Source organism: Pseudoflavonifractor intestinihominis (genome assembly GCF_040096055.1).
Taxonomy (GTDB): domain Bacteria; phylum Bacillota; class Clostridia; order Oscillospirales; family Oscillospiraceae; genus Pseudoflavonifractor; species Pseudoflavonifractor intestinihominis.
Genome location: NZ_JBBMFK010000006.1, coordinates 1 through 115,343 on the forward strand (window position 1 = coordinate 1; position 115,343 = coordinate 115,343).

83 protein-coding genes and 1 tRNA gene (1 of these 84 running past the window's edge) are annotated in these 115,343 nt (G+C 61.1%); 45 read left to right on the top strand and 39 right to left on the bottom strand.

Annotated features, from left to right (window positions below):
• Window positions 1-393: 393 nt before the first annotated feature.
• Window positions 394-636 (bottom strand): AbrB/MazE/SpoVT family DNA-binding domain-containing protein, encoded by a 243-nt coding sequence (locus WMO64_RS05055; RefSeq protein ID WP_006571591.1) that lies wholly within the window; start codon window positions 634-636, stop codon window positions 394-396.
• 248 nt (window positions 637-884) lie between these two features.
• Between WMO64_RS05055 and WMO64_RS05060 the strand changes: the two genes are divergently transcribed.
• The 5 genes from WMO64_RS05060 (at window position 885) to WMO64_RS05080 (ending at window position 4,753) form a co-directional block, all read left to right on the top strand.
• A complete protein-coding gene (locus tag WMO64_RS05060; protein ID WP_349231217.1) occupies window positions 885-1,508 on the top strand; it encodes a spore maturation protein A in 624 nt (207 codons plus the stop codon).
• The gene (locus tag WMO64_RS05065) at window positions 1,508-2,023 is read left to right on the top strand and encodes a spore maturation protein (protein WP_349231298.1); all 516 of its coding nucleotides are present in this window, start codon (window positions 1,508-1,510) and stop codon (window positions 2,021-2,023) included. The genes WMO64_RS05060 and WMO64_RS05065 overlap by 1 nt, the downstream gene beginning before the upstream one ends.
• Window positions 2,024-2,425: 402 nt before the next feature.
• A complete protein-coding gene (locus tag WMO64_RS05070) occupies window positions 2,426-2,797 on the top strand; it encodes a MerR family transcriptional regulator (protein WP_349231218.1) in 372 nt (123 codons plus the stop codon).
• A 201-nt stretch (window positions 2,798-2,998) separates the two neighbouring features.
• Complete coding sequence (locus WMO64_RS05075; RefSeq protein ID WP_349231219.1) at window positions 2,999-3,493, top strand: flavodoxin; 495 nt, start codon at window positions 2,999-3,001, stop codon at window positions 3,491-3,493.
• A 132-nt stretch (window positions 3,494-3,625) separates the two neighbouring features.
• Window positions 3,626-4,753 carry an aldo/keto reductase gene (locus WMO64_RS05080; RefSeq protein WP_349231220.1) on the top strand — a complete coding sequence of 376 codons (1,128 nt, stop codon included), beginning with the start codon at window positions 3,626-3,628 and terminating at the stop codon, window positions 4,751-4,753.
• 51 nt (window positions 4,754-4,804) lie between these two features.
• On the opposite strand, the gene WMO64_RS05085 is transcribed toward WMO64_RS05080, so the two are convergent.
• Both WMO64_RS05085 and WMO64_RS05090 read right to left on the bottom strand, forming a co-directional pair.
• Window positions 4,805-5,566 (bottom strand): 4Fe-4S binding protein, encoded by a 762-nt coding sequence (locus tag WMO64_RS05085; RefSeq protein ID WP_294517510.1) that lies wholly within the window; start codon window positions 5,564-5,566, stop codon window positions 4,805-4,807.
• 53 nt (window positions 5,567-5,619) lie between these two features.
• Complete coding sequence (locus WMO64_RS05090) at window positions 5,620-6,621, bottom strand: NADP-dependent oxidoreductase (protein WP_349231221.1); 1,002 nt, start codon at window positions 6,619-6,621, stop codon at window positions 5,620-5,622.
• A gap of 195 nt (window positions 6,622-6,816) precedes the next feature.
• Here WMO64_RS05090 and WMO64_RS05095 point away from each other — a divergent pair, with 195 nt between their 5' ends.
• The gene (locus WMO64_RS05095; protein ID WP_349231222.1) at window positions 6,817-7,260 is read left to right on the top strand and encodes an Rrf2 family transcriptional regulator; all 444 of its coding nucleotides are present in this window, start codon (window positions 6,817-6,819) and stop codon (window positions 7,258-7,260) included.
• Between the two features lie 209 nt (window positions 7,261-7,469).
• Here the strand turns inward: WMO64_RS05095 and WMO64_RS05100 are convergent, their stop codons facing one another.
• Window positions 7,470-8,324, bottom strand: coding sequence for a MurR/RpiR family transcriptional regulator (locus tag WMO64_RS05100; RefSeq protein WP_349231223.1), 855 nt, complete (start codon window positions 8,322-8,324; stop codon window positions 7,470-7,472).
• A gap of 363 nt (window positions 8,325-8,687) precedes the next feature.
• On the opposite strand from WMO64_RS05100, the gene WMO64_RS05105 reads away from it, so the two are divergent.
• The 6 genes from WMO64_RS05105 to WMO64_RS05130 all read left to right on the top strand — a co-directional run bounded on the left by WMO64_RS05105 (window position 8,688) and on the right by WMO64_RS05130 (window position 22,983).
• Window positions 8,688-10,058 carry an FAD-dependent oxidoreductase gene (locus WMO64_RS05105; protein ID WP_349231224.1) on the top strand — a complete coding sequence of 457 codons (1,371 nt, stop codon included), beginning with the start codon at window positions 8,688-8,690 and terminating at the stop codon, window positions 10,056-10,058.
• Window positions 10,059-10,127: 69 nt separating this feature from the next.
• Window positions 10,128-11,414: a citrate transporter gene (locus WMO64_RS05110; RefSeq protein ID WP_349231225.1), complete on the top strand. Its 1,287-nt coding sequence runs from the start codon at window positions 10,128-10,130 to the stop codon at window positions 11,412-11,414.
• A gap of 84 nt (window positions 11,415-11,498) precedes the next feature.
• Window positions 11,499-13,637 (top strand): hydantoinase/oxoprolinase family protein, encoded by a 2,139-nt coding sequence (locus WMO64_RS05115; RefSeq protein WP_349231226.1) that lies wholly within the window; start codon window positions 11,499-11,501, stop codon window positions 13,635-13,637.
• 17 nt (window positions 13,638-13,654) lie between these two features.
• A complete protein-coding gene (locus tag WMO64_RS05120) occupies window positions 13,655-14,317 on the top strand; it encodes a hypothetical protein (RefSeq protein WP_349231227.1) in 663 nt (220 codons plus the stop codon).
• On the top strand, window positions 14,314-22,218 hold the full coding sequence (locus WMO64_RS05125; RefSeq protein WP_349231228.1) for a sialate O-acetylesterase: 7,905 nt from the start codon (window positions 14,314-14,316) through the stop codon (window positions 22,216-22,218). The genes WMO64_RS05120 and WMO64_RS05125 overlap by 4 nt, the downstream gene beginning before the upstream one ends.
• Window positions 22,219-22,296: 78 nt before the next feature.
• Complete coding sequence (locus WMO64_RS05130) at window positions 22,297-22,983, top strand: D-lyxose/D-mannose family sugar isomerase (RefSeq protein WP_349231229.1); 687 nt, start codon at window positions 22,297-22,299, stop codon at window positions 22,981-22,983.
• Window positions 22,984-23,099: 116 nt separating this feature from the next.
• Here the strand turns inward: WMO64_RS05130 and WMO64_RS05135 are convergent, their stop codons facing one another.
• From WMO64_RS05135 to WMO64_RS05165, 7 genes are all read right to left on the bottom strand, one after another.
• Window positions 23,100-23,804 carry an L-ribulose-5-phosphate 4-epimerase gene (locus WMO64_RS05135; protein WP_349231230.1) on the bottom strand — a complete coding sequence of 235 codons (705 nt, stop codon included), beginning with the start codon at window positions 23,802-23,804 and terminating at the stop codon, window positions 23,100-23,102.
• Between the two features lie 5 nt (window positions 23,805-23,809).
• Window positions 23,810-25,291 (bottom strand): L-arabinose isomerase, encoded by a 1,482-nt coding sequence (araA, locus tag WMO64_RS05140; protein ID WP_349231231.1) that lies wholly within the window; start codon window positions 25,289-25,291, stop codon window positions 23,810-23,812.
• Between the two features lie 17 nt (window positions 25,292-25,308).
• Window positions 25,309-26,907 carry a xylulokinase gene (locus WMO64_RS05145; protein ID WP_349231232.1) on the bottom strand — a complete coding sequence of 533 codons (1,599 nt, stop codon included), beginning with the start codon at window positions 26,905-26,907 and terminating at the stop codon, window positions 25,309-25,311.
• A gap of 33 nt (window positions 26,908-26,940) precedes the next feature.
• A complete protein-coding gene (locus WMO64_RS05150; RefSeq protein WP_349231233.1) occupies window positions 26,941-27,618 on the bottom strand; it encodes a GtrA family protein in 678 nt (225 codons plus the stop codon).
• Window positions 27,615-30,017 carry a glycoside hydrolase family 2 TIM barrel-domain containing protein gene (locus tag WMO64_RS05155; RefSeq protein ID WP_349231234.1) on the bottom strand — a complete coding sequence of 801 codons (2,403 nt, stop codon included), beginning with the start codon at window positions 30,015-30,017 and terminating at the stop codon, window positions 27,615-27,617. The genes WMO64_RS05150 and WMO64_RS05155 overlap by 4 nt, the downstream gene beginning before the upstream one ends.
• Window positions 30,018-30,086: 69 nt before the next feature.
• The gene (locus WMO64_RS05160) at window positions 30,087-30,485 is read right to left on the bottom strand and encodes a hypothetical protein (RefSeq protein ID WP_294517482.1); all 399 of its coding nucleotides are present in this window, start codon (window positions 30,483-30,485) and stop codon (window positions 30,087-30,089) included.
• Between the two features lie 37 nt (window positions 30,486-30,522).
• Window positions 30,523-33,540, bottom strand: coding sequence for a glycoside hydrolase family 3 protein (locus WMO64_RS05165; RefSeq protein WP_349231235.1), 3,018 nt, complete (start codon window positions 33,538-33,540; stop codon window positions 30,523-30,525).
• 377 nt (window positions 33,541-33,917) lie between these two features.
• Between WMO64_RS05165 and WMO64_RS05170 the strand changes: the two genes are divergently transcribed.
• The 8 genes from WMO64_RS05170 to WMO64_RS05205 all read left to right on the top strand — a co-directional run bounded on the left by WMO64_RS05170 (window position 33,918) and on the right by WMO64_RS05205 (window position 41,940).
• A complete protein-coding gene (locus tag WMO64_RS05170) occupies window positions 33,918-34,982 on the top strand; it encodes a GntR family transcriptional regulator (RefSeq protein WP_294517475.1) in 1,065 nt (354 codons plus the stop codon).
• Window positions 34,983-35,009: 27 nt separating this feature from the next.
• Complete coding sequence (locus WMO64_RS05175; RefSeq protein WP_294517473.1) at window positions 35,010-35,960, top strand: aldo/keto reductase; 951 nt, start codon at window positions 35,010-35,012, stop codon at window positions 35,958-35,960.
• 101 nt (window positions 35,961-36,061) lie between these two features.
• On the top strand, window positions 36,062-36,679 hold the full coding sequence (udk, locus tag WMO64_RS05180; protein WP_294517471.1) for a uridine kinase: 618 nt from the start codon (window positions 36,062-36,064) through the stop codon (window positions 36,677-36,679).
• A gap of 185 nt (window positions 36,680-36,864) precedes the next feature.
• Entirely contained in the window at window positions 36,865-37,620 is a 756-nt protein-coding gene (locus WMO64_RS05185) for a DUF4358 domain-containing protein (protein ID WP_349231236.1), read from the top strand.
• A gap of 89 nt (window positions 37,621-37,709) precedes the next feature.
• The gene (locus tag WMO64_RS05190; RefSeq protein ID WP_349231237.1) at window positions 37,710-39,113 is read left to right on the top strand and encodes an MBOAT family O-acyltransferase; all 1,404 of its coding nucleotides are present in this window, start codon (window positions 37,710-37,712) and stop codon (window positions 39,111-39,113) included.
• A 17-nt stretch (window positions 39,114-39,130) separates the two neighbouring features.
• A complete protein-coding gene (locus WMO64_RS05195; protein ID WP_349231238.1) occupies window positions 39,131-40,288 on the top strand; it encodes a DHHW family protein in 1,158 nt (385 codons plus the stop codon).
• A 95-nt stretch (window positions 40,289-40,383) separates the two neighbouring features.
• Entirely contained in the window at window positions 40,384-41,250 is an 867-nt protein-coding gene (locus tag WMO64_RS05200; RefSeq protein WP_349231239.1) for a DMT family transporter, read from the top strand.
• 417 nt (window positions 41,251-41,667) lie between these two features.
• Complete coding sequence (locus tag WMO64_RS05205) at window positions 41,668-41,940, top strand: DUF6514 family protein (protein WP_349231240.1); 273 nt, start codon at window positions 41,668-41,670, stop codon at window positions 41,938-41,940.
• A gap of 129 nt (window positions 41,941-42,069) precedes the next feature.
• On the opposite strand, the gene WMO64_RS05210 is transcribed toward WMO64_RS05205, so the two are convergent.
• Window positions 42,070-42,573 carry a hypothetical protein gene (locus WMO64_RS05210; protein WP_294517456.1) on the bottom strand — a complete coding sequence of 168 codons (504 nt, stop codon included), beginning with the start codon at window positions 42,571-42,573 and terminating at the stop codon, window positions 42,070-42,072.
• An 89-nt stretch (window positions 42,574-42,662) separates the two neighbouring features.
• Complete coding sequence (locus WMO64_RS05215; RefSeq protein ID WP_349231241.1) at window positions 42,663-43,853, bottom strand: transglutaminase domain-containing protein; 1,191 nt, start codon at window positions 43,851-43,853, stop codon at window positions 42,663-42,665.
• Between the two features lie 227 nt (window positions 43,854-44,080).
• On the opposite strand from WMO64_RS05215, the gene WMO64_RS05220 reads away from it, so the two are divergent.
• The 6 genes from WMO64_RS05220 to WMO64_RS05245 all read left to right on the top strand — a co-directional run bounded on the left by WMO64_RS05220 (window position 44,081) and on the right by WMO64_RS05245 (window position 55,965).
• Window positions 44,081-46,201 (top strand): VWA domain-containing protein, encoded by a 2,121-nt coding sequence (locus WMO64_RS05220; RefSeq protein ID WP_349231242.1) that lies wholly within the window; start codon window positions 44,081-44,083, stop codon window positions 46,199-46,201.
• A gap of 69 nt (window positions 46,202-46,270) precedes the next feature.
• Complete coding sequence (locus WMO64_RS05225; protein WP_349231243.1) at window positions 46,271-49,582, top strand: tubulin-like doman-containing protein; 3,312 nt, start codon at window positions 46,271-46,273, stop codon at window positions 49,580-49,582.
• Between the two features lie 91 nt (window positions 49,583-49,673).
• The gene (locus tag WMO64_RS05230) at window positions 49,674-51,338 is read left to right on the top strand and encodes a hypothetical protein (protein ID WP_349231244.1); all 1,665 of its coding nucleotides are present in this window, start codon (window positions 49,674-49,676) and stop codon (window positions 51,336-51,338) included.
• A gap of 3 nt (window positions 51,339-51,341) precedes the next feature.
• A complete protein-coding gene (locus WMO64_RS05235) occupies window positions 51,342-51,893 on the top strand; it encodes a hypothetical protein (RefSeq protein WP_294517444.1) in 552 nt (183 codons plus the stop codon).
• 26 nt (window positions 51,894-51,919) lie between these two features.
• On the top strand, window positions 51,920-53,563 hold the full coding sequence (locus WMO64_RS05240) for a hypothetical protein (RefSeq protein ID WP_349231245.1): 1,644 nt from the start codon (window positions 51,920-51,922) through the stop codon (window positions 53,561-53,563).
• A 2-nt stretch (window positions 53,564-53,565) separates the two neighbouring features.
• Window positions 53,566-55,965, top strand: coding sequence for a hypothetical protein (locus WMO64_RS05245; protein ID WP_349231246.1), 2,400 nt, complete (start codon window positions 53,566-53,568; stop codon window positions 55,963-55,965).
• Window positions 55,966-56,016: 51 nt separating this feature from the next.
• On the opposite strand, the gene nrdR is transcribed toward WMO64_RS05245, so the two are convergent.
• Window positions 56,017-56,472 carry a transcriptional regulator NrdR gene (gene nrdR / locus WMO64_RS05250; protein ID WP_294517436.1) on the bottom strand — a complete coding sequence of 152 codons (456 nt, stop codon included), beginning with the start codon at window positions 56,470-56,472 and terminating at the stop codon, window positions 56,017-56,019.
• Window positions 56,473-56,648: 176 nt separating this feature from the next.
• On the opposite strand from nrdR, the gene WMO64_RS05255 reads away from it, so the two are divergent.
• Together WMO64_RS05255 and WMO64_RS05260 are read left to right on the top strand one after the other, a co-directional pair.
• Window positions 56,649-56,771, top strand: a complete 123-nt coding sequence (locus WMO64_RS05255) for a hypothetical protein (protein WP_294517433.1) — start codon at window positions 56,649-56,651, stop codon at window positions 56,769-56,771.
• A gap of 230 nt (window positions 56,772-57,001) precedes the next feature.
• Window positions 57,002-57,075 (top strand) — tRNA-Gln (locus tag WMO64_RS05260).
• A 325-nt stretch (window positions 57,076-57,400) separates the two neighbouring features.
• Here WMO64_RS05260 and WMO64_RS05265 read toward each other — a convergent pair.
• Window positions 57,401-57,781 carry a DUF4363 family protein gene (locus tag WMO64_RS05265; protein WP_349231247.1) on the bottom strand — a complete coding sequence of 127 codons (381 nt, stop codon included), beginning with the start codon at window positions 57,779-57,781 and terminating at the stop codon, window positions 57,401-57,403.
• The gene (locus WMO64_RS05270; RefSeq protein WP_294517428.1) at window positions 57,778-58,461 is read right to left on the bottom strand and encodes a DUF421 domain-containing protein; all 684 of its coding nucleotides are present in this window, start codon (window positions 58,459-58,461) and stop codon (window positions 57,778-57,780) included. The genes WMO64_RS05265 and WMO64_RS05270 overlap by 4 nt, the downstream gene beginning before the upstream one ends.
• A gap of 240 nt (window positions 58,462-58,701) precedes the next feature.
• On the opposite strand from WMO64_RS05270, the gene WMO64_RS05275 reads away from it, so the two are divergent.
• From WMO64_RS05275 to carB, 3 genes are all read left to right on the top strand, one after another.
• On the top strand, window positions 58,702-59,550 hold the full coding sequence (locus WMO64_RS05275) for a metallophosphoesterase (RefSeq protein ID WP_349231248.1): 849 nt from the start codon (window positions 58,702-58,704) through the stop codon (window positions 59,548-59,550).
• A gap of 320 nt (window positions 59,551-59,870) precedes the next feature.
• Window positions 59,871-60,962, top strand: coding sequence for a carbamoyl phosphate synthase small subunit (locus tag WMO64_RS05280; RefSeq protein ID WP_349231249.1), 1,092 nt, complete (start codon window positions 59,871-59,873; stop codon window positions 60,960-60,962).
• On the top strand, window positions 60,962-64,258 hold the full coding sequence (gene carB / locus WMO64_RS05285) for a carbamoyl-phosphate synthase large subunit (RefSeq protein ID WP_349231250.1): 3,297 nt from the start codon (window positions 60,962-60,964) through the stop codon (window positions 64,256-64,258). The genes WMO64_RS05280 and carB overlap by 1 nt, the downstream gene beginning before the upstream one ends.
• Before the next feature lie 230 nt (window positions 64,259-64,488).
• Here the strand turns inward: carB and WMO64_RS05290 are convergent, their stop codons facing one another.
• Together WMO64_RS05290 and WMO64_RS05295 are read right to left on the bottom strand one after the other, a co-directional pair.
• Entirely contained in the window at window positions 64,489-65,097 is a 609-nt protein-coding gene (locus tag WMO64_RS05290; RefSeq protein WP_294517420.1) for a rhomboid family intramembrane serine protease, read from the bottom strand.
• Between the two features lie 188 nt (window positions 65,098-65,285).
• Window positions 65,286-65,720, bottom strand: a complete 435-nt coding sequence (locus WMO64_RS05295; protein WP_349231251.1) for a MarR family winged helix-turn-helix transcriptional regulator — start codon at window positions 65,718-65,720, stop codon at window positions 65,286-65,288.
• A 157-nt stretch (window positions 65,721-65,877) separates the two neighbouring features.
• Between WMO64_RS05295 and WMO64_RS05300 the strand changes: the two genes are divergently transcribed.
• The gene (locus WMO64_RS05300) at window positions 65,878-67,044 is read left to right on the top strand and encodes an MFS transporter (protein ID WP_349231252.1); all 1,167 of its coding nucleotides are present in this window, start codon (window positions 65,878-65,880) and stop codon (window positions 67,042-67,044) included.
• Window positions 67,045-67,123: 79 nt separating this feature from the next.
• Here WMO64_RS05300 and WMO64_RS05305 read toward each other — a convergent pair whose 3' ends face one another.
• Both WMO64_RS05305 and WMO64_RS05310 read right to left on the bottom strand, forming a co-directional pair.
• Entirely contained in the window at window positions 67,124-68,347 is a 1,224-nt protein-coding gene (locus WMO64_RS05305) for a YibE/F family protein (protein WP_349231253.1), read from the bottom strand.
• A gap of 134 nt (window positions 68,348-68,481) precedes the next feature.
• Window positions 68,482-75,366: an S-layer homology domain-containing protein gene (locus tag WMO64_RS05310; protein ID WP_349231254.1), complete on the bottom strand. Its 6,885-nt coding sequence runs from the start codon at window positions 75,364-75,366 to the stop codon at window positions 68,482-68,484.
• A gap of 687 nt (window positions 75,367-76,053) precedes the next feature.
• Between WMO64_RS05310 and WMO64_RS05315 the strand changes: the two genes are divergently transcribed.
• From WMO64_RS05315 to WMO64_RS05340, 6 genes are all read left to right on the top strand, one after another.
• On the top strand, window positions 76,054-76,428 hold the full coding sequence (locus tag WMO64_RS05315) for a BlaI/MecI/CopY family transcriptional regulator (RefSeq protein WP_294517410.1): 375 nt from the start codon (window positions 76,054-76,056) through the stop codon (window positions 76,426-76,428).
• The gene (locus WMO64_RS05320) at window positions 76,421-77,380 is read left to right on the top strand and encodes a M56 family metallopeptidase (protein WP_294517408.1); all 960 of its coding nucleotides are present in this window, start codon (window positions 76,421-76,423) and stop codon (window positions 77,378-77,380) included. The genes WMO64_RS05315 and WMO64_RS05320 overlap by 8 nt, the downstream gene beginning before the upstream one ends.
• A 329-nt stretch (window positions 77,381-77,709) precedes the next feature.
• Window positions 77,710-79,248, top strand: a complete 1,539-nt coding sequence (locus WMO64_RS05325) for a hypothetical protein (RefSeq protein ID WP_349231255.1) — start codon at window positions 77,710-77,712, stop codon at window positions 79,246-79,248.
• Window positions 79,249-79,275: 27 nt separating this feature from the next.
• On the top strand, window positions 79,276-82,092 hold the full coding sequence (locus WMO64_RS05330; protein ID WP_349231256.1) for a hypothetical protein: 2,817 nt from the start codon (window positions 79,276-79,278) through the stop codon (window positions 82,090-82,092).
• Window positions 82,076-82,333 carry a hypothetical protein gene (locus WMO64_RS05335; protein WP_349231257.1) on the top strand — a complete coding sequence of 86 codons (258 nt, stop codon included), beginning with the start codon at window positions 82,076-82,078 and terminating at the stop codon, window positions 82,331-82,333. Before WMO64_RS05330 ends, WMO64_RS05335 begins: the two co-directional genes overlap by 17 nt.
• Before the next feature lie 18 nt (window positions 82,334-82,351).
• Window positions 82,352-82,831: a hypothetical protein gene (locus tag WMO64_RS05340; RefSeq protein WP_349231258.1), complete on the top strand. Its 480-nt coding sequence runs from the start codon at window positions 82,352-82,354 to the stop codon at window positions 82,829-82,831.
• A 281-nt stretch (window positions 82,832-83,112) separates the two neighbouring features.
• Here WMO64_RS05340 and WMO64_RS05345 read toward each other — a convergent pair whose 3' ends face one another.
• The 13 genes from WMO64_RS05345 to WMO64_RS05410 form a co-directional block, all read right to left on the bottom strand.
• Window positions 83,113-83,784 (bottom strand): MAE_28990/MAE_18760 family HEPN-like nuclease, encoded by a 672-nt coding sequence (locus tag WMO64_RS05345; protein ID WP_204883337.1) that lies wholly within the window; start codon window positions 83,782-83,784, stop codon window positions 83,113-83,115.
• Window positions 83,784-84,821, bottom strand: coding sequence for a DUF262 domain-containing protein (locus WMO64_RS05350; RefSeq protein ID WP_349231259.1), 1,038 nt, complete (start codon window positions 84,819-84,821; stop codon window positions 83,784-83,786). The genes WMO64_RS05345 and WMO64_RS05350 overlap by 1 nt, the downstream gene beginning before the upstream one ends.
• A complete protein-coding gene (locus WMO64_RS05355) occupies window positions 84,796-85,866 on the bottom strand; it encodes a DNA cytosine methyltransferase (RefSeq protein WP_349231260.1) in 1,071 nt (356 codons plus the stop codon). The genes WMO64_RS05350 and WMO64_RS05355 overlap by 26 nt, the downstream gene beginning before the upstream one ends.
• 60 nt (window positions 85,867-85,926) lie before the next feature.
• On the bottom strand, window positions 85,927-86,334 hold the full coding sequence (locus WMO64_RS05360; RefSeq protein WP_349231261.1) for a very short patch repair endonuclease: 408 nt from the start codon (window positions 86,332-86,334) through the stop codon (window positions 85,927-85,929).
• 6 nt (window positions 86,335-86,340) lie between these two features.
• The gene (locus WMO64_RS05365; RefSeq protein ID WP_349231262.1) at window positions 86,341-87,276 is read right to left on the bottom strand and encodes a DUF4928 family protein; all 936 of its coding nucleotides are present in this window, start codon (window positions 87,274-87,276) and stop codon (window positions 86,341-86,343) included.
• Window positions 87,269-88,405 carry a DNA cytosine methyltransferase gene (locus WMO64_RS05370; RefSeq protein ID WP_349231263.1) on the bottom strand — a complete coding sequence of 379 codons (1,137 nt, stop codon included), beginning with the start codon at window positions 88,403-88,405 and terminating at the stop codon, window positions 87,269-87,271. Before WMO64_RS05370 ends, WMO64_RS05365 begins: the two co-directional genes overlap by 8 nt.
• A 299-nt stretch (window positions 88,406-88,704) precedes the next feature.
• The gene (locus tag WMO64_RS05380) at window positions 88,705-89,004 is read right to left on the bottom strand and encodes a hypothetical protein (protein ID WP_349231264.1); all 300 of its coding nucleotides are present in this window, start codon (window positions 89,002-89,004) and stop codon (window positions 88,705-88,707) included.
• A gap of 145 nt (window positions 89,005-89,149) precedes the next feature.
• On the bottom strand, window positions 89,150-90,484 hold the full coding sequence (locus WMO64_RS05385) for a plasmid recombination protein (protein ID WP_349231265.1): 1,335 nt from the start codon (window positions 90,482-90,484) through the stop codon (window positions 89,150-89,152).
• A gap of 472 nt (window positions 90,485-90,956) precedes the next feature.
• Window positions 90,957-91,190 carry a complexin-2 gene (locus WMO64_RS05390; protein WP_349231266.1) on the bottom strand — a complete coding sequence of 78 codons (234 nt, stop codon included), beginning with the start codon at window positions 91,188-91,190 and terminating at the stop codon, window positions 90,957-90,959.
• Complete coding sequence (locus WMO64_RS05395) at window positions 91,187-92,461, bottom strand: AAA family ATPase (protein WP_349231267.1); 1,275 nt, start codon at window positions 92,459-92,461, stop codon at window positions 91,187-91,189. Before WMO64_RS05395 ends, WMO64_RS05390 begins: the two co-directional genes overlap by 4 nt.
• Window positions 92,451-92,786, bottom strand: a complete 336-nt coding sequence (locus tag WMO64_RS05400; protein WP_349231268.1) for a plasmid mobilization protein — start codon at window positions 92,784-92,786, stop codon at window positions 92,451-92,453. The genes WMO64_RS05395 and WMO64_RS05400 overlap by 11 nt, the downstream gene beginning before the upstream one ends.
• Window positions 92,787-92,788: 2 nt before the next feature.
• Window positions 92,789-93,862 carry a site-specific integrase gene (locus tag WMO64_RS05405; RefSeq protein WP_349231269.1) on the bottom strand — a complete coding sequence of 358 codons (1,074 nt, stop codon included), beginning with the start codon at window positions 93,860-93,862 and terminating at the stop codon, window positions 92,789-92,791.
• Window positions 93,862-94,062: a DNA-binding protein gene (locus WMO64_RS05410; RefSeq protein ID WP_349231270.1), complete on the bottom strand. Its 201-nt coding sequence runs from the start codon at window positions 94,060-94,062 to the stop codon at window positions 93,862-93,864. Before WMO64_RS05410 ends, WMO64_RS05405 begins: the two co-directional genes overlap by 1 nt.
• Before the next feature lie 421 nt (window positions 94,063-94,483).
• Here WMO64_RS05410 and WMO64_RS05415 point away from each other — a divergent pair, with 421 nt between their 5' ends.
• Complete coding sequence (locus WMO64_RS05415) at window positions 94,484-95,020, top strand: helix-turn-helix domain-containing protein (RefSeq protein ID WP_349231271.1); 537 nt, start codon at window positions 94,484-94,486, stop codon at window positions 95,018-95,020.
• A 140-nt stretch (window positions 95,021-95,160) separates the two neighbouring features.
• Here the strand turns inward: WMO64_RS05415 and guaA are convergent, their stop codons facing one another.
• The gene (gene guaA, locus WMO64_RS05420; RefSeq protein ID WP_349231272.1) at window positions 95,161-96,702 is read right to left on the bottom strand and encodes a glutamine-hydrolyzing GMP synthase; all 1,542 of its coding nucleotides are present in this window, start codon (window positions 96,700-96,702) and stop codon (window positions 95,161-95,163) included.
• Between the two features lie 266 nt (window positions 96,703-96,968).
• Here guaA and WMO64_RS05425 point away from each other — a divergent pair, with 266 nt between their 5' ends.
• Together WMO64_RS05425 and WMO64_RS05430 are read left to right on the top strand one after the other, a co-directional pair.
• The gene (locus WMO64_RS05425; protein ID WP_349231273.1) at window positions 96,969-102,197 is read left to right on the top strand and encodes a hypothetical protein; all 5,229 of its coding nucleotides are present in this window, start codon (window positions 96,969-96,971) and stop codon (window positions 102,195-102,197) included.
• Window positions 102,198-102,199: 2 nt separating this feature from the next.
• Entirely contained in the window at window positions 102,200-103,732 is a 1,533-nt protein-coding gene (locus WMO64_RS05430) for an ATP-binding protein (protein WP_349231274.1), read from the top strand.
• Between the two features lie 63 nt (window positions 103,733-103,795).
• Here the strand turns inward: WMO64_RS05430 and WMO64_RS05435 are convergent, their stop codons facing one another.
• From WMO64_RS05435 to WMO64_RS05455, 5 genes are all read right to left on the bottom strand, one after another.
• The gene (locus WMO64_RS05435; protein ID WP_435412051.1) at window positions 103,796-105,109 is read right to left on the bottom strand and encodes an ABC transporter permease; all 1,314 of its coding nucleotides are present in this window, start codon (window positions 105,107-105,109) and stop codon (window positions 103,796-103,798) included.
• Window positions 105,110-105,136: 27 nt separating this feature from the next.
• A complete protein-coding gene (locus WMO64_RS05440; protein ID WP_349231275.1) occupies window positions 105,137-107,605 on the bottom strand; it encodes a COG1361 S-layer family protein in 2,469 nt (822 codons plus the stop codon).
• The gene (locus WMO64_RS05445; protein WP_294519549.1) at window positions 107,595-108,329 is read right to left on the bottom strand and encodes an ABC transporter ATP-binding protein; all 735 of its coding nucleotides are present in this window, start codon (window positions 108,327-108,329) and stop codon (window positions 107,595-107,597) included. The genes WMO64_RS05440 and WMO64_RS05445 overlap by 11 nt, the downstream gene beginning before the upstream one ends.
• A 141-nt stretch (window positions 108,330-108,470) precedes the next feature.
• On the bottom strand, window positions 108,471-110,060 hold the full coding sequence (locus WMO64_RS05450; RefSeq protein ID WP_349231276.1) for a HAMP domain-containing sensor histidine kinase: 1,590 nt from the start codon (window positions 110,058-110,060) through the stop codon (window positions 108,471-108,473).
• A complete protein-coding gene (locus tag WMO64_RS05455) occupies window positions 110,050-110,724 on the bottom strand; it encodes a response regulator transcription factor (protein ID WP_294519557.1) in 675 nt (224 codons plus the stop codon). The genes WMO64_RS05450 and WMO64_RS05455 overlap by 11 nt, the downstream gene beginning before the upstream one ends.
• A gap of 259 nt (window positions 110,725-110,983) precedes the next feature.
• On the opposite strand from WMO64_RS05455, the gene WMO64_RS05460 reads away from it, so the two are divergent.
• From WMO64_RS05460 to WMO64_RS05475, 4 genes are all read left to right on the top strand, one after another.
• Window positions 110,984-111,721, top strand: a complete 738-nt coding sequence (locus WMO64_RS05460) for a YwaF family protein (protein WP_349231277.1) — start codon at window positions 110,984-110,986, stop codon at window positions 111,719-111,721.
• A 177-nt stretch (window positions 111,722-111,898) separates the two neighbouring features.
• The gene (locus tag WMO64_RS05465) at window positions 111,899-113,062 is read left to right on the top strand and encodes a galactose ABC transporter substrate-binding protein (RefSeq protein ID WP_349231278.1); all 1,164 of its coding nucleotides are present in this window, start codon (window positions 111,899-111,901) and stop codon (window positions 113,060-113,062) included.
• Window positions 113,063-113,232: 170 nt separating this feature from the next.
• On the top strand, window positions 113,233-114,732 hold the full coding sequence (locus tag WMO64_RS05470) for a sugar ABC transporter ATP-binding protein (RefSeq protein ID WP_294519566.1): 1,500 nt from the start codon (window positions 113,233-113,235) through the stop codon (window positions 114,730-114,732).
• Between the two features lie 18 nt (window positions 114,733-114,750).
• On the top strand, window positions 114,751-115,343 hold the 5' portion of the coding sequence (locus WMO64_RS05475) for a galactose/methyl galactoside ABC transporter permease MglC (RefSeq protein WP_349231279.1). Its footprint extends 472 nt past the window's final position; the window shows 593 of its 1,065 coding nt (coding positions 1-593); it begins with the start codon at window positions 114,751-114,753; its stop codon lies beyond the right edge, outside the window.

Sequence of the window (115,343 nt, forward strand, 5' to 3'; positions counted from 1 at the left end):
CGGCGTCCTCGGACGCCGCGCCGCTTTTTGGTCTATGGCCCAATGGGAGAAGCTGGAACGGGGAAAAATGACGAATGGAAAAGAAGGATATCCTATTTTGTAAGTAATTGTAAAAAAGTATTATACATAAAGTATATAGTTGGAATTTTATAACTTCACCGAATCATCAAATTTCTCTTTGAATATCGAAGGAAATACGTAAAATGCGACATATATATTTCCGCCTCGAAAAGGTCAAATGGGGAGAAAAATGTAACAAAAACCATTTGCCATGTATTGTATTACATAATTTATATTACTGGGGAGAAGAGGCCGCGCCTGGCGGGCGAAAAAGGGCAGACAAAACGCCCCCTCTCAGAGAAGAAAGGGAGCGTTCGATCTATATCAGCGGCATTACTTGCCGAGAAGTTCCTTAATGCAGTTGGGGCACACGTTCTTGCCCTTGAAATTGATCACGTCCTTGGCGTCATCACAGAAGATGCAGGCAGGCTGATATTTCTTTAAGACGATAGAAGATCCGTCCACGTAGATTTCAAGGGAATCTTTCTCGGCAATATCCAAGGTGCGGCGGAGCTCGATCGGGAGCACAATTCGGCCCAGCTCGTCCACCTTTCTTACAATTCCAGTCGATTTCATTCCTTTTTCTCCTTTCGTCGACTCAAAGTAGTTTCCGCGTTTTTCCACTATTACCTAGAAACTGACATCATTATAACACAGAGTATTCCAAAGTCAATGAAAAGATGGAAAATTTATTATTGTTCACATCAAGTTCATGTTTTTCCCATGTTAAGAAAAGGAAAAAATTTTATGTTTGTTTTAAAAATCTTGGACATGTTTCTGTAAAAGGCCGAATAGCATGGAGGGGGAAAGGAAGGTGGAACACAATGGCAATGTCGGCGATCTGGACGGCCATGGTGGTGCTCTCCATCCTCTGCGGCCTGGCCACCGGTCGGGAGGCGGAGGTGGCGGCAGGGGCTGTGGAGGGCGCTGCCGCAGCGGTGGAGCTGTGCCTGGCCATGGCAGGGCTGCTGTGCCTGTGGATGGGCGTGATGGAGATCATGAAGCGGTCGGGACTTTCGGAGAAGCTGTCCGCCCTGCTCCGGCCCATTCTGAGGCGGCTCTACCCCGACTTTGCCGGCGACCGGGAGGTGATGGACGCCATCTCGGCCAACGTGTCTGCCAACCTGCTGGGTCTGGGCAATGCCGCTACCCCGCTGGGAATCCAGGCGGCCCGCCGCATGAGCAAAAAGACCCCGGGTGTGGCGTCGGATTCACTGTGTATGCTGGTGGTGTGCAATACGGCCTCCATCCAGCTGATCCCCACCACCGTGGCGGGGGTGCGGGCTGCGGCGGGCTGCGCCGCCCCCTTTGATATCCTGCCCGCCGTGTGGCTGGCCTCCGCCCTGTCGGTGACGGCGGGGATTCTGGCCAGCCGGGCGATGGCCAGGCTGTGGCGGCTGCGGGAGGGGCGCCATGCCCCGGGACGGAGGACGAACGGGTGGAGCTGATGGTCAATCTGCTGATGCCGGGCATCATCGCCCTCACCGCCCTGTGGGGCATGGCCAGGCGGGTGGATGTATACGACGCCCTGGTCACCGGCGCCGGGGAGGGCCTGGGTGTGCTGATCCGTATCGTGCCGCCCATGATCGGCCTGCTCACGGCGGTGTATATGCTCCGGGCGTCCGGCGCGCTGGAGCTGGCCGCCCAGGCCCTGGGGCCGGTACTGGAGCTGCTGGGCATCCCGCCGGAGACTGTGACCCTGCTGCTGGTGCGCCCTGTCTCGGGCAGCGCGGCGCTGGGCGTTGGGGCGGAGCTCATCTCCACCTACGGCCCGGACTCAACCATCGGCCGCACCGCAGCCGTCATGCTGGGCTCCACCGAGACCACCTTCTACACCATTGCCGTCTACTTCGGCGCAGCCGGCATTACCAGGACCCGATACGCAGTCCCCGCCGCCCTGTGCGCCGATCTGGTGGGCTTTGCCGCCGCCGCCTTTGCCATGCGGCTGTTTTTTCCGTCGTGAACTGTCTGCTGTGCGGCTTCGCCTACTTTGATCCAGCGGGGCCTTTGCTGGAGCTGCAGGAACAAATTTGACCTAACAGGGCGCCGGGAGTTTTTTCCGGCGCCCTGTTTCTTCAAAAATTTCTATGCATAAAGATTCTTCGTAATCTTTCTTCTATGTGGAAGCATATGATTGCATATTGCGGGTCTTTTCCCGCCGATGCCGCCAGCGTCAGCCTTCCGCCCGGATGCCCCAAACTTCCCCTCATTGACCGGCTGTACCGGCGTTGCGGAAACGGATCAAGAATGCCTCCTGCCTATACCTGATAATCCGAAATAAGTATTAGACATATATCAAAAACCGCTTTAGAATGTGGGTGTCCAGAGGAGAACACCCGCATTTTTTTGATTTGGAGGTTGCGATATGACCATACAGGAGGCAAGCGAGCGCTATCAGATCCCCATGCATATCCTGCGGGAGTATGAGGGCTGGGGGCTGTGCGGAGCGGTCAAAAAGGTGATGGGTGACTGGCAGTACGACGGTACCGACCTGGAACGGCTGAGCACCATCATGACCCTCCACGACATCGGATTCACCACAGAAGAGGTGGAAGTCTATATGCGGCTTCTGCTGGAGGGCGAGTCCTCTGGCGCCCAGCGGCTCCATATGCTGGAAGAGAAGCGCAGCGCCGCTTTGAATGAGATCCACTTCAAGGAGCGTCAGCTCCAGCGGCTGGATTACCTGCGGCATGAGATCCGAAAAACACAGGGGTGGACAGGAGGTACCGTGAAATGAGACGAATTCTTGCACTGCTGGCTGCTTTGGCCCTCGCCTGTGGCCTGACGGCCTGTGGGAGAGCGGCAACCCAGGGTGACCCGTCCCAGTCCATACAGGAGGAGCAGTCCGGGGGAGAAATTCTCTCCTCCACCCAGTCCGCGCCCCCCCGCTGCCGCCACGCCGGACGAGAGCGAGCCCTCTGCGGATGGGGAACCCAAAGTGCTTGTGGCCTACTTCTCCGCCACGGGCAGTACGGAGGGCATTGCCCGGCATCTTCAGACCGTTCTGGCGGCCGGCCTCTACCAGATCGTCCCCGAAGACCCTTACACCAGTGACGATCTGAACTACAGCAATGATGATTGCCGCGCCAACCAGGAGCAGAATGATCCCGATGCCCGGCCCGCCATTTCCGAAGATGCGGAAAATATGGAGGATTACGACGTGGTGTTCCTGGGCTACCCAATCTGGTGGGGGCAGGCGCCCAAGATCATCTACACGTTCCTGGAGCGCTACGACTTTGACGGCGTGACCATTGTGCCCTTCTGCACCTCCGGCTCCAGCGGCATCGGGGGCAGTCTGGAGGATCTCCAGGCGCTGGCTCCCAACGCCCGTTGGCTGGATGGCCAGCGCTTCAGCGGCGGCGCATCGGAATCTGACGTGGCCGCCTGGGTGGAGGGCCTGGAGCTCCTGCCCGGCGCGGATGAGGGGACTTGAGGCGGCCTCTGCCGCCGCGGAGCAGGATATGAATTCACTTGGAGGTGGTTTTAGGGAGCCGCCACGCCGGATACCCGCAGTCCGAATGCCCCACCCATGAGACCAAAAATAAAATGAAAAGGAGCTGTTCCCATGATTTACAAGGACTTTCAAGGTATGAGACTTTCCAACCTGGGTATGGGCTGCATGCGCCTGCCCGTGGTGGGCGGAGACGACGCCGTGGTGGACCAGGCCGCCGTGGAGGAGATGGTGGCCCTGGCCATGGAGCGAGGCGTCAACTACTATGACACCGCCTGGGGCTACCACGCCGGTAACTCCGAGCTGGCCATCGGCAAGGCGCTGGCCGCCTATCCCCGGGACAAGTTCTATCTGGCGGACAAGTTTCCCGGCTATGACCTGAGCAATATGGGGAAGGTGAAGGAGATCTTCGAGGAACAGCTGAAGAAGTGCCAGGTGGACTACTTCGACTTTTACCTGTTCCACAATGTGTGCGAGATGAACATCGACGCCTACCTGGACCCTAAGTACGGCATTCTGGACTATCTGCTGGAGCAGAAGAAAAACGGCCGTATCCGCCATCTGGGCTTCTCCTGTCACGGGGCCATGCCGGTGCTGAAGCGGTTCCTGGAGGCCTACGGGGAGCACATGGAGTTCTGCCAGCTCCAGCTCAACTACATTGACTGGACCTTCCAGGGCGGAAAGGAAAAAGTGGAGCTGCTGGAGCAGTACCACATTCCTGTGTGGGTGATGGAGCCCCTCCGGGGCGGCCGGCTGGCCCGCCTGAGTGAAAAGGAGTCCGCAGTGCTCCAGGCCATGGCGACTCAGCGGCCCATTCCCGCCTGGGCCTTCCGGTTCCTGCAGCACATCCCCAATGTGGTGGTCATTCTCTCCGGCATGTCCAATCTGGACCAGCTGAAGGACAATCTTGCCACCTTTGAGACGGAAGATCCCCTGACGGAGCGGGAGTGGGACGGCCTGCTGGCCCTGGGCGGAGAGATGACCAACCCCAAGGCGTTGGCCTGCACTGCCTGCCGGTACTGCACCAGCCACTGCCCCCAGGGACTGGACATTCCGCACCTGCTGGCGCTGTACAATGAGCACCGGTTCACCGGCGGCGGCTTCATCGCCCCCATGGCCCTCTCCGCCATTCCGGCGGACAAGCAGCCCAGCGCCTGTATCGGCTGCCGCAGCTGTGAGGCGGTGTGCCCCCAGCAGCTGAAGATCTCGGAGGCCATGGCCGATTTCAGCGCCATGTTATAAGACGGCAGGGCGCTCCTGCCCTATGCGTTCTTGCCGGGAGAGGCGGTTCCATCACAGAAACAGTTCGCAGTCCTTCCGCGTGGAGCAGGCCTTCTTCAGCACCAGGCCCACAGCCGCCAGCATGGCGGAATTCACCTTGCGGGCGGAGTGGGGGCAGACCGATACGCAGCGCATACAGGAGATGCAGGCCTTTTCGTCCACTTTTTTCGGGTCGTCCGGATGGACCGCCTGAACAGGGCAGGCCTGAGCGCACACGCCGCACCGGGTGCACGCTTTGGTGGGCCTGGGGACCATACCGGCCCCACCCGCTTTTTTGTAGGGGCGGTTGCCGGGGATCGGGGGCTCCGCAGCATCGCCGGAAGAGAGCTTCTCACGGAGCTGCTTGGCGAATTGGGTGAGCTGCCGGACATCCTGCTCATCCGGTCTGCCGGCGGCAAACTGTCGGGCAATGGAGTGCTCCGCCACCGCAGCCACAGCCCCGATCACCCGAAACCCCGCCTGCTTGGCGGTATCCTGCAGCTCTGCCAGTGTGTCCTCATAGGCCCGGTTTCCATAGACGCAGACCAAAACAGCGCGGGCCCCGTTGCCCTGGACAGCGGCAAGGCGCTCCACGGCGGTGGCCGGGACACGGCCTCCGTAGGACGGCACGGCGATAACAGCCACATCCTCCTGGGTCAGCGCCACGGCGCCAAAATTGGTTTTGTGGTCTGCCAGATCCACCCGGACGGCCTCGTCCGTCAGTGCGCCGGTCAGGATATCCGCCACCTTTTGGGTCCCGCCCGTGGGGCTGAAACAAAGCTCATACATCTTCATGGAACGTTCCTCCTTATGCTCTGCTGCGCCGTTGAAACGGCTGCATATTCAGGTCAAATTGTAAGGATCACTTTGCCGGCGAGCGGGCCCCGCTCCACCAGCCCCAGGGCCTCGCCGGCCTGAGAAAGGGTGAAATGATGGGGGTCCACAGCGGGCACCACGTGGCGTTTCTCCACGATCTCCGTCACCTTCTGCAGCTGTGCGCCGTCGGAGCGGACAAACAGAAAACGGTATTCCTTTCCCTGCTTTCGGGCGGCACGGTCATATTTGCGGCCAGCCAGCGAGAACAGGACCTTTTTGAGGGGCGAAACCTGATTCCGCACCGCAAACGTCCGGTTGGGGCCGGTCCGCAGGCTCAGCAGCCGCCCGCCTCTTTTCAGCACAGACAGCTCATGCTCAAATTCGGCAGGGCCCAGGGTGTCGATGACATGATCAATCCCGGACAAAACCTCCCAGTAGTTTTCCTTTTTGTAGTCTATGTACTGGTCTGCGCCCAGCGCCAGGATCTGCTCCCGGGCGCGGCCGTTGCCGGTGACGATGACGCGGAGGCCCAGTGCTTTCGCAATGGGGACTGCCATCTGTCCGAAGCTGCCCGAGCCCCCGGGGATCAGCACCGTCTCTCCCGGTTTTGCGTCCAGCTCCTCCACGATTCCCTGATAGGCGGTCAGGCCTGTCAGCGGAATGGCGGCAGCTGCGGCAAACTCATAGCCCTCCGGCATTTTTGCCACCGCGCTCTGATCCACAGCCACATATTCCGCAAAGGCGCCGATCTTGTTCAGCGGAAGCCGGGTGTAGACCCGATCCCCAACCTGAAAATCCGTCACATTCCGCCCGGTCTGCTTCACGATGCCGGCGCATTCGTTTCCCAGGGTAAGGGGCATGGGGTAGTTCTGGATCAGCTTTACACGCCCGTTGAGGATCAGGAGTTCCAGCGGATTGACCGCCGCCGCTTTCACTTGGATCAGCACTTCACAATCCGTGGGTTCAGGCTGCGGGATGTCCCGCAGGGTCGTTTGGATGTTTTTGGAGTAGCCGTTAATTTGTACCGCTTTCATACAGGACCTCTTTCTGACTGGATCTGTTTTTATGAATCACTCACTTGCAATTTTCCGGGAAGGCCGGTAAAATGACAGATGTAAAGAATTGAGTTACATCTCTTGCAGTGTATCATCCGCTCGTTGTAATGTCAATAGTTACATCATATCAATTGAAGCCGGCCGATACGGAAAGGACCTCATATGCAGATCAGTATGAAATGTTCAGTGGCGGTACATTGTCTCATCTTCATTTATGAAGCCAGGGGCATTGCCAAGGTGACCAGCGGCCTCCTTGCCGAGAGCACGGGATGTAATCCCGTGGTGATCCGCAATATCATGAGCGCCCTGAAAAAAGCGGGGCTGATTACCGTTCCCCGGGGGACAGGCGGCGCGGAGCTGTGCGCAGACCCGGACCAGATCACACTGTATCAGATCTATACCGCTTTGGAGCCCCATGGGCTAGCCTCTCTGATCGGAATCCATCCCTGCCAGGAGAGGGCGTGCCCTGTGGCCCAGAATATCCGCAAGGTATTGCAGTCTCCTTACCATCAGATCGAGGACGCCGTCCGGCAGGCCATGGAGGGCGTCACACTGCGCTCTATGATCGATGAATTTGAGAGTATCGTCCATCCGCCGGAAGAGAAAGAGGACTGCTGACGGAAACGCCCTCAACCGCAGCGCCCTGCGAAGAAAGCCGCATCCCCTTGGGGATGCGGCTTTCTTTCTATTTGGGGCCAACACAAAATAGGGACATGCGGATTTACACATGTCCCTACGCCTCCCATATGCGCACTAAGCCCCATGGGTTCCCAACAGGAACCCATGGGGCTTACCTCGTGTCAGGTACTTTTGTAAGGAGCCGGAGGTCAGAATTCGAAGAAGTAGCTGTCCATCGTCTGCTGGCTGTTGAGGATGGAGTCGCTGTTGAGCCGCCTCTGCTTCAGGTTTTTGTCGCTCTCCAGCAGGGCGCAGTAGAGCACATCGGTGACATAGAGGAACATCAGATTATTGGAGACAGAGACTGAATTCTGCGTGGTGATGCGGTCGCTGATGATAAATTTGTAGTCCACAAGGGTACTGAGCTTGGGGGAGTCATAGCTGGTGATGGAGAGAATGGTGGCGCCGCGCTCGCGGCAGGTGGTGATGGCGTGGTAGAGCTCCCGCATCATAAGCGTGGGCGCGATGACGATGACCAGGTCTCCCTTGTTGACACAGCTGGAGTAGACCCTGATATTTCCCGGCTCGGAGATGGCCTTTGCATAGAGGCCCACCATACTGAGCTTAAACTCCAGCTCACGGGCCACAAAGCCGGTGTAGGAGAGGGAGAAGATAAAGATGTGAGGTGCGGTGCGCATTTCAGCGGCAGCCCGGAGGACCTGCTCCTCGTCCAGCATGGCGGTGGTGTTGACCAGCATATGGCGGTAGTCGTTGCTGACCGTGGCGACAAGGCCGGTCTGGCGCTCAGCGCCGGACTCCTGCATGGAGTTATAGAAGTTGTCCTGTGCCAACGCGACTTTGAAGCTGTTGAAGCCTTTGAAGCCGATCTTCTTGCAGAAACGGTTGATGCTGGCTTCTGAGGTGTTGGTGTTTTTTGCGATGGCTGTAATCGTGCTGGTCACGACGCTGTCGGCATTGTGGATGACATACTGTGCGATCTCATTCTCGCTGACAGTTAAGCTCTGCTGCATGGATATGATTTTTGCAATAACGGCGGAGACCACAAGCATCCTCCTTTTTGATAAAACGCCAAGAGTGTGTATGCGAGAGCAAAAATTCAGATTTTGATACAAAATCGGGGAAACAGTTTCATTTACTAAATATATCATAAAAAATGGCAAAAATCAAATAATGTGCGGATAAGACAAAAAATCTGTCAACTTGAACAAATCAGAAAACATCAAATTATATAAAAATAATTTTCAATCATATTGACAGTTTTAGAAAATGAATATATAATATAGCCAAAATAAAGAGAGAAAAATAAAAAGTAATGTGCAAAAAGCAAATAAAACGAAAAAGACAAATCTAAATATACGAAAATTTTGAAAATAATGCACGGAAGAAATGAAAAGGGGAGGAAAAGGGTGGAACGGACGCTTTACACAAAAAAGTTCGATGTTGTGGTCGTGGGCGGCGGCGTTTCGGGGTGTGCCGCAGCGCTGGCCGCGGCGAGAAACGGCGCAGACGTCCTGGTGCTGGAGCAGAACGGCTATCTGGGCGGAACGCTGACAGGGTGCGGCGTGGGCCCCATGATGACCTTCCATGCCGGGGAAAAGCAGGTGATTCTGGGGATCATGGAAGAGCTGGTGGAAGAGCTGGTCCGGCGGGGGCAGTCCCCCGGGCATGTTCCGGACACCAAGCAGTACACCAGCACCATCACCCCCTTTGACGCGGAAGGCCTTAAGCTCCTTTTGGACGAGAAGCTGGCGGAGGCCGGCTGCACCGTGCTCTTCCACACCTTTGTGGGAGCGGTGCAGACCGAGCAGGGGAGAATCACCGGCCTGACTGTGTGCAATAAGGATGGGCTGAACGGCCTGTCCGCAAAGGTGTACATAGACGCCACCGGCGACGGCGATGTGGCGGCCTGGGCGGGTGCGCCCATGACCAAGGGCCGCCCGGAGGACGGGGCCGCGCAGCCCATGACCATGACGGTGAAATACTGCGGCGTGGACACGGAAAAGCTCAAGGGGTATGTGATTGCAAACCCGGAGCGGTTCCCCAAGCTCTCGCCCCACATGGAGATTTTCCGCCAGCCTGTCCCGGTGGACCTGGAGGGATTTGACGACGAGTTCTCCGGCGCCAAGGCGGCCGGGGAGCTGTCCATCCGGCGGGAGAACGTGCTCATGTTCGCCACGGGGCGTCCCGGCGAGTATATTATGAATACCACCCGTATTGTAAATCATGATGCCACGGACGCGGCCAGCCTGAGCGAGGCCGAGCAGATTGGCCGGCGCCAGTGCGCGGAGCTGGACAGGTTCCTGCGGGCGCGGGTGCCCGGCTTTGAGCACGCCATGCTGGAATTCACCGGCCCGACGGTGGGCGTCAGAGGCTCACGGCAGCTTGTGGGCCGGTATACACTTACAGCTGAAGATATTCTGGAGCGGCGGAAATTCCCGGATACGATTGCGCATTCTGGGTACCCAATTGATATTCACAGCCCCGACGGTGAAGGAACAAAGGCTGTTTTTATGAGCGAGCCGGGGACCTATTACTCCATTCCTTACTCTATCATGGTGTGTGATTCAATCAGCAACCTTCTGGTAACGGGCCGGTGCGTGTCCGCTACCTTTGAGGCGCAGGCGGCCATTCGACTGACCCCCAGTGCGGGCGCGATGGGACAGGCCGCGGGGGTGGCCGCCGCAATGGCGGCAGCTGCGGAAGGAAATACCAGGGAGGTGAACGTTCAGGCCCTTCAGCGCACGCTGGTGGATCAGGGCGCCTATCTGGAGCTCTGACCCCGGTGCGAAGAAGATTTTCTGCACAGAGGATAAGGTGTTAAAAAAGAGCTATTAGGAGGAAAAATCATGGAAATTGTACAGGCAATCGGAATCTTTGCGATTTTTGCAGTGTGCGTCGTCCTGATGATGATGCGCAAGCTTCCCACAATCCTGGCACTCCCCATCATGGCGGTCGGCATCGCCCTGGTGGCGGGGATCCCCTTTATCTCCTCCGACGCAGAGGCGTTCACCGTGGCAAAAGATGTTCTGGAATCCGGTTCCATGCGTATGAGCACTGCCATTGCGGGCCTGTTTTTCGGCGGCATTTTCGGCAAGGTGCTCACCAAGGTGGGCGTCACCCGTACCATCATCCGCAAGGCCGCTGAGCTGGCCGGCGACAAGCCCCTGCCCATCGCGCTGGCCTTCCTGGTGGTGTGCTCCCTGATCTTTGCCGCCTCCAACGGCCTGGGCATGGTCATCCTGGTGGGCACCATCATCATCCCCATCATGATCTCCGCCGGCGTGAGCCCCATGGTGGCCGGCGCTGTGCTCCTCTTCTCCAACGGCATCGGCGTCACCTTCAGCGTGGGCACGCTGGGCGTGTACATCGACACCCTGGGCCTGCCTCTGGAGACCGTCACCGCTTATTCCTGGATGTGCGGCATCCCCCTGATGGTGATCGCCGTGGTGTGGATCGTGTTCTACATCAAGCGCGGCACCAAGACCCGCAAGGCGTGGGCCATGCCCGCTTCCGAGCCTGTGGCGGAGAAGAACGTCCGCGCCATCGCCCTCATCAGCCCCATTATTCCTGTGGTGCTGGTGTTTGCCTTCAGCATGCCCCTGGTTCCCTCCATCGTGATCGGCATTGTGGCGGCCCTGATTCTGGCCACCCCGAAGAACCCTGTGCAGGTGGTCACCGGCTCCGTTGTGGAGGGTATCCAGGACACCGCCGGCGCCGCCGCGCTGATGATCGGCATCGGCATGACGCTGAACGCCGTTATGGCGCCCCAGGTGGCCACGGTGCTCCAGCCTGTCATTTCCGCCCTCATCCCCACCAACGAGGTGATGTTCGTCCTGATCTTCGGCCTGCTGAGTGTGCTGGCCATCTACCGCGGCCCGCTCAACGTCTGGGGCCTGGGCAGCGGCGTTGTAGCCCTGCTGGCCGCCTCCGGCATGAACCCGGTGGCCGCCATGGTGGCCCTGCGCCTGGACTCCAACATCCAGTCGGTCTGCGACCCCACCAACTCCCACAATGTCTGGGTGTCCGATTTCACCAAGATCGACGTCAACGAGTACCTGAAGAAGACCATCCTCTGGATCATGGTCTCCACCTTTGTGGGCCTGATCGTGGCCAGCTTCTTCGTGGCGATCTGAATTTTCCTGTTTCGTCTGTCCGGCCCCCGAAAGGTGCGACCGGACAGACGAAACGGTATTCCCCGCGAAATTTGGAGGTAAGCAATGAGTAAGAAAGTACGGATTGGCATTGATGTGGGCGGCACCTTCACCGATGCCGTCGTCATTGACGCCAATACCTATGAGGTAATCGCAAAGCGGAAGATCCCCACCACCCACAAGGAGGGCGTGGCCCACGGCGTGGTGAAGATCATCTCCGCGCTGATGGAGGAAAACCACATCTCCCCCGAGGACGTGGTGTTCATCGCCCACGGCACCACCCAGGCCACCAACGCCCTGCTGGAGGGCGACGTGGCCAGCGTGGGTATTGTGGGCATGGCCACCGGCATCGACGCCAGGGGCGCCCGGGGAGAGACCAATGTGGGGGATATCGAGCTGGCCCCCCACAAATACCTGAAAAGCTACCACACCTTTCTGGACAGCAAGGAGCTGAGCGACGAGAGCATCCGGGCGGCCATCAAGACGCTGAAGGACCAGGGCGCTCAGGTGATCGTGGCCAGCGAGGCCTTCAGCGTGGACGACCCGGCCAACGAGCAGCGGGTCATCCGGACTGCGGAGGAGATGGGGCTCTACTGCACCGGCGGCCATGAGATCAGTCAGCTCTACGGCCTGAAGATGCGCACCCGCACCGCCGTGGTCAACGCCAGCCTGATCCCCAAGATGATGGAGACCGCCAACATGACCGAGCAGGCGGTCCGGGACACCAAGATCAAGTCGGACCTGATGATCATGCGCTGCGACGGCGGCGTTATGAGCATCGACGAGGTGCGCAAGCGCCCCATCCTGACCATGCTCTCCGGCCTGGCGGCCGGTGTGGCCGGCGCGCTGATGTACGAAAAGGTGTCCGACGGCATCTTCTTTGAGGCGGGCGGTACCAGCGTGGATATCAGCGTCATCAAAAACGGCAAGGTCATGATCAAGTATGCCCAGGTGGGCGGCCACAAGACCTATCTCCAGAGCCTGGACGTGCGCACGCTGGGCGTGGCCGGCGGCAGCATGATCCGGGTGCGGGACGGCAGGATCGCCGACGTGGGCCCCAGAAGCGCCCACATCGCGGGCAAGGAGTACGAGTGCTTTGCGCCCGCCGGCGCCATCACCTCCGCCAAGGTGCAGCTGGTCAGCCCCCGCAGCGACGACCCCTGCGAGTATGTCACCGTGCTGGCCCAGGACGGCAGGGAGTACTCCCTCACCCTGGCCGGAGCGGCCAACCTGTTGGGCTACGTGCCGGACCAGGACTACGCTCGGGGCGTGGACGCGTCCAACGCGCCCGCCTGGGAGGCGCTGGGGCAGTATCTGGGCACCACGGGCAGGGAGGCGGCCCGGCAGGTCATGGACCTGGCCATGGAGAAGCTGTCCGCCGTGGTGGAGGACCTGATCGCCGAGTATGACCTGGACCGCAGCTTTATCAGCCTGGTGGGCGGCGGCGGCAGCGGCGCGGTCATTGTCAACGCCCTGGCGGAGAAGATGAAGGTCAAGTGCCAAATGGCCAAGAACGCGCCCTATATCTCCACCATCGGCGTGGCCCTGGCCATGGTGCGGGAGCAGCTGGAGCGCACCATCGCCAACCCCACCGATGAGGACATCAAGCGCATCCGGGCCGATGTGATCGAAAAAATCGTCCGTTCCGGCGCCAAGGAGGACACGGTGGACGTGTCCATCGAGATCGACGCCCAGAAGAATATCCTCCGGGCCATCGCCACCGGCGCCACGGAGCTGCGGCAGAAGAGCCTGGGGGCGGCGGAGCTGAGCCGGGAGGAGATGGGGAAGATCGCGGCGGATTCCCTGGGGGCCCGGGCGGAGCAGACCCGGTATGTCTGCGGTACCGGGCGGTGGAACCTGTTTGAGGGCCAGCTGAACAAGAGAATGCTGGGCGGCCTGATCAAGCTCAAGCGCCGGGGCGTGGCTGTGGTGGACCGGGAGGGCGTGGTACGCCTGCGCAAGGAGCAGGCGTCCTACGTGGCCTTTCCCAAGGGGAGACGGAGGGAGATATTCAACCACTTCCTGGACGACAACACCACCTACTCGGACGCCAATGCCACCATCCCCAAGGTGTTCGTATTTTATAAGGAAAAAATGCTGGATCTGACCGGCATGCAGACAGCGGAACAGCTCTACTCCATTCTGGACGTTGAGACTGAGATGATGGAGGACTCGGAAGAGATCCTGGCAGTGGCCTATAAATAAATCGGGGAGGCGGGCGGATGGACGATCGGATCCTGGCGATGTGTGAGCTTTCCAATGACCTGCTGTTTCAGAAGATACCGCCGGAGCGGATGGGGTACTATGTGGACGGCGCTCTGGAGGCGGGGAGAACGGCGGCCGCACAGTTCCGCGGGACGGATATCAGGAGTCTCTACCAGAGCGGCGGTATCCGGATCTACCGGGGCGGGACAGGGAAGAAGGGGTATGGCGTTGTGCTCCGGGGACAGGCCACCATGAGTCCGGAGGGGTGCAGCGTGGAGCTGTACCCCGACTCCATTGAGGAACTGGCCCGGCACAGCGGCTGGGAGGGACGGCGTCTGACCGGCGAGGAGGCGACGGAGGTCCACCTGGCCCATGAGTTCTTTCACATCTGGGAGTATCAGCAGCACAAGTCCATTGTGGAGGAGCTGGAAGGGGTCGTCAGTTTCTCCCTCCTGGGGCTGAAACGCCATTCCCACATCAACCGGTGCGGGGAGATTGCGGCCCATGCCTTTGCCAAGGAGCTGCTGTCCCTGCCCTGCCTGCCCAATCTGTACGACTATCTCTATCTGATCGACACAGGAAAAATGGCGCGCGGAGACTTTGAGGAGCTTTGCAGCCGGATGGAGCGGCTGCTGCTGGGAGAAGATGCGCGCTATGCGGTAGAAGGAGGCGCTAAATGAAAAAGAGGACATGTTCGTTGCTCCTGGCGCTGGCGATGATCCTCAGCTTCATCCCCACCTACGCCACGGCGGAGGATGAGTCCGGGGCGGGGAGCCCCTGGGATCTGCTGGATGCGGACACAGAGTATTATACGGACAGCTTCAAGACCAGCCTGGGCTCAGGCGACAGCGGCAGCGTGAGCCAGGAGGCCGGGTATATCAACATTCTGAAGGGCGACGACAAGAGCAACACGGATGCCGGCAGCTACACCTGGGTGGTGAACAAAGAGAGCATTGACCTGCCGGATACCGTCTTTACCGTTGAGGCCTCCATCCGCCTGTCCGGGCCGGTGGAGGGCGACCGGACCAACGAGTTCTCCGTCCGGGTGAATGGGACGGGAAAATATTTCCCCATCTTCCTGAAGTACGGGACAGAGGACGGCGGCGTTACCAACCGGGGCGACTTCACCCAGGTGGAGCCGGTGGACACCACCCAATGGCACAACTACGGCATGGTGATCGACCCCGCCACCAATCACTACAAGGTCTACGTAGACGGCCAGCTGGTCCTGGAGCAGGATTCCAACTGGGGCCTCACCGGCGCGGACCTGATCCGGCTGGGCGCGGACAACAAGGGGCGCTGCAATATGGACGTGCAGTCCGTCCGGGCGGGTACCGGCGACCTGTCCGCCCAGCTGGGGCCCTATGACGGCTCCGCGGCAGAGAACCCCCGGCTCACCTCGGTCACGCTCTCGGAATACAGCCAGACAGAGGGCCAGGAGCAGCAGGTGACCGTGGCCATCGCGGGCGAGAACCTGGAGAACGACACACCTGTCACCGTAACGCTGGTGGACACCGACGGCGGAGCGGTGGAGGGCGTGGATCCCGCCGAAGGAGCCGTTGTGGACAACGCGGCGGAAGTGACGCTGACCATCCCCGGCACGGTTCCCATGGGGGACTACTACGTGGAGGCCGAGGCGGCAGGCAGCAAGGCCCGCTCCGGGGTCTACCAGGTGACAAGCGCGCTGGAAGCCCCGGACTTCCCCACCTTTGCGGCTGTGGGCTATACCATTGAGATGACAGACTACCAGTATAACCCCACGGAGGAGTTCAACTTCCCCACTATCGTGGACACCAAGGAGCACCCGGTGAGCAACAGCTTCGGCGACAACGCCTACCGGTACTACCTCTTCTATGCGCCTCACGACGCGCCTGCGGGCAACTGCGTGGCCGTGTCCAACTCTCTGGACGGTCCCTGGATTGAGTATGAGAACAATCCTGTGGTGGGCAACAAGTGGGACCCCTATTACAGCGTCTCCCACGTCTCCTCTCCCCAGGTCATGTGGATTGAGGAGCAGGGCTGCTACGTCATGTACTTCCACGGCGAGAACCCCACCACCCGTTACGCCACCTCCACGGATCTGCTCAACTGGACCTATGGGGGAGAAATTGTACACGCCAATGACTTCTCCAAGACCGGCAGCGGCTTCAGCGAGGCCAGCTATGCCCGTGTGTTTGAGCACACCATCCCCGAGCTGGGCAACAAGTACATCATGCTGCTGATGATCACCGGCAACGGCAACAACATGCACCGCAACATCTACTACGCCTACTCCAGCGACGGCATCAGATGGACTCCTGTGAAGGAGCCTCTGCTCAACCCGGACGAGCTTGGTCCCGAGTACAAGGACAACTTCTCCGGACCTTGGTTTATGGAGTGGGACGGACGGTATTTCGTCATCTGCCACGCCTCTTCCGGCGAGATCTACGCCTTTGAGGTGGGGGAGAGCCTAGACAAGTGCATCGAGTGGGGCGAGGTCTACAACTCCCAGGGCGTGCGCAACGTGGATGACGCCAACCCCGACGCCTACCCCGACTACGGCCGGGCGGGCGCGCCCTATTTTATCCAGGACGACGAGGGCCGCTGGCACATGTTCTACGAGGCGGGCAAGCGCCTGAACACCAACATCGTCCACGCGGTGGAGGTGCGGCCCGGTGAGGAAGACCAGCTGGCCCGGGCAGGCCTGACGCTGGACAGCGAAACCCTCACCGTGGGCACGGCCGTTGAGCCTGAGCTGCGGGTCTTCAACAAGAGCAACGCCCAGGTGACCGAGGGTCTCACCTGCACCTATCATGTGGGCGGAGCCGATCCGGACTGCATCACCTACGAGGACGGCGTGATCACTGCCGTAAGCGCGGGCGAGGCCACCGCCTGGGTGGAGGTGACCGCAGAGGACGGCTCCAAGGCGGTCAGCGATAAGATCGGGATCACCGTCAAGGAGAAGGAGGAGCTGCCTCAGGAGGTCATTGTCACCAACCAGATGACCCCCGACAAGACCGCCCTCAATCTGGAGCTGCCCGCCATTTTTAAGGCGGAGGGCGTTCTGGAGGACCCCATCGACAGCTACTACCTCTATTTCAGCTACAACGATGAGAGCGGCGGGACCAGAAGCATCGCGCTGGCCACCGCGCCCGCCCCTGAGGGCCCCTGGACCGTATATGAAAACGGCACTCCGGTGATGACCGCCCAGTCCCTGGGCGTGGCGAGCAGCGTCAACGCCCCCTGGCCTGTGTGGGACAGCGAAAACCAGCGGATGCTGATGTATTACAGCATGGGTTCCACGGCCATCGGCGTGGCGGAATCTTCCGACGGCGTCCACTTTACCAATATTCAGACCGTCTTTGAGGCCGCTTCCGCCCCTGCGGGCAACCAGGCCTATCAGCAGAGCGTCTACGAGTACACCATCGAGGGGCAGGGCAACAAGTATGTGATGCTCTACACCGGAAACGGCTACCGCTCCGAGGACGGGACCTACACCAACGGAAAGCAGATCTTCTATGCCGTGTCTGACGACGGGCTGAACTGGACGGACTCCGGCAAGGTGCTCCAGTTCCCCGACTCCGGCGACAAGGGGAACATCGCCTCGCCCCGGCTGCTGGTACGGGACGGCGAGCCCTATGTGGTCTACCACAACTCCAACGGCAACATCGGCTACTCCAAGCTGAGCGCCGACTTCTCCGCCGCCTCCCGGCAGGGGATTTTCTACAACTCTGTGGACGGCGAGCCGGACCGGGCCAGAGCTGCCGACGCCTGCTTCCTGCAGGAGGGAGACAGCCTGTACCTCTACTACACGGCCCGCTCCAACAAGGCGAATAACCAGGACGACGCCTCCGTGCTTGTCTGCCGGAAGCTGGCGGGGGAGGAGAGCGACATCCTCTTCCAGGACGACTTCAATGACGGCGACGCCGACGGCTGGACGGTGGACAGCGGCACCTGGACCGTGACAGACGGGGCCTACGTGCAGAGCGGTGCGGGCGGTGCCATGGCGTTTGCCGGGGATGACGCGTGGAGCAACTACGAGCTGGAGGTCAAGGTGACTTCCACCGAGACCAGCAAGAACATTGCCGTCATGGTGAGCGGCCGGGCGGACGGCACACAGAACCGCTATGTCGGCGCCTACAACGGCGGCAAGCTGATGATCGACCGGCGCATCGACGGCGGCAGCGTGATCCTGGCCCAGAAGGAATACACCATGGAGCTGGGGCAGACCTATACGCTGAAGATGACCTTCTCCGGCGACAATATCGCGCTGTATGTCAACGGCGTAAAGGAGCTGGAGGCTGTGGACGGCACCCACTCCTCCGGCAGGATCGGCCTTGCCACCTATAACACGTCCGCCAGCTTTGACGATGTGATCGTCCGGGCTGTGGACGGCGCGCCCCAGCCCTCCGCCGGCCTGACTGTGGAGGACTTCGGCGACCACCAGGTGATCCAGAGAGACGTGGAAAATGAGAATGCCGTGATCACCGTCAGCGGCACTGTGGCCGCAGAGGGCGCGGCAAAGGTGGAGGCCCGGGTCATGGACTATGACGCCGGCCAGGACGCCGCCGCTGTGGTGGACTGGACCGAGATGGCCTCCGACTTCTCCGCCGGGACCTGGTCCGGCAGCATGACCGTACCCCAGGGCGGCTGGTACCGCCTGGAGGTCCGGGCGCTGGACGCCGGCGGCGCGGTGGTGGAAGAGGCCGCGGGCACCCACAAGTGGGGCGTGGGCATCAATATCCTGTGCATCGGCCAGTCCAATATGGTGGGCCAGGCCACTGAGACCCCGCGCACCCAGGCCAGCGACCTGGTGGCCAACTACACCCGTTCCGGCCAGTGGACCCACCTGGTGGACCCCTATGACGGCGCGGGCGGTTCCATGACCCCCGCCCTGGGCAACTACCTGGTGGAGGCGCTGGGTATCCCCGTGGGCTTTGTCCCTGCGGCCGACTCGGGATCCGGTCTCCACGCGCCCAATGTGGGCCATGCGGCCACCCGCTACTGGATGTACTACACCAGCGCGGACGACACCTCCACCCTTTACGGAAAGGCAGTCACCCGGGCCAAGGCCGCGGGCGGCGTGGAGCTGATGGTGTGGAACCAGGGCGAGACCGACGGCCGTCTGATGATCGCCGAGGAGGTCTACGAGCAGGACATGAAGACCCTGCTCCAGAGATTCCGCGACGACCTGGGCGACCAGACCATCCCCATGTTCCTCTGCCAGATCGGCACCCATAACCCCAACATCTCCAACGACGCGGCCTATACCGCTATCCGCAACGCCCAGCACGACCTGGACGACGGGGAGAACTTCTTCCTGGCGGCCACGGAGATGGAGTTTGCCCGCAAGGACACCGCCCACTACAAGAAGGACGGCCAGGACGAGATCGGCCGCCGCGTGGCAAACAGCATCCTCTACTACTACGGCGAGAGCGACTACTACCGCGGGCCCTACATCTCCGGCGCGGAGTATGTGGACGGAGACCGGAGCGTCATCGACGTGAAGATCACCCACCGCGGCGGCAGTGACATCACCCCCGCCACAGGCAATATCCCCGGCTTTACCGTCCTCAATGGAACGGAGGAGGTGGAGGTGCTGTCCGCCGTGCGGCAGGATGCCGACACCATCCGCCTGACCCTGGCGGAGGCCATCCCCGAGGGCGGCAGCGGCCAGGTGCGCTACCTCTACGGCCTCAACCCCTTTGTGGATGAGTACGACACCAGTTCCACGGTGAGCGATCTCCAGGCCAATGCCACTGTGGTCAAGGACAACACCCCCCTTCAGCTCCCCCTGGAGAATACCACCACGCCGGTCCTGGTGGAAGGCGATCAGGCCCCTGCCGCCGGTTGGGATCTGATGGACCACGCCATGGCGTCCGACTGGACGGCGGACGGCTGGCGCTCCTCCACAAAGACGGGCAGCATCACGCAGCAGGACGAGTACGTCAACATCAGCAAGCCCAACGAGAGCGGCATCGGCACGGAGAAGCTCTATCACTGGGTGATCTCCCCCGCAACCCTGGCGCTGCCCAGAGACGGCTTTACCCTCCAGGTAGAGGCCAGAGTAGCCGGCATGGTGGACAACCAGGCCAATGAGATCGCCGTGCGCATGGGCACGGACGCCAACGACACCGACGGCAAGATCGCCTCCATTTTCCTGGGCTACGGCGAGGACGGCTTTGTCAGCACCATGTCCAACGGCACAGGCGAGTACACCATGGCGCTGGACACCACCGTGTGGCATACCTTCAGTATTGTAGTGCGGCTGGACGCGGGCGTGTATGTGTTCGATCTCTTCGTGGACGACCAGCTGGCCTTTGAAAATGTCCCCCTCACCACCTACAAGGGCGGCGACCTGATCCGCCTGGGCGCTGACAACGGCGGCCGCTGCAATCTGGACGTGAAGCATGTCCGGCTGGGCACCGGCGAGGTGCTGCCCGACGGCGTGTCTCCCGCCCGGGTGACAGAGGTCACCCTCTCCGGCACCAGCCAGAAGGAGACCGAGAGCGCCGTGATGGATGTGAGCGTCACCGGCACCGGCTTTGCCGACGGCGAGCAGGTGACCCTGACCCTGGTGGATAAGCGCCATCAGGCGGTGGACGGCGTGGCTCCGGCCACGGCCTCCTTCATCGGCGACACCGCTTCCGCCCAGCTCACCATCCCCAGCGGCCTGGCAGTCAACGGCTACTATGTGAAGGCCGTGGCCAACGGACGGACCCGGTACTCCGGCGTCTACAACGTGGAGGCCGACCGCACCGCCCCGGTGTTCCCTGAGTTCACCGCCCAGGGCTATACCATTGAGCTGGAAGACTATATCTACAACCCCACAAATGAGTTCAATTTCCCCACCATTGTGGACACCAAGGACCACCCCGTGAGCAACGAGCTGGGCGACTACCGCTACTACCTGTTCTACGCGCCCCATGACAATCCCGCAGGCAACTGCGTGGCCGTATCCAACTCTCTGGACGGGCCCTGGATCGAGTACGATGGCAACCCGGTGGTGTCCAACCAGTGGGATCCCTACTACGATGTCTCCCACGTGTCCTCTCCCTACGTCATGTGGCTGGAGGAACAGGGGTGCTACATCATGTACTTCCACGGGGAGAACCCCGTCACCCGCTATGCCCTGTCCGATGACCTGCTCCACTGGGAGTACGGCGGCGAGTGCCTCAGAGCCACTGATTTCCGCAGCGACGGCGGCGAGGCCAGCTATGCCCGTGTGTTTGAGCACACCATCCCGGAGCTGGGCAACAAGTATATCATGCTGCTGATGATCAGCCCCACCGGCGGCTTCAGCGACAAGAACCGGGACATCTGCTGGGCCTATTCCGACAACGGCACCGACTGGACAGTGGTTCAGGAACCGCTGCTGGACCCCACCATGAACGACGAGTACCAGGGGAACTTCTCCGGTCCCTGGTTCATGCCCTGGGAGGTGGACGGCGAGACCCGTTACTTTGTCATCTGCCACGCCTCCTCCGGCAACATGTACGCCTTTGAGGTGGGCGAGAGCCTGAACGAGTGCATCGAGTGGGGCGTGTTCTACGACTCCAAGGACTCTGCCGACCCCGACAACCCGGATGATGAGAGCGCCTATCCCGACTACGGCCGCGCCGGAGCGCCCTGCTTCATTCAGGACGACGAGGGCCGCTGGCACATGTTCTACGAGGGCGGCAAGCGGCTCCACGCCAATATCGTCCACGCCACCGCCCCCGCTGAGGAGGCGCCCAGCGAGGAGACGGCCGATTACATGCCGCCCACCGCTTCCGGAAGCGTGGAAACCCTGCCGGACGGCAGCAAGCTGGTCACGCAGAGAGACCTGATCACCGGCGATGTCACCGAGACGCTGACCCGGCCCGACGGCGTGACGGCGCAGACCACGGTCACCGAGGCCGGGGAGGCGCAGAGCCGGATCACCATCCCCGCCGGTGTGGACGGCACTGTAGTGGAGGTCCCCTCCGGCAGCGGCAATGTGGCGGTCCGCGTGGAGGAAGACGGGACCGAGACCGTTCTGCCCATCGCATACATCCAGAATGGACGGGCCCGCATCTGGCTGGAGGAATCCGCGGTCATCCGCTTTGAGCAGAGAGCGGCGTCCTTCACCGACATTACAGACGCCGAGATCAAGGCGGCTGCGGAGCAGATGGCCGCCCAGGGCATCTTCTCCGGTACGGGAGATCAGACCTTTGCGCCTGAGCTTCCCGTGGACCGCGCCACCTTGGTGACCGTGCTCTACCGGCTGGACGGCATGGAGAAGGCGGACCGGCCCGCGGACTTCATGGATGTGGAGGCCGGGGCGTGGTACGCCGACGCGGTGGCCTGGTGCCAGGACAGCGGCGTGACCAACGGCGTGGGCGGCGGACGGTTTGCGCCTGACGCTGCCCTGACGTGGGAGCAGACAGCCGTCATGCTCTACCGGTACGCGGGAGCGCTGGGCGTCGTGGAGCCTGAGGATGGGACGCTGACCGAGCGGGAGGCAGCTCTCCTGTGGTGCGCAGAGACGGGCATGGGAGCGGCTGAGAACCCGGGCAGAGCCGTGGACCGCGGCCAGCTCGCCCTTACCATCCAGCGCTATATCAAGGCCCTGGTGGGCTGAGCTTCAGATCCCCGGGCCGGCGGCAGGACGATCTCCTGCCGCCGGCCCTCCATGATACCAAAAAGGAGACCGTGCTGTATGAAACGCTCTGAAATCAATGCCATCCTGCGGGATGCGGTGGATTTTTGCAAAGAAATGAATTTCCGGCTGCCGCCCTGGGCCTATTGGAGCCCGGAGGACTGGGCGCGGGCCGGGCATGAGTGCGACGAGATCCGGGACAATATGCTGGGCTGGGACATCACCGACTATGGCCACGGGAGATTCCGCGAGATCGGACTGGCCCTCTTCACCATCCGCAACGGAAACCTGCACAACAGCAAGTACAAAAAGCCCTACGCGGAGAAGCTGCTTATCTCTCAAGAGGATCAGCTCTCCCCTAACCACTTCCACTGGAGCAAGATGGAGGACATCATCAACCGGGGCGGCGGCAACCTGATGGTCCAGGTGTGGAACGCCACGGAGGATGAGGAACTGGCGGATACGCCGGTGACCGTCCACCTGGACGGCGTGGAGAAGACGGTTCCCGCCGCCACTGTGCTCCGCCTGACGCCCGGCATGAGCATCACCCTGCCCCAGAGGCAGTACCACGCCTTCTGGGCGGAGAAGGGCCACGGCCCGGTGCTCATCGGCGAGGTGTCCATGACCAACGACGACAATGTGGACAACCGGTTCTATGAGAAGCAGGGGCGCTTTCCCACCATCGAGGAGGATGAGACCCCGCTCTACCTGCTGTGCAACGAGTACCCCGAGGCAAAGGGGCGGTAGAGCGCTGCAATTGTCCGCACCGAGCGGGGATGACGGCCCGGAACGGAGCGGCACAGACCATGACGAATCACGGAGCGCCCCGGACGATTTTCGTCCGGGGCGCTCCGTGATCGCGTTTACGCGTGCTGTTTCTGCCCGTAATAGGCGTTGGGTCCGTGCTTGCGAAGAAAATGCTTGTCCAGCATGGCCTGGGGCGCGGCATGGGCGGCAGGGCAAACCTGCCGGGTGAGAATGGCCATACGGGCCACCTCCTCCAGCACCACGCTGTGGTATACCGCCTGAGCCGGGCTGCGGCCCCAGACAAAGGGGCCGTGTCCGGCGCAGATCACGCCGGGGATGTAGTCCGGGTCTATGCTCCGGCTCTGGAAGGTCTCCACAATGACCCGGCCCGTGTTCCCCTCGTAGTCTCCGTCGATCTCCGCCCTGGTCAGGCGGCGGGCGCAGGGGATGGGGCCGTAGAAGTAGTCGGCGTGGGTGGTGCCGTAGCAGGGGATGTCCTCCTCCGCCTGGGCCCAGGCCACGGCGTTGGGGCTGTGGGTGTGGACCACCCCGCCCAGGTGGGGGAAGGCCCTGTAGAGCGCCAGATGGGTGGCCGTGTCGCTGGAGGGGTTCAGGCTGCCCTCCACCGTGTTGCCGTCCAGATCCACCACCACCAGGTCCTCCGGCGTCAGGGATTCGTATTCCACGCCGGAGGGCTTGATGACCACCAGACCCCGGTCCCGGTTGATGCCGGACACGTTGCCCCAGGTGTAGGTCACCAGCCCCCGGCGGGGCAGCTCCACATTGGCCGCCCACACGGCCTGCCGCAGTTCGTCCAGCATGCCGCTCACCGCCCTCTCAGCTTCCAGGCCAGGTCGGAGAGGAAGAGGTCGTGCTCCAGACGCTCCGGCGTGGTGCCTGCGGTGATGTGGACGAACTCGATGTCCATCATCCTGGCCCAGTCCCTCATCTGCCCGGCGGTCACGTCGTAGCTGAGGACGGTGTGGTGGGCGCCGCCTGCGGTAATCCAGCACTCCACGCCGGTGGTCAGGTCGGGGAGGGGCTGCCACATCACCCGGGCCACCGGCAGGTTGGGCATGGGGAAGATGGGCTTGACGCAGTGGATATCCTGGCAGATGAGCCGGAGACGGCCTCCCATATCTATCAGGCTGACCACAATGGCCTTGCCCGCGTGGCCCTCAAACACCAGCCGGGCGGGGGGCTCCCGGTCGCCGATGCCCAGGGGGTGGACCTCGATGCGGGGCCGCGCCGCCGCCACCGAGGGGCACACCTCCAGCATGTGGGCGCCCAGGCTGTACTGGTTGCCCAGCTCCAGGTGGTAGGTGTAGTCCTCCATAAAGGCGGTGCCGCCGGTCTGGCCCTCGCTCATGGCCTTGAGGATGGCGGTCATGGCCGCCACCTTCCAGTCGCCTTCGCCGCCGTACCCGTAGCCCTGGGCCATCAGGTGCTGGGTGGCCAGGCCGGGCAGCTGGCGCATGCCGTACAGATCCTGGAAGTTGTTGGAGAAGGCCCTGCAGCCTTCGCCGTCCAGCATGGCCTTCATGGCCAGCTCCTCCCGGGCCTGGTAGCGGATGACCTCCAGGTCGTCGGGGTTCAGGTCGTAATTCTGCCGGTACTCCTCCACCAGGGCATCGATCTGCCCGTCGGTGACGGCGTCCATGGTCTCCACCAGACGGCCCACCGGCCAGGTGTTCACCTGCCAGCCCAGCTTGATCTGGGCCTCCACCTTGTCGCCTTCTGTGACTGCCACCTCCCGCATGTTGTCGCCGAAGCGCATCACCTTCAGCGAGCGGGAGAAGGCCACGCCCACGGCGGCGCGCATCCAGTCTCCCAGGCGGCGCTGGACGGCCTCGTCCCGCCAGTAGCCGGCGATGACCTTCCGGGGCAGGCGGAGCCGGGCGCCCAGAAAGCCGTGCTCCCGGTCCCCGTGGGCGGCCTGGTTCAGGTTCATGAAGTCCATGTCGATCTCTTCGTTGGGGATGTCCCGGTTGTACTGGGTGGCCAGATGGCAGTAGGGCTTGCGCAGGTCCACCAGCCCGTTGATCCACATCTTGGAGGGGCTGAAGGTGTGGCACCAGGCCACGATACCGGCGCAGCGGGGGTCGTGGTTGGCCTCCCGGACCAGGTCGGTGATCTCACCGCAGGTCTTGGCGGTGGCCTTGTACACCAGGGGGCAGGGGAGGCGCCCGGCGGCGCTGAGGGCGGCGGCCATCTCGGAGGCCCGGGCGGCCACGGTCTCCAGCACCTCCGCGCCGTAGAGGAACTGACTGCCCACCACGAACCAGAACTCATAATCATGCATGCTCATGCTGTTGACTCCTTTATTCACAACGCGTTTACGGCGGCGCGCTCCACCGCCAGAGCGGCACAGTACCGGTCCAGAAAGACGGCGAACCCCGCCCGGTCCTCCGGAACGGGCATCATGCAGCGCTCCCGGACATTGGAGAACACCCGCTGGGACAGGTAGTCCGCCAGGGTCTCGCCGGGTGCTCTGTTCACCGCGTAGGCGGCCAGCAGGGCCATGCCCCAGGGGCCGCCCTCGCCCGCCGTCTCCATCACCGCCACCGGCACGTCCAGCGCGCCCGCCATCAGCCGCTGGGCCACGCCCTCCACCTTGAACAGTCCGCCGTGGCCGTTGAGCCGGTCCAGGGCCACCTGCTCCGGGCCGGTGAGAATGTCCATGCCCAGCTTCAGGGTGGCCATGGCGGCCCAGAGGTGGGCCCGCATCAGGTTGGCCAGGGTCAGGCGGCTGTCCGGGCGGCGCACCAGCAGAGGCCGGCCGCCGGTCAGACCGGTCACCGGCTCGCCGGAGTAGTAGTTGCAGGCGGTCAGGCCGCCGCAGTCCGGGTCGCCCTCCAGGGCCTTGCGGTAGAGCAGGGTGTACAGCCCGGTGGTGTCCAGCCGGGCGCCGGCGGCGGCCGCCGTCTCGCCCAGCAGACGGACCCAGGCGTCCAGGTCGGAGGTGCAGGTGTTGCAGTGGACCATGGCCGCCGGGGCCCCCGACGGGGTGGCCACCAGGTCGATCTCCGGGTAGACCCTGGTCAGGGGCCGCTCCAGCACCACCATGGCGAACAGGGAGGTGCCAGCGGACACATTCCCCGTCCTGGGGGCCACGCTGTTGGTGGCAACCATGCCGGTGCCTGCGTCCCCCTCCGGGGGACAGCAGGGCACGCCGGGCTCCAGTGTGCCGGTGGGGTCCAGCAGCCGGGCGCCGGCAGCGGTTAGAGTGCCCGCTGCGGTCCCTGCCAGGAGCACTCTGGGCAGCACCTGCCGCAGTGTAAAACTGTGGCCGTGGGCCTGGAGCAGGCCGTCGAACCGATCCAGCATGTCCTGGTCGTAGTCCACGGCGTCCGGATCGATGGGGAACATGCCGGAGGCGTCTCCCACCCCCAGCACCTTCTCCCCGGTGAGCTGCCAGTGGACGTAGCCGGCCAGGGTGGTGAGAAAGTCCAGATGTGCCACGTGGGGCTCGCTGTCCAGCACCGCCTGGTACAGGTGGGCGGCGCTCCACCGCTGGGGGATGTTGAAGCCCAGACAGCCGGTCAGCTCCTCCGCCGCCTGGGCGGTCTTGGTGTTGCGCCAGGTGCGGAAAGCCGTCAGTTGGCGGCCCTGCCGGTCAAAGGGCAGGTATCCGTGCATCATGGCGGACACACCCAGAGCGCCCGGACGGCGCAGGGTGACGCCGTACCGCGCCCTGATCTGGGCGGCCATCTGGGCGTAGGCAGCCTGGATACCCTGCCACATGTCGTCCAGATGGTAGGTCCACAGCCCGTTTTCCAGGCGGCTCTCCCAGCTGTATGCGCCGGAGGCCAGTGGGGCGTGGTCGGGCCCGATGAGGACCGCTTTGATGCGGGTGGAACCCAATTCAATGCCAAGCGCCGTGCCGCCGCTGAGGACGGCCCGGGCCATTGCCTCCTGTTCCATAGAAATGGCTCCTTTACGCTGGCCTGTGCAGGGTCAGCTCTGGGATTTGCTCTCAGGAAAGATGATTTTCATGATGGGGAAGAACACCCAGAAGGCGATGCAGCACTGGAGGAAGGCGGCCACCAGGCCGCCGGGCCCCTCGCCGATGGTGCTGTAGAGCCAGGGCTGGTACACGCCGTACAGGGCGTTGGCCCCCACGGTGATGACACAGAAGGCCAGAAAGTACCACATGGCCTGCCAGGCCACGTTGCCGTCGGACTTGAAGGTGACCTTCCGCTGCATGAAGAAGCTCACCACCTGGGAGAGGATCAGGGGGATGAAGGTGGCCAGAAAGTAGGCCAGACCGCCGTGGGCCAGGTAGTCGCCGGTGATGCCGTTGAGGGTGGTGTGCACCAGGGTGTTCACCGGTCCGGCGGTGAAGTTGAATACGTAGTAGGGATTGAGGCCGGTGACGGTCTCCCCGGCCACCGTTACGGTGGTGACAGCCGCCGGGTCGCCGATGGGCCCGAACAGGTGCAGGTCCACGTCCACCAGCCCGGTGGCCTCAAAGACGGGCTGGAGCACCGGGATGAGTACCACCTGTACCAGAGTGGCCAGATTGCCCACCAGGAAATAGGTGATGAACTGGGCAATTTTGGGGTGCCTGTGCCACAGATCCAACAGCTTGCGGATGGGGCCGGACTGGCCCAGCTTTTTTACGCTGCCGCTCATCTGCCGCCCTCCTCCCGGCAGGGCACGCTGGCCTGGGCGCTGCCGTAGGGGCTGTCGGCCCGGACCGTAATGGTACCGGTCCCGTCCGCACGGACAATGGCCAGAGCCTGGCCGTAGTAGGTGTCGGTGGTGTCAGTCAGGTAGCCCCGCTCATTGTAGGGGCAGGCGCTGCCCAGGGCCAGCAGCTCGCCGCCCTTCACCGCCACATGGATTTCCCCGCGGGCCAGGGGCTTGAGGCTGCCCTTTTCGTCCGTATATCTCAGGCGGATATAGCATAGCCCTCCGGCTGTCACCTGAGCCTGCTCTGGCTCCACGGCGAGACAGGTCTCCTCTCCGGCGCTGGAGAGGCTGGTGCGGCCTAGCTCGGCACCGTCGGAGCTGTAGACCACGGCGGTCAGCTCCCCCGGCTGCCAGGCCACCCGGAAGGCCGCCCGGCTGTCCCGGTCCAGCCGCTTCTCTCCCATGGGCCTGCCGTTGAGGATCAGGGCCACTTTGGCGCCCCGGGCGTAGACCTCCACCCGTGTCTCCTTGCCCTCACAGCCGTTCCAGGCCCAGGTCTCATGGGTGTTGCTCATGCGCCAGGCAGAAGGAGAGTGGGGCTCGAAGGCGTGGTCGGCGGGGACCACGCCGATGCGGATGGGAGACAGCTCAAAGGCCACCTGGGTATAGGCGGTCTGGCCGGTGGGTGCGCCGGTCAGGTCCAGCACGCCCACGCCAGCGGCGATCCAGCCGGGGCCGTGGTCAAAGTCAGGGGCGTAGCTCTTATACTCCATGGCCCCCAGGCCCACCTCGCCCAGATAGTCCATGCCCGTCCACACAAAGTCGCCGATGAGGGCCGGGTACTCCTTGGCCATGTCCCAGAACCGGGCCGCGTCGGCACAGAAGGTCTCGCTGCCCAGAATGACCCGCTGGGGGTACTTCTTCAGGTCCCGCAGATAGCGCTTTTCTCCGTAGTTGTACCCGGCTACGTCCAGCCTGGCAAAGGAGTCCCGGGTCCTGACGTCGCTGCCGTGGAGGGTGGCGCCGAATTTCATGAAGTCCGCGCCCAGCAGACCGGCCAGGTTGTTGAAGAACTCGCTGCCCACGGCCTTCTTCTTCGCCGGGGCGCTTTTGCGCCGCTCCGCCTTGGCCGCCTCCTGCTCTGCCTTCTTGTCGCTGTACACGCCCAAGCCCATGGAGCTGAGGAAGTTGAAGAAGATGTTGATGCCGCAGGTCACAGGGCGGTCGTCCAGCTGGTGGAGGTACTCCGTCATCTGCCCGGTCAGCTCAATGCTACGCTTCTGGGCGGTTTCGGACACCTCGTTGCCGATGGAGTACATGACCACGCTGGGGTGGTTGAAGTCCTTGCCCACCAGGTCCCGCAGGTCATTTTTCCAGTTGTCCGGCATGTGGGAGGCGTAGTCATACCGGGTCTTGTGGATGTACCACATGTCGGCGTACTCGTCCAGCACCAGCATGCCCAGCGTGTCGCAGGCGTCCAGCAGGGCCTTGGAGCAGGGGTTGTGGGCACAGCGGATGGCGTTATAGCCCGCCTGTTTCAGCAGGCGCACCTTCCGCTCCTCCGCCTCGGGGAGGGTGACTGCCCCCAGAATGCCGTTGTCGTGGTGGATGCAGGCGCCCCGGAGGATGACTCGCTCGCCGTTGATGCACAAGCCCTGCCTGCTGTCGCAGGCGACGGTGCGGATGCCGAAGGACTCCTCCCGCACATCCTCGCCGAAGACTGCCCGGCAGGTGTAGCACTTGGGGTGGTCCGGGCTCCACAGCTCCGCGCCGGGGAGGGGGACGTCCACCGCGCCGCCGGGATTGCAGCTGCACTCGGTGCGGGCGAGCTCCCGGTCCCCGTCCAGAATGGCGACCTGGACGTTGCCGGGGCAGGACAGGGCCAGGGACACCCGTACAGTGGGGTGGACATGGTCCAGCGTCTGGATCTTCAGGCCGTCGAGGCCGATGTGAGCTTTGGGGAGGACATGGAGCCATACCGGGCGGTAGATGCCCGCGCCGGAGTACCAGCGGGAGTTGGGCTGGTCGGCGTTGCGGGCAATGACCCGGAGCAGGTTCTCTTCTCCCAGCCGTACCTTGCCGGTCAGCGGGACGTAGAAGCCGGTGTAGCCGTAGGCGTGGAAGGCGATCTGCTCGCTGTTGAGCCACACCTCGGCGTTGCGGTAGACGCCCTCGAACTCCAGATATACGTCCCGGTCCGCCCACTCTGCCGGGGCTTCAAAGACCTTTTCATAGACGTAGTCCCGGCCCTGGAACCAGCCCGTGTTGGTGCCGCCCGCCGACTCCGCTGTGCGGGGCTCGGAGAGCATGGCGTCGTGGGGGAGGCTGACGGGAATGGCCTTGTCCTCCTCGCCCAGGTGGGCCACCAGCCAGCCGGAATTCAGGGAGAAAGTTGACATAATGAGACCTCCATATTTGAGACTCCGACCCGACCGGCAGAAGCTCCGGCCGGGTCGGACAGGGACGGCTTAGGCCTTTTTTTGGCGGAAGCAGCTGGACACCGTGGCCAGCACCGCGGCAGCCATCATCAGGCCCAGGAAGGTTATAATCATCTGGAAGGAACTTCCGGAGTTGCCGATGGCGATCTGGTTGAAATAATTGGACATGGTCATCAGTTCCCGCTTCAGGTAGAGGCCGAAGGCCAGCACGTAGCACACGCCGGGGGCAATGGGCAGGAAGGGAAGACCGGTGGCCCAGGCCGCCCCGGCGCAGACGGCACCGGCCAGGAGAAGGAGAAAGGCGGCGGGTAGGAAATCACCGACGGACTGGCCGTAGATCAGCAGGGCTAAGGCGGTGACAATGGCCAGCACGGCGGCAAAGAGCCCCACAAAAGAGCCTGCGGTTCTGTTTTTGAAGAATTCTTTCATAATGCACCCCACATTTCAGACAGATTGACAGGGAATGTCACTGGATTCCGGCGCTCCGCTTTTTGCGGAGAAGGGCGGAGGCATACAGCGCGCAGGCCGCCGCAGTGAGCACGCCGACAGTGCAGTCCGCGGCAATGATAACGGTTTTCCACCAGGGGTAGACAGTAACAAAGGTGGTGTCGGGATTCAGGCCGTTGATCAGGTTGGTGTGGACAAAGGCGTAGTAGAAATTGTGGTTTGCCTCCCGCAGCAGGCCCAGCAGGTAGCCGTCGTCGTTGGCTTCGATGTAATTTTTCAGCTCTACATTCCGCAGCTCAGCGCCGGGAACCACCATGTTGTAGAAGCCGGACATACACCAGAAGTCGGTGCCGCCTACCAGGCCCTCCAGGGCGTGCTGGTAGTTGTTCATGGCGGCGTCGGAGATGATGACGCCCTGGAATCCCCACTCGGAACGGAGGATCTCCCGCTGCAGCGCGGCGCTGTGGCCCACGTAGGTGCAGCCCATGCGGTTATAGGAGGTCATGGTGCCCAGGGCGCCGCCCTTGGTGAAGGCGCCCTCAAAGGCCTTCAGATAGATCTCCCGGGCGGTCTGCTCGGTCATAAAGGTGGCCAGGTCGTGACGGTTGGTCTCCTGGTCGTTGCCCACAAAGTGCTTGATGCTGGCGCACAGGCCCTTGACCTGCATGGCCGCGGTCTCGCTGGCTGAGCAGAGGTAGGCCAGAACGGCGTCCTCGGAGTAGTACTCAAAATTCCGGCCGGAGAAGGGGGTGCGGTGCATGTCTCCGCCGGGGGCCCAGAGGTGGGAAACGCCTGCGAAGATGGCGTCCTCAGCCAGGAAGCTGCCACGTTTGGCCAGCATGTCCAGGTTCCAGGTGGCGGCTGCCAGGGACTGGCCCACATAGGCGGTGGGCGTGGCGGTCTGGTCGCCCTGGAGGTAGGGGCCGCTGACGCCGCCGGGGCCGTCCTGATTGCGGGATTCCGGCTTGTTGACCTTGTCCACAGCGGGGGAGGACCAGGTCTCATCGATGATGGAGACCATATCGTCCAGGGTAAGCTGGTCCAGGAATTCGTCCCACACGGGGCTGTCGTAGGTCTCGTCCTTCATGTCCACAAAGGTGATGCCGTTGTCCGCTCCCATGGTGAAGGAGCGGATGGAGGGGGCGTCGTCAGGCGTCTCGTAGAGGTGGCCGTCCAGCTCCCGGATCATGTCCTCAGTGGCGGTCAGACCGGTTACCGGCTGGGGGAAGGTGCCCTCCCAGTCCTGGCGGGTCAGGTAGGTCACGCTGTTATCGATCCAGTGATTGAGGTCCGCGTCGTCCAGCTGATTGGTGACCTGTACGCCGGTCTGGAGAGAGTATTTGTAGGTCTCCGTATCCAGTTGGGCCTGACTCCAGGTGTAGGTCTTTCCGGCGTCACCGGGGACGCTTTCGCCGTCCTGGTCCACCAGGCCGTCGGCGCCCTTGGCCGCCAGGACATTGTTCAGCGCGTCGTGGGCGTCGCTGCCGATGGCGAGGTAGTAGTCCCCCGCGTCCAGAATGTAGCCCTTTGCGTTAGTGTAGTCGTAGCTGGCCAGCAGATACTTGTCACACGTCACGGTGACCGGCTCAGACTGGCCGGGCTCCAGCAGGCCGGTCTTGCCGAAGCCCAGCAGCTGGATGGCGGATTTCTCCACCAGGTTCTCCCGGTCGTAGTCCGTGTAGGGCGTCTGGGCGTAGACCTGCACCACGTCTTTTCCGGCGGTGTCGCCGGTGTTTGTCACGGTCACGCTGACGGTGAAGGTGCCGTCCGCCTCTGTCACGCTGTCCAGGGTCTGCTGGAAGGTGGTGTAGCTCAATCCGTAGCCGAAGGGATAGACGACCTCATCCGCGTAGCTCCAGGCACCGTTCTGAGAGGCGAACACGCCCGAACCGCTGGACGCACCGCCCTGCCCCAGGACACAGTCTTCATAGCGGGTCTCATAGTACTTGTAGCCCACATAGATGCCCTCAGCGTACACCATGTAGTGGGTGACATACTTGCCGTCGTCCGCGCAGTAATCCGTGATCTCGGTGCTGTTTTCAAAGGTAAAGCTGCCGTAATTCTGCACGGAGGGGGCGGAGAGGGAGCTGGCGGCGTAGGTGTCCACCAGACGGCCGGAGGGATTGGCCGCCCCGGTGAGCAGGTTGACCACCCCACGGAAGCCCACCAGGCCGGGGTTCCCGATCCACAGGCAGGCGTCCACGTGGTATTCGTCCAGCCATCCCAGTTCCAGCGGGTTGGGGCTGTTGTTGATGAGGATGATCTTGTCGAACTGGCCGGACTGGTAGATCATGTTCAGCATGTCCTTCTCATCCTGGTGGAGGGAGAGGTAGCTGACGCCGTCCTCGTCGGAGGTGGGCAGGTCGCTGTCCTCGCCGCAGGCCCTTGTGAGGACTACGATGGCCACGTCGTTGTAGTCGGAGAAGGTGGATTTCAGTTCGTCGGTATAGAAGGAGATAGGCTCTTCGCCGATGGACCAGGAGTCCGTGCCGCCGTAGGTGCCGGCGGACTGCTCGTTGGTGACCACGATTTTTCGGGTGGTGGGGCTGTTCAGGTAGGCCTGATAGAGGGCCTCGTTGATGGTGAAGCCCTCGTCCTTGAGCGCCTGATAGAAGCTAACCTCCCGGCTGGGATCGTTGTCGCCGCCGCCGGAGTTTCCGTGATACAGCGGCTTGGCGGACCCGCTGCCGAACAGGGTGACCCGGCGCTCGTCCTGCGCCAGAGGAAGCGCGTTGTTGTCGTTCTTTAGCAGAACCGCGCCCTCTTCCATCTCCTGGACGATGAAGGCGTCCTCGTCCGCGTTCAGGCGGTCAAGGTCCTCCTCCGTCAGGTGGTTGACATCGCCGTAGTCGCTCTTGTAAAAAGCGGTGTCCACCGTGGAGCTGGATTCCGACTCCACGGCCTTGCGGGTGGTGACGTTCAGGGCCGAGTTGATCAGGTTTTCATACCCCCAGGCCACGTTTGTCATGACAAACAGAAATGCCAGCAGGACTGCCAGCACTGACGTCAGACCCCGCCAGAGTGCTTCCTTTTTCATTCCGGAAAACCTCCCCTAAAATAATAGCCCATGTGGTGGTGCCGCCAGCGGTGCGCCTTCGCCGGCAGGACGGACAGGAATTTGCTACGGCCGTACCATTTGCTGAGTATACGGTATCAGACGGCAGGGGGTTTTACAATATATTTGTCTTGAAGAAAATGTTTTATGGTCAATGAAACAATATAAATTTTAGAAAAGTTATAAAAAGAAATACAATATAAAAAATATATGGACTATAGTTGATAATTTCATTTATTATGATATAATAAATGAAAAAATAAAGAAAAATAAGAAGGGATGAGAAGAGAAAAAGAACGGAATTTGTATTGATTTTTGAGCAAAAACATATCTGATCTGTACAGAGAGGGGGCGGCGCTATGGCCTTTAAATATCTTCAGCTGGCGGCTCAGCTTCAGGCGGAAATCGCCCGGGGCACCTTCCCGGACAAGCTGCCCACCGAGCAGGAGCTGACCCAAATCTACTCGGTCAGCCGCCAGACGGTGCGGCAGGCGTTGGACAAGCTGGTGGAGCTGGGACTCATCGAGAAGCGGCAAGGCAGCGGGTCCCGGGTGCTGGACCGGGGCCGCTCCGGCGGCAGCGACCGGATCGCGGTGGTCACATCCTATTTAAACGACTACATCTTTCCCACGGTCCTCCAGGACATCCAGGCGGTGCTCAGCCGGAAAAACTACTCCACCCTCCTCTACTCCACGCAGAACAAGGTGTCCAACGAGCGGGACATCCTCCAGGGCCTGCTTCACCAGCCGGTGGGCGGGCTGATCGTGGAGGGATCCAAGACCGCTCTGCCCAACCCCAACCTGGACCTGTACGAGAAGCTGGACCTGGCGGGCATCCCGGTGGTGTTCATCCACGGCAGCTACGGGGCGCTGCCGGGGGCGGTGTGCGTATCGGACGACAACTTCGGCGGCGGGTATCAGCTGGCCCGCCATCTCATCGCCCGGGGCCACACCAAGATCGCCGGCATCTTCAAGAGCGACGACATCCAGGGCCACCAGCGGTATCTGGGCTACCTGGCCGCCATGCGGGACGCCGGATTGCCTCTACCGGACGACCGGGTCCTGTGGTACACCACCGAGGAACGGCGCTACCTGCTGGACTACGGACACAACGACTTGCTGAAACACTTTACCCAATTTTACCTCAAGGACTGCACGGCAGTCATCTGCTACAACGACGAGATCGCCGACCGGCTCATCCGCATGCTCCTGAGCACCGGACACAAGATCCCTGCGGACACGGCAGTGGTCAGCTTTGACAACAGCTATTACAGCGACCTGTGCCCGGTGCGCATCACCTCTCTGGCCCATGAGGCGCACAGGCTGGGCGGTATGGCCGCCGAGCTGCTGCTGGAGCGGATGGCCGGACGGCAGGTCCAGTCCCAGTCCATCACCTGGCGGCTGGTGCGCAAGGAGAGCGGCTGAGCAAACAAGAGAAACGGGAGGAATACCATGAAATACGGAACCATTTCCGGGCTGGACAAGCCCGTGTCCCGGCTGGTGCTGGGCTGCGCGGACCTGAAGGACACCGCTGTGCTGGACGCGGCGGTGGACGCGGGCGTCAATGCCTTTGACACCGCCCATGTATACGGCGGCAGCGAGGAGCTGCTGGGCCGCTGGCTGAAGGGCAGGGACCTGGATAAGCTGGTCATTGAGACAAAGGGCTGCCATCCCACGCCTCTGCGGCCCGACCGGGTGACCCCGGCCTGCCTGGTGAAGGACGTGGAGACCTCCCTGCGGCGGCTGGGGGTGGAGTGCATCGACCTGTTCCTGCTCCACCGGGACAGCCATCACGCCCAGGCGGGGGAGCTGGTGGAGACCCTCAATGATCTGAAAAAGCAGGGCAAGCTGCGGGCCTTCGGCGGGTCCAACTGGACGGCAGAGCGGATTCAGGAGGCCAACGACTACGCCGCCGCCCACGACCTGGAGCCCTTTACCGTGTCCTCCCCTCACTTCGGCCTGGCCTGTCAGATCCGGGACCCCTGGGGCGGCGGCGCGGGCTGCGTCACCCTGACGGGAGCCGACCGGGAGGGGGAACGGGCCTGGTACCGGGAGAGCGGCACGGCGGTGCTGGCCTTCTCCAGCCTGGCCCGGGGGATGCTGTCGGGCAAGATCTCCGCCGCTGACCCCAAGCGGGCGGACAAGCTGGACGCCGCCGGGCGGCGGGGATACGACTGCCCGGAGAACTGGGAGAGGCTGAGGCGGGCGGAGGTCCTGGCCAAGGAGAAGGGCTGTACCGTGGCACAGCTCTCCCTGGCCTGGCTGTTCCACCAGGACATGAACGCCTACGCCATCTTCTCCACCGGCAACCCGGCCCGCATCGCCGCCAACTGCGGCGCGCTGGAGGTGGCCCTCACCCGGGAGGAGTGCCGCTGGCTGAACCTGGAGGCGGACGGACGCTGAGAAATTCCCACCCATTACCTGCAAATATGGGCAAAACGCCTTTCCAGCGGACCGGAGAATGTGGTATACTGAGACGATAACAAAAAAGGGGGAAACCCAGGATGAATACCATGGTGATCGGCATCGCCGGTGGCACCGGCTCCGGCAAGACCACCCTGACCAAGCATCTCATCGACAGCTTTGGCGGCAACATCTCGGTGGTGTACCACGACAACTACTACAAGGCCCACCCCAACATGACCTATGAGGAGCGGGCCGCCCTGAACTACGACCATCCAGACGCCTTTGACACCGACCTGATGGTGGAGGACCTGCAGACCCTCTGCTCGGGCAAGACCATCCACTGCCCGGTGTACGACTACACCATCCACAACCGGTCCACCGAGACGGTGGAGGTCAAGCCCACCAAGGTGGTGATCGTGGAGGGCATTCTGATTTTTGAGAACAAGAAGCTGCGGGACCTGATGGACATCAAGATCTTTGTGGACACCGATGCGGACGTGCGCATCCTCCGCCGGATCCTCCGGGACGTGAAGGAGCGGGGACGCAGCCTGGACAGCGTCATTGACCAGTACCTCACCACAGTCAAGCCCATGCACGAGCAGTTTGTCCAGCCCTCCCGGCAGTACGCCGACATCGTGGTGCTGGACGGCGGCCACAACCTGGTGGCCCTGGAGATGATCACCCAGCGGATCAGGAGCCACGTGGAGGAGCTGTAACACCAAGTCCAACAGAACAGCCGCCCCGGAGGAGAAGGGTCCTTCCCCCGCGGGCGGCTTTTTGCGGAAAGTTTTTTTCACAGAGCGGGAACTTTTTGTCCATGGGGTCCGTCAAAGACTGCGGTTTCCCAAAAGGGGAGATACACACCCCATTTGATATTATGGATCAAAGGAGTTTATCTGATATGAACAAGAAGTTTCTCGCTCTGGCCCTCTCCGGGGCCCTGACCCTGTCCCTGCTGGCCGCCTGCGGCAGCCCCGACGCTGCGGGCTCCACGCCCCCTGTGTCCACGCCGCCCGTTACCGAGAGCCTGACGCCCAGCACCACCCCCACGCCTGAGGTCACCCCCAGCGAAACTCTGGAGCCCAGCGAGAGCGTCCAGCCCAGCGAGACCCCGGAGCCCTCTGAGAGCACGCAGCCCAGCGAGAGCCAGAAGCCCGCGGAGAGCACCAAGCCCAGCGAGAGCCAGAAGCCCACTGAGAGCACCAAGCCCAGTGAGAGCCAGAAGCCTTCTGAGAGCCCCGCGCCCAGCGAGAGCCAGAAGCCCTCTGAGAGCCCCTCCGCCTCTGTGGTCCAGTCCATCTGGAACGAGGTGTCCGGCCTGGAGCGGCCTGAGATGATGGACCTGGACGCCGCCCTGCTCTCCGACCTGTACGGCATTGACCCCGCCGACCTGGTTGAGTTTGTGGCCAAGATGCCCCTGGTGAGCGCCAATATCAACGAGTTTCTCATCGCCCAGTGCGCCCCCGGCCGGGTGGACGCGGTGAAGGCCGCCTGCGAGTCCCGGCTGGCCACTCTGCAGAGCAGCGGCAGCCAGTACCCTGAGACCGCGAAGCTGCTGGACAACTACAAGCTGGTCACCAGCGGCGATTACATCCTCTTCTGCATCGACGGGAACGCCGACGCCATGGTGGAGGCCTTTAACACCTACGCAAAATAACGCGTGACGGCGGCCCAATCCGGGCAGACTATTGACAGAAAGGCGGGACGGGGTGCGTTTCCGTCCGAGATCCGGCAGGAGGGTTTGGTTTGGTATTTTCCAGTGTTCTGTTTTTGTTCTACTATTTTCCGGTTGTCCTGCTCGTCCACTATCTCTCGCCGGTAAAATGGCGCAATGCGGTTTTGCTGGTGTTCAACCTGATTTTTTACGGCTGGGGAGAACCGATTTACATTCTGCTCATGGTGTTTACCATTGTGGTGGACTATGCCGACGGGCTTCTGGTGGGCCGCTTTAAGGCCCAGGGGCGGGACGGCGCGGCCAGGATAGCAGTGGCGGCAGCCATCGTGATCAATCTGGCCCTGCTGTTCTTCTTCAAATACTGGGACTTTATTGCGGGCAGCCTGGCGGCTGTGGGTCTGAACTTCATGCCAGAGCTTGGCCTGCGCCTGCCCATCGGAATCTCCTTCTATACGTTCCAGACCATGACGTATCCGGTGGATGTCTACCGGGGAGACGCCAGACCCCAGCGCAGCCTGGTCCGCTTCGGTACCTTTGTCACCCTCTTCCCTCAGCTTATCGCCGGCCCCATCCTGAAGTACAAGGAACTGGCCGATCAGGTGGACGAGCGGAGCTGGAGCGTGGAGCAGTTTGCCTCCGGCGTGCAGGTCTTTGTTGTGGGCCTGGCCAAAAAGGTGCTGCTGGCCAACAACATCGGCATGCTGTGGGACACCTATAAGGCCATGGACTCCAGCCAGCTGACCGTGGCCGGCGCCTGGCTGGGCGTGCTGGCCTTTGCGCTGCAGATCTACTTCGACTTCTCCGGTTACTCGGATATGGCGGTGGGTATGGGCCGGATGCTGGGCTTTGAGTTCCTGCGCAACTTTGATTACCCCTACATCTCCAGATCCATCACGGAGTTCTGGCGGCGGTGGCATATTTCCCTGGGCTCCTGGTTCCGGGAGTATGTGTATATCCCCATGGGAGGCAACCGGGTGGGCCGCTTCCGACTGTGCTTTAACCTGATGGTGGTGTGGGGGCTGACGGGCATCTGGCACGGCGCCAGCTGGAACTTCCTCCTCTGGGGACTGTACTTTGGCGTGCTCATCATCGCGGAGAAGCTCTTCCTCCTGAAGTGGATTGAGAAGTGGCCTGCCGCATGCCAGCACCTGTACACGCTCTTCCTGGTGCTGGTGAGCTGGGCAATCTTCGGCCTGGAGGACTTCGGCCAGATGGTAAGTTATATGCAGGCCATGTTCGGCGGCGCTGCCGGAGGACTGGCGGACAGCGCCTTTGGCTATTATCTGCGCTCCTACCTGCCCATGCTGGTCATCGGCGGCGTGGCTTCGGCACCCTTGGCCCGGGTCTTGTGGGACAAACTCTCCCAAAAGGCGGAAAAGGTCGTGCTCCCCGTGCTGCTGCTGGCCGGTCTGGTGCTGTGCACCGCCTATCTGGTGGACTCCACCTATAATCCCTTTATCTACTTCAACTTCTGAGTCAGGAGGACCATGGAATGAGTAAACGGTACAGTATTTTCCTCACCGCGCTGTTCTGCGTATTTCTGGGCGTGCTGACCACAGCGACCGCGCTGGCGCCCGACCGGGAGACCTCCGAACTGGAGAACCGTTCCCTTCAGCAGCTGCCCACCCTCACCGCTTCCGATTTCAGGCTGGCCTGGCCGGTGGAGAACAGCGGAAGCTTCTTTAACGGCACCTTCATGAAAGAATTTGAGACCTACTGCAATGACCAGTTTATCCTCCGGGACAGCTGGGTGGCCCTCAAGTCCTCCTCCGAGCGGGCGGTGGGCAAGCAGGAGAACAACGGTGTCTACTTCTGTGACGAGGACACCCTCATTACCCGTTTTGACCAGCCGGATCAGAAGCGGGTAGACACCAACGTGGGTTATGTGAACCAGTTTGTGGCCAATGCAGGCGTGCCGGTGTACATGTCTCTCATCCCCGGCGCCGCCACCATCTGGGCCGACCGGCTGCCCGAAGGCGCCCCCAACGCCGACCAGAAGGCGGTCATCGACGGCATCCAGGCCAGCAGCGACGCCATCTGGTACGACAGCTATCAGCAGCTGTGGGACCATAAGGACGAGGATATCTTCTACCGCACCGACCACCACTGGACCAGCCTGGGCGCCTATTACGGCTATGTCTCCCTGATGAACGCCCTGGGCATGGAGCCCGTGCCCCTGGACAGCTACACCAAGCAGACCGTGTCCGACAGCTTCTACGGCACTGTGTTCTCCACCTCCGGCGTCCGCTGGGTCAAGCCTGACGACATCGACATCTATGTCCCCGACCCCGGCGTGGAGGTCACCTCCTGGTTCACCGGCGAGCCGGAGGAGGGCGCACTGTACAACTGGGACCGCCTGGACATCAAGGACAAGTACACCTTCTTCATGGGCGGCAACCAGTCCCTGGGCGTCATCAAGAACCCCAACGTGGACGGCCCCAAGATCCTCCTCCTGCGGGACTCCTACACCGACAGCCTGGTGCCCTTCCTGACCCAGCACTTCTCTGAGATCCACCTCATCGACCTGCGCTACTACCGCTACTCCATCCCCCAGTATATCAAGGACAACGACATCGACATGGCCGTGGTGCTCTACAGCGTGTCTAACTTCGTCACCGACACCAACCTGTTCACCCTCCGCCAGCCCTGAGCTGGCGCGGCCTTGCCAGCGCCTGCATTTTAAGGTATCATAAATGGACGGACGCAGCCGCGTCCGTCCATTTTTTACGAAACAGGTGTTGACCTATGACCAAGCTGGCCGCCAGTCCCAAGGCGGTGCTGTTCCTGGGGGTGCTGGGGGCGGCCTTTTCCTCCTTCTTTGTCCGCTGGTCCCAGGCGCCCTCCCTCTTCACCGCCACCTGCCGCCTGGGCTGGACCGTGGTATTGCTGCTGCCGGTGCTGCTGCTGAAGCATCGGGAAGAGCTGAAGGCGCTGAACCGGCGGGACATCCTCTCCTGCGCCGCCAGCGGGGCCTTGCTGGCCCTCCACTTTGCCAGCTGGTTCGAGTCCCTCCGGTGGACCTCGGTGGCCAGCTCCACCGTGCTGGTGAGCACCGAGGTCATCTTCTGCGCCCTGGGCTTTTCGCTCTTCCTGAAAGGGAAAATTCCAAAGCTGGGGGTGGCGGCCATTGCCCTGGCCTTTGGCGGCAGCGTGGTGCTGGCCCTGTCCGACGGCGGCGGAGGCAGCGGCGCCCTGTACGGCGACCTGCTGAGCCTGGCCGGGGCGGTGTTTGTGGCCCTGTACACCCTCATCGGACGGGTGGAGCGGGGCCACATGTCCACCACGGTGTACACCTTCTTCACCTACCTGTCCAGCTTTCTCACCCTGCTGGTCCTGGACCTGTTCACCGGCACGCCGGTGGCGGGGTACCCGCCCAGGGAGTGGATCATCGGCCTGCTGCTGGCGGTGGTGTGCACCCTGCTGGGCCACAGCCTGTTCAGCTGGAGCCTGAAATACCTCAGTCCCTCCTATGTGTCGGCGGTCAAGCTGTGCGAGCCGGTGTTTGCCACCGTGCTGGCAGTGCCCCTGTTCGGGGAGCTGCCCGGGCCGGCACAGGCGGCGGGCGGCGTGTTGGTGCTTGCCGGCGTGCTTCTCTACACCAGGGCGGAATAGGAGACAAAAAACGGCGCTTCCGTGTGAGCGGAAGCGCCGTTTTTTGCAGTCAAAAATCCTTTTAAAATGACTTAATTCTACAAAAATGTTTAATATTATATAATTTTATATAAATATACAAAAATAGAAAAAATAGAATAAAAGTGGGGGTTTATATAGAGAGTAACCGGTATTTCCCGGGAAAATATACCGATGCAAGAGGGAAGATATACCGTAAGGGGAAAGTTTTTCTCGACAAAAATCCCCATAAAACGCGCGCCTTCGCCCTCCGCGGCGGGAATCAGGTTTACCGATAGCAGCGGAAGGCAACATAATACCGGCTGGGCGGTCGAAAAGTGCGAAATATTACCCTTTCTAATTATTGGATAGTACAATATAATGTAGCCAGTGTGTAAAAGCAAAGGAGGAAAACGCAAGATGAGGGAAATGTTTGTAGGTACCCGGGAGGAACAGGGCGAGGATGGGCGGGCCGTCCGCTGCGATTACTACATCCTGATCGACCAGATGGAGGTGGGCGGCAGCTTTGCCTGTGAGAGCTACGGCGTGGGCATCGCGGAGTCTGACGGCGAACGCGTGGACCTGCCCAACATCACCACCAGCGCCGCCCGGATCGACGAGCTGATGGAGCTCCTGACCCGCAATGCAGTTACCCCCGCCTCTCTGCGCGACGTGGTGGAGGACTGGCTGTAAGCAACGCAGTCAGGGGCTCTCTTTGCGCCTGTCCCTTCCTTGGTACAACAACATGAACTGCTGAAACACACGCTATAACCTGCAAAAACAGCAGCCTGTCAGGCCATTGGCCTGCCGGGCTGCTGTTTTTTAGTCGTCCCATCCGCCGCTGTTCCATCCGCCGTCTCCGCCGGAGTCCCATCCGCTGGCGTCCCATCCGCTGGCGTCCCATCCGCCTGGGGACTGGGCGCCGCTCCCGGCTTTGGGCCGGGAACGGCCGGAGGGAGGAAAGCGGGGCTGGAAGGGGGTACCCATGGCCCGGTCCGCCTGCCAGGCCCGCCACAGCCGGATGGCGGCAAAGACCACCCCCGCGACCCAGGCCACGGCGATGATGACGCTCACTACCAGCAGGCAGAGCAGGGCCAGGACCAGGATACCGATGGGATTTTTGAACACGATGGACAGGATGCCCGCGTTGGCGAAGGTCTTGAGCGCGCCCAGCAGGGCGGGCAGCACAAAGCGGATGCCGTAGAACAGGCCCACGGCATAAAAGGCGCAGGGCACCATGGCCTTGAGTCCGGCGCACAGCAGGCCGATGACCAGCCCTGCGGCGGCGCACAGCCCCAGCCGGAGCAGCTCCCGTTTCAGCATCATGAACATGACCTCCTCTTATATGCGGCAGTCCCTGGAGATATAGTCTGCGTTCCCATGTGTGGCTCCTTGCGCTGTGCCGTCGGGTCGGCTCACCGGAAGGTGAAGTAGACGTTGAAGATGTTCAGCTCCTCGTCCACGCTGTGGTGGATCACGCTGGTGTCCAGCACGCCGGAGCCGCCGTCGATCTCCTTCAGCATGTCAAAGAGCTTGTACTCTCCGGTCAGGGCGTGGTCGGCCTGTTCCAGAGCCTGGGCGGAGGAGAAGCGGATCGTGGCATCCCGCCTCTCGTTCACAGCCTGACGGAGGATTTCCAGCACGGCGTCGTAGTCATACCCGTCCAGCAGCAGGCCGCTGCGGACAAAGTAGTTGCAGGCCGTGGCGGTGCACACGGGGAGGGGGAAGAGGTCGTCCGGCGTGTGGGTCCTGAACAGCACGTCGGTGGTGACGCAGAAGTAGTTATAAGACACGTAGTCCGGGTCCTGCTCGCCGTCGGAGAAGAGGGGGTCGCCCCAGGTGGGGTCCAGATAGTACCAGGCGCCCTCCGCCCACACCAGGTTCCAGCCGTGGCCGGCGCCCCGGACCGTGCCTGTCACATAGGTGCAGGGAATGCCCAGCTGGTTGAGCAGGTACTGGGTGGCCTTGGCGTACCCGGCGCACACCCCGCGGCCGCTGACCAGGACGGTGTACAGGCTCTGGTCGTTGGCGTCCGGGTCGTACTCCGTCCGGCGGACGATCCAGTCATACACCGCCTTGATCTTGTCGTAGTCGCTCCAGGCGGGGTCGATGCCGCTGAGACACTCCTGGGCGGCGGCCTCCACCTGCGCAGTGGCCGCGGGCAGGTCGGCGGCGTCTATGCTGTACCGGAAAGTGAGGGTTATCTCGGTGGGGACTCCGCCGATCATGGTGGTGGTGAGGGTGTCCGTACCCAGCAGCCAGAAGAGCTCCGGGTAGTCGGCGCGCACATAGTCCACCATTCGGCTCAGGGTGTCTCTGTCAAAGCTGGTCTCGGTGATGGTGGGCTCCGCGTTCTGGACGGCGTCCAGCACCCGGAGATAGAGCTCCAGTTCCGCTCCGCTGAGCTGCTGCCGGCAGTAGCGCATATCGGGTTTGGGGGCGTTGTCGGAGACGATGGGCTGGGCGGTGGGCTGGGAGAGCACGGGAGCCTGGGAGGGAGCGGGGGAAGCGCCGGAGCGGAACAGGCCCAAGGGGGCGCAGCCGCTGCACAGCAGCAGGGGGAGGAAGAGGGCGGCGGCGAGAGAGAGAGAAAGCACGCGTTTCATGAAAAATCCACTCCTTTTGCCGGCGAGCCGGCGTGATGGGCCGGGTCACCGGCCTTTGTACAGGATAACGGGGGAGACGCGGGATTGTCACGGCGATGGGGAAAAAATTTTATCTTTTTTTCCGGGACGAGCCGTGACAATGGGAGGGAGGCTCCGTTTTTTGTGACAAAGAACAAAGTACAGACAGCGTGAGACGCGGAGAGCGGAATATAAAGGAGGAAACCGAAATGAAGAAGCGAGACACGGTGCGGCTGGCGCTGACGGCGCTGGCCGCGGCGCTCTGCCTGGCGTGGAGCGGCCTGGGATGGGGAACGCCCTGTGCGGCGGCAGCGGAGAGCACCGGCAGCCAGCCCTACAACATCGCCCTGCTCATCGACAAGAGCGGCTCCATGAACGCCACCGACCCGGAGCGGCTGGCGGTATCGGCGGCAGGGATGTTCGTCAACTCCCTCTACGCCGAGAGCATGATGACACAGGCCGCCGGCAGGGACGGCGGGTGCTCCCGGGTGGGCGTCATCTCCTTCAGCGCGGAGGCCCAGACAGAGACCATCCCGGTGGAGCTGACCACTGAGGCGGAGGTGGCCTTTCTCACCGGCGAGATCGACGCCATCACCTATGATAAGGTGAACACCGGCGCCACAGACCTGGGCCGTGCGGTGCTCTCAGGCACTGAGATGCTCCAAAACGCCCAGGACGGCGTCCGGAAGAACATGATCATCCTCTTCACCGACGGCTATACCGACGCCCTCTCCGCCCAGGGGATGGAGCGCTCCGCCGCCATGATGGCCGAGGGCCTGGAGGCGGCCCGGCAGCTGGACTGCGAGATCTACGTGGTGGGTCTGAACTACCAGGGCCGAATCAACGACCAGGGCCGGGCGGAAATCTGGAACATTGCCAACAGCACCCAGTCGGGCGAGGGCCTGCTGCTCCCCGACAGCAACGACGCCGGCGGGGCCTCCCGGGTCAACTACCTGATCACCGACTCTCGCCAGGAGGTCAGCGACTTCTACAACGCCATCTTCGGCATGATGATGGGCTCCGCCGGTACGGACGTTCCGCCCACGGGCCCTTCGGGGCCGGGGCCGGAGGGCTGGACCTACTACGACGTGGACCTGACCAGCCCCGGCATCTTCTGTGCCAACATCTATATTATATCCGACGGCGACATCGGCGGTCTGGGCCTCTGGGACCCCAGCGGCGGCCAGGTGGACCTGAGCGGCAGCTCGGTGCGGCTTGTCCGCGGCAACGGCTACGCCCTGATGACCATCATGACCCCGGCGGAGGGCGTCTGGACCCTGGGCACCGAGGGCCCGGTGTCCTACGACGTCACACTGGTGCCCGTCACCGGCATCACCCTTGAGATGGAGAGCCAGATCCAGGGCGGCAGCGCCGCCCTCAGGGTGACAGTGCTCTACATGGACCAGCCCCAGGACGAGGCGTTCTATGCCGCCCTCAGCGGCGCCTCCTGCACCGTCACACCGGAGGCGGGGGGCGAGGGCCAGACCATAGCCCTGGCCTACAGCGAGGAGGCGGGCGCCCTTGTGGGCACGTTCACCGTCCCCGCCCCCGGCCGGTATCGGGCGGAGGCGTCGGTGACCGCCGCACAGATGGCCCGCACCACAGCGCAGACCCTGGAGTTCACCATGGGCGGCGAGCCCATCCAGGTGTCCGTGGGCCACAGGGCCTCGGTGGACGTGGACCTGGCGGAGCGCTTCCTGGCAGGGTGGGACAATGTGACCCTGACGGTGGAGAGCGCCGCCTGGACACCTGAGGAGGTGCTGGACATCACCCACGGAGAGGGCGGCGTCATTACCGTCCGGGGACTCCAGACAGGAGAGGCGGCCTTTACCGTCCATGCCGTGGACAGCCTGGGGCAGGTGTGGGACATCCCCGGTACCGTGGAGGTCACCTTCAGCCTGTTGGTGTGGCTGCCTCTGATCCTGGCGGCGCTGGCGGCCCTCATAGCCGCGGCCCTGCTGCTGCGGCAGCGGACCCTCCGCCTGCCCGGCGACTTCACCGTCACCTGCGCCTGCGGCGACGGGTACAGTGTGGAGACCATCGCCCCGCCCCGGGGCAGCTCGTTCACGCTGTACACCCTGATCATGAACAGCCTGGACCCCGGCTCAGGCAGCATGGGGATGCAGCGCATCGTCCAGGCGGTGAAGGAGGCCAGGGGAGCGCTGTCCTCGGGCAGCAACCGCATCCGCATGGTCACCCGTACCAGCGGGCGGCGCAAGTACAGGACCTATCGCCTGGGCAGGGACAGCCGTGCCCTGGGCGGAGAGGTTTTCCGGGACGACGAGAGGGGCCTGACCATCGAGGTGGAGTGGATTCCCCTGGAGGACTGAGCCCCGCTCCGGCCCCGTGACCCATACACAACATCCAACATCGGACAAGAGAGAAAGGAAGGATTCCGTATGAACGATACTCACAAGAAGCGCGTGAAGGCCAACCTGCAGACCCTGGACTACCTGGAGGGCACCGGTGTCATCTCCACCCACAAGCGCAAGCTGGTGGACGAGCTGTTCCTCTTCATCTCCAGTGGCGGCAACGGCCACAAGAGCCTGTGCACTGTGCGCAAGCAGCTGGAGTGGAAGGTGGACCCCAAAGAGCTGGCCGACAAAGTGGCGTTTCTGGCGGTGGACGCGGCCTACAATGAGCTGGGCGAGCTGCAGGACAAGTACGGCTTTGACAGTACAGAGGTGCTCAAGCTGCCCTTTGAGGGGGCCCACGAGTCCATCAACCCGGCCATCATCTCCCCTCAGATGAAGGAGTGGGTGGACCCCGAGCTGTACGAGGTGACCGGCGGTAAGGCCATCACCATGTCTTCCCAGTCCGGCTTTGACAGCTCGGGCACAGCCGCATGGCGGCAGCCCGGCCGGGTCCGCCTCAGCCAGCCCAACACCATCGCCGCCCTGAGCACCGCCCTGACCACCGCGGTCAACCGCCTCCTGGAGGGCAAGCCCGCCGGCATGCGCCTCAACGTCATCTTCCTGGCCGGCCTGGCCGGCGGCACCAGCGGCGGCACCATGGTGGACCTGCCCTTCCTTACCCGGCAGATCATCCGAAATATCAGCGTGGCCCGGTACAAAAAGACCGGCGTGTCGGCCTACCTGATGCTGCCCAGCGCCTGCGGCAGCGAGCCCGACCAGGTGCGCCGTGATAAAGGCAACCGCAACGCATACGCCGCCCTCAAGGAGATCGACTACTTCATGGGCCTCCAGAGCCGGGGCGAGGTGTTCCGCCAGCAGTACGGCACCTTCAAGGTGGAGATCAGCGAGAACATCTTCGACTTCTGCACCCTGGTGGAGGGCGTGGCGGACGGCGGCGTGTTCTTCGGCGACCCGGCGGACACCGCCCGCAAGGTGGTGGCCAACTCCATCCTGAACATGATCTGCACCACCGAGGCCAAGGCGGGCAACGAGCCTTTCATGGTGGACTCCTTCCTCTGCAACCGGACGCCCATCAGCGATGTGGCGGTACGCCGGCAGAGCCACCGGGTGTTTCCCCGGGACGCCAACTACTGCTACAACGTCATCGGCTACTCCTCCTGTGTGGTGCCCATCGACCTGATGACGGTCTATGTGGCCAAGAAGGTCTTTGACAAGGTGTGGGAGCAGTTCGAGCGCTGCGGCGAGCCGGACAGCGCCCTGGCCGAGCGCTTCCTGCTGGAGGCCAACCTCTCCCCCAAGGAGGTCAAGGCGGCCATGCGCCTCAACCCCATGAAGGAGCGCTTCACCGCCAAGGCGGACGAGGTGTTCCGGGTGAAGGGCCCCTACTACATGGTCAACATGATGAACGAGATCCGCCGGGTCCTCCACGCCGACGGCAAGTTCGCCAGCTACGCCGCCGCCAAATCCAAGGGTCTGCTGGGCCGCAACGAGGACTGGGCCCGTGTGGAGCAGCTGTACGGCCAGCTGGAGCAGCAGTTGGTCATCCCCATGGGCAGCGGCCTCTACGACGTATACACCTTTGTCATCAAGGAGCTCAAGCGGCTCATCGAGCGCAACGCCGGCCTGCTCACCAACACCGAGGAGCACCAGGCCCTGTTCCAGCGCTCCTTCTCCTGGTCCCCCATCGACCTGACCGGCGGCAAGGAGGCCACCAAGGTGGTCATGAACTATCTGGACGACCTGCTTCCCCAGAAGGAGATCACCCGCAAGGCCAAGGCCTTTGTGGACCTGCTGTGCAGCAAGAAGGACGAGTGGACCCAGCTGGATCCGCCCGAGGGCAAGGGCCAGGCGGCCTTTGACGCGGCGGCGCTCATCCGCCAGTTCATCCAGGACGAGTTTAAGCAGGTGGTGAACGACACCATGGAGAGCTTCCTGGTCAAGCTCTACTCGGGCAACAAGGACGCCAAGATCCCCCAGCTCCCCCCTGACCAGGACCAGGACGGCCACAAGCCCCTGGCGCTGGCGGCTGAGACGCTGGTGGACAAGCTGAGCACCCAGGCCGGCGCCCTGCTCCAGACCCGGGCCGGCTTCTCCCTGAACGACTGCGGCTGCAGCAAGTACATGACCGTGCCCGACGGCTGCCGCTGGCTGGACAAGCACATCGCAAACTATGCCGTAGGCCACGGCGTGGTGGACGGAGGCGACAGCGTGTACCGCAGCTCCGCCCGGGACGAGATCGTCCTCTACCGGCTGTACGTCTGCGTGCCCGCCTGGGCCCTGAGCTGGGTGGAGGAGGCGGAACAGACCTATGAAGACAACCCCCACGAAGTAGGCCTCCACATGGAGCACGGCGACAACGGCCGTGACTGGAGCCGCTTCCCCAACCTGTTCAACCAGAGCCTGTTCCACGGTGCGGTGCCCAAGTGGGACATGCGGGAGGCGGCCCTGGCCAAGGAGGCCGTTGAGGACCTGAAGCGGGCCGATGAGCTGGGTCTGGAGGTACGGACCAACCCCGGCGCCGCCGGCGCCACGGCGGAGTACGCCATCTACCTGCCCAATCCGGGGACCGCAGCCGGAGACCTGCTGGCGGTGGCCCAGCTGGACAAGGACCAGACCTATACCATGGCGGAGCTGTGCGCCATTCTGGCGGACAAGGAGATTCCGGACAGCGACGGCTTCCCCAAGCCCGCCATGGTGAGAGAGGACCTGAAGTACGTCAACCAGGTGATGACCACCACCGACAACCCGGCCCCCGCTGACCTGGGCGAGCGGCTGGCCGAGCGGGGCCTGCGGCGCAAGATGGGCGTCTGGACGGAGCTGAAGGCGGCCTTCCCCGTGGTGGAGGAGCTGAAAGCCCTGCTGGAGGCCCACAACACCGCCGCCGGTATCCGGGAGAAGGAGGCCCAGCGGAGCCAGACCTTCCTCAAGTGCCTGACGGGCGGCCTCATCGCCTACGACGACCTGCGCGCCTGCTGGAACATGGAGCTGGGGGACGAGAAGCCCCTGAGCGGCGAGCTGGAGAGCCGTCTGGAGCGGGACTGCAAGGAGTACTACGCAGCCCAGGCCTTCTACGCCATCAGCGACCACGACTATGAGCGCTTTACCGACGCCCTGGCCGAGCAGAAGGAGAAAGCCACCGACGCCGACCTGAAGGCGGCCAGAGAGCAGCGGGAGGCCCTGCGGGACTACTGCGAGAAGCTGCGGGGTCTGAAGCGGGCCGACAAGGAGCTGGGCATCTCCTACGCCATGGCCTCCCGCGACTTCGAGGACAAGGCGGGCGAGGAGCTGGCAGGCAAGATCCGCCGCTTCTACGACTGGATGATCGACGAGCTGTAAGCTGGATATGGACGCCGGACGGAGCCCTTTGGGGCCCGTCCGGCGCCTGACCGGATGCCTGGAGAGAGGATGGATGCCGGTGAGAGCCAATTTGAGAGAAGAGCTCCGGGGCCGCGTGAAGAACGTGCTGCCGCGTGCAGACCTGCTGCCCCGGAAGAGCGCGGCGGTGCTGGCCTGGCGGGAGGACGATGAGGCTGCCGCAGGGCTGTGCGCCGCCGCGGCGGAGCGGTTTCAGGCGCTGTACCGCCCCTGTCCTCTGGGAGACAGGCCGGAGCAGAACCTCCGGGCCTGTCTGGAGGCTCTGGCGGAGGAGCGGAGAGAGGGGGCGGTGGTGTGCCCCGACGGGGCGTATGTGCTGTGGGTATGGAGCCGGGAGGCGCCTGACAGTCTGGACGGGCTGCGGGCGGCCTTCCGGGACCGGCTGCCTGTCCGGGTGGAACAGTGCCGTCTGACAGCGGAGCTGAGCTGCACTCACAACGGATGGAGCCGCCTGTGGCTGGTGGACCCGGGGGTGCCCGGCGGAGCGGACACCCTGGCCGCCCTTTTGCTGGCGGGCAGTCTGGACCAGCCCCTGATCTCCGGCCATCCCGGGCTGCCGGTCCGGCTTCAAGCTACCCTCCACAGCGCGGTGGAGCGTGACCTGGCCCGGCAGCTGCGGGACAGGCTGGAGGCCCTCACCGAAGGGGACCGGTCCGAGGCCGGAGCGCGTTTCCAGGCGGAGTTCGGACCCACCGAGCGGGACATGGAGGCGGTGCTGGCCGGAGTGCCCCGTCTGCGCGACCTGCCCGTCACCGGAGGAGACGGCCTGGAGGAGCGCCTGGGCCTGAGCGGAAAGGGCGTTGTAAGTCGGCTTGCCCGGGTTTTGGGCGGTGAGGCCGCCGGAGGCGGGACCATCTCCGCCCGCGCCCTGCTGGAGGAGCTGCTGGGCCGCCCGGAGGGCCGTCCGCCCCAGGACTGGCTGCTGGACCGGGTGACGCCGGTTCTGCCCGTGCTGTGCCGGAACTACATTGAGCGGCTGGAGCTGGCGGGGCGGTGCTACCGCCAGCCCCTGCGGCTGATCACAGGCGAGGCCGCCGGGCTGGCCCTCTATTTTCAGGAGCAGGCCAGGGCGGAGCAGCGGAGCGGGAAGCTCCGTCTGGACCGGGCCCTGGGCCGTGATATCACGCCCCGGGGCGCCCATCCCGCCCAGCTGCTCGCCCAGGTGGAGAACGAGCTGGAACTGTGGGAGTCCTGCGTCCGCAGCGGCGCGGAGGCTGCCTGGTGGGGGGAGATCAGCCGTTTCTTCCAGGCGGACAGCGGCCTGATGCGGCAGGCGCGGGACAAGCAGGAGGAGCTGACCCGGGGACTGACCGTTCTCAGCGCCATGGAGCTGGGTCCGGGGCGGCAGCGGGCGGACCTGCCGGGGGACTGGCGGGATGCGACCCCATCCACCCTGCTGGCCGGGCTGTACAGCCGGGCGGAGTTCACCGGCGAGGACGCGGCGGTGCTGGCCGAGGGTGCACGGCGGAGGGCGGAGGACGCCTTCCGGGCCACGGGCCGGGAGGAGACGGTGCTCCTGTGGGACAGGGACAGCCTGGACCTGCTGGCCCGGAGCACAAGCGCAGCCGGACAGCCCCTGTTTGAGGACCGGGAGGGGGAGTTGATCGCCCGGAGCAACACGGGGCTTGTGCGGGTGCTGCCCGTGGACGGGCTGGGCCGGCGGCTCATGTGGGAGCTGCGGATCAGCGCCCGCACGGACGGCGGAGAGGAGGGCTGAGAGGTGGAACTGAACCTGTTTGAGGACCGGCGGTACTTTGTCACCTGGACGGAGGAGGAGCTGGAGGGCCGGGGCAAGGCCCGGCTGGTGCTCCAGCCTGTCCGCTGCTTTGGGGGAGGCTGCACCGGGCCGGTGGAGCTGACGGTGTACCCGGCCCGGGACTTCCGCCCCCGGAGGATGGATGTCCGGCTGCCCGATGGGCTGTACCGCTGCTTCCTGGCCGACGCCGACAGCGGAGCGCCCCTGATCCCGGCCCGGGATGTGTTCTTCGGCCGGCGGCAGCGGGTAGAACTGCGCAGCCAGCGGGAGCAGGGCGGCTTCCGCCGGTTCACCATCATCAGCCCGATGCCCCTGGGGGCGGGGGACTGCGGCCTGGATTACGGCATCTTCGGCACCGTGCCCCTGCCGGAGGCGGAGCAGAACGGGGAGCGGTATCAGCTGTCCTTCCTGCTGCGGCCCCGGCGGACGCTGCCGGTAAAGCTGAGCTGGGCCGCACATTTGCAGAAGATCCTGACGCTGCCCGAGACCCTGGAAGACACCGCCGGCGGGCAGTGACGGCGGAGAGAGAGGAGAGAGAACATATGGAGTGTATTTGTCCTTACTGCGGGCGGAAGGGGAGAAGTTCCGACCTGTGTTTTGATTTCAGCGAGCAGTTCAAGCTGTGGAAGAAGGCCTATTTTTCCGCCTGCGCCCGGGAGGACGTGGAGCGGTTCAGCAGCGCCTTCGACGGCCTGGTGAACACCTGGAGCAACCGGGGCTATGGGCCCACCTTTTTCTCCGAGTCCGATCTGCTGGGCCATACCAGCGACCTGACCTCCACCGGCGCCCGGGACGTGTTCCGGGGCATGCTGGCCATCCCCACCTCCCTATGGAAGAAAAAGCTGCGGAATCAGCGGGACAGCGTTCCGGCCGAATATCGGGAACTGGTGGAGTTCATGCTGGGCGACGGCTTCCCCAAGGAGGATCACGTGCTGCGGATGGAGGTGCAGTACTACCGGGAGGGGGACGGCGACGTGTACATCACCGCCGTCCGGGACACCCACGGCAACGTCATCGCCGACCAGCGCCACTGTCCCCACTGCGGCGGCGTCATGTCCTACTGGGCGGGGCGGTATCCCGAGGTGGTGCTGACCGTACTGGGCGGCCCCCGGATCTCCAAATCCACCGCCCTGGCGGCCTGTGCCGACGTGTTTGTCCACGACCGGGCTTCCTGCGCCATCAGCTGGCAGAGCTACGGCGTCCGCACCGTGGACGCCGGCGAGGTGCAGGAGAAGGGCGACAAGAGCTGGCTCCGGTTTGAGGCCGACTGCCTGGAGCCGTACAGCGCCAACCGGAAGGTGGAGGCCACCAAGACCGGCAACGCCGAGGCCATTCCCCGCTTCTCGGTGCTGGTGCGGGTGGGCCGGAAGACCAATCTGATCCTCACGGTGGTGGACCTGCCCGGCGAGTACAATCTGGACCGGGAGCGGCTGGGCGTAGCCGACGCCATCTTCAAGGAGTACCAGAATTTCTATCAGAATGTGGACTGCGTCTGGTACTGCACCGACGAGCTGGAGCTGCGGCAGATCAGCATCCGGGACGAGGACAAGGCAGACCAGGCCAAATACGGGTACAGCGAGGGCCGGCAGGCCACGCCCACCGACGAGCTGGCGGCCCGGATGAGCCAGCTGTCCTCCCTGTTCCGGAAGGACGTGCCGGTGGTGTTCCTGCTGGGCAAGAGCGACACCATTGAGGCCGGCGGGACGTTCCGCTCCATCCTGTACCGGGACGACTACCGGCCGGGCGCCAGCAGCGACTGGCTGGAGGCGGAGGGAAACCGCACGCCGGTGCTGCGGGCCAAGGACTTCTGCGACCGGGCCCACCGGCTGCGGATGTACCTGAGAGAGCAGAATCCCCGGCTCATCCAGGCGTTTGAGAAGTATTTTCCCGTCCATACCTTCCTGGCCACCTCCAACTACGGCCACGGCTTCCGGGAGGACGGGACCCCTGCCGGGGAGCGCCGCCCCTTCCAGACCGAGGCGCCTTTCCTGTGGATGCTGGCCATGCTGGGCTATCTGCCGGCGGCGGAGGGGGACAGGGAGTATTACACCGTGGACCGTGCGGACCAGGAGGGAGCGGACCGGCTGACCTGGGAGAACCTGGGGATGTACGGCCGGAGCTCCGGCGGTTACCGGTCCCACAACAGCCGCCGGAGCGGCGTGCTGGGGCTGTTCAGAGGGAGGTAAGGATGATGAACAGAGAGAATTTGGCGGGCGAGATCCTCAAAGGACATGCGGGGCAGTACCGGACCTTCTCCTGCCCCAAGAGTGCGCTGACCCGGGAAGAGGAGGAGCAGTGCCTCAGCGGCACTCTGCCCGGGGACCGGAGCCGGGGCAACCAGACCCTGCGGTGCGTGCCCTGCGGCGGCCGGCTGCTGCTGGTGTCGGCCTACAGCGCCGCACAGACCGACAGCACCGTGGGCGCGGTCTACCAGCACGCCGTCTTCTTTGAGAACTTCCAGCAGTGGTTTGAGGAGAGCACCGCCCATGAGCTGGCGTTTTTCCGCTTTGCCGGGGAATCGGATTTCCGCAGCGTGGCGGACCAGCGGACCGAGCTGTGCAGCGGCTGGGGCAGAGCGGGGGCGGGCCTGGGAGAGGAGCGGTGCCAGCTGTCCCTGAGTCCAGGGCGGCAGGCGGAGCTGGCCTGCTGCTGCCTGTCCAGGGGCATGACCAACGACTTCGGCAGCCTGGTGATCCTGGTGCCCGGCAGCCAGGACTACGCCGCCTACTGCCGCACGGTCGTGGAGGACGTGCTCCGCTGTGTGCCCATCGGGCTGTGGCGCTACCTCAGCTTTGCCACCAACCCGGACGAGGTGGGCAAGCGGAACTTTGCGGTCCTCTTCGCCCCGGAGGGCACCATGGTGCGGGCGGGGGAGCGGTCGGCCATCCGGCTGGACGACGAGACCTGGCCGGTGAGCCATACCCTCCGCCCCGAGACAGCGGAGCTCATCCGCCGGGAGGCGGAGGACCCCGCCCTGCTGCGCACGGTGGCCGCCCGGCTGGAGCGGGAGGAGGAGTTGGAGCAGCTGACGGAGGAGCGTTATGTGAACTTCTGGCGGCAGTACCAGCTCAGCGGCAAGCCCATGGACTGCACTGCCCTGCGGCAGTACAGCAGCCAGCTGGGCCAGCACCTGAGCCGCCGGGAGCGGGACCGGCTAGAGGAGGAGCTGAGGAGCCGCCTGAGCGCTCCCGGCAGCCTGGAGCAGGCCCTGGGGCAGGATGAGACGCTGATGGCGGTCATCACGCCGGAGGAGCTGGACCAGGCCCTGTCGGTCTACGGCCCTGTTTTCCGGGCTCTGGACCGGGGAGTGGACCGGATTTTCTCCGCCCGTCTGCTGGACCGGATTCTCTCCTCCGGGCGGCGTACCCTGGAGCAGCTGGCGGAGGACGGCAGACGCCTGGACCGGTGCGGCAGCGCCGGAGAGAACGGACCGCTGGACCGGGAGGCGGTGCGGCAGCGCCGGGAGGAACTGGACCGGGAGACGGAGGCCGCCAACCGCCTGCGGAAGGAGGCCTTTGAGCGGGCCATTCCGGCTGCATGGGACTGGGATCGGCTGCGGGAGTTGCTGGACGGGCTGAAGCCCTGCCGGGAGGAGGTCCGGCACAGCTGCCGGAGCGCTCTGGCCCGTCTGGCGGCGGAGCACCTGGAGGAGGCCGGACTGTCCGAGAGCAGAGCCAGGGAGTTCTACGCCCAGATCACCGGACTGCTGGGCGGCGGACCTGAGCTGGCGCCCCTGGAGGCCTGGTACCGGACGTGGCAGCAGCACCTGGAGGAGCGGCGGGCCGTGCTGGAGGGCATGACCAGCTATCGGGCCTATCTGGCCCTGGGCCGCCGAGATGAGGCGTGCCTGGACCGTCTGCTGGACTGGTTTGACAACAGCGGTTACCGGAGTGCAGGGGTAAAAGACCTGCTCCAGGCGGCAGAGCTGGAGTGGGGGGAGGCGTGGCCCCGTCTGCTGGACCGGCTGGAAGATTTGCTCCGGGTGCTGGGGCAGCAGCACAGGCTGGGCGTCTGGCTGGAGCCGGGGAAGCGCTGGGAAGACCTGTACTCCGAGCTGCTGGCCTGCCGGATAATCGGACAGAAGACGGGCGAGGGCAAGATCTGCCTCTGGTACCAGGGGGCGGGAGAGGCCCGGCCCATGAAGCTGTCCAAGGTGCTGGAGACGGTGGAGATGCTCCAGCCCGTGGTGCTGGACGGAAAGCGGGACTCCGGCGGCTGGTACAACCGGGAGGCGCTGCGGGTGATCCTGGACGCGGGCATGGTCAGCCGGGAGGAGGTGGCGCTCCTCCGGGACGTGCTGGACGCCAAGGATCTGGACCTGCTGGACCGCAGCGGGACCCGTGAGGGGAAGAAAAAGCCCCGGCGGCCCTTCAGAGTGCCGGCCGTGTGGAAGATCGCGGTCCTGGCGGCCGTCGCCCTGGTCCTGGGGGTGCTGCTCTTCTCCCAGTGCAGCGGGCCCCAGCCCTCCGGTGCGCCGGATACAGAGCAGAGCGGCGGGCCGTCCGCTCTGCCCGGTGGGGGCAGCGTCCACCCCTCCGCCGGCCAGGATGGAGAAATTGTGACCCCCCGGCAGCCGGATACAGAGTAACAGAAAAGCAGCAGAGGCCGCAACGCGGCCTCTGCTGCTGTATTGATAGGCTCAGCGCTCCTTGAGCAGTTTGTTCAGCTCCTCCATAAAGGTGCTGATGTCCTTGAACTGGCGGTACACAGAGGCAAAGCGGACATAGGAGACCTCGTCCACATCCTTGAGCTTTTCCATGACCAGTTCGCCGATACGGGCGGAGGGGATCTCACGGTCCATCTCGTTCTGGAGAGTGAGCTCGATCTCGTCGGCAATGTGGTTGAGGGTGTCAAAGGGGACGGTGCGCTTCTCACAGGCCCGGAGCATGCTGTTGAGCAGTTTGCTCTTGTCAAAGGTCTGACGGCTGCCGTCCTTTTTTATCACCACCATGGGAAGGCTCTCCATGGTCTCATATGTGGTAAAGCGCCTGTGGCACACCAGGCATTCCCGGCGACGGCGGATGCTGGCGCCTTCATCCGAAGGGCGGGAATCCACCACCTTGCTCTCGGGATTGGAACAGAAGGGGCATTTCATAGCCGACTCCTCCTCGCTGAAAAATATCGTGTGGGTTATCTTATAAGAAAGTATAACACGGGTGGGACGGATGTGGTATTACTATTTGGAAAAATTTTTGTGTGAAGCGGAATTTTTTCGTATAGTTTCCGGGGGACGGCGGGAATAATAGGGCCAGTGAAAGCGAGGTGAGCTTTATGCAGAACGAGAAGCAGAACAAAACCAACATGGATCCCCAGGATAAGACCAACGGCCAGAATCCCCAGAACAAGAAGAAGGACCAGGCTCAGAACAAGAGCAGCCGTCCCGAGCAGTACTGAGCCGCAGAGAGAGCCGTCCGGAGGAGGGTGTACGCCCTTCTTCCGGGCGGCTTTTATATTGAAAAACAGAGATAAATTGGCCTGAAAAGAGAAGGAAAATGCGTAGAAAAAGGATAAAGTGTTGCGTGACGAAAAAAATAAAAAATATTTGAAAAACATGCTTGACAAATCGCGAGATTCTGGTATAATAAATCCTGCGCTTGCGAGTGACGCGAGAGCGCGAAAGAAATAGCGGGATTGTGTAAGGGTAGCACAGCAGACTCTGACTCTGTATGTGAGGGTTCGAATCCTTCTCCCGCTGCCAAGAAGAAACCCTAGAGCCTCAACGGTTCTAGGGTTTTTCTTTTTCCTGAAGTAAAAGAAAGAATGCCCGCGGAGTTTCATGGAGAAACCCTGTGGGCATTTTTCGTTTTTCTCCGGCAGTCAGGTCGATCGATGACGTCCATCCGTCTGCAAAGCGCGACATCACCCGCTGGCTGCGGATATCAAATATGCAAAAACAGTGCGGCTTTGTCTTCACCAAAAAAGACTGGCAGAGCATATAGTCCGAGAGGATATGGCCTTTACAGGGACAAACTCCCCCGGAGAGACCGGGCCGGCCCCTCTGGGGGAGAAAAATCTGATATAGATCAGAGAATATTTTTCAGCGAGAGCTGCTCGGCCTCATAGAGCAGGCGGATCTGGGTGATGAGCCGGGCATTGGCGGCGGAATACTCGCCGCTCTCCTGACAGGCGATGAACTCCCCCACCTCCTGGAAGCCGCTGTTGATGTCATCGGTGTCGGCGTGGCGGAGGAGCACGTGGAGGTAGAGCGTATGGGCGTCCCAGTCCTGAAAGGCGGCATCTGTGAGGCGGGCAGCCTGGTCCCAGTCGCCCGCCTCCGCCTGGGCCTCTGCCTGGGTGAGCTGGTCGGCCAGGGAGGCGGTGAGCCGGTCCAGGTAGCTGGCGTTGTACAGGGTGGCGGCAAAGAGGGCGGCCAGAATGCCGCAGGCGATCCACAGCCGTCTCACGTGGCAGTCACGTCCTTTCGGGCCAGATAGACCTGATTCTGCCCGTCTACCGTGAGCAGGAACACGTCCCCGGCGGATTTTATCTTGTGGGCCTCCAGCTGACGGTCCAGCCAGGTGCGGTTGAGCCCCCTGGCACGGAGGTTGTGGTCCAGCACTCTGCCGTCGTTGATAACCACCACCGGCAGGCCCGGATCAGCGGTCTGGATGCCCATCTGGGCGGCAGTGACCGGCAGGTCTCCGGCCCGGGGCAGCACGGAGATCTGGCCGTTGGTCTCCAGAATGGCGTACTTGACGGTGGAGATATCAGTGACCCCCTTCATCCGCAGCTCCTCCATCAGCTCATCCACGGTGAACCGGTTCCGCTTCATCTCTTTTTGCACGATCTTCCCGTCCTCCACAATGATGCTGGGCCTGCCGCAGATGACGGCCCGGAATCGCACGCTGCGCATGGTGAGCACGGAGATGGCCATGGTGATGCACAGCAGGGTGAGGATGGGGATAATGCCCGAGAGCAGGGGAATGCCGAAATCCTGCATGGGCACGGCGGCCAGATCCGCGATGAGCAGGGCCAGCACCAGCTCAGACGGCTCCAGCTCGCCCACCTGCCGTTTGCCCATGAGCCGCACCCCGGCAATGATGAGAATATAGAGGATAATGGTGCGCAGAAAGGCAATGATCATGGAAAGACCTCCCGCATAGAGCTCGATCAATGTCAGTATGGCTGTCCGGACAGCAGATATACCAGGAAAAGTAATGGAGAAAAAGATTAGATGAGAAAAAACATAAGATCTAAAAAACATAACCAGAAGGCCCGCTTGGCGTAATAAACTAAAGGGAGGAAGAAACACAGAAAAGGCGCTGTCCGGCGTTGACGAAAGGGGGGAGAAGCACATAAAATAAGAGACAAATATACCGGGGAGGTGCTTCCCATTACCAAGCGGAAAAAGAGACTGATCTGTGCCGGCGTGCTGGCGGCGGCTGTGGTGGGCCTGGCTGCGGGGCTCGACAGCCGGCTGACCGTGCCCCACTACCGGCTCGAAAGCGAGAAGCTGAGCGGCAGCGTGCGGGTGGCGCTGATCACCGACCTCCACTGCTGCAACTACGGCCCTGGCCAGCGGGACCTGCTGGACGCGGTGGCGGCGGAGGCGCCCGACCTGGTGCTGCTGGGGGGCGACATTGTGGATGACGACCCCAGCCTGCCCGTGGAGGACGCCTACACGGTGGTGCGGGCCCTGGCGGAGCAGTACCCCACCTACTATGTCACCGGGAACCACGAGTTCTGGAGCGGCCGGGTGGAGAAGATCAGGGAGAACATGGCGGACTGCGGCGCGGTGGTGCTGGCGGGGAACTGGGAAGACGTGGCGCTCAACGGCCAGAAGCTGCGCATCTGCGGTGTGGACGACCCGGCGGTGGGCGCGGCGGCGTGGACAGAGCAGCTGGCAGAGGTGGGCGCGGCGGCGGATGGGAGCCGTTTCACCATCCTGGTGACCCACAGGCCCGAGCGGGTGGAGGAGTACATACGATATGGCTTCGACCTGACCGTGGCGGGCCACGCCCACGGCGGTCAGTGGCGGGTGCCCGGGCTCATTAACGGCCTGCTGGCCCCCAACCAGGGGCTGTTCCCCAAGTACGCCGGCGGACGGTATGACCTGGGGAAGCAGGTCATGGTGGTCAGCCGGGGGCTGGCCAGGGAGAGCACCCGGATCCCGCGCCTGTTCAACCGGCCCGAGCTGGTGGTGTTGGACTTGACGTCCGGAGAGGATGGGTGAGCAAAAAATAATTTTGCTGCATACAAAGATTTTTGAATAAAGAGACCGGTTTACCAGCAGAAAAGCCAGATTCCAGGGGCTATTTTGTATAAAATTACGATTTTTACTTATGCTGAAAAAAGACAGTTGCCCAAAACGGGGCAAGTAGAGTACAATCAATAAGATAACAGACTGTCAGAGCGCCCTCCGGCGGAAGCGGCGGCGGGCAATGCATGGGAAAGGGAACCGTTTCGGTTCCCTTTCGTGTAGCATGGAAGAGATTTCGGCATATTTTTGCGCTCTGACAGCGAATGATAGGAACGAAAGGCGTGATACAAACGATGAAAGCGACCTTGATCCTGGCCAACGGCATGACCTTCGTGGGCCGCAGCATCGGCTCCACCGCGGACCGTGTGTGCGAGATGGTGTTCAACACCTCTATGACGGGCTATCAGGAGATCCTGACCGATCCCTCCTACGCCGGACAGGGCATTGTGATGTCCTATCCCCTTATCGGCAATTACGGCGTGAACCACGAGGACAACGAGTCCTCCCGTCCCTGGGCGGAGGCCTTTATTGTCCGCCATCTCACCACCCGGGGCAGCAATTTCCGCTGCGAGGGCGGCCTGAACGAGTACCTGAAACAATATGATATCACCGGTATTGAGGGCGTGGACACCCGCGCACTGACGAGAATACTCCGCAGCGAGGGGACCATGAACGGCATGATCACCTGTGCGGAGCATTTTTCTGTCCAGGACTGTCTGGAGAAGATCAAGGCCTACCGGGTGGAGGGCACGGTGGAGGCCGTGACCCGCAAGGCGCCCCAGGTGTACCCCGCCATGGGGGAGCAGCAGCTGCGGGTGGCCCTGATGGACTACGGCGTGAAGGAGAACATGATCCGCTGCCTCCAGAAGCGGGGCTGCCAGGTCACGGTGTATCCCGCCCACACCCCTGCCGACACCGTCCTCTCCGGCGGCTTTGACGGCGTGATGCTGTCCAACGGCCCCGGCGACCCGGCGGACAACACCGCCATCATCGAAGAGGTGAAGAAGCTCTACCAGTCCGACCTGCCCCTCTTCGCCGTCTGCCTGGGCCACCAGCTGCTGGCCCTGGCCACCGGCGCCCAGACCCGGAAGATGCGCTTCGGCCACCGGGGCGGCAACCACCCGGTGAAGGACCTGGAGCACGGCCGGGCCTATATCACCAGCCAGAACCACGGCTATGTGGTCACCAAGGAGAGCGTGGACCCGACGGTGGCCGAGATCTCCCACGTGAACGTGAACGAGGGCAGCGTGGAGGGCCTGAAATACAAGCGGCCTAACTGTTTCACCGTCCAGTTCCACCCGGAGGCATCCCCCGGACCCATGGATACCGAGTATCTGTTTGACAACTTTGTGGACATGATGAAGCAGAAGGGAGGGGCGCGGTAATGCCCAAGAATCCGAATATCAAGAAGGTGCTGGTGCTGGGCTCCGGCCCCATCGTCATCGGTCAGGCCGCTGAGTTCGACTACGCCGGCACCCAGGCCTGCCGGGCCCTGAAGGAAGAGGGCGTGGAGGTGGTGCTGGTCAACTCCAACCCCGCCACCATCATGACCGACAAGGACATCGCCGATCATGTGTATATCGAGCCCCTGAACCTGGCCAGCGTGGAGCAGGTCATCGAGAAGGAGCGGCCCGACTCCATCCTGCCCACCCTGGGCGGTCAGACCGGCCTGAACCTGGCCATGAACCTCCACGAGCAGGGCATTCTGCAGAAGTACGGCGTCCGCCTGCTGGGCACCAGCCCCGAGTCCATCCGCAAGGCGGAGGACCGGCAGGGCTTCAAGGACGCCATGGAGGCCATCGGCCAGCCCTGCGTCACCAGTGACGTGGTGGAGAGCGTGGAGGACGCGGTGGCCTTTGCCGCCTCCATCGGCTACCCCGTCATCGTCCGCCCCGCCTACACCCTGGGCGGCACCGGCGGCGGTATTGCCTACGACGAGCCCTCCCTCCGGGAGATCGCCGACCGGGGCATCCACCTGAGCCGGGTGGGCCAGGTGCTCATCGAGCGGTGCATCTCCGGCTGGAAGGAGATCGAGTTCGAGGTCATGCGGGACTCCGCGGGCAACGTGATCCAGATCTGCTCCATGGAGAACATCGACCCCGTGGGCGTCCACACCGGCGACTCCATCGTGGTGGCCCCCACCCAGACCCTGGCCAACAAGGAGTTCCAGATGCTCCGCAAGGCCTCCCTGGACATCATCTCCGCTCTGGAGATCGAGGGCGGCTGCAACGTGCAGCTGGCCCTGAACCCCGACTCCTTTGAGTACGCGGTCATCGAGGTCAACCCCCGTGTGAGCCGCTCCTCCGCCCTGGCCTCCAAGGCCACCGGCTACCCCATCGCCAAGGTGGCCGCCAAGATCGCCCTGGGCTACACCCTGGACGAGATCCCCAACGCGGTCACCGGCAAGACCACCGCCTGCTTTGAGCCCACCCTGGACTACTGCGTCCTGAAGATCCCCCGCCTGCCCTTCGACAAGTTCACCACCGCCAGCCGTACCCTGGGCACCCAGATGAAGGCCACCGGCGAGGTCATGGCCATCGGCAACTCCTTTGAGGGCGCCCTGATGAAGGCCATCCGCTCCCTGGAGCTGCCGGTGAAGTCCCTGCGCCTGCCCGGCCTGGACGAGCTGTACACCGAGGAGATCGAGGAGCGTCTGGTGAACATTGACGACCAGCGGCTCTTCGTGGTGGCCGAGGCCCTGCGCCGGGGTTTCTCCCCCGAGAAGATCAACAAGATCACCAAGTACGACCTGTGGTTCCTGGACCGGTTCAAGCTCATCGTGGACATGGAGGACCGGCTGGACCACGGCCACCTGGACGCCGACACTCTGCGCCAGGCCAAGGAGATGGGCTTCTCCGACGCCTGGATCGCTGCCCTGTCCGGCAAGGAGCGGAAGGAGATCAAGGCCCTGCGGGAGAGCTGCGGCATCAAGCCCGCCTTCAAGATGGTGGACACCTGCGCCGCCGAGTTTGAGGCCCAGACCCCTTATTACTACTCCACCTACGACGAGGAGAACGAGGCCGCCGAGGAGCTCCACATGCCCCAGGTGGGGGAGATGGCGCCCCACATCCCCGAGGCCCCCTATCTCGCCGCCGCCACCGCCGCCCCCCACCGCACCGAGGGCGCCAGCGAGCGGAAGAAGGTGCTGGTGCTGGGCTCCGGCCCCATCCGCATCGGCCAGGGCATTGAGTTCGACTACTGCTCGGTCCACTCTGTCTGGGCCTTCAAGCGCCTGGGCTATGAGACCATCATCATCAACAACAACCCGGAGACCGTGTCTACCGATTTCGACGTGGCCGACAAGCTGTACTTCGAGCCTCTGACCCCAGAGGACGTGGAGGCCGTGGTGGAGCTGGAGAAGCCCTGGGGCGCGGTGGTCCAGTTCGGCGGCCAGACCGCCATCAAGCTGGCTCAGGCCCTCACCGACATGGGCGTGCCCATCCTGGGCACCCCGGCCGACGGTGTGGACGCCGCCGAGGACCGGGAGCGGTTTGACGAGATTCTGGAGCAGTGCGGCATCCCCCGCGCCAAGGGCCGCACCGTATTCACCACCGAGGAGGCCCTCACCGCCGCCAAGGAGCTGGGCTACCCCGTGCTGGTCCGGCCCTCCTACGTGCTGGGCGGCCAGGGCATGGAGATCGCCTACTCCGACAAGAACATCATCGATTTCATGAAGATCATCAACATGACCGTCCAGGAGCACCCCATTTTGGTGGACAAGTACCTGATGGGCCGGGAGCTGGAGGTGGACGGCGTGTTCGACGGGGAGGATATCCTGCTCCCCGGCATCATGGAGCACGTGGAGCGCTCCGGCGTCCACTCCGGCGACTCCATCGCCGTCTATCCTCCTCTCCACCTGGAGGACAAGCACAAGGACATGATCCTGCGCTACACCCGGGACATGGCCAGGCACTTGGGGGTCATCGGCCTCATCAACGCCCAGTATATCCTCTACAACGACGAGATCTACGTCATTGAGGTCAACCCCCGCTCCTCCCGCACCATCCCCTATATCTCCAAGGTCACCGGCGTGCCCATCATCGACCTGGCCACCAAGGTCATGCTGGGCCAGAAGCTGAAGGACCTGGGTTACGGCACCGGCATCTACCCCGAGGCCAGCTACTACGCCGTGAAGATGCCCGTGTTCTCCTTTGAGAAGCTGACCGACGTGGACACCGGCCTTGGCCCTGAGATGAAGTCCACCGGCGAGTGTCTGGGCCTGGCCGAGTCCTTCCCCCAGGCCCTGCTGAAGGCCTTCAAGGGCGCCAACATGAAGGTGCCCAAGCGGGACGGCCGGGTTATCGTCACCGTGAAGGACGAGGACAAGGGCGAGATCGTGGGCATTGCCCGGGGAATGGCCGACATGGGCATTGAGATTCTGGCCACCTCCGGCACCGCCGACGCCCTGGAGGCTGCCGGGGTCAAGTGCCGCCGTGTGGCCCGTGTGTCCGAGGCCCACCCCAACATCCTGGACATGATCGCCTCCGGCTCTGTGGACCTGGTCATCAACACCCCCACCCGGGGCCGCAAGCACAGCTCCGACGGCTTCAAGATCCGCCGCTCCGCCGTGGAGCACTCGGTGCCCTGCGTCACCGCTATCGATACCGCCCGGGCCATCCTCACCGTCCGGGAGCAGGGCCGCAGCGCCGACCTGCGTCCCATCGATATCACCACCATCTGAACGCTGTGAAAACAAAAAAGCCCGCACCGGGAGGAAATTCTCCGGTGCGGGCTTTTTTGCAGAAAGGAGCGGATGAATTGCGCAAACGCTTGATATTGTCCCTCTGAAGCACTCCCCAATAAATCTGGTCTTAACAGATGATAAATATACTGATTTACTGATTCGTGAATTCTAAAATTTTTAAAATCGTCATGTAGATTTCGCGAGCACAATGCGGAAGACTGCGGCGATTATTCCAGAGATATTTTGTGTTCCCTGATGAAAAAACCCCAAAGAAAGCCTATGGAAAAGCCCAACAAATGAATCACAAGAGAAGCTACCCCGAAAAGATTTGAGAGAATAAAAAAGAAGGCGCAATAAACGAACCCTTTTTGATTCCTGTATACATGCCACAATGCTTTTTTACGAACCAGCCAATGCGCCAGGAGGCCAAAGCAGGAAAAAACAGCAGGCGAAGCGCCGTAATTGAAGCTATTGGGATAGAACAAAAAAATGGATGCGCCTGCAATCACCAGGCTCGTATGGTACATCAGAAAGAAGAATGCCGTACCAATCTTCTGTTCCAGGTAGCTGCCCACCCACCATAAGGCGAATATATTGGCCAACAAGTGCCAGATGGTGGTTTGCACATATCCATATGTCAGTAGGCGATACACCTGGAAATCTTCAAAGACCGTTTTATACGACGCCCCCAGAAAGTCGGCAATACAGCCCCCTCCCCATATCGCAAATCTGAACGGATCACAATCCCGCGATACGATCCCATTCGTGACAAAGAGCGTACTCATCACGACAACGGCAATCCGGGTAAAGCTATTTTTTACAGAACTTGTTTGCAATTTGCCGGACTCCTTTCAGCAAACAATCTTTCGGGAAATAATATATCTTATATTAACAGGTTCACTTATTGCTGTCCATCCATTACTGTATATACAAGAAAATGAAGAACAAAAGTCAGCCCCCCGGCTCAGCCGGGGGGCTGACTGATCTTTTGGACGGCCCGGACAGGCCGCAAAGGCCTGCTGTTTCAGTCCTCCAGCGCAATGGCCGCCTCGGTGGCCAGCAGCAGCAGGCGCTTGAATTCCGCCCGCTCCTCCGCTGTCATGGCCTGGGTCATGCGGGCAAAGCAGGCGTCGATCTGGTCCTTGATGGCGGGGTACACCGCCCAGGCCTTTTCCGTGGGGCAGATGTCGTAGGTCCGCTTGTCCCTGGCGTTGGTGGTGCGGACGATAAAGCCCAGCTCCTCCAGCTTGGTCACCGTCTTGGCGATGACGCTCTTGTCCAGGGAGAGGCGCTTTGTGATATCGTCCTGGGTCAGGGCCTTGAAATCACACACAATCAGGATGACCACCGCCTGGGCGGCCGTGAGGCCGTACTGGGCGCAGCCGTTGTTGAGCCAGATGTGGGATTTCCGGTACAGGATGGAGATGGACTTGAACGGGCTGTCCATGATGTAAGGCATAATGCAGGCCTCCTCTGTGTGGTGGATGGGGATATTATTATAATCTATTTTGGTGGCACATGCAACCAGATATTGACGCGGGCTCAGTTCCGTGCTATCCTAATATAGTGGCAATTGCCACTATATTAGGACTGATACGCAAAGGAGCTTTATCTGCATGGAAAAAACCGAAAAAATCTGGAACAGGAGATTCATCCTCCTGTTCATCACCAATCTGCTGGTTCTGGCAGCCTTTTACGCGTCCATCCCCATCATCCCCATCTACTGCCAGGAGATCGGGATCACCGGCTCAAAGGTGGGCATCGTGCTCACCGCCATGTCCGTGGCCACCATTCTGTTCCGTCCCGTGGCGGGATATCTGCTGGATAACTTCAACCGCTACCGGGTCTACCTGCTCTTCCTCACCCTGTTCTGCCTGTCCTTCCCCGCCTTCATCGTGTTTCCCGCCTTCGGCGCGCTGATCCTGGTCCGCCTGTATATGGGCGCGGTGTACTCCGTGTGCGCCTCGGCCACCATGACGCTGGCCGGAGACGTGCTCCCCGTGGCCAAGATCACCGAGGGCATCAGCCGCTTCGCCTTCACCGTGTCCATCGGTATGGCGGTGGGGCCCTATGTGGGCCTCCAGGTCCAGGACAACATGAGCAGCAAGGCCTCCTTCCTCACCATCTTCGGCATTACCGTGGTGGCCCTCATCTGCGTGTCCTGCTGCAGGATCCACTACCCCAAGGTGGAGCGGAAGAAGTTCTCCATCAAGGACTCCATCTACGGACCCGCCGTTCCCTTTATGCTCAACATGATGTTCCTGATGATCCCCTACGGCGCGGTCATCGCCTACTCCTCCATCCTGGCCCAGGAGAAGGATATCACGGCCTTCCTGCCCTACTTCTACATCTGCCTGGTGGCCGGCATGCTGGTGTCCAAGCTGTCCACCCAGAAGATGATCGACGCCGGAAAACACCGGGTCCTGGTCTACGCCAGCCTGGCGGTGCTGATCGTCACCATGGTCAGCTTCCTCTTCCTGAGCACCGGCGTGCATCTGCTGGTGGCCGGTTTCTTCTTCGGACTGGGCTACGGTATCCTCCAGCCCCTGTTCCAGGCCTTTGTGACGGGCACCACGCCTGCCCCCAAGCGGGGCGTGGCCAACGCCACCTACATGCTGCCCTATGATATCGGCATCGGAATCGGCTCCCTGCTGATGGGCTTCATGCAGGAGAGCATCGGCCTGACCGTGGGCTTTGCCGTGACCGCCATCGCATATGTGGTGGGCGGCGCGGTCTATACGGCCTATGTGGACGGCTACTACCGCAGGCTCAAGACCGCCTGATACCCATCCTCGCACTGAAAAGCAAAAAGAGCGGACTGATTTTTCTAAAATCAGTCCGCTCTTCTGCGTCCCGGAGAAGTTATTTTTGCTTTTTCCCCGTCGCCTTTGTGCCGCCGGCAGCGGGGGAGGGGGCCCCCTGGCTGCGGCCGTAGATCACCGCGGAGGTCAGGGCGGTCAGCGGGACCGCCAGAATCACGCCCACGGCGCTGGAGACAGAGCTGATGACCTCAATGCCCATGTAGCTGGAGGACATCAGCTGGTGCCAAGACAGGCTCAGGGAGTACATGTACAGGATCAGCACCGTGCTGCTGCCCAGGATGGCCAGAATCAGCGTGTTGGTCATGGTGCCCACCATATCCCGGCCGATGTTCATGCCGGACTTCCACAGATCTCTGGCGGTCAGCTGGGGATTTACCGTTTTCAGCTCGCTGAGGGCGGAGGCGATGGACATGGCCACATCCATGACCGCGCCCAGGGCCGAGATGATGACGCCCGCCACCAGCAGGCCGCGGATATGGACGGGAGTACCGGTCTGGCGCAGCTGGAGCAGCGCCTCGGCGTCGGTGGCGCGCAGCCCGTCCAGGTGCAGCAGCTTCTGGGCCAGCAGGCCGAAGAGCATGGCCAGCGCCATGCCCGCAATGGTGCCAATGCAGGCGCAGGCGATCTTTTTGCTGCACCCGCCCAGAATGACGAAGCAGACGATGGCGATCAGGGAACAGAGCAGGAAAGCGGTGGGGATGGGGGCCCAACCCTTCATCAGCAGCGGCAGGAAGACCAGCAGCAGCATGGCCACGGTCAGCGCCAGGCCCAGAATGGACTTGGCGCCGGTCTCGCCGCCCACCAGCACGGTCACAAGCACAAACAGCGCCACCACCACCAGGATCATGGGGATGCGGTTGTACTCGTAGACCGTGGCGGTGTGATCGCCGTTGGAATAGGTGTTGACGATCATCACGATGCTCTCGCCCACCTGAGCCGGCTCGCCGTACAGCGGGCCCACGGCGTTGGTCACCATCAGCGTCTCGCCCTTGTACTGGCCGGAGGTGACCTCCACCAGCAGGGTCTGCTCCCCACGGTAGGCCCCTTCGGACACCTCGTCCGCCTCGCAGTTGTCCGCGAGGATCTGGAGTACGGTGCCCGATTCATACTCGGCATAGGCCGTGGGGGACTCTCCCTGTTCCTCCTGGCTGCTGTGGGCGTATCCGTACAGCCCCGCGAGAATGCCCAGGATCACCGCCAAGACCAATACGGTCGGCAGAATGGTCCTGAGGCGGGAGGAACTCCTGGTTCTGGAAATTTTCATTGGCCGCTGCTCCTTTCGGGATGGTTCTGAAGCTTTTGGGGAGGCGCTCCCCGGAGAAATCTCTGTCCCCCGCCTTCAAGGGGGAAAAGCCACCCTCCCCGCTTCAGGAAGGGTGGCTTTGGACCCGCTTGGAATTACTCGGCGTCCTCCAAGAGGATAAAGCAGTGGATCACCTTTGCGGCCTGAGCTCTGGTAGACAGGCCCTGAGGCGCCAGGGTTCCGTCGCCAAGGCCGTTGACCAGACCGTTTTCAACCGCCCAGTCCATTGCCTCCACAGCGAAGCTGCTCACTTCGCCGCCGTCGGCGAAGGCATCCAGGTTGGAACCGTCGGATTCCGTCTTGACGCCGCTCATGCGGTAGAGCATGGTCATCATCTCCTCACGGGTGATGACCGCGTCGGGGGAGAAGGTGGTGTCGGACGTGCCGTTGACCACGCCGATGTGGGCCAGGTAGACGGCGGCGTCGCGGTACCAGTCGGCCTTCAGGTCGGTGAAGGGGTTGTCCAGGCCTTCCAGCTCGGATTCGTCCACATCCAGATAGCGGTAGAGGATGGTGACCATCTGAGCGCGGGTCATGGTCATATCGGGGGCGAAGGCGCTGCCGCCGACGCCCTGCATCAGACCGGCCTCAGTCACATAGGCCACGTGCTCGTAGTACCAGGCGCCCGTGTCAAGGTCGGCGTAGGCGGTGACCAGCATATCGCCGCAGACGGTGCAGACGCTGTTGACATAGTTGTGGCCGGTGGCGGGGATGACCGAGCCCTTGGCGATTCTGGCGCCGCAGAACTTGCAGTAGGTGTCGCCGGTGTAGCCGTCCTCTGTGCAGGTGGCCTCCTTGGCGTTGCGGATCTCCGTCTGGGTGTGGGAGCAGTAGACGGGTTCGTAGCTGCTGGCGGTGCAGGTGATCTCGCCGCGGTCGCGCACGCGGATGCGGGCGTAGTTGTCGTAGGCCACGGCATAGGTGTCGTCATAGGAGGCGAGACCGGTGGCCTCGATGGTGCAGCCGGTGGACAGATTCTCAATGGCCTTGCCGGCAGTGATGTAGCCGTCGATGAACACGCGGGCCACTGCGCCGGAGCTGTCCTGGACGTAGATGGACTCCACCAGGTCGTTGGCCGTGGTGATGTTCACGACAGTGCCCTTGATGGTGACCAGCATGCCCTCCACGGAGCGGTCGTTGATCTGGGCGGCGGTGACAGCGGTGGGAGCCACGGGCTGGACCTCGCCCACCTTCTCGATGGAGCTCACGCTCAACTGGATCTCGCCCTGATAGGCGCTGGTGATGCCGGAGACGCGGACCACATCGCCCAGCTTGTAGTTGCCGTCAACAGGGAAGAGGTTGATGCCGCCGGTCTCGTCCTGGACGTAGATGCAGTCGAAGAAGGCGGTCTCATGGTCGTAGCCGGAGGCGTTGGAGGTCACCACGCCCTCCACGGTGTAGCTGTAGCCCAGCTCGCTCTGGCTCTTCACCTGGGAGATGGGGGTGATCTCAGTGGGGTTCAGCACCTCGAACAGGTTCTCACAGAAGGCGTTGTTGGCGTTTTCAGCGGGGATCTTCAGGTCAAAGTCGTTCATGAAGGCGGCGCCGGCGACAAGGATCATGCCCTTGTCCGCCTGCTGCTCCATGGCCATGACCAGCAGGCGCTGGTCGCCCTCAGCGTAGGGGTACTTGACGGTGTCGCCGCCCAAGCCGTCGCTGTCGGCGTCCTTGGAGATGGTGACACTGTTGGCGTAGAGCACGGGGGAGACGGTGTCGGGCAGCACGGAGACAGCGGCGCCGTCGCCGTCCACCGCGTAGATGGAGGAGCCGCCGTAGTAGCTGAACAGGTCCGCGTCGGTCAGACCGTCGGTGAGGGCGTTTTCGCCGTAAGCGCTGAGGGACAGGCTGAAGGAGGCGTCGTCATAGGTGCCGTCGTCAGCCAGTCGGAGGGCGGAGCCCAGCGCCTCCAGAACACGGTTCTGGGTGGCGGCCACGTGGGGCTCTGCCTTGTCGTTGCTGTCGCCGCTGCCGGTGATAATCAGCGTACCGCCGGCGTCATGGAACGCGACCAGAGCGGCCAGCTCGGCTTCGGAGTAATCCTTTGCCTCGGACAGGCGGCGGGAGGGGGTGTTGAGCAGGATGGCGGTGTACTTGCTGGTATCGCCGCAGGCGGCGATGAGGGCCTCGGAGGAGGTCAGCAGCTCCACACGGATGGCGGACTGGTTGGCCAGGGTGGTGAAGTTGCCCATGAGGTCCTTGTTGTAGCCGCTCACATACTCGTTGCTGTGGGAGGCGTCCACGCCGATATAGGTCAGGGAGGAGGCGTCCTGGACATCCAGCTCCACGGAAGAGGAGAAGGTGTACTCGGTGCTCTCCAGCTCCACCACTGCGGTGACCGTGATGGTGGTCAGCTTGGCCGCGTCAGGCGTGTAGTCCCAGGACAGGTCCAGGGTCTCGCCGGCGGGCAGGGTGTAGGTGGTGTTGTCCACCCAAAGGACCTGAGAGCCGTTGGTGGTATAGGTCACGCTCTTCACCAGCGCGTCGGAATCCTCGCTGTTGTACAGCTGGGTGTTGATGGCGACCTTTTCGCCGGTGACGGGAGCGGAGGTGCTGGCGCCCACGCTGGAGATGCCCAGCATCAGGCTCTCGCCCACCCACACAGGCGCGGTGACGGCCAGATCGCCGTCGGCCTGGGTCACGCGGACATAGTAGTAGGAGTAGTTGGGGGTCAGCTGAGCGGACAGAATGCCGGTGGCCAGCTCATCGGGGTCGTCCCAGGTGTAGGCCACCTTGCCGGAGTTGACGATCAGCTCCACCTTGGCGATGGAGTCCGTGTCGTCGGGGTCCATGACGGTGATGTCGAAGTTCAGCATGTCGGGGACGGTCTCGATGATGGTGCCCATGGGCAGATCGTTGACCATGTAGGTGATCTCGAGGTTCTTGTCCTCGGTGGAGTAGACGCGGTAGTTGCGGATGGCGTCGTAGATGCCCTCTTCGGTGAACTCCTCCACCAGGACCACGTCGCGGGCGTCGTTGGCGTTGCCCCACTTGCCCTTGTGGTTGTCCTGGTTGTTGGTGGGGGCCAGATGCCAGCCCTTGTCCAGCGCCAGGGTGTACTGCTCATAGCTGGGATAGTAGCCGCTGCTGCCGATCTGGCCCTCGCCGTTGCCCACCTCCACCAGGTAGATGCGGCTGTCGGCCTCGGGGCTCCAGTAGCTGAAGTCGGTGAAGTTGCCGAAGGTGGTGCCCGGGTGGTTGAACTGGGAGATGGAGTCGGCGCCCTCGGGCCGGGACAGCAGGTCGTAGTAGGCCCGCAAACCGGCGTCGGAGGTCTTGTTGTTCAGGGTGGTGTTGTTGCGGGAGACGATACCCTCGGTTACAAAGGTGTTCATGTGGCCGGGGCCGCCGGACCAGGTCATCTCAAAGCCGGGGATGGCGATGATGTCGGAGTGGCTGGCGTTGAACTCGGCGATGGTGTTCTTGTAGGTGGTCCAGCGCTCCTGACTGTAGGCAGTGGCCTTGCTCAGGTCGTAGAGGGCCTCCTCGGGGTTGGCCTCGCCGGACTTGTCGAAGTAGTTGGAGTGGTCGGTAAAGGCCACGAAGTCCACGTTGGCCTCCTCAGGCAGGGAGGCAATGTACTCCAGCGCGCCGCTGAGGGTGCCGGAGCCGTCGGAGTATTCGCCGTTGTGGGAGTGGAGCTGGCCGAAATAGAGCTGGTAGTCAGACTCGCCCACTGTGAAGCTCCAGGTCTTGCTGGTGCTCTTGCCGTCGGTGCGGGTGACAGTGACTGTGACGGTGACGCGGCCGTCCGCCATGTCGGCGTCGGGCTTGTAGGTCAGCTTGCCGCCGTCCAGGACGGCATCCACAGGCGCGTCGTTCACCGTCATGGTGACGGTGGGGTTCTCGCCCACGTTGGTGAGCACGGCGGAGATCTCGGGACGCTTGTCCTCTCTGGTCTGGGAGTTGGCGGCGGGGGAGACCTGGGAGATGCCGGGCTCGTCCTTGACCTCGATCTCCACGGTGGAGTGGATGGCCACGTCTTTGTTGTCAAGGCCGGTCACAGTGACCACCAGGTTTTCGCCGGTGATCAGTTCAGCGGGGATGGTGGCGGTGTAGCGGCCGTCGGAGACCGTATAGGTCAGCTCGGTGTCGCCCAGGGAGACCGTCAGCTCCTTCACGCCGAAGAGGGCGTCCACGGTGAAGTGGAGCAGGTATCTCTGCCCGGCGTAAGCGGGCGCCAGATTGCCGAACACGGCCTGGGGATCGTTCACCACGCCGTCGGTGATCTTGTCGCTGGAGCAGGGGTAGAAGTGGTAGGTGAACACGTCGCGGTCGGTAACCGCGTACATGCCCCAGGTGGTGAAACCGCCGGAGAAGTACTGCAGGTACTGGGTGTTTCCGTCAAACATAGCGGTCCTGCTGCCCATTCTGTACCCGCCGTTGTACTCGCTCACCACCCAGTCGGCGTCCTCGGAGGCCTCCTGAGAGTAGTAGGCGTTGTTGCCGGTGCCGGTGGAGCACAGATAGCCGAAGGACTCGTTGTGGAACCGGTAGTAGTCGCCGCTCTTCTCCACGGTGAAGATGACCGCGCCGTTGTCGCACTCAGCCTGGCCGGCCTTGATCACGGCGCTGGCGGAGGAGATGGAGCAGGAGTACACGTCGGAGATGTCGCCCGTCATGCCGGAGAGCACGCCCTTGGCGGCCTGGTTGAAGATGACCACCTGGTCGTTCTCCTCGGGCAGGCCGGGCCGCTCCTGGCCGTCCAGCTTGTAGATGCACACCGGCTTCTGGGAGCCCTCGCCGTAGCAGGAGAAGATGCCGATGGTGTTGTAGCGGATGGTGTTGGCCTTCTTGTCGATCTTGGAGGTGATGTTGGCGCTGCCGTCCTCATCAATGGTGATGGTGAAGGAGGCGTTGATGTCCTTCTCCGCCTGGGTGCGGAGCAGGTTTCCGCTGTCGGGGGAGGCGTAGAGGTAGCCGGTGTTGTCGCCGTTGGTGGCGTACAGAGCGAAGGTGTTCTCCTCGATTCCGGACTCCAGGGTGATGATCTGGGCAAACTCATCGTAGCTGAGCTTGTCGTATGCCTTGATGACAGTGGCCTGGTCCCGGTTATTGGCCTTCTGGGAGGTGCCGAGGGCGTAGTCCAGGTCTCTGGTGACGATCAGGATCTGGTCGCCGGAGACCAGCTGGGAGACGTCGGTCACCAGCTGGGCCTGGTCCTCACCCAGCACAGGGGGCACGTAGATGGTGTACTCGAAGGAGACCTCGCGGCTGTCCTCCATGTCCGCCTTTGTGGCCTTGACGGTAAAGACGCTGTCCTCGGTGATGGCGATGGGGCCGGTGTACTCGGTCCACTCGGCGCTGTCGTTGACCTTGTAGAGGATGGTGGCGCCCTCGGTGGAGCAGGTGAAGGAGATCTCGGTGCCGGAGTAGACCACGCCGGACTTCACGTCCGCCTTGGGGGCCGCTACCACATTGGAGGGCTGGGCGGTCCCGGTGACCCGGTAGAACTGGACGCCGCAGTTCTCCTCGCTGGAACTGTAGGAGGCGGACCAGCAGAGGCTGTTGGCATCCCACTGGAGGGTACCGCCCATGTTGCCTCTGGCGTAGAACACATCGGTCTTGCCGTCCACCGGGGAGAGGGTCCAGAAGACAGGATCGCTGACCAGCGCTACGTGGGGGCCGCTGCTCTGGGAGAGGTACCGGCCGTCCGGGGCGGCAAAGCTGAACTTGCCCTCCTCATTGACATCCACGGTCCAGATGTGCTCCTCACCGTAGCCGGAGAGCTTGTTGTCGGCACTGAGGATCAGTTCGGTGCCCGCCAGATCCAGGGTGCTGTCGTCGCTGAGAGGCTGGCTGGACATGCCCACGCTGGAGGTGGGGTTGTAGATCACGACCTGATCCCCTGCGGCCAGGGCGTCGGTAAAGCCGCCCGCGCCGGTGGTATAGAACTGGAACAGGAACGCGCCGTTGTAGGCGTTGAACTTGTAGGTGGTGAAGTTGCCGTTGTAGTACTCCAGACCAAAGGGATTGCTGCTGTCGTCCGCGGCGTTTACGCTTTTGATGAAGAAGCCGTTGCCGTTTTCGGACGCCTCCACAGTCCACAGGCTGTAGTCGCTGGGACCGGCCTCAAAGGTCAGGACGTTGGAGGCGGTCCCGGCGGTCAGGTACTCGCCGGCGTCATTCTGGAAGGAGTAGTAGCCGTCCGCATCCACGGAGACGGCCAACTCCGCCATATCCTCCGTGACGGCCAGCTGGTCCTCTGTCACCACTCCATCCGTGGCAGCCAGCATGTTGCCGCTGGCGGTGGCGGTCAGGACCTTGGCGTTTCTGGAGTTGTAGATGTAGACCTTGGAACCGTCGCCGATTTCCGTGGTCAGGTCGGCCATCACACCGGTGGGGTCCGATGTGACGGGAGGCTCGCTGGGCTCGGGCTCAGAGGGGTCCGTGGGGTCGGGAAGCTCGGAAGGGGTGGCATCGGGGTCCAGGACCCAGAAGCCCAGCGTCTGGTCTTTGGTATTGCCGGTGGTATTCTCATAGGCCCGCCAGTCGGGAGCGCCGGTATAGACCCCCAGATAGCGGGTGGTGCCGTTGCTGTCCGGGGCGGACAGGTACCCGCTGTCAGCCAGGGTCCAGACAGCGGCCGTATCGCCGATCCGGACACAGTTGTTCTTGTTTTCGGAGATATCGATGTAGAGGTATCCGCCGCCGGTCTGGAGGGTGTAGCCGCCCTCCGCGGAGGCGATGGACCAGCCATAGTCCGAGCTGGCGCCGGGGGTGGTCAGCGTGGTGCCGCTGACTACGCCGGTATCACCCAGCGGCTGGGACAGTGAGCCCTTCCCGACCGTGGGCAGGACATAGGTGACGTTGTCCTTGGTCATGGTGACGGCCACGGTATCATCGGCGGAGATGTCCTCCAATGATATCTTGGTCCAGGCCGTAGCGGCGGACTCTTCTGCAGAGGCCGTCAGGGGAAGCATGGAAAAGGATAATGCGATGATGAGCAGACATGATAATACTTTTTTCGCTATACTTTTCATTTTTTCCTCCTTCTTTACGCAATAAATGATCCGGCACCCAAACCATTCGCTCAAAAATCATTATAGCATTTACGGTATGGAAAGAATATCCCCATATGTCTATTTTGATTATGTTTTACAGGAACCACGAATGAAAAACCGTCATTTTTACAAAAACCAAACAGAGTAAAAGATAGATGCTCTGCACGTAAATACGAAAAATAAGAAACATGAAACATTTAAATAGATAAAATGTCCAAAAAACAAGAGATAAAATTTGGCATAAACGTCGCGAGTTAAGATAAAAAACGTTATAGTTTTGTATAAAATGCGATCCTTGCTTTTAAACATACCATAGGCAAAAGCTGTATTACCAAGCAAAACACACTTCCAGGAGGGGAGAGGTCTGTATGCTTGATGTGCGGACATAGAATAAATGTGCACTATGGATGAATATTTACCAGGGTACTATGTTTACATAAAACAAAATGCCTGCCGGATTCTCTATTCCATGTCAGTGTATGTCCTTGGCCGCAGATCGAGCGCTGTTGACGCCGCTGCATGCTCCGAGTGGATGATATAGGAAATATTGCTTTGCCGGATGTTCGGGGGAAGAGGGATGTTACCGCTCTGTAACTTGACGAAAAACCACTACTTATGTAGTATAACCTTGATGACTACAATTGACGTCAATTGGAGGAGCGCAATATGAAACGACTGCCCGACACAGAACTGGAAGTGATGAAGGCCCTCTGGTCTCTCGGCAGGGATGTGCCCCGTTCGGCCCTGGATCACGCGTTGAGTTCTTTTCAGTGGTCCCGCAACACCATCAATACCTACCTGACCAGGTTGGTAGAAAAGGGCTTTGTAGCGGTCCAGCGGGATGGAAAAAGCAACTTGTATACGCCCTTGGTCTCCCGGGAGGAATACCTGTCCTTTGACAGCCGGTCCGTGCTCAAGCGGCTCTACGGTACGCCGCGGAACTTTATGGCGGCGCTGGCCAGGGACGGCCTGGACCGGCGGGAGCTGGATGAGCTGCGAGCCTTTCTGGAAGAGCTGGAGGGAGGGCAGACCGATGACTGATTTTCTCGCCCGCCTGGGCACGCTGTCGCTGGGCGGCGGCGTGGCGGTACTGCTCCTCATTGGGGCGGGGCGCATGAGCCGGAACCGCTATGCCGCTCGCTGGCGCTGCCGGGCCTGGAGCATCTTGTGCCTTCTGATGATTCTCCCCGTCCCGATGTTCGCCCTTCCGAACCCCGTCAAAACGCCCTCCACGCTGATCCGTCTGCAACTGCCCGCTGACCACGCGGTATCGAACCGGCCCACTCTGGAGACCGGAGAGAGGCAGCCCGATCCACAGGATAATGGCGGACATGCCGCCGGCAATCCCGCGTCCCCCACAGGCACCACTTCCGCCCAATCCCCCCAGCACCAGTCCACCCCCCAAGTCTCCCAAGTTCCCCAGACGCCCGCAGCAGCCGCTGTACACTCGTTTTCCGTTCCTGCCATGCTGCTGGCCATCTGGGTGACAGGGATGGTTGTCCTTCTGGTACGCCATGTGGCCGCCCATCTGATCTTTTGCCGGTGGCTCAAGCGCTGGGCGGCTCCTGTCACAGATCGGGAAATCATACAGGTCTTCCGCCGGACGGGGGACCGGCTGGGACTGCGCCGCCGTCCCGCGCTCCTCTCCTGCCCCGGCCTGGCTTCCCCCATGCTGTGCGGCCTTTTCCGCCCTGTGCTGCTCCTCCCACAGAGGGAAACCCATGGGGAGGAATTGGAACTCACCTTGGAGCATGAGCTGACCCACTACCGCCGCCGGGACGTGTGGTGGAAAGCCCTGGCTCTGCTGGCCAACGCCGTCCACTGGTTCAACCCCTTCATGTGGTGGATGGTCCGCCGGGTGGAGTATGATCTGGAGCTGGCCTGTGATGACGCAGTCCTGCAAACCAGAGGACAGGCGGGGCGGGCTATCTATGGCCGCACCGTGTTGGACGCCCTGGAGGCGCTGAGCGCCCAGTCCTTCGAGAAAAAATGACGCCCATCCCTGCGCCGCTCATTTCACAAAATTAAGACGAGAAAGGAGCTTCTCCGATGAAGCGCACATCCCATGCTGTCTGTCGTTCTTCTTTTACCACCTGCTTCTTGGGAAGCGCCGGAGAAAACCGGGAACGGCTGCGCAATATCGTTACCGGCGGGGAAAAACGTTCTGGCCGATGGCTGTTTCCCCTGTCTATTCTGATCACACTCTTTTGCTGTTTCTTTCTGGTGTCCTGCCGAACAGAGGAAGGGGAGCGAACCACCCTCTCTGCGCAGCCCACAGACGCTAAACCTGTCTTCTCCCTGACGGGACCGGGGGAGGAAACCGTGCCCTTCTCCAATCTGCTGGGCCTTCAGGGGACCGTGCGTCACGAAGTGACGGAAGATGGAAACCATTGGTATACCTATCAGGCGCAGCTTGGCGACGGGACCAGCTTTGAGTTGGCGGACACTTCCGGCGCGGTGTTTCATCTGGACCTGGATGGCGATGGACAGATGGAGCTGGTGGACTACGATGCCTCCGTGGGCTCGATCTGTGTCTGGCGCCGCTGGCCCGACGGTTCCATACGGAAACAGGAGCTCGGAGAGGCGGCAGCCAATCACTTTGGCCTGAAGGGGGAGCCCTGGCGTCTGGTCAATCTGACCTTCCACCCCGAGGACACCACTGTGACCATATCTTCCGCAGAGAAAGAGGAGACCGTTCCGTTGTCCCTTCTGCTGGAGGAGGCCCGCAGCGGTTCCATCGTACTCGCCGCACCGGATGCGCAAAATCCGGAGGGAACCCCTTTGAGCACGGTGCTTCCCTTCGGGACCTACTCGGTTTTCTATGAGAAGCTCAACCTGGACGGGGAGGGAGAGGAAGATGACTCCCTCATCGTCACCTGCTTTGACTACGACAGTCCGCAGGGAGCGCTTGCCGTGGCAGAGGCCACTCTGGGCACAGGAGCGACTTTGACATGGACATGTGACGACACAGGGAGTCCGAACATCCTGCCCGCTCACCTCATCTCTGCGGAACGGCAGTCCATCGTGCTGCGCATGCTCCACCGCGCTACCAACAATGGTGCAGCTACCTATTATATATTGGACGCGGAAAACGGGGTCCTTACGGAAAAAGCCAGGCTTGGAACAATGGAAGGTGCGGACTCCGGCGACCTGGCCCCAGACGACCAGCTGCAATTTGATTCCGCTCTGGATAGCCGCCCGGACGGCCTGGATACCCTGCGGATCTCCACCATGTATCCTGACAAATGGCATACCCGCTATGGCAGCTTGTTCTGGGATGGGGCGGAGTTTGTGTGGGAGACCGACACGCGGTTTATTGACACCGAATCCCTGACCCTGGCCGACGGCCGGGAACTGACAGTCAAGCTGTCCGGGCCGGTCTCTCAGCTGGAGGAGAGCGACTATTATAACCCCTGTTACGACCTGGTGGAGATCTGGGACGGAGATACCTTGCTCCAGACCATAACACCCTCCCTCCCGCTGCCTGAGCCATATGTGTTTGACGAAGATACCAAACGGGAGATCACCATTCTGGAGGAGAATTACCTCCCCGGTTTTTCCGCCGCGGCCATGTTACATAATGTGGACATCCGGGACATCAACTTTGACGGTTCAGAGGATCTGGGGCTTCCCTGCAACAGTACCCACTACGACCCCCACGCCTGGTATGTGTGGGATGGGGCAAACCAGCAGTTCCGCTACGCCTTTTCTCTGGAAGGGTATCCCACCATAGACACGGAGGAGCAGCGGATCATCGAACATCGCTTTGAGGAGGGGGACCAGGCCTACTCCTTCAATGCACGGGGGCAGCTGGTCTGGATGGGGCCGGTGGATACCCTGGAAGAGAGTCCTGTCTCATAAGCCCCGCTGATTGCCAAAGGAGGTTTTATGCACACACATGTCCCATCGCCGCCGCGGTCCCCGTTTACCACCCGTTTTTCGGGCACCATGCGGGAGAACAAAGAGCGGATACGCAACATCTTCAACGGCGGGCACAAGCGCCCGGGGCGGTGGCTGCTGCCCCTTGCCGTCTTGGCCATACTCTTTTGCTGCTTTGCTCTGATCTCCTGCCAGAGGCAAGAACCTGCTCCATCCCTTGTGATGGACACGCAGTACTACGATGAAAACGGTAATTACATCGAAATCCCCGTTTTGGTACTGCCGGAAGGGGAGAAGCACACCGAAGGCGTCACGGAAATCAACGAGGCGCTATCTGAACTGCGGGCGTTCTATCAGCCTGTGCTGGCAGGTACGGCTGAGGATGCCGGCCTGGCAGGCCGCGAAAACCGGTGTCTCCTCTATCCGGCGGAGACAGAGCGCTATCTCAATCTCCTCTTCTTCCGGGATACCTATCACACCGATCTGAACACCGGGCGCATCACTTCTCTTGTCTACGACAAGAGAGAAGGGGTGCAAGTCACGCTGGATCAGGCGCTGGAGATGGTCGGGCAGACAGAGGAGGGGCTGCTCCGAGCATTGGGGGAGCAGTATGACCCCATTCTGGCGGAAGAGATCCCGGATATCCAGGTCTGTATCCAAAATCAGGCCCTGGAGGGGTTCCACATGGGGCAGGATGGCCAACCCGTTTTTTACCTCACGGCGCGGGTGGATGACGCCGGCGACGGGGCGGAAGATGCCATCAGCGGCGCGGAACACATCTATATCTGGTTCGACGGCTCCTTTACTCAATATGACCAGTACGCCGTCTCCGACCTCCAGCCCCTGGTGCCTGCAGAGGAGTGCCTGGATCTGGAACCGCCGCTGTGGCGGCAGTGGTTCTTTGACGGCGGCGCACCGGAGGGAGGCTTCTCTCCTCCTGTCAGTGCGCAGGATAGAAGCCAGTTGGAGACGCTGTATGGAGCTGTGGCCGATCAGATGGTTTTCACCGAAACGGAACTCGTCCCATCCATGGCCCAGGCGTCCCCCACGCTGCTCCAGGCGTACGGGCAGGGAGGCTATACCGTGGCCGCCGCTACGTTTCAGGATGCATATAATACTTACCTCGTGATCGGTGTCATAGATGATGCAACCGGATCGCTTACTGATACCCCCTATATTTCTGCCAGTCAAGGAGGAGCTGCCCATGCGATCCTCTTCCAGGAGGATGGGAAGACTGGTATACTATATACCTTCAATCACGTGGATCAGGGGTCGCTTTACGGAGAATACGGTGCGGTCGGGCTGGAAGGGGGACAGCTCCTCTGGTCCTGGCCGGTGCAGGGCTCCCTTACGGACGGCGATTCCCAGCTCCGGAGCGACTATGACGCCTGGTGTGGGGAGTATCTGGCGCTCATGGCTCCGGGCGGGGTAGACCTGTTCCAGCGGTCCCAATCTGCCGCCGACGACGGGGAGGGTCCCCAGTGGATTCCCTATACCACGGAAAGCTTCTATCCGGTTCCGGAGCAGGATCTGCCCTTGGGCGTCTACGACGGCATCCGGGCCTGGCTGGAGGAATTCACCCGAAAGGAGTACAACCCCTGGGCGATCCCCGATGCGTCGGCGGTATGGCAGATCTCCTCTATTACCCCGGAGGAGGGGAAATGGAGCGGGGAAGGAGATACGGTCTACTCTGTGGTTGCCCGGGCCGATTGTGAGAAAGATCTCTATCTCAAAGCTTCCATCCGCTTCAATCACACCAACGGAACCGTTTCAGAGGTCCTGACTTCCGCCGCAGGGTCTCAGGAAGAACTGAATATTGGCTTCTCTTACAGCACATATTCCCTCACCCTGTCAGATGGCCGGACGCTCACCCTGGAGTTTGAGGAAGTCCCCTTGCCGGACTTGGATGACGCCGTTTTGATCCGTCAGGTAAAAGTGTGGGACGGCGCCTCCCTCCTGCAAACGATCACGCCCGGAGCGGTACAGGATGATGGGCAGCACTTTTACGAAGGATTCTATCGCCACACCGACACAGACGAGGTACCGGGCGCTCCCGACCTGCAGGATATCAACGGCGACGGCTCCGCCGATCTGGGCCTGCTGGCAAATGAGACCTTTCCCCACAATGTGAACTATGCTTATTTTCTTTGGGACGATCAGGCGGGGCAGTTGGTCTATTCCGGTCTGTTTTTCGTGCCCCTGGAGATAGAAAGTCCGGGACAGGTGATCGAAACGGAGCACGGCGGCCCGCAGCCCATCCGCCGCCGGTATATCTTTCCATCTGATCATTCCGACATGAATTACGGTGTGCCCCTGTTGGCCGGGTTTGACTCCCGGGGCTTTCTGCCGCCGGAAGAGACAACCCTGCCCATTCCGGAAGAGGGACTCACATTCTCCTTCTCCAGCGGAGCGGGCGCCTGGAGGACCGACTTGACACTGCTTCCGGACGGCACCTTTTCCGGAGAGTATAGCGACAGCGATATGGGTTCCAATACAGTCTACCTGTGTCGATTCCGGGGCGCCTTTTCAATGTTCACTCCCATGGGCGACCATAGATATGAGCTCACGCTTACAAATCTTGAGATTACGACCGGGCACCCTGTGGAAGAAGAATGGATGGAGGATGGGACCCGTTATGTCGCCTCTATTCCGTATGGACTGGACGGAGGAAACGAGTTTTACCTCTACCTGCCTGGCACTGCGGCGGACTCCATACCGGCGCGCTGCCGCTCGTGGAACGGGGGAGCATATGGACTGTATCCGGGAGCAACCCTTTCCGGGTACAGTCTGTGTAACCTGCGGGCGGGGTATGGATTTTTTACTTGATCTGAATCCTCTGCCTGAAGGTTGGCCTCCCAAGAGTAAGGCCGCCGCCCGGCTGCACGAGATGCTCTGCTCCCGACAGCAGGTTGCCGCCATGCCGGAAGCTGGCGAGAGCGATAAAGAGGACTATGACAAGCGGTGCTGCCACTGCCCGGAGTTTGATAAATCTCAGCATTTTAAAAGAGTTCCGCCACAAGCACTTAGCAATATGCCGACGGATACGCCGCACTGTGCCAAAGACTAAAATAAAGGGGAAAATAGAATGGTTTATGGTGCCATCAATGAAAAAGGCGAGCCATATTATACCGACCTTAAAAAGGTGTTTGATTCTATTGGCAATAGGCAAACAGAGTACAACTGGCTAATAACTGACTGCGTTTGTTACCCCAATAATCCGAAAACGGATGCTATGTTGAGCAAACAATACTGCTGGATCAGCGGCGAAGATCTTACTAGTCTCGTTTATGCAGAGGATTTTCAGTGGATTTGGGCAGTCTTATGTGGCTTTGATAAGACAATTGCTTTATCCGAAATACTGGAATACAGCCTTCCTTATGCGGACGGTTACAAAGGTTTCTGGAAAACACCGTTGACAATGCAGCACCCGTTGGCAAAGATTGAGATCGTCCTGTGGGATAGTTCGTTGACTTTGATTTTCAGCCGCAGCAAGGATATCATTGATGACTTTATGCAGAATCACCCGCAAAGCGAAAACCTAGAAGATTATATTGGCAGGCTTTAAGATAGCAAAAAGAGAGCTAACTGACGAATCAAAATCAGTTAGCTCTCTTTTTATGAATAATGAAAAAGTGTTGCCAAATCGTTGCCGCAGAGGGTCTTAACCCCTCAAAACCCAGTAATTACGGGCTTTTCGGGCCCATAAAGTTACTCCCATTCGCTCCTGTCAGGGATATTCTAAACGGATTTGCTTATGGGATTTAGCTCAGAGTGTTTCTATTGTTTTCATTATCCAGATAGTTTGGGCTATCTGATTTTTTGTTGCCATGGTGTTGCCATGAAAGATTAGGCATGACGTAGAAACTGCTTTTCGTCGCAATACTTCTCCATACCGGTTAAAATTTCTTGTATAAACTGAATGACGGTGTCTTTAATGGTTTCTAAATCTGTTAGGGTCAGATCTCTAGCGCAATGGCTAAAGCTTTCGTCACCGTGTGCCAGAGAGTTGCGCTTTTTCTTTACCTTTTCCAAAACTTGACGATCATCTGTAACTTGATAACGAATCCTATGGCGATCACATATATCCTTGATTTGCTTGGCATTTAGATTACCGTTTACTCCAAGCATACCCTTTGTTAATGCCAGTGGGGTGTTTTGCGTTATATCAAGCACTATATTTCGAACTCGGTTTGTGTATGTAGTTAATCCCGATTCTGGCTTATATATTTCTTTTATTTTGTAGTCTCTCCAAATATTCTGAATTTCATCAATGACGGCTCCATACGAACAATTTTCACGTTCAAGTTGTTCATATATTTCTAACATACCTGTTGTAAATGTCGCCTCAACAAGATTATACAGCATCAGAAGGAAATTGGATTTCATGATTCTAAAAAAGCGCTGGTTATCAATTGTGTTAAGAGCGTTCTTAGTTTCGTCATCTATGTCTACCATAACAGAATAGTAAAACTCTATTTCGTTTTTCCGGTCACCAAATACTTCATGTGTCGTAATCATTAGTTTCGCCCCAGCAATTTGTCGCGCACATACTCCACACGGGCCGCAAGCTTACCTTCGTTATTGCTAGCATCCGATGTCGTTAGTTCCTTGAACTCCTCCGAATTGAGCCAATCGACATTATCAATATGTAAGTCCGGCCTCTCCTTAAGGGCTAGCGCTACGCCAACCGAAATAGCTTCAAAACGAACGCGCGGAGTAGTTGTTGCATTTTTGCTTTTTGCAAAGCCAAACTCAAAATTATCATGGACAAAAGAAAGCATACCCTCAAAATCAGACCTATATTGTTCTTCATCAAAAGTGTGAAGATTTTCAGATAAGAATTGATTCAGGAATTGACTCACTTCATGTTCAAACTTTTTATAATTATACAAATAGGCAAAGAATCGAAGAACCAACTCAAACCGCTCTTGACGAACGGCCTTGCTTTTAGATACCGGACATAGAGTCACGAACAGTTCATTTCTACAACATTCTTCCACAAAGTCAGTCAACGGTCCAGGATACGAACCTCTCCGAACTTCCGAGTCGGAAGCTTTTACACCAGAGGTATTGATTCGATTAAACAAATCTTGGCGAATATCGGGTGTAGTTTTCTCGTCTAAGACCACTACTCTGAATGTGCGATTTAAAAATTTACGCTGTGTCGCAGTGGATAAATCAGAAAAAGAAAAACCGTCAAGTAGATTTAACTTTGGCAATCGCGATAGCCGCATTTTCCCGTTTACAAATTCGTTTAGTGTTTGCATTCTTTGGGCACCGTCAATGATTTCGAGTCGTCCATCATCACATCCCGCAAAGAACATAAATGGTATAGGAAGTCCTAGCAAAACAGATTCAATAAACAAGGAGCGGTTATTTGCCTTCCAAACATATTGCCTCTGATAATCCGGGATGAAAAAGTCTCCACGCTCAAATTTAGAAAGCAGTAGCTCAACGGTATAATCTTTTGTGTCATAATCTACTTGGCGTTGCATTGTTTGAAGCTGCGTTTCAGCCATAGTGATTTGTTCAATCGTTATTTTTTTCTTTGCCATCAGTATACCTCCGAATATGTTCTATGATACTGATTCCGATGACTTCTCCCAACCTTACAGGAACAGCATTCCCAATTTGTACCCCTAACTTATGCTTATTTAAAATATCCGTTGATCTAAGAAATTTGTAATCCCGCGGAAAAGACTGTAATATTGCACCTTCGCGTAATGACAAAGCACGATCTTGTTCTGGATGTCCGAAGCGCCCATTACCATAACCATAAAATTGAGTTGTTATTGTTGGCGAAGGAGCATCCCATAACATTCGTCCATATACAGATGGATAAGTTTTCCCTGTACTTTTTTTGTGACACACTAACTGAAGTTCCTTATCCCAGTCGCGCCATGTTCCTCCCGGAACCGATTGCCGTATGCGCTTAAGGTTTTTATCTGAAAGAGCTGTGGCAGAGTGTAATAGATCGTTAGGATCTGCCGAACCGGCAATCAATGGCGGAAGATCTCCAATGGCATCCCGCACAGTAACATATGTTTCCGGGGTATGGGTGGGAGGGATTAGTGATATATCGCCTAACAAAGACGCTAATAAAACCAGCCGTTTTCGGCTTTGTGGAACCCCGTAGTCCGGGCAGTATACCGTTTTATGAAATATGTGGTATCCGCAATCTTCAAGTTTATCTATAAAATCTTTAAAGACGTGAGTTTTCTCAAGCTCCGGCACATTTTCCATGGCAACTATGGCAGGGCAAACTTCCTTAGCCAATTTACCAAAGGAGTATAGGAGCCGCCACTTTTCGTCTTTATAGCCGTCTTTTCTATATCTTTGTGTATATTTTGAAAAAGGTTGGCACGGAGCACATCCTGCTAATATGCGTATGTCGACATTTGCAGGATAGAGCGCTTGAAGTTCAGACGGCGTAACATCTGTAATATCTTTTTGAATAAATACAGAGTTATTATTTTCTTCATATGCGTATTGACAGCTAGGCTCAAAATCAATTCCTGCAACGACATTAATCCCGGCTTGTTCTAGCCCTTTAGTCAATCCTCCAACACCGCAAAACAAATCTATTGCAGCATAAGGCATATACTGTTAGTCCCCCTTGCCGCGCATGAAAATTCTCATAAACATAGAGAAAAACGCTTATTATATAAATGACTTTAATCGGTCCACAAGTGTGGATTCATTTTTCTTTTTCAACTCGCACTCCCAAATCCGCAACACCGTCCAGCCGCGCGCCTCGAACATTGCCGTCACTTCTTTGTCGTGCTTCATGTTCCGCTCGCGCTTTTTCTGCCAATATTCTTGATGTTCGGCGGGACGAGTGTTCCGGCAGTCATGCCCGTGCCAGAAACAACCGTCCACAAACACAGCGATTTTCTTCTTTGGGAACACGAAATCTGGATGCCCTTTTACCGGGTAGTTTCTCCGCCAGCCTGTAATCCCGTTCTCTTTGAATACTTCAATCAACCGCAGTTCCGTGGACTTGTTCTTTTTAGATTTGACCTGACGCATAATATCAGATCGCTTTTCTGCATCGAAAACATCAGCCACGGCAATTCACCTGGCTTCAAACTCTATGCGAAGGCTGGGATCGGTTTCCGCTTCCAGCACGATCTTGTTGTATCGGTCAATGATGCCGGAGAGCGTGGAGTTTCTCTTGGACTCGTCAAAGAGACTATGCTCGTAGATGTTGGCGGACAAGAACTGTTGAATATCCCACACTTCAACGCGTCCGGCCAGACCGGCGTCCTCGGCAAGATTGAGTGCGGTATGTACGCGCTCAAAAATTGTGATGATGACGGGGTGGCAACCGGCGCGGAGATTTGCTTTGCACTTTTCAATCAGCAACGCGCCGGGCATGGTCGTACAGTGAATGACCGTATTTCCGATGACAAAATCGCCGTTGCGGTCTGTTGGGCCGTCCGCTACAGAGGCTCCATGAATTTCAAAAGAACCTTCCGGCAGAATCAAGCAGAGTTTCGCCGCCACAAGATGCTGCAATACTGTGCCGAGATACTGTGTTCCAGCGTTCTGCTTCTGACGCTTTTTTGCCTGCTCAAACAGATCGTCCAGGTTTGCGCCGATTGTTTTGGATGTGTCGGCGGTTAGGACAAACGGCTGGTTTCTAAAGTATTCGCGCACCTGTTCGGCCCAAAAGTCCTCGACTATGGCGAAGTCCACCGCTTCCTCTGCGTTCCATGCGTTCAGAAAGTCCACATACTTAATCATCAGGCCCATGCTGCCTCTGCTGGTTCTTCCGCCTTCGGAGGATAGTTGCTGGGTGATGCCGTGCTCTTTCAAAATCTTCTTCAAGTTCGCTCCGCCAAGCCCTGCCACCTGTCCTTTACTGCTTGTCTGGAAGTCGTCGGGGTTCAAGGGAAAAGCCTTATCTCTTACCATGCGGGTAAACTGCACGACCAAAGAGAGAGGCCCTTTCGTAGTAATATGGTTTTCAGCTTGAAAGACTTTCAAGCGTTCTTCGGGACTAATCATTATATACCGCCTCCGCAATTTTGGTTAGGAATCGCTCCCCTATAAACTGTGCGACCGGCGCGGCCACTGCGTCGCCCATCGCTTTATATCCGTCGTTATAACTTCCGGGAAGTTCAAAGCTGTCCGGCGCTCCCATCAGTCTGGCCGCTTCGCGCACAGTCAAAAGCCGCGCGTGTGTCTGGCCATTTTTTTTGACTACAAGATACTGCTTACTACTCCCGCCTTCCGGCGTCCGCAAGCAACCGGCGATTCCATCAAAGCGGAGCTCCAACTGTTGCGTTCCGTTCCTCGTCCTGCGATAGCCTGTGGCGTACACAGTATCGTGCGCCCGCAATTTGTCCCAATGCCGTTCGGGGACCAGACGCAAAACATCGTCTTTATCAAAGGTTGCGTTATCCTCGACAATATCTTTGAGGGATACGGCGCGACGCGAGGGCTTTTCCGTATGCCACCAGACCCATCCCGGCAGTTCGCGGCCCAACTGCGTTGCGGCGCTGTTATGGAGCCAGCATGGCCCGTCACCCACCAATTCCTCTGGAATGGGACAGTCCTCTTGTACGGCGATAATGAATACTCTCGGCCTGGACTGTGGAACAAAGTGGGACGCGTTCAGCAAAACAGCTCCGCATTGATACCCTCGCTCCACGAGCGCCATATGAAGAACTCTATAATTGTCGCCGCCGTTTGTCGAAAGCAGACCCGCCACGTTCTCCAGCAAGAGAATCTTCGGTTTATCGTCCATCTCATCCAACACGCGCAACCATTCCCACACCAAACCGCTACGGGACGCATGGATTCCGCCGATAGAACCTGCCAAAGATAAGTCTTGGCAGGGAAAGCTGGCCCACGAAAGATGGGCAAACGGTAGATCGGCGCCCTTGATGTTCTTGATGTCGTCCAGAACAAACCGTTCGCACCCGAAATTGGCTTCGTAGACGGCGGCCTTTTGTTCGCTGATGTCGTTTGCCCAAACAGGCGCGAACATCCCCCTTAGTCCATACGCCACAAGACCGCTGCCGGCAAAAAACTCATGCATCGTCCAAGGAGCGGAAGATAGGTCAATATTCTGTTTTTGATACATGGTACTTTGAAGGATCATTTCTTTCCCTACCTTGTCCTCGCTTATCACTTGTCGGCTTCTCGGCGTTTTCCGGGATAATCCAGATACGACTCATACGCGACGCGCCCGCTATGCGGTTTTCTTTGCATAATATCTGAACTTGCCGCGGGGTCACGCCCCACTTCTCGGCGGCTTCTTGAACCGTTATATATCCATTCACTTGTGACACCTCATAATCACTATGGATGCGTACACCAAACCAAGTATATTATATTCGTTTAAGCGAAATAAAGCAAGCCCGAATATGCAATTTGCAAAAGAAAAGGCGCCGCCCGCAGGGAACCACTCTCCCCACGGGCGGCGTTCAATCACTTCTTACCTTGCTGCAAGTTCTGGATATTCTTCTTTGCCAGCTCACTGGCCGCCTTCCGGCGCTCTGTGCTGTACGGGGCGTTCAGCTTGAAACTGAACCGCCCTTTCCTGATCTCAAATGTGAGACAACCGTTCTCATCATCTTCCACCAACCGGCACTCGGCCGGGTACTTTCCCGCATACTCACTCAAACGGTTTTTGAGGGAAGTGTTGTAGGTACACACCTCGATGATGGGACTTGTCTCGTCAAAAAAGACGCTGGTTGTCTTTTGCTTTTTGGAAAGACCTGTTCGCATAAAACCTCCGTATTTTCACAGATTTTCTCCGGTTCTACACCGGCAAAAGTAAGCGGATTTTCGGATAGGAAGCACCCAAACGATACATGATTCGGCTCAGATGCCTCTATCCGCAAAAATCCTTTTTTCTCGGCTCTACACGGGATTACCGCGCATCCCGGTCATGCCGCCGCTTTTGACTGCGTTTCTGCTCTTTCTCCGCCTGTTCCTGCTGCTTGACAGCCGCCACCGTTTCGGCTACCCGTTCCGGCCCATAGGCCCGGCACAGCCGGTGATAGTCTCTGGCAGTTTCCTGCAATTCTGCATTTTTACCCCTGACCTCGTCCAACTGCTTTTTCAAATACGGGACCTCCGTATCATATTTGCGCTGCAACAACTCGAACTTCTGACAGACATCCAGATAAGCCCGGTAAACGGAGCGCACCACCTTGACGATCTTTTCCAACAGCGGCTTGGACTTTTTCTCCCGGTAAGATTTGGCGGATTCCATTCTGTCGGGGAGTGGCAGCAGGTCCTCTGGATCGGAAGAATACTCGGCCGCCAATTTCTCCATGTGTTTTAGTTTAGGCGCTAATAGGCGGAGTTCCGTCTGCACTTCTTTGGCCGCCTTCTCGGCTTCGGCCTTATCTGTCCGAAGCTGGCCGATCTCCGCCTGAACCTCCGATTTTTCTGTTTGCAGCTCCGCCAGCCGCGCCTGTTCTCTCTCCACCTTAAACTGCGTCACCGTCAGGTGTTCTTCGGAGCTGCCGCGCTCACCGCGCTCCACATCGGTGTACCCAGCCTCACGCATATACCGAAAGAAATCGTCCTGCAATACGCTGTATGATTTTTTGAGGACAGGCTTGCCCTTCGCCGTTTTCAACGGTTCGCCGGTGGCCTCATCCAGAACCGGCTTAGAGGCCCACTTCTTGCTCATGCTGACCTGCATAACCGTTTCTTTTACCTTGCCCACCAGCGACTTGTCCTTGCAGCGTTTGGACCAGCGGATCTGCTTCTCCACCACCGGCACATAGACCACATGGAGGTGGTAATGATACACATCCTGCCCCAGCGCCTCGGACATGGCCCGATTACGCTCGTCAGCGTGCATGACCGCTGAAAGGATGTACTGTTCGCCGCCCACGATTTTGATTGCAGCCTGATAGGCATCGTGGTAAAATTGTTTTGCGAAGTCGTATCCGCCGTGGTTGAAAAAGTAGGCGGAGTTTACATCGAAGATCAGCTCGCCGTAGCGGAAAGCGTCCTCCTTGATTCCCCGTGTGGAGATGATACCGTCTGCTTCCATCTGTCCAAACTGTTCCACATAGCCGCCGTCCGGTTTCTTGAAATGAACATTTAGATGGGAGCGTTCCGGAACAATGTCCTGATTGACATACGATTCTTTTTCACGCTCGTTGTGTTGCTGCGCGTTTTTCAGTTTGGGTGTGGTCAGTCTCATGTTTCTTGCGCTGGTACGATGAATACCGTCGCCTCTTGCCATAGAACTCCTTTCTCGCCCCACAAGGGCGGTTGAGATGCGGGTAGCTTTTGGGGGATGCACTTCTGCGGAAGTGTAATAACCCACTATGATACTTTCATCCTGCGGCTGCAAAGTATCGTGGGCTCTCCGAGGGGGAGTGCGGCTCCTGCGGGAGCCTCGCCGCCTTTTTCGGCTTACAGGTGATACCCACAGCCTCAAAACGCGGTGTGACCGGTGGCCTCCTCACAACCGCGTTTGCTCCAATTCCGCCGCCCACAGGCCGGGAAAATTCACCGGATTCTCCCGGCCTTAACCATCTCCAAATCTGCGGATTTTTCGATGGGGACGGGGGATGCGGAAGGCGTATGCTGCCACCCAATTTGCCTTGTCTGCCAGCCACAGGAGCGTGTCACGCTCCTGTCCAAGCCAACAGGGAGAAGATTGACTTTCATGCTAATTTCATCCGCGAGATTAGTATGAAAGTAAACGCCTGTTACCAGCGAAAATCCGGGAATACGCCGCGCCGGTCCAGATACGCCTGCCGGGCCTGTTCCCGTTCTTCCGCGCTGGGTGCGGTCTTATATTTTGCATACAGCTCGTGCCGCACCAGGGCGTCCAGCTTCTGCTCCAATCCCTGCCGGATTTCATCCTCGTATTCGTCATCATAGCCGAGGTGATACTCCACCAACGCCACGAACAGGGCGTAGGGAATCTGCACATTTTTCATTCGCTTCCGCTCCTTTCCGCGACGGCTGCGACGATAGCGACGGTTGTTTGGATGGTAGCGTTTTCACCGTTGCAACCGTCGCTACCGTCGCGCCCATCCTCAACCACCTCAAAAGACGGAGCCTCTACCAACATATAGGTGAGCTTCACCTGTCGCCCGGCGTGCCGCGCCTTGTTTTCGTAGCTCACATGGTACTCATCCAACAACCTGCCGGATTTGACATTCAGATACTTGGTCAGCGCGTTTGCCGCCATACCCACCTGAACCGCTGCGGCCAGCTCCGAGGGAGAGCCTGTCCACTCCTGACGCTCAGTGGAAACCAGCTTTGCCACTGCTTCCAGCACCGGGTCCGGCGGTTCCCTGTGCGGTTCCGTTTCCATACGCTCCAAATTCCAAATCTGCGTTTCCGGGTCCTTTTTCAGATAGAGGATCTGATCCTGCTGGTCACGGCCCACCACATCGATGGTAGCCTCCAACGCAGTTCGCTTTTTCTTCTGCATCAGCAGCGACCCGTCCGCACAGCCCAGTAGGCCCGTGGTGCCGGAGATCATCTCGAAGGCGTCACCGGCGGGTTGCTTCCGAGTGTGGTGGACGGTCAACACGCAAATACAATGTTTGTCCGCAAACTGCTTGAGCTTGCCGACAATCTCATAGTCGCTCGCGTAGCTGTACGCCTCGCCGCCCACTTCCCGGATTTTCTGCATGGTGTCAATGATAATAAGCTTGGTGTCCGGGTGTTCCCGCATAAAATTCTCCAACTGCTCGTCCAGACCGTTCCCGATTTTCCCGGCAGCGGTGGCGAAGTGTAAATTGGGCGTGTCGTTCACGCCGTACATCATAAACATCCGGTTCTGGATGCGCTGGAAGTCATCCTCCAACGCAAGGTAAAGTACAGTTCCCTGATGGACTTTGCAGCCCCACAGCTCCTGCCCGGTGCTGACATGGTAGGCAATCTGCGCCACCAGAAACGACTTGCCGATCTTGGGCGCGCCAGCCAGAAGATATGCTCCCGAATGGAGCAGATTTTCAATGATGTGCGGGCGGCTTTTGTAGGAGGTCTGAAATAGCTCGGTCATGGTGAGCGTATGCAGATAGCGCGGGTCGGCCATGCGCTGCATCCTGCGGTACATTTCCTCCAAATTTTCCATTTCCCCGTTGCCTTTTGCCTCCGAAGCGGGTATACTGTTGTCAGAATCTTTTTGAATGGACTGCCTCTCATCTGCGCCAACAGATGTGTTTGGGGCAGTCTTTTCTTTTGCGTCAATTCCCATAGGCAGTGTCCTCCTGCATCCCGTTCATAATGGTTGCGATCATCTGGATGGTGCCCAGCAACTCGTCGTTCATGCCCTGCCCGGACTCAATGCGGCGAAGCTCGTCCAGCACAGCGGCCAGTTCATCCCGGAGCGCTTTGTAGACTCTGGGATTACCCTGTACCACGACCTCCTTTTCCAGCAGCCGCCGGATGATGTAGTCCTGTTTCGTCAGCCCGGACAGCTTGACGAAGATTTCCAGCTGCTCGTCCTCCTCCGGGGAGACCCGGAAGGCCACCGTTTTGTTCCGCCAGCGGTTGTGCTTGTCCAAATTCTTTGCCGACATTTTTAATTACCCCTTTCCATGTTCAATTTATCCGCCATTTCCGTCTGCTTGGACGGAAACAGGTGCGCATAGTTGTAAGTGATGTCGATGCTCTCGTGGCCTACCCGGTCTGCGATGGCCGTAGCTGAGAAACCCATGTCGATCAGAAGTGACACCGCGCTGTGACGAATATCATGGATTCTGATACGCGGCACCCCGGCTTCTTTGGCTCCCCGGTCCATCTCCCGGTGGAGATAGCTCTTGGTGATGGTAAACATCCGGTCATCCGGCCCGATTCCGTAGAGCATTTTAAGATAATCCTGAATTTCCTCAACCAGAAACCGAGGCATGGTGATGACGCGGTTGCTTTTCTCCGTCTTGGGAGTGGTAATCAAGTCCTGACCGCTCAACCGCTGATAGGATTTACTGATGGAGACAGTGCCTTTCTCAAAATCGAAATCAGCGGGCGTGAGCGCCAGCAGCTCCCCTTCCCGGATACCGCACCAGTAGAGCATCTCAAAGGCATAGAAGGACAGCGGCTTGTCCATCATTGCCTCGGCAAATTTCAGGTACTGCTCCTTGGTCCAGAACATCATCTCCCGGTTTTTCTTTTTGCCCATACTGCCCGCCTTCTTGCAGGGATTCTCCCGGAGGTTGTAGTACCGAACCGCGTGGTTGAAGATGGCGCTGAGCTGATTGTGGACCGTTTTCAGGTACACCGGCGAGTAGGGCTTGCCGTTCTCGTCCTTGTAGTTCAGCATCTCGTTCTGCCAGGTGATGATCTGTTGGGCGGTGATGTTGCACATCTTGAGCTTGCCAAAGTAGGGCAGCAGCTTGGTGCGGATGATGTGATCCTTGGTGGCCCAGGTGTTTTCCTTGAGCCTGGTCTGCATATCTGCCGTGTAGAGTTCTACGAAACTGCGGAAGGTCATATCCAGATCGGCGGTGGATTTGTTGAGCTGTTCCCGTTCCCATGCCTGCGCCTCCCGCTTGGTCTTGAAGCCTCGTTTTTGGGTCTGCTTGCGCTCGCCGTTCCAGTCGGTGTAGCGGTAGACCGCCCGCCAGGTGTTGGTCTTTTCTTCCTTATAGACTGCCATCAGTTACCCCTCCTTTCCTTTTCGCCATAGCACAGCTTCTCGTAGAAGAACTTTCGGTTGACTCTGCCGGATATGGTCAAGTAACCAAGGCTTTTCAGTTCCGCGTTGAGTTTCTGTACGATTTTGTAAGCATAGGATTTGGAAACGCCCAATTCCTGCGCCACTTCATCGACCCGCATAAACGACTGTTTTTCTGTCATACACAAAAATACCTTCCTTTCCTTGCCGTAATTGTTTTTCGTTTGCCGTTTCACCCTTCAGACTCTGACAGGCAACCCTTCCCGGCGCTGTGCCGTTTGCTTTTCTCCTTGGCACGCTCATATCGTTGCCTGCTTCCCCGGAGAAAGTATCTGTAGGACGGTCATTCAGTTTTACTTCGCCTGAAATTCCCCCTCTCACTTTACAACGGACATTTTTTCGCCGTTTTGAGGGTATGCGATTTGTAAAATTTTTGTGACTTAAATTTATTTGCTTATATCATCTTCATTATACTAAGCATAATAGTTAAAGTCAAGCGGTTTGCAGAAAAATATTAAATAAATTTGTTTAGATTTCTCTTGACTATCCTAAGCATTTCTGCTATGCTGAATCTATCAAGAATCCAGATAGGAGTTGGCCGTTATGGCGATTGGAGAACGCATTCACTTTTTCCGCATTCTGCGCGGCATGACGCAAAAATATCTTGGTATGGCGCTGGGCTTCCCGGAGAAGTCCGCTGATGTGCGCCTTGCTCAATACGAGAACGGGTCGCGGACGCCCAAGGCAGACCTGACGGCCGCGCTGGCACAGATATTGGAGGTCTCTCCCCATGCTCTGGCCGTGCCGGACATCGACTCCTATGTGGGTCTTATGCATACACTGTTCACGCTTGAGGACCGCTACGGACTGAAAATCTGCGAGTGCGACGGAGAAATACATCTTCGGGTGGATGTGTTCCAAGGGAAAGAAGCGGCCCGCCTCCATGAGATGCTCTGCGCTTGGGGAGAGCAGGCGGCCAAGCTGAAGTCAGGGGAGATTAGCAAAGAGGACTATGACCGCTGGCGTTACCGTTACCCGGAGTTTGATACTACAGGCCACTGGCACAAGGTCGTCCCCTCCCAAGGTCTCAGCGATTTGCTGGCGGAAGAATTCAAAAAGCAGCCGGACAAAGAGAAGTAAAACGAAAAGAGCTACCTGACTTTCGCAAATCAGGTAGCTCTTTATCTTTGGAATAATGAAAACTGTTGCCAAATCGTTGCCACAGAGGGCATCAAGCCTTGGAAAACCCAGTAATCATGGGCTTTTTCGGGCCTCTGAAATCATTCCCACTCCACCGTGGCAGGGGGCTTGGAGGTGATGTCGTAGCAGATACGGTTGATGCCCTTGACCTCGTTGACGATGCGCACGGACACCCGGTCCAGTACCTCGTAGGGGATGCGGGCCCAGTCGGCGGTCATGAAGTCGTCGGTGGTCACGGCCCGGAGGGCCAGGGTGTAGTCGTAGGTGCGGCCGTCGCCCATGACGCCCACGGAGCGGGTATTGGTCAGGACGGCGAAGTACTGGTTGATGCTGCCGTCCAGGCCGGCCTTGGCGATCTCGTCCCGGAAGATGAAGTCGGCCTCCCGGAGGGTGTCGGCCTTCTCCTTGGTGATGTCGCCGATGATACGGATGGCCAGGCCGGGGCCGGGGAAGGGCTGGCGGGAGACCAGGTACTCGGGCAGGCCCAGCTCACGGCCCAGCTGCCGGACCTCGTCCTTGAACAGCAGGCGCAGGGGCTCGATGATCTCCTTGAAGTCCACATAGTCGGGCAGGCCGCCCACGTTGTGGTGGGACTTGATGACGGCGGCGTCTCCGGCGCCGGACTCGATGACGTCGGGATAGATGGTGCCCTGAGCCAGGAAGTCCACGGCGCCGATCTTCTTGGCCTCCTCCTCGAAGACCCGGATGAACTCCTCACCGATGATCTTGCGCTTGCGCTCCGGCTCGGTCACGCCGGCCAGCTTGCCCAGGAAGCGGCTCTCGGCGTCCACACGGACAAAGTTGATGTCCCAGCGGGCAAAGGCGCGCTCCACCTCGTCGCCCTCGTCCTTGCGCATGAGGCCGTGGTCTACGAACACACAGGTGAGCTGATTGCCCACCGCCTCGGCCAGCAGGGCGGCCACCACGGAGGAGTCCACGCCGCCGCTGAGGGCCAGCAGCACCTTGCCGCTGCCCACCTTGTCCCGGATCTGCCGGATGGCGGTGTGCTTGTAGTCCCCCATGGACCAGTCGCCAACGGCGCCGCAGACCTCATAGAGGAAGTTGCGGATCATGGCCACGCCGTTTTCCGTGTGGTTGACCTCGGGGTGGTACTGCACGCCGTAGAAGCCCCGCTTCTCGTCGGCAATGGCCACGTTGGGGCAGGCGTCGGAGTGGGCCACCAGGTCGAAGCCCTCGGGCACCTTGGCCATATAGTCGCCATGGCTCATCCAGGAGATGCCCTGGGCGGGCAGGCCCTTGAAGAGCTTGCAGTCGGTATTGTAATAGGTCTCCGTCTTGCCGTACTCCCGGGCGGAATTGTCCTGAGCGGCGGTCACCCGGCCGCCCAGGGTGTGGGCCATGAGCTGGCAGCCGTAGCAGATGCCCAGCACGGGGATACCCAGATCAAAGATTTCGGGGGCCACATGGGGGGCCTTCTCGTCGTAGACGCTGTTGGGGCCGCCGGTGAAGATGATGCCGATGGGCGCCATGGCCTTGATCTGCTCCAGAGGAGTGGTATAGGGCTTGACCTCGCAGTAGACGCCGCACTCACGCACGCGGCGTGCGATGAGCTGGTTGTACTGACCGCCAAAGTCCAGAACAACGACAAGCTGATGGGACATCGTCCGACCTTCTTTCTCTGATTTTCCGCCTGCTCCCGTTGAAGGGCCAGCGCGGGATTTTATAGTTTAGAATACCATATTTCCACCCCGGACGCAAGCAACGAGGCCTACAAACCGAGGACAATCCCGATCTGGATTGCCGTCATCTCTGACAGGGCGAGGGCATGGGGCGAAGAAAAACAGCAAAAAATTGGGCGAGAGTATGTCAAATAGGAAAATACTGTGTTACAATGAGACAACAGGCAATTCGAACGGGGTGAAACGAGATGGAAACCTTTCAAGATATCATCCTCAGTGAAATCCATGTGGGGGACCGGGTCCAGATCTGCTACGGGCAGCAGGGGGCCCAGACCGCCACAGGTACGGTGCTGCGCATCAACGAGGTGCTGATCCACCTGAAAAGCGAGAAGAGCGAGCCCAGAATCCTGCTGAATCAGATCATCTCCTTTGATATCCTTCCGCCTGAAGAGGAGCAGCAGGACGGCGGCGGGGAGGAGCAGCAGGATCCTGCGCCCGATGTCCGGACGGTGCCTGCGGGGCATGTGCTGGCCGACCTGCGGGCGGAGCTGAAGCGGGAAGAGAAGCCTCTGGACGTCAAGACGGCGGCCAAGCTGCTGCGGAAGGCGCTGAAGGAGGAGCCCAAGACCGTCCGGGAGACGGCCGGCGGCGTGCTGGACAGCCTGGAGAACGCCGTGGCCAACCACACCCTGGCGGACAAGCTCCACGACCTGAAGGCCCGGACCAACCGGATCGAGCAGACGGCGGAGACGGCGTCGTCCAAGGCGCTGCTGGCGGCCCTGATGGGCGTGCTGGAGCTGGGCGCGGGGGAGTATCAGACGGCGGCCCTCTGCTTTTCCCAGGCTGAGTGGCCGGAGCTGGCGGCCGAGTGCCTGATCCAGGCCGAAAAACCGGAGGAGGCCCTGCCGCTGCTGGTCCAGTCGGCCCTCAGCGGGCGCTGCCTCCAGTACGCGGGCTGCCGGGTCCTGGGCGAGGGGTGCCGTAAGGCGCGGAATCTCTCCCCCATCATCCGGGGCAAGGAGCAGACCGAGGACGAGGAGACCCTCCACCGGCTGCTGCTGGCCGCCGCTGTGGCGGCGGAGCGGGAGAGCGTGGAGCTGGAAGGGGATGCCTCCGCCGCGTCCGGTGAGCTGCTGGACGCCCTGTTCTATGCGCTGCCCGCCTCCTGGAAGGAGCTGAGCCAGGAGGTGCGTGACCGGGAGGAGCAGATGGCCCAGGCGGAGCTGGAGCGCCAGAAGGAGGAGGCGGCGCCCGCGGAGACGGCGGCCCTGACCACCACCATCCAGAATTTCTTCCCGGAGAAGCGGTACGGCTTCCTGCGGGCATACCCTGACAATATCTTTTTCTACGTCACCCAGGTGACCGACCAGGACCTGGCGCTGCGGCAGCTCCTGGCAAAAGGGAACTACAGCGGCCTGGAGGTGTCCTACGAGCGGGGGACCAACCACCTGGGCGCTCTGGCGGCCTCCAACATCCGCCTGACCGAGCGGGGCCAGCAGGAGGCGGACAAGCGGCTGGGCCGGATCGGCCGGGATGAGTTTCAGCAGGGCACCCTTCTGTTCTATCAGAAGGACAAGACCTGGGGCAAGGTGGTGGACCTGAAGGGCAACAAGTGGTCCTTCAAGGACAACGCCCTGGTAGACCCCTGGCTGGAGGAGTACTGCCACACCAACCTCTTTTTCAGTGAGCAGGAGGTGTTGTTCCGGCTGGACACCCTGAAGGACGGCAAACAGGTGGTAGGCCAGATGATGCGGGAGCAGCCCTTCAACGATGCGGAGATCAGCTATCTCCAGCTCAAGCCCTCGGCAGAGCGGCTGGAGCAGTGGGCGGCCTTCAAGGCGGCGCTGGAGGCGCCCCCCAAGCAGGATGAGTCCGACCCCTATGAGGACTGTCCCTATGAGGCCCTGGAGCCGGCCAAGGACCTGCCCGGCGGGGAGAAGAACCAGACCCCGCTGAGCAAGCGGGTGCAGCCCGTGTCCGAGGAGAAGCAGAGCGACGACAGCGTCCAGAAGCCGGCGGAGCCCGCTCAGCCCGCGCCCGCCCCGGCGCCCAAGCCGGAGGACGAACCGGTGCGCAAGGCCACGGCCTGGAAGCTGGGGGACCCCTGCCCCAACTATGACAAGGCCCACCAGCTGCTGATCCGGGGCAATCTGGAGACGGCGCTGTACTACTACAAGCAGGCCCTGGAGCGGGAGGAGAAGCTGGAGTCCACGGTGGCGGATCTGATCGGCCTCTATAACCGCCTGCCCGACAGCTGGCAGGACGCGGTGGACCTGTTCAACCACTACCGGGACTACCTCACCAAGGAGAAGGCCCTGAACCTGGAGATCCAGATCTACCAGAAGGGCAAGACCACCGACGCCCTGGAGCACCTGTGCACTGTGCTGGAGCAGGCCATCCGGGCCGCCAACCGGGGCAGCCGCAAGTCCCACCACATGATCCAGAAGGCCCAGACCTACATCCGCCTGGGCCGGTATGGCGACGCCCTGGAGACCTACCGCAGGTGGCGGGACCTGTACAGCCAGTACCGCAGCACGCCCGAAGGCGACCGGCTGGCCAAGGCCGAGTTGTCGGTGAAGAAGGGGGAGGCCACCTGCTACTACCACCAGGGCGAGTTCGCCGAGGCCGAACGGCTGGCCAAGGAGGTGCTGCGCCTCTATCCCGCCGATCCCATCGCCAACGGCATCCTGGACCGCACCCTGGGGGTGGGCACCTATACCCAGGACGAGTTCAATGACGAGAATTTTGACGAGGATGACGACGGGGACGAGGTGAGCGACGGCCTGCTCAACGGCTATGTGCTCTCCCGTATCCGCAATCTGGATCTGGCCGCGGTGGTCAAGAGCCACATCTCCGCCGGCCACTATATCGGCACGCCTTCTGAGGCCGTGCAGGAGATCCGGAAACAGGTCGACGCCGGCGGCGGCTCGGCCAAGGCCCGCAGCGACAAACTATTTGCGGCGGCCAGGATCGTGGACGAGCTGCTGGACCGGTATGAGCCGGGGCGCAGATACGGCGCCATGTGGAAAAAGAAGCTCACGGTCCAGAACGAGAAGATCTATGCCTCCCGGGCCATTGCGGCCTGGGGCGACTACATGGTGGACAACGCCAATCAGCTGGACACCGCCCGGTTTGCCTACCTGTCCTGCCTGCCCAACCTGGGCCCCAGGGACCGCTGCTTCCGGGACTCGGTGTACTGTTTCCTCCGGTCCTACACCATGGGCCAGCGGGAGCTGTCCAACTTCATCTCCGCCCAGCAGAACGCCAGCAGCCACGACGGACTGGACTTCAGCTTTCTCTCCGAGCGGAGCCTGGCCGACGCCCTGTACCCTGAGTTCCTGGTGGGCGTGCTGCGCCTGATGCGGGAGCTGCGGGGCCGCCGCCTGGACTTCAAGCAGGGCCTGTACGACGCCAAGCCCCTCCGGGAGGGCCTGCTGCGCCAGCTGGGCCGGGTGCTGGAGGAGCCGGTGACCATGCGGGAGGACATGGCCGATTTCAGCCGCCTTCTCAACCGGGCGGGCGACCTGCTGCGCAAGCGGGAAGAGGAGCTGGCGCGGCACATGGAGGAGTGCGCCCGCCACGTGATGGGCAGCCTGGAGGAGGAGCGCAGCTTCCACGAGCTCCAGTCCTCCGACTGGGCCAACTGGCTGGACGCCACCGACTACGCCCGGCTCCAGGAGTTCTGCGACATCCTGCGCCGGGAGTGCGACTACCACAAGGGCATGGACTTCGAGCACCGGGCCGAGTGCCTCAAGGACACCATCCAGCGCATCGACCAGCTCAACGCCGCCATCCGGGAGACCCCCACCCGCCTGTCCTTTGACGTCTACGTCCCCGCCCTGGAGGACATCCGCAGCCAGCTCACCGAGCAGCAGACCAATATGTATGAAATGCTGCCGCCCCAGCTGACCTGGGAGCTGTCCACGCCGCCCCACTACGACGCCAGCGGCGAGGTGCGGGTGTACCTGACTGTGTCCAACCAGCGCAACCACCAGACCGCCGACACCATCGAGTACGAGGGCGACGGCGAGGACATCCTGTCCTGCCGGCCCGAGGACGACCGGGGCAGCATCAACGGCCTGCGGGGCGACACCCACACGGAGGTCATCCTGCTGGTGCGGCTCACCGAGCAGGCCCGGCAGATGGGCAGCTTCACCCTGAACCTGCGGTACAGCTACCGCTATAACCGTACCGCCAAGGACTTCACCAAGAGCGAGCCCCAGGTGACAGAGCTGACCTGCGTGGTGCGGACGGAGCAGTTCCGCAAGCTGGCCAACCCCTACACCAAGAACGTGGGCAGCCCCATGCACGACGAGACCATGTTCTACGGCAGAAACGACGAGCTGGACCGGATCTGCGGCAAGATCTGCCCCCCCGACGCGCCCCCCAGCTACAGCCACGGCATCGCCATCTACGGCCAGACCCGCACGGGCAAGAGCAGCCTGCTCTACCACCTGAAGCGCCGCCTGAGCCAGCCTGCCTACCGGGACCGGGTGGTGATCTGGGAGGTCCAGAACATGGGCGACATCCTGATGGACAGCGGAAACGCGGTGGTGGGCTTCTTCTACCACATCCTCAACATCGCCCAGGAGGCCTTTGACAACCGGCCCGAGCTGGCCGCCGCTCTGGCCGAGCGGGAGGTGGAGAACCCGGCGGAAAAGATCCTGGGGCGGCCGGAGTACGCCTCGGTGCTCTTTGCCAACTACATGCGCCAGCTGGACCGGATCTTCCGGGAGCGGGGCATGGTGGTGGTGGTGCTGCTGGACGAGTTCACCTATCTGCACACCAAGATCAAGGACGGCACCATCACCAGCGACTTCATGAAGTTCTGGAAGGGCTTTCTGCAGAACTACTGCGTGTTCGCCGTGGTGGCCGGACAGGACGACATGCCCGACTTCATCCGGGAGAACCAGAACGAGTTCGCCTGCATGGAGCTGATGCGCATCACCTACCTGGAGGAGGAGCCGGCCAAGCAGCTCATCCGGGAGCCCCTGATGCGGGAGAACCACCTGGCCGAGACCCCCTTCCGGGAGGGCGCGGTGGACACGCTGTACAACCTGACGGCGGGCAGCGCCTACCTGACCATCCTGCTGTGCGCCAACCTGGTGGACTACATGAACGCCAGCGGCGCGGCCATGGCGGGGGAGGCCATCGTGAAGAGCTTCCTGCGGACCCGGGCCTTTGGGCGGATGTCCTTCCTGGACGAGTCCATCTTTGAACCCCAGCTCAACGAGCGGGGCCGGCCGGAGCTGAAGGAGATCAACGAGAAGATCCTGCTGGCAGTGGCCCGGATCTCCCGGACCACCGGGCAGGCCAGCCAGCGGGAGATCTGCGCCGCCCTGCCCGGGGAAGAGGGCGTGAAAAACGCCCTGGACCGGCTGGTGCAGCGCAATGTACTGGAGCAGGTGACCGGCGACGCCTACCGCATTGAGGTCAAGCTGCTGGAGCGCTGGCTGCTGGAGACAAGAGGGGAGTAGAGATGAGAAAGACAAATCGCTTTCTGGCGGGCCCCCAGGTGTCCGGGGACTCCTTCTTCGGGCGGCGGAGCGAGCTGGACCGGCTGGGCGAGTGGATGTTCGGCAGCTCTCCCTGTTACGGGCTGTCCATCGTGGGCCCCCACCGCATCGGAAAGAGCTCCCTGGTGGCCCAGGTGCTGCGGGAGCACGCCGGGCAGGGCAATGTGCTGGTGATCCGGATGAACCTGGCCGAATACCCGGACGCGGCCTCCTTCTGGTACATCTTTGCCGAGGAGCTGGAGGGAGCGCTGCGCCAGCAGGGCGTCTGGGACGATGAGCTGGAGCGCGCCCGGGCAAAGCTGGAATGCGTGGCGGCCAAGGCGGAGAACTGGTATATGCGCATGCGCCAGCCCCTGACGGCCATGCTGAGAAAGACGCAGACGCAGGGCCTGCGGGTGCTCTGGGTGCTGGACGAGTTTGACGCGGCCAGATGGGTGCTGGACGAGAAGTGCTACTTCCAGTTCATCCGCACCCTGTCCTCGGAGACGGACAAGTACAATATGACCACGGTCCTCATCTCCCGCAGCCCCGTGGCGGAGATCGAGCGCAGCGCCGACGGCATCTCCACCTTCCACGGGGTGTTCACCACCTTTCCCCTGTACGGCTTCAGCGACCAGGATATGGACGAGTTCTATGGGGCCCTGACGGATTACGACATCTTCCCCGACGAGGAGATGAAGGGCCGCCTGGCGTACTACTGCGGCCGGATCCCCTATCTGCTCTCCATGTTCGCCCGGGAGATGGCGGAGGACCAGATGCAGCAGCGGACGGTGGACGCCGACCGGGTGGACGAGATCTTTGCCCGGCGGCTGAGGGGCGACATTGAGGACTTCTACATAACCCTCCGCAACCGTTTTCAGGAGGACCACCAGCTGGAGGCCATGCTGGGGGCGCTGTTCGGGCCCATGACGCTGGAGGAGCAGCGGAACGTGAGCGTGCTGGAGCAGCGGGGCTATCTGAGCGAGGACGAGAACGGATATTATTCCATGACCCGGGACTTCACCATATATCTGGAGCTGCAGCAGACGAATATTCCCCTGTTTGAGACGCTCATCCGGGCGGAACGGCGGCTCAAGGAGATGATCCAGAGGGAGTTTCCCGTCATGGCGGAGGTGCGCTACCAGGCGGGCAAACCCAAAGAGGAGGAGATCCGCCGGTGGGCAACGGCCCTGGGCCCCTACCAGAGCGCCGGCCTGCCGGGATATCAGAATTTCCTGGAAAAGACCTACACCAGCTGCCGCACCCTCTCCAACTGGCAGGAGAATCCCTCTTTCCTGGATGGGATCACCCTGGGTACGGTGGTCAGCATCATCAATACCAGCTGGGAGGACCGCTTTGCCAAGTATTTTCCCAAGGAAGGCGGCGACGGGTGGAAGGACCGGCTGGAGGAGTTCCACCAGATCCGCAACCCTGTCATGCACGCCAACGGACACCTGATCCCTCAGGATGTTCTCAAGCGGGTGCTGGAGAGCTGCCAGTGCATCTGCGGGCTGTGAGGCTGAATGGCCTGAGACAGTGCAAAAAAGAGACCTGCCTGCCGGCAGGTCTCTTTTTTGCACTTATTCGCTCTTGATGGCCTCCAGGGCGGGGATCTGTACCGCCTTGTTGGCGGGGTAGTACCCGGAGCCGAGGCCGATGAACACGGAGAACACAATGGCAAACAGCAGAAGCCACGGCGGGATGACGGACACCCGGTTCACCGTCTCGCCGCCGATGATGGCGGGGAGCAGGTTCTCCACCGACGGCCCAAGCGAGACCAGGTTGATGATCACCGAGGTGATAAAGCTGATGACGCAGCCGATGAGGCCGCCGATGAGGCCGATGGCACCGGCCTCGGAGAGGAACATGACCCGGATATCGGTGACATAGCAGCCCAGGGACTTCATGATGCCGATCTCCCGGGTCCGCTCGGAGATGGACATGATCATGGTGTTGGTGATGCCCAGGGCGGCCACGAACAGGGAGATGGCGCCCAGGCCGCCCAGCATCATCTGCTTCTGCCGGGCCTCCTTCTCCATGGGCTTGCGGATGCTCTCCATGGAGTCGGTGGAGTAGCCCATGGACCGGATCTCCTGCTCCACCGGCTCCACCATGTTGATGCCCGAGACCTTGACCATGATGGAGTCGTAGGGCAGGGACTTTTTCTTGTTGCCCTGGACCTTGTCCAGCATCTTGCGCAGGTCGGCCAGGCTGACCATGATGCCGTCGGAGGTCTCGCCGCCCTTGGAGTAGTCCTCCTTGGTGACACCGGAGGGCTTGACCGTAAAGGTGAACTTGCTGCCCTGGGACTCGATCTCCATGGTATAGGTGGCCTTCATGGCGTCAAAGTAGGGGGGCGGCACGTCGGTCATGTTGCCGTTCTCATCCCAGTTGCCGCTCCACCGGTCCACCATGTTGCGGCCCTCGGGGCGGAGCTTGTCCCGGAAATTGTAGGCCAGGTACTGGCCCACGATCACCTCGCCGCTCTTGGCGGGTGCGCCGCCCTCCAGCAGCTTGTAGCCCATTTTCTCTACCTCGCCGGTGTCCAGACCCACCACGGTGGTCCAGTCGGCGATATAGCGCTGGCCGGTGCCGGTGATGAGGGTGATGGAGTCGGCCTCCAGCCGCTGCTTGGGGGTGACGGCCTCCACACCGTAGATAGAGCGGAGCCGCTTGACCAGCGGGTCGTCCAGCTTGTTCTTGCCCCGGCCGCCCTGGGGGGCGTTGACGGTGATGATGGTCAGATCGCCCATCTCGGAGAGCAGCCGCTCCTGGGTCTCCTTCATGCCGATGCCCAGGGACACCATGATGACGATGGAGCAGCAGCCGATGAGCACGCCCAGCACGGTGAGAAAGGTGCGGGATTTCCGGCGCATCAGATTCTGCAGGCACATGCGGAGGAGATCGTTGCGCTTCACAGCTCATCCCTCCCCGCCGGAGCTGCCGGAATCCTCATCGTTCCAGTCGCTCCACTCCGTCTGGACGGCATTGGAGGCCTTCTTCTTCCGCACGATCAGCACCGCGGCCACGGCCAGCACCACAGCGCCGGCGCCGATGGCCACCGGCACCACCGGGAAGCTGCCCTCCTCGGGGGGCAGATCGTCGGGGGAGTAGTCGTCGGGCGGGGGGATGTCGATGGCACGGAGGGTGATGGGAAATTCCTTGGTCTGTACCTGCTGGTCGCCGTTTTCGTAGGAGATCTTCAGCACCAGCTTGAGGTCGCCCTCCTGCTCGGGGGTGATGGCGAAGCCGATGTTGCCGTTGGTGCCCGCGGTCACGTTGCCCAGGTACTGGGTGCGGGCGGGGGTGGAGATGCCGTCGCCCTCCACGGTGGCCTCCAGGTTGGCCAGGTCGTCCTTGCCCTTGTTGACATAGGACAGGAGGACCTCGGCCTCCTCGCCCACGGTCACCGACTCGGGCACGGTGGGGGCGTTGATGTGGAACCGGTCGGGCTGGTACACGGGCAGGGAAATTTTGATGTCCGCGCTGGCCTGGGACCGCTTCTCGCCGTCCACATACTCGTACTTGAAGCCCACGCTGATGCTCTGAGCGCCGCTCTTGCTGTTGGGCACGGTGCGCATGGGCACCTCCTGGACCTGGGTGCCGCCGGCGGCAAGGCTGCTGTAGTAGAAGGTGTTGGTGCTGCCGTCCATGGTGAAGCTCTCGCCGCCGTCCACGGTCACCACCACGTTTTCGATGGCCACCTTGCCGGTGTTCTCAAAGGTGAAGCTGAGGGGGAATTTGCTGCCCGCCGCCACCGAGGTGCCGCCGTAGGAGAAGTCCCGGATGACGATGCTGGGCACCGACGTGTCCGACTTGAGGGTGGCGTTGGCCGAGATGTTGACCTTGTCGGAGGTGGCGGCCTGGGTGATGGTCTCGCCGTTGTCGTAGCTGTACTTCAGGTCGGTGCCGATGGACTGGGTGGTGGAGGAGATCTCCGCCGCCGCCTTCACCTTCAGGCTGATGGAGGCGCTCTTGCCCGGCTCGATGTCGGGCAGGAGGAAGGTGGAGGTGTCGTTGAGGAGCATGAGGGAGTCGGAGGGGGTCACCGAGGCGGAGGGGGAGATGAGCTTGGTGGAGCCCGCGTTCTGGAAGGTGAGGGTCAGGCTCATGGTCTCCCCGGCGGAGATGGGCTTGTTCACCGCCGAGCGGGTCACCAGCACCACCGGCTGGGGGACGCTCTCCCTGGCCTGGGCGGGGATGTTGACCTTGTCGGAGGCGGTGGCCTGGGTCAGGGTGGTGCCGTTGTCGTAGCCGTACTTCATCTCGGTGGCGATGGACTGGCTGGTAGAGGAGATGGTCTTGGCGGCCTTGATCTTCAGGCTGACAGTGGCGCTCTTGCCCGGCTCGATGTCGGACAGGAGGAAGGTGGACACGTCGTTGAGGAGCATGAGGGACTCGGAGGGGGCCACCGTCACCACCGGGGCCACCAGCTTGGCGGAGCCCGCGTTCTGGAAGGTGACGGTCATCTCCCGGGTCTCGTCGGGGGCGATGGGGGTGTCCATGGGGGAGCGGGTGACGATGACCACCGGCTGGGGAACGCTCTCTCTGGCCTGGGCGGGGATGGTCACCTTGTCGGTGACGCTGGCCTGGACGGAGGAGATATTGTTGTAGTAGTTGAACTTCAGCTCCACCCCCAGGGACTGGCTGGAGGAGGAGATGACGTCGGCGGCCTTGATCCGCACCTTGAGGGTGGCGGACTTCTTGCCGGCGATCTCCTCCAGCACAAAGGAGGAGGAACCGCCGGACAGGGTCAGGCCATCGGAGGGGGTGATGGTGACCACCGGGGACTTGAGCTTGGTGGTGCTCAGGTTCTGGAAGGTGAGCTCGATCTCCTTCTCCTGGCCGGGCTGGAGGGGGGAGGCGATGTCGCTGCGGGAGATGAGCACCATGGGGGCGGGGGCAGTCTCCGGGGTGGTGTCCGGAGTGGTGGGGGCGGCCTCGTAGACCACTGCCTCGGTGACGGTCACACCCAGAGTCTGATAGCTGTCCGGCTTGCCCTTTTCGCCGATCTGGAGCTTGAGCAGCTGGCCCACGCCCTTGTAGCGGGTGTTGCTCACCAGAATCTCATAGGACAGGGGCTGGCCGTCCTGAGAGGTCTTTTTCACCGAGACGGTGCCGCCGGTAAAGCTGTCGTCCAGCTTGCTGATGTCCAGGGCCGAGGGTACCTTGGAGCTGCTGTTCTCGCTGATGTCCTTGACGGACACGGCAATGCTCACCACCGCGCTCTTGGACACGCTGCTGAGGGGCTTGCCGTCGGCGCTGAGCACGGTGTAGCCGGTGACGTACAGGTTTCCGCCCTCGGCCCGGGCGGCCAGAGGGACAAGCGCCGTGACCAGGGCCAGCAGGATGAGGACGGAGAAGATGCGCTGAAAACGTTTATGATTCATGGTGCTTGCTCTCCTTGTCGTTGACTTGATTGCGGACGATCTCGCCGTCAATGAGGGTGACGATGCGGTCGGCGTAGGATGCCATCTCCGGGTCGTGGGTGACCAGGATGATGGTCTGATGGTAGTCCCGGGCAAAGGAACAGATCATATTCATGATCTCCACTGTGGTCTTGGAGTCCAGGTTGCCGGTGGGCTCGTCGGCGAAAACCACGTCGGGCCGGGCGATGAAGGCCCGGGCGATGCCGGCCCGCTGCTGCTGTCCGCCCGACATCTGCCGGGGGAAGTGGTCCAGCCGGTGGGACAGGCCCACCTGGCAGAGGATCTTCCGGGCCGCCTCCTCCCGCTGCTTCCGGGGCACGCCCCGGAACATGAGGGGCATGGCCACGTTTTCCGTGGCGGTCAGGTTGGGCAGCAGGTTGTAGGACTGGAACACAAAGCCCAGGTGCCGCTGGCGGAAGGAGGCCAGCTGGTTTTCGCTCAGCCGGGAGATGGGCACGCCGCCAATGGACACATTGCCCCGGGTGGGTTTTTCCATCCCGGCCAGCTGGTTGAGCAGGGTGCTCTTGCCCGAGCCGGAGGTGCCGAAGATGCAGCAGATCTCCCCCCGCATGACATTTAAATTGATGCGCTTGAGCGCCACCACCGTCTCGTCGCCCACAGGGTACTCCTTGCGGAGGTCCTTGACCTCGATGATGGGGCGGCTGCGCAGGTCAGATCCGTTCATCGGCTCTGCCCCCTTTCTGACACAGAGCATACACCCCCACTCTTTGTTTGCCGTTTGCGTCGATTTAAGATTCGTAAAGAAAAACGCAAGGAAAACACAAAAAACGTCCGCCGGACTCATGGTCCGGCGGACGTGTCTGTTTCACGATGTCAGAGGAAGGCGGAGGACGAACTCGGTGCTTCTGCCCGGGCCCGGTCGGGGAGAGAGGGCCACGGTGCCGCCGTGCTTTTCCACGATCCGCTTTGTAATGGACAGGCCCAGGCCGCTGCCCGTGCCCGAGCGGGCGTCGCTGCCCACCACAAAGGGCTCGAAGATGTACTTGGCCCGGTCGGCAGGGATGCCCGAGCCGTTGTCCGCCACCCGGAGGACTGCGGCGCCCTCCTCCACCGATACGTCGAAGAAGAGAATGGTGCCCAGCCGGTTGTGGCGCAGGGCGTTGGAGAGCAGGTTGTCCAGCACCCGGCGGAACTGGAGCTGGTCCAGGGCGCAGAACACGGGGCGCTCCGGGATGGACACCTCCAGGGAGAAGCCGGCCAGATCGATCTCATCGTACTTGCCCGCCAGGTATTCCCGCAGGAACTCGCACAGGTCGGTGCGCTCGGTGTGGAGGACGAACTCGGGGTGTTCCACCTTGCTGTACTCGTGGAAGGCGTTGACCAGCTCGGTGAGGGCCTCCGCCTTGCCCTGGATGGCCCGCAGATAGCGGCCCGTCTCCTCGGGGGGCACCTTGCCGTCGCAGATGGCATCGATGTACCCGGCGATGACGGTGATGGGGGTCTTCAGGTCGTGGGAGATGTCGGCGATGAGCTTCTGCCGGCCCTGGTCCAGCCGCCTCCGCTCCGCCTCGCTCTCGGCCAGCCGGTCGGAGAAGCGGTCAAAGCTCTCCCCGATGAGCCGGATCTCCCGCGGGCCGCCGCAGTCTCCCACCCGCACCACACGGCCCTCCGACTGGGACACCACCGCGTCGTTGAGCCGCCGCAGGGGCCGCCCGATCTTCCGGCGCATCCACCAGATGAACACCCCGGCCCCCGCCAGATACAGGGGGATGAACAGCAGCCAGATCCGCCAGGAGTGGGTGTAGTGCTGGTAGTAGATCTCGTCGGTGATGTAGGCGTTGCGCAGCAGGACCGTCATAGTCTGGCCGGACTGGTCCGGGCAGGTGTCCCGGTACAGATAGGCGTCGGGGAAGCGGGTGTCGGTCAGGTAGAGGAATTCCCGCCGGGTGTAGCTGGTGCGGCCGTCCCCAAAGCCGCCGTACACCACCTGCAAATTGCCGTCCAGCACCATGGTGTCGGTCTGCTCCGGCGTGCCGTCCTGCCCGAAGAGCCGGCGGACCAGCAGACAGCGGGGCTCCTCCCCCTGAAAGGAGGAGAGCTCGCAGACGCTGATCTCCTCAGTCCCGCCCCACAGGGGGACAAAGCCCAGCTCCGCCGGGGTACACTGTGCGTCAAAGCCGTTGCCCGAGGCGTACACCAGGGCACCGCCGCTGTCATAGACGGCGAAGTCGTTGCCAGCCCGGCCCAGGTGCCGCCGCAGGGACTCATAGTCCCCGGCGGCCAGCGCCGGGTCGGACAGCAGTGAATTCCAGTTTGCCGGCTGGTACAGGCTGTCCAGCCAGCTGTTCCACAGGGCGAATACCACACCGGCCATGGCCAGCAGCGTCAGGGTGAAGAGCAGGTAGTTGCGCACCAGCAGGCCGAAGAGGCTCCCCGGTACTTTTTTATTTTTCAAGCTTGTACCCCAGTCCTCTCACGGTGATGATGTAGCGGGGGTTTCTGGGATCGTCCTCGATCTTCTCCCGCAGCTTGGAGATATGCACCATCATGGTGTTGTCGTCCCCCTCGAAATAGTTGCCGATGGCGCCCTCATAGAGCTGGATTTTTGTGAAGATGCGGCCGGGGGAGCGCATGAGCAGGGCCAAAATCTTGTACTCCATGGGGGTGAGTGGGATGGGGACGCCGCTCTTGGTCAGCTGGAAGGCTGCGGTGTCCAGGGTCAGCTCCCGCACGGTCAGCAGGTCGCCGCTGCTGCGGGCGGCACGGCGGAGCTGGGCTTTCACCCGGGCCACGATCTCCACCGGGTTGAAGGGCTTGGCGATGTAGTCGTCCGCACCCAGGTTCAGCCCCAGGATCTTGTCGTTGTCCTGGCTCTTGGCGGAGAGAATGAGGATGGGGATCTCGCTGTACTTCCGCAGGGCGCGGGTGAGCTCGAAGCCGTTCATCCCGGGCATCATGATATCCAGAATGGCCATATCGGGCGCGTGTTCCCGGGCCAGGGACAGGGCGGTATTGCCGTCCTCCGCCTCCAGCACCCGGAAGCCGTCTCCCTCCAGGTACAGCCGCAGCAGGGCGCGGATGTCCGCATCATCCTCGGCAATGAGAATCAGTGGATTCAAGCAGGCGTCCTCCTTTATAAAAATAATTCCTACCGACATTCTATCAGATTCCCCGGGACCTTGAAACCCCCAACGGTACGAAAGCCGAAAATCTTTTTAAATCTTAAGGCGGCGCAGAGAGAGAATACAGCTTTTCCCGCTATGATGGAGACAAGCGCGCGGCGGAGGACTCTGGACCCCGGTCCGCGCTGGAGATAGATGCCCCGACCGGTCTCCCGGCCGGGGCACGCTGATTTTTACTCGGGAAAGGGTGTATATCATGTTTCAGCCGCCCCACATCGCGGTGCTGGTCTGCACCGCCCTTTTCACTGTCCTGGCCTGCCGGTGGGCCCGCAGCGCGCCCAGGGAGGCCGTAGCGCGCTGGCTCAGGGTGGGGGCCGTGGCGGTGCTGCTCTTCGATCCGGCCTACTGGCTCTGGGAGGTGGGCAGCTTCGACCGCATCAACCCGGCCACCTCTCTGCCGCTGTACCTGTGCTCCCTGTTCTGGATGATGCTGCCTCTGGCGGTGTTCGCCCGGCGGGACTGGCTGCGGCAGATGGCCTCGGCCACCGTGTGCACCATGGGACTGCTGGGGGGCGTGTTCGGCCTGGTGTTCAACATCTATCTCAGCCGCTACCCCTTTTTCAGCTTTGTGCCGGTGCGCAGCCTGCTCTACCACATGCTGATGGTACTGGTGCCCGCCGTGATGTGGAGCAGCGGCTGGTACAGCCCCAGGCGGGAGGACCGTTACCGCTGTTTTGTGCCGGTGGCGGCGCTGGTGGGGGTGTGCCTGCTGCTCAACCGGCTGTTCGGCTGGGACTACTGCTACACCGCCGGCGGCGTGGGCACGCCCCTGGAGAAGCTCAGCGGCGTGCTGCCCAGGGGGCTGTTTCTGCTGGTGCTGTACGGGGCCCTGCTGGGACTCATCCAGCTGCTGTTCTACCGGCGTATCCCGGCGGACGAGCCCGGCGGTGCGGACTGGGATAGCGATGGAGAAATTCCACAAAAAGAATTCTGACATCTGTCCAAAAACTGTGAAATACTTCACATAGCACCGTAGTTTTTTCATAGAACACAGTAGATTTTTCTATCGTCTTTTGGCCCTCCAATCTCTAAAATGAGAGACACAAGGGAGGCAACGCCGCCTCCGGTAAGGAAAGGAATCCACCCATCCAAATCAACAGGAGGAATCAAGATGAAGAAGAAACTGGCTCTGATCCTGGCGGCCGTCATGATGCTCGGTCTGTTCGCCGGATGCTCCAACAAGACCCCCACCGGCAGCGGCAATCCCTCCGGCGGCGAAGGCGCCGACGCCATGCGGGTAGATGTGTTCTACTACGACTTCTCCGATGTGTACATCTCTACCGTCCGCACCGCCATGGACGAGCAGCTCAAGGCCATGGGTATTGAGCCCAACAACTGGGACGCCGCCGGCTCCCAACCCACCCAGACCGACCAGGTCAACACCGCCATCACCGCCGGCTCCGACCTGCTGATCGTCAACATCGTGGAGACCGCCACCTCCTCCCCCGCCCAGGACATTGTGAATGCCGCCAAGAGCGCCGGCATCCCCGTCATCTTCTTCAACCGCGAGGTGGCCGACAACAGCGTCATCAACGGCTATGAGAAGTGCGCCTTCGTGGGCACCAACGCCCCCGACGCCGGCCACATGCAGGGCGAGATGATCGGTAACTACCTGCTGGAGAACTATGACGCCGTAGACCTCAACGGCGACGGCGTGATTTCCTACGTCATGTTCAAGGGCCAGGAGGGCAACGCCGAGGCCGAGGCCCGCACCCAGTTCGCCGTGGAGGACGCCGACAAGATCCTGACCGACGCCGGCAAGCCCGCCCTGTCCTACTACGACTCCTCCGCCGCCACCAAGTACCTGGTCGACACCGAGGGCAAGTGGTCCGCCAAGGCTGCCAACGACTACATGGTGGCCCTGCTGGGCTCCTACAACGAGGGCAACAACAACATGGTGGAGCTCATTATCTGCAACAACGACGGCATGGCCGAGGGCGCCATCTCCGCCCTCCAGAACGTGGGCTACAACAAGGGCATCGACGAGAACGGCGAGCCTCTGTCCACCAACATCCCCGTCTTCGGCGTGGACGCCACCGACTCCGCCAAGGCCCTCATCAAGGCCGGCAGCATGGTGGGCTCCATCAAGCAGGACGCCGTGGGCATGGCCTCCACCATCAACGCTCTGGTAAAGAACGTGCAGAACGGTCTGGACGTGATGGATGGTATCAATGCTGACAACGGCTACACTGTGGACCTGAATGAGGATGGTACCATTGAGGTGGCCAAGATCCGCGTGCCCTACGCCATGTACGACGCCACCAGCGAGGGCTAAGATCAGCGCCGAGCTGAACAGCGGCATCAGCCCCTATTGAGAAGCAAACGGCCGAGCGGGGCTGCCATTGAGGCAGCCCCGCTTGCGGCCTGACGCGGAATCACCGCTTGATGCGCGGAAAACGGACCGCGGATGAAGCGATGATTCCGCAAGGTGAGAGGAGGAAGAATATGGAGCAGCCGGCACTGCTGGAGATGCGAGGCATCTGCAAGGAATTCCCGGGCGTCAAGGCCCTGGACAACGTGGACCTGACGGTCCGGCCCGGTACCGTCCACGCCCTGATGGGGGAGAACGGCGCGGGCAAATCCACCCTGATGAAGTGCCTGTTTGGCATCTACCGCCGGGACAGCGGCACTGTGACCCTGGACGGCAAGGAAGTGGAATTCAAAAGCGCCAAGGACGCACTGGAAAACGGCGTGGCCATGGTCCACCAGGAGCTGAACCAGGCCCTGACCCGCAGCGTACAGGACAATCTGTGGCTGGGGCGCTACCCCAAGAAGATGGGCATCATGGTCAGCGAGAGCGAGATGAAGAAGCGCACCAAGGAGATCTTTGAGACTCTGGGCGTCAGCGTCAACCCCAAGGCCATCATGTCCACCCTGCCCGTCTCCCAGCGGCAGATGGTGGAGATCGCCAAGGCCGTGTCCTACAATTCCAAGATCATTGTCTTTGACGAGCCCACCTCCTCCCTGACGGAGACCGAGGTGGAGCACCTGTTCCGCATCATCAACATGCTGCGGGACAAGGGCTGCGGCATCATCTACATCAGCCACAAGATGGAGGAGATCCTCCGCATCAGCGACGACGTGACCATCATGCGGGACGGCCAATGGGTGGCCACCCGTCCGGCCAAGGAGCTGACCATGGACGAGATCATCCGCCTGATGGTGGGCCGGGAGCTGACCAACCGCTTCCCGCCCAAGACCAACCAGCCCGGCGAGGTCATTCTGGACGTGCAGCACATTTCCGGCAAGTACACCCGCCTGAAGGACGCCACCTTCCAGCTTCGGAAGGGGGAGATTCTGGGCATCGCCGGTCTGGACGGCTCGGGCCGCACCGAGGTGCTGGAGAATCTGTTCGGCGCCATGACCCGGGGAGGCGGTACCATCACCCTCCACGGAAAGCCCATCCGGAACAAGAATCCCAAGGATGCCATCAAGAACGGCTTTGCCCTCCTCACCGAGGAGCGCCGGGCCACCGGCATCTTCGGCATCCGGGATATCAAGGAGAACACCGTGGTGTCCAGCCTGAAGGACTACCTCCTGGGCGGCTTCTGTCTGAGCGACAAGAAGATGCGGGACAAGACCGACTGGGCCATTCAGGCCATGCACATCAAGACCCCCACCCAGCGCACCCAGATCCGCTCCCTGTCCGGCGGCAACCAGCAGAAGGTCATCATCGGCCGCTGGCTGCTCACCAAGCCGGAGGTGCTGCTGCTGGATGAGCCCACCCGCGGCATCGACGTGGGCGCCAAGTACGAGATCTACCAGCTCATCATCGACCTGGCCAACGAGGGCAAGGGAGTCATCATGGTCTCCTCGGAGATGCCCGAGCTGCTGGGCGTGTGTGACCGGATCGTGGTCATGTCCGGCGGCCAGGTGGCCGGAGAGGTGGACGCCCGCAATACCAGCCAGGAGGAGATCCTCACCCTGGCGGCCAAGTATGTGTAAAGAGGAGGAGACTGTCTTATGAGTACTGAGTCCAAGGAGCTGGCCAAAAAGGCCCAGGGCTTTTCCGCCAAGCGGGTGGGCAACGCCCTGCTGAACAACGCCCTGATCATCATCATGCTGCTGGTGGCCGTGTATGTGGCCGTCACTCAGCCGTCCTTTCTGACCCCCCGCTCCCTCATCAACCTGCTGTCCCTGACCGCCGCCTACCTGCCCGTGGCCCTGGGCATCGCCGGCTGTATCGTCCTCACCGGCACTGACCTGAGCGCCGGCCGGGCCGTGGGCATCACCGCCTGCGTGTCCGCCTCCCTGCTTCAGGCGTCCGGCGCGGCCAACAAGATGTGGCCCAACATCGGCACTCTGCCCATCCCCGTGGTCATCATTATCGCGGTTGGCCTGGGCGCCCTCATCGGCGCCTTCAACGGCTTCTTTGTGGCCAAGTTCAAGCTCCACCCCTTCATCGTCACCCTGGCCACCCAGCTTATTCTGTATACCCTTCTGCTTCTCTACGTCCAGATGGGCAACAACAACGGCATGGCCATCTCCTCTCTGGACCAGGGCTACCGCAACTTCGTGGTGGGCGATCCCCCGCTGCTGAACTTCAACGGCGGTGA

Coding starts and splice junctions, on each gene's coding strand:
- WMO64_RS05070 (WP_349231218.1), top strand. CDS start 2,426: ATGACCATACAGGAGGCAAGCGAGCGCTATCAGATCCCCATGCATATC.
- WMO64_RS05120 (WP_349231227.1), top strand. CDS start 13,655: ATGGACGATCGGATCCTGGCGATGTGTGAGCTTTCCAATGACCTGCTG.
- WMO64_RS05300 (WP_349231252.1), top strand. CDS start 65,878: ATGGAAAAAACCGAAAAAATCTGGAACAGGAGATTCATCCTCCTGTTC.
- WMO64_RS05415 (WP_349231271.1), top strand. CDS start 94,484: ATGGCGATTGGAGAACGCATTCACTTTTTCCGCATTCTGCGCGGCATG.
- WMO64_RS05465 (WP_349231278.1), top strand. CDS start 111,899: ATGAAGAAGAAACTGGCTCTGATCCTGGCGGCCGTCATGATGCTCGGT.
- WMO64_RS05185 (WP_349231236.1), top strand. CDS start 36,865: ATGAACAAGAAGTTTCTCGCTCTGGCCCTCTCCGGGGCCCTGACCCTG.
- WMO64_RS05095 (WP_349231222.1), top strand. CDS start 6,817: ATGAAATGTTCAGTGGCGGTACATTGTCTCATCTTCATTTATGAAGCC.
- WMO64_RS05405 (WP_349231269.1), bottom strand. CDS start 93,862: ATGGCAGTCTATAAGGAAGAAAAGACCAACACCTGGCGGGCGGTCTAC.
- WMO64_RS05315 (WP_294517410.1), top strand. CDS start 76,054: ATGAAACGACTGCCCGACACAGAACTGGAAGTGATGAAGGCCCTCTGG.
- WMO64_RS05080 (WP_349231220.1), top strand. CDS start 3,626: ATGATTTACAAGGACTTTCAAGGTATGAGACTTTCCAACCTGGGTATG.
- WMO64_RS05440 (WP_349231275.1), bottom strand. CDS start 107,605: ATGAATCATAAACGTTTTCAGCGCATCTTCTCCGTCCTCATCCTGCTG.
- WMO64_RS05065 (WP_349231298.1), top strand. CDS start 1,508: ATGGTCAATCTGCTGATGCCGGGCATCATCGCCCTCACCGCCCTGTGG.
- WMO64_RS05175 (WP_294517473.1), top strand. CDS start 35,010: ATGAAATACGGAACCATTTCCGGGCTGGACAAGCCCGTGTCCCGGCTG.
- WMO64_RS05155 (WP_349231234.1), bottom strand. CDS start 30,017: ATGTCAACTTTCTCCCTGAATTCCGGCTGGCTGGTGGCCCACCTGGGC.
- WMO64_RS05125 (WP_349231228.1), top strand. CDS start 14,314: ATGAAAAAGAGGACATGTTCGTTGCTCCTGGCGCTGGCGATGATCCTC.
- WMO64_RS05435 (WP_435412051.1), bottom strand. CDS start 105,109: ATGTGCCTGCAGAATCTGATGCGCCGGAAATCCCGCACCTTTCTCACC.
- WMO64_RS05060 (WP_349231217.1), top strand. CDS start 885: ATGGCAATGTCGGCGATCTGGACGGCCATGGTGGTGCTCTCCATCCTC.
- WMO64_RS05335 (WP_349231257.1), top strand. CDS start 82,076: ATGGATTTTTTACTTGATCTGAATCCTCTGCCTGAAGGTTGGCCTCCC.
- WMO64_RS05210 (WP_294517456.1), bottom strand. CDS start 42,573: ATGATGCTGAAACGGGAGCTGCTCCGGCTGGGGCTGTGCGCCGCCGCA.
- nrdR (WP_294517436.1), bottom strand. CDS start 56,472: ATGAAATGCCCCTTCTGTTCCAATCCCGAGAGCAAGGTGGTGGATTCC.
- araA (WP_349231231.1), bottom strand. CDS start 25,291: ATGAGCATGCATGATTATGAGTTCTGGTTCGTGGTGGGCAGTCAGTTC.
- WMO64_RS05225 (WP_349231243.1), top strand. CDS start 46,271: ATGAACGATACTCACAAGAAGCGCGTGAAGGCCAACCTGCAGACCCTG.
- WMO64_RS05220 (WP_349231242.1), top strand. CDS start 44,081: ATGAAGAAGCGAGACACGGTGCGGCTGGCGCTGACGGCGCTGGCCGCG.
- WMO64_RS05365 (WP_349231262.1), bottom strand. CDS start 87,276: ATGATTAGTCCCGAAGAACGCTTGAAAGTCTTTCAAGCTGAAAACCAT.
- WMO64_RS05305 (WP_349231253.1), bottom strand. CDS start 68,347: ATGAAAATTTCCAGAACCAGGAGTTCCTCCCGCCTCAGGACCATTCTG.
- WMO64_RS05130 (WP_349231229.1), top strand. CDS start 22,297: ATGAAACGCTCTGAAATCAATGCCATCCTGCGGGATGCGGTGGATTTT.
- guaA (WP_349231272.1), bottom strand. CDS start 96,702: ATGTCCCATCAGCTTGTCGTTGTTCTGGACTTTGGCGGTCAGTACAAC.
- WMO64_RS05330 (WP_349231256.1), top strand. CDS start 79,276: ATGCACACACATGTCCCATCGCCGCCGCGGTCCCCGTTTACCACCCGT.
- WMO64_RS05445 (WP_294519549.1), bottom strand. CDS start 108,329: ATGAACGGATCTGACCTGCGCAGCCGCCCCATCATCGAGGTCAAGGAC.
- WMO64_RS05280 (WP_349231249.1), top strand. CDS start 59,871: ATGAAAGCGACCTTGATCCTGGCCAACGGCATGACCTTCGTGGGCCGC.
- carB (WP_349231250.1), top strand. CDS start 60,962: ATGCCCAAGAATCCGAATATCAAGAAGGTGCTGGTGCTGGGCTCCGGC.
- WMO64_RS05320 (WP_294517408.1), top strand. CDS start 76,421: ATGACTGATTTTCTCGCCCGCCTGGGCACGCTGTCGCTGGGCGGCGGC.
- WMO64_RS05145 (WP_349231232.1), bottom strand. CDS start 26,907: ATGGAACAGGAGGCAATGGCCCGGGCCGTCCTCAGCGGCGGCACGGCG.
- WMO64_RS05460 (WP_349231277.1), top strand. CDS start 110,984: ATGTTTCAGCCGCCCCACATCGCGGTGCTGGTCTGCACCGCCCTTTTC.
- WMO64_RS05310 (WP_349231254.1), bottom strand. CDS start 75,366: ATGAAAAGTATAGCGAAAAAAGTATTATCATGTCTGCTCATCATCGCA.
- WMO64_RS05160 (WP_294517482.1), bottom strand. CDS start 30,485: ATGAAAGAATTCTTCAAAAACAGAACCGCAGGCTCTTTTGTGGGGCTC.
- WMO64_RS05395 (WP_349231267.1), bottom strand. CDS start 92,461: ATGGGAATTGACGCAAAAGAAAAGACTGCCCCAAACACATCTGTTGGC.
- WMO64_RS05170 (WP_294517475.1), top strand. CDS start 33,918: ATGGCCTTTAAATATCTTCAGCTGGCGGCTCAGCTTCAGGCGGAAATC.
- WMO64_RS05200 (WP_349231239.1), top strand. CDS start 40,384: ATGACCAAGCTGGCCGCCAGTCCCAAGGCGGTGCTGTTCCTGGGGGTG.
- WMO64_RS05055 (WP_006571591.1), bottom strand. CDS start 636: ATGAAATCGACTGGAATTGTAAGAAAGGTGGACGAGCTGGGCCGAATT.
- WMO64_RS05255 (WP_294517433.1), top strand. CDS start 56,649: ATGCAGAACGAGAAGCAGAACAAAACCAACATGGATCCCCAGGATAAG.
- WMO64_RS05090 (WP_349231221.1), bottom strand. CDS start 6,621: ATGAAAGCGGTACAAATTAACGGCTACTCCAAAAACATCCAAACGACC.
- WMO64_RS05245 (WP_349231246.1), top strand. CDS start 53,566: ATGATGAACAGAGAGAATTTGGCGGGCGAGATCCTCAAAGGACATGCG.
- udk (WP_294517471.1), top strand. CDS start 36,062: ATGAATACCATGGTGATCGGCATCGCCGGTGGCACCGGCTCCGGCAAG.
- WMO64_RS05270 (WP_294517428.1), bottom strand. CDS start 58,461: ATGATCATTGCCTTTCTGCGCACCATTATCCTCTATATTCTCATCATT.
- WMO64_RS05385 (WP_349231265.1), bottom strand. CDS start 90,484: ATGGCAAGAGGCGACGGTATTCATCGTACCAGCGCAAGAAACATGAGA.
- WMO64_RS05110 (WP_349231225.1), top strand. CDS start 10,128: ATGGAAATTGTACAGGCAATCGGAATCTTTGCGATTTTTGCAGTGTGC.
- WMO64_RS05425 (WP_349231273.1), top strand. CDS start 96,969: ATGGAAACCTTTCAAGATATCATCCTCAGTGAAATCCATGTGGGGGAC.
- WMO64_RS05400 (WP_349231268.1), bottom strand. CDS start 92,786: ATGTCGGCAAAGAATTTGGACAAGCACAACCGCTGGCGGAACAAAACG.
- WMO64_RS05215 (WP_349231241.1), bottom strand. CDS start 43,853: ATGAAACGCGTGCTTTCTCTCTCTCTCGCCGCCGCCCTCTTCCTCCCC.
- WMO64_RS05350 (WP_349231259.1), bottom strand. CDS start 84,821: ATGGCAAAGAAAAAAATAACGATTGAACAAATCACTATGGCTGAAACG.
- WMO64_RS05410 (WP_349231270.1), bottom strand. CDS start 94,062: ATGACAGAAAAACAGTCGTTTATGCGGGTCGATGAAGTGGCGCAGGAA.
- WMO64_RS05355 (WP_349231260.1), bottom strand. CDS start 85,866: ATGCCTTATGCTGCAATAGATTTGTTTTGCGGTGTTGGAGGATTGACT.
- WMO64_RS05380 (WP_349231264.1), bottom strand. CDS start 89,004: ATGCGAACAGGTCTTTCCAAAAAGCAAAAGACAACCAGCGTCTTTTTT.
- WMO64_RS05165 (WP_349231235.1), bottom strand. CDS start 33,540: ATGAAAAAGGAAGCACTCTGGCGGGGTCTGACGTCAGTGCTGGCAGTC.
- WMO64_RS05390 (WP_349231266.1), bottom strand. CDS start 91,190: ATGAAAAATGTGCAGATTCCCTACGCCCTGTTCGTGGCGTTGGTGGAG.
- WMO64_RS05240 (WP_349231245.1), top strand. CDS start 51,920: ATGGAGTGTATTTGTCCTTACTGCGGGCGGAAGGGGAGAAGTTCCGAC.
- WMO64_RS05345 (WP_204883337.1), bottom strand. CDS start 83,784: ATGATTACGACACATGAAGTATTTGGTGACCGGAAAAACGAAATAGAG.
- WMO64_RS05205 (WP_349231240.1), top strand. CDS start 41,668: ATGAGGGAAATGTTTGTAGGTACCCGGGAGGAACAGGGCGAGGATGGG.
- WMO64_RS05295 (WP_349231251.1), bottom strand. CDS start 65,720: ATGCCTTACATCATGGACAGCCCGTTCAAGTCCATCTCCATCCTGTAC.
- WMO64_RS05195 (WP_349231238.1), top strand. CDS start 39,131: ATGAGTAAACGGTACAGTATTTTCCTCACCGCGCTGTTCTGCGTATTT.
- WMO64_RS05135 (WP_349231230.1), bottom strand. CDS start 23,804: ATGCTGGACGAACTGCGGCAGGCCGTGTGGGCGGCCAATGTGGAGCTG.
- WMO64_RS05085 (WP_294517510.1), bottom strand. CDS start 5,566: ATGAAGATGTATGAGCTTTGTTTCAGCCCCACGGGCGGGACCCAAAAG.
- WMO64_RS05115 (WP_349231226.1), top strand. CDS start 11,499: ATGAGTAAGAAAGTACGGATTGGCATTGATGTGGGCGGCACCTTCACC.
- WMO64_RS05470 (WP_294519566.1), top strand. CDS start 113,233: ATGGAGCAGCCGGCACTGCTGGAGATGCGAGGCATCTGCAAGGAATTC.
- WMO64_RS05150 (WP_349231233.1), bottom strand. CDS start 27,618: ATGAGCGGCAGCGTAAAAAAGCTGGGCCAGTCCGGCCCCATCCGCAAG.
- WMO64_RS05340 (WP_349231258.1), top strand. CDS start 82,352: ATGGTTTATGGTGCCATCAATGAAAAAGGCGAGCCATATTATACCGAC.
- WMO64_RS05430 (WP_349231274.1), top strand. CDS start 102,200: ATGAGAAAGACAAATCGCTTTCTGGCGGGCCCCCAGGTGTCCGGGGAC.